This is a genomic window from Methylomonas subterranea, assembly GCF_024505185.1.
Lineage (GTDB): Bacteria > Pseudomonadota > Gammaproteobacteria > Methylococcales > Methylomonadaceae > Methylomonas > Methylomonas subterranea.
Genome location: NZ_JANIBJ010000018.1, coordinates 1 through 90,549, shown reverse-complemented (window position 1 = coordinate 90,549; position 90,549 = coordinate 1). Strand labels below are relative to the sequence as shown.

At 55.9% G+C, this 90,549-nt stretch carries 87 protein-coding genes and 1 pseudogene; 43 read left to right on the top strand and 45 right to left on the bottom strand.

Annotated elements, in window-relative coordinates:
• Positions 1-28 precede the first annotated feature (28 nt).
• Together NP590_RS11245 and NP590_RS11240 are read left to right on the top strand one after the other, a co-directional pair.
• The gene (locus NP590_RS11245) at positions 29-544 is read left to right on the top strand and encodes an adenine phosphoribosyltransferase (protein WP_256602482.1); all 516 of its coding nucleotides are present in this window, start codon (positions 29-31) and stop codon (positions 542-544) included.
• 277 nt (positions 545-821) lie between these two features.
• Entirely contained in the window at positions 822-1,304 is a 483-nt protein-coding gene (locus NP590_RS11240) for a copper resistance protein NlpE (RefSeq protein WP_256602481.1), read from the top strand.
• A gap of 148 nt (positions 1,305-1,452) precedes the next feature.
• Here the strand turns inward: NP590_RS11240 and NP590_RS11235 are convergent, their stop codons facing one another.
• Genes NP590_RS11235 through sucC form a run of 6 tightly spaced genes read right to left on the bottom strand, consistent with a single transcriptional unit; the run spans position 1,453 to position 6,751 of the window.
• Positions 1,453-2,544, bottom strand: coding sequence for a hypothetical protein (locus NP590_RS11235; RefSeq protein ID WP_256602480.1), 1,092 nt, complete (start codon positions 2,542-2,544; stop codon positions 1,453-1,455).
• A 3-nt stretch (positions 2,545-2,547) separates the two neighbouring features.
• Positions 2,548-4,173 carry an NAD+ synthase gene (locus NP590_RS11230; RefSeq protein WP_256602479.1) on the bottom strand — a complete coding sequence of 542 codons (1,626 nt, stop codon included), beginning with the start codon at positions 4,171-4,173 and terminating at the stop codon, positions 2,548-2,550.
• Between the two features lie 7 nt (positions 4,174-4,180).
• On the bottom strand, positions 4,181-4,468 hold the full coding sequence (locus NP590_RS11225) for a type II toxin-antitoxin system RelE/ParE family toxin (RefSeq protein WP_256602478.1): 288 nt from the start codon (positions 4,466-4,468) through the stop codon (positions 4,181-4,183).
• Positions 4,465-4,680: an addiction module protein gene (locus NP590_RS11220; protein ID WP_256602477.1), complete on the bottom strand. Its 216-nt coding sequence runs from the start codon at positions 4,678-4,680 to the stop codon at positions 4,465-4,467. Before NP590_RS11220 ends, NP590_RS11225 begins: the two co-directional genes overlap by 4 nt.
• A gap of 38 nt (positions 4,681-4,718) precedes the next feature.
• Positions 4,719-5,585 (bottom strand): succinate--CoA ligase subunit alpha, encoded by an 867-nt coding sequence (sucD, locus tag NP590_RS11215; RefSeq protein ID WP_256602476.1) that lies wholly within the window; start codon positions 5,583-5,585, stop codon positions 4,719-4,721.
• Complete coding sequence (sucC, locus tag NP590_RS11210; RefSeq protein ID WP_256602475.1) at positions 5,582-6,751, bottom strand: ADP-forming succinate--CoA ligase subunit beta; 1,170 nt, start codon at positions 6,749-6,751, stop codon at positions 5,582-5,584. The genes sucD and sucC overlap by 4 nt, the downstream gene beginning before the upstream one ends.
• Positions 6,752-6,839: 88 nt before the next feature.
• Between sucC and NP590_RS11205 the strand changes: the two genes are divergently transcribed.
• Together NP590_RS11205 and NP590_RS11200 are read left to right on the top strand one after the other, a co-directional pair.
• Complete coding sequence (locus tag NP590_RS11205; protein WP_256602474.1) at positions 6,840-8,465, top strand: sensor histidine kinase; 1,626 nt, start codon at positions 6,840-6,842, stop codon at positions 8,463-8,465.
• Positions 8,462-9,805 (top strand): sigma-54-dependent transcriptional regulator, encoded by a 1,344-nt coding sequence (locus NP590_RS11200; protein WP_256602473.1) that lies wholly within the window; start codon positions 8,462-8,464, stop codon positions 9,803-9,805. Before NP590_RS11205 ends, NP590_RS11200 begins: the two co-directional genes overlap by 4 nt.
• Before the next feature lie 55 nt (positions 9,806-9,860).
• On the opposite strand, the gene NP590_RS11195 is transcribed toward NP590_RS11200, so the two are convergent.
• Positions 9,861-10,343, bottom strand: a complete 483-nt coding sequence (locus tag NP590_RS11195; RefSeq protein WP_256602472.1) for a hypothetical protein — start codon at positions 10,341-10,343, stop codon at positions 9,861-9,863.
• 162 nt (positions 10,344-10,505) lie between these two features.
• Complete coding sequence (locus NP590_RS11190) at positions 10,506-12,374, bottom strand: putative bifunctional diguanylate cyclase/phosphodiesterase (RefSeq protein WP_256602471.1); 1,869 nt, start codon at positions 12,372-12,374, stop codon at positions 10,506-10,508.
• Between the two features lie 187 nt (positions 12,375-12,561).
• On the opposite strand from NP590_RS11190, the gene NP590_RS11185 reads away from it, so the two are divergent.
• Positions 12,562-13,407: an HDOD domain-containing protein gene (locus NP590_RS11185; protein ID WP_256602470.1), complete on the top strand. Its 846-nt coding sequence runs from the start codon at positions 12,562-12,564 to the stop codon at positions 13,405-13,407.
• Between the two features lie 342 nt (positions 13,408-13,749).
• A complete protein-coding gene (locus tag NP590_RS11180) occupies positions 13,750-15,285 on the top strand; it encodes a porin (RefSeq protein WP_256602469.1) in 1,536 nt (511 codons plus the stop codon).
• Positions 15,286-15,501: 216 nt separating this feature from the next.
• Here the strand turns inward: NP590_RS11180 and NP590_RS11175 are convergent, their stop codons facing one another.
• Positions 15,502-15,828 carry an EthD family reductase gene (locus tag NP590_RS11175; protein ID WP_256602468.1) on the bottom strand — a complete coding sequence of 109 codons (327 nt, stop codon included), beginning with the start codon at positions 15,826-15,828 and terminating at the stop codon, positions 15,502-15,504.
• 116 nt (positions 15,829-15,944) lie between these two features.
• On the opposite strand from NP590_RS11175, the pseudogene NP590_RS11170 reads away from it, so the two are divergent.
• Positions 15,945-16,785: pseudogene (locus NP590_RS11170) on the top strand (LysR family transcriptional regulator).
• Between the two features lie 45 nt (positions 16,786-16,830).
• Here the strand turns inward: NP590_RS11170 and NP590_RS11165 are convergent.
• The 12 genes from NP590_RS11165 to NP590_RS11110 form a co-directional block, all read right to left on the bottom strand.
• Positions 16,831-17,520, bottom strand: coding sequence for a copper resistance protein B (locus NP590_RS11165; protein WP_256602467.1), 690 nt, complete (start codon positions 17,518-17,520; stop codon positions 16,831-16,833).
• Positions 17,498-19,162, bottom strand: a complete 1,665-nt coding sequence (locus NP590_RS11160) for a copper resistance system multicopper oxidase (protein ID WP_256602466.1) — start codon at positions 19,160-19,162, stop codon at positions 17,498-17,500. Before NP590_RS11160 ends, NP590_RS11165 begins: the two co-directional genes overlap by 23 nt.
• A 148-nt stretch (positions 19,163-19,310) precedes the next feature.
• On the bottom strand, positions 19,311-23,648 hold the full coding sequence (locus tag NP590_RS11155; RefSeq protein ID WP_256602465.1) for an EAL domain-containing protein: 4,338 nt from the start codon (positions 23,646-23,648) through the stop codon (positions 19,311-19,313).
• Positions 23,649-23,662: 14 nt separating this feature from the next.
• Positions 23,663-24,625: an ABC transporter substrate-binding protein gene (locus tag NP590_RS11150; protein WP_256602464.1), complete on the bottom strand. Its 963-nt coding sequence runs from the start codon at positions 24,623-24,625 to the stop codon at positions 23,663-23,665.
• A 24-nt stretch (positions 24,626-24,649) separates the two neighbouring features.
• Entirely contained in the window at positions 24,650-26,827 is a 2,178-nt protein-coding gene (locus NP590_RS11145; RefSeq protein ID WP_256602463.1) for a TonB-dependent receptor plug domain-containing protein, read from the bottom strand.
• 73 nt (positions 26,828-26,900) lie between these two features.
• A complete protein-coding gene (locus tag NP590_RS11140) occupies positions 26,901-27,731 on the bottom strand; it encodes a citrate synthase family protein (RefSeq protein ID WP_256602462.1) in 831 nt (276 codons plus the stop codon).
• A 5-nt stretch (positions 27,732-27,736) separates the two neighbouring features.
• On the bottom strand, positions 27,737-28,534 hold the full coding sequence (locus tag NP590_RS11135) for a citrate synthase family protein (protein WP_256602461.1): 798 nt from the start codon (positions 28,532-28,534) through the stop codon (positions 27,737-27,739).
• An 8-nt stretch (positions 28,535-28,542) separates the two neighbouring features.
• The gene (locus NP590_RS11130; protein ID WP_256602460.1) at positions 28,543-29,301 is read right to left on the bottom strand and encodes an SDR family oxidoreductase; all 759 of its coding nucleotides are present in this window, start codon (positions 29,299-29,301) and stop codon (positions 28,543-28,545) included.
• A gap of 3 nt (positions 29,302-29,304) precedes the next feature.
• Positions 29,305-31,167: a thiamine pyrophosphate-binding protein gene (locus tag NP590_RS11125; RefSeq protein ID WP_256602459.1), complete on the bottom strand. Its 1,863-nt coding sequence runs from the start codon at positions 31,165-31,167 to the stop codon at positions 29,305-29,307.
• A 323-nt stretch (positions 31,168-31,490) separates the two neighbouring features.
• Entirely contained in the window at positions 31,491-32,534 is a 1,044-nt protein-coding gene (locus NP590_RS11120; RefSeq protein WP_256602458.1) for a methyltransferase domain-containing protein, read from the bottom strand.
• 78 nt (positions 32,535-32,612) lie between these two features.
• A complete protein-coding gene (locus tag NP590_RS11115) occupies positions 32,613-33,878 on the bottom strand; it encodes a YfiM family lipoprotein (protein WP_256602457.1) in 1,266 nt (421 codons plus the stop codon).
• A gap of 3 nt (positions 33,879-33,881) precedes the next feature.
• Positions 33,882-35,375 (bottom strand): Ppx/GppA phosphatase family protein, encoded by a 1,494-nt coding sequence (locus NP590_RS11110; RefSeq protein WP_256602456.1) that lies wholly within the window; start codon positions 35,373-35,375, stop codon positions 33,882-33,884.
• Positions 35,376-35,492: 117 nt separating this feature from the next.
• Here NP590_RS11110 and NP590_RS11105 point away from each other — a divergent pair, with 117 nt between their 5' ends.
• A complete protein-coding gene (locus NP590_RS11105) occupies positions 35,493-36,398 on the top strand; it encodes an ABC transporter ATP-binding protein (RefSeq protein ID WP_256602454.1) in 906 nt (301 codons plus the stop codon).
• Positions 36,395-37,159, top strand: coding sequence for an ABC transporter permease (locus NP590_RS11100; protein WP_256602452.1), 765 nt, complete (start codon positions 36,395-36,397; stop codon positions 37,157-37,159). Before NP590_RS11105 ends, NP590_RS11100 begins: the two co-directional genes overlap by 4 nt.
• 11 nt (positions 37,160-37,170) lie before the next feature.
• Here the strand turns inward: NP590_RS11100 and NP590_RS11095 are convergent, their stop codons facing one another.
• From NP590_RS11095 to NP590_RS11070, 7 genes are all read right to left on the bottom strand, one after another.
• Complete coding sequence (locus NP590_RS11095; protein ID WP_256602451.1) at positions 37,171-39,159, bottom strand: CHASE domain-containing protein; 1,989 nt, start codon at positions 39,157-39,159, stop codon at positions 37,171-37,173.
• 217 nt (positions 39,160-39,376) lie between these two features.
• Positions 39,377-39,571 carry a type II toxin-antitoxin system HicA family toxin gene (locus tag NP590_RS11090; protein ID WP_256602450.1) on the bottom strand — a complete coding sequence of 65 codons (195 nt, stop codon included), beginning with the start codon at positions 39,569-39,571 and terminating at the stop codon, positions 39,377-39,379.
• A gap of 124 nt (positions 39,572-39,695) precedes the next feature.
• Positions 39,696-39,797, bottom strand: a complete 102-nt coding sequence (locus tag NP590_RS20595; RefSeq protein WP_371927295.1) for a DUF1902 domain-containing protein — start codon at positions 39,795-39,797, stop codon at positions 39,696-39,698.
• 265 nt (positions 39,798-40,062) lie between these two features.
• Positions 40,063-40,452, bottom strand: coding sequence for a hypothetical protein (locus NP590_RS11085; RefSeq protein ID WP_256602449.1), 390 nt, complete (start codon positions 40,450-40,452; stop codon positions 40,063-40,065).
• A 111-nt stretch (positions 40,453-40,563) separates the two neighbouring features.
• Positions 40,564-41,424 (bottom strand): carbon-nitrogen hydrolase family protein, encoded by an 861-nt coding sequence (locus NP590_RS11080; protein ID WP_256602448.1) that lies wholly within the window; start codon positions 41,422-41,424, stop codon positions 40,564-40,566.
• Complete coding sequence (locus NP590_RS11075) at positions 41,417-42,019, bottom strand: GNAT family N-acetyltransferase (RefSeq protein WP_256602447.1); 603 nt, start codon at positions 42,017-42,019, stop codon at positions 41,417-41,419. Before NP590_RS11075 ends, NP590_RS11080 begins: the two co-directional genes overlap by 8 nt.
• 119 nt (positions 42,020-42,138) lie before the next feature.
• On the bottom strand, positions 42,139-42,594 hold the full coding sequence (locus NP590_RS11070) for a Crp/Fnr family transcriptional regulator (RefSeq protein WP_256602446.1): 456 nt from the start codon (positions 42,592-42,594) through the stop codon (positions 42,139-42,141).
• Between the two features lie 217 nt (positions 42,595-42,811).
• Here NP590_RS11070 and gpmI point away from each other — a divergent pair, with 217 nt between their 5' ends.
• Complete coding sequence (gpmI, locus tag NP590_RS11065; RefSeq protein WP_256602445.1) at positions 42,812-44,452, top strand: 2,3-bisphosphoglycerate-independent phosphoglycerate mutase; 1,641 nt, start codon at positions 42,812-42,814, stop codon at positions 44,450-44,452.
• A gap of 43 nt (positions 44,453-44,495) precedes the next feature.
• On the opposite strand, the gene NP590_RS11060 is transcribed toward gpmI, so the two are convergent.
• The 3 genes from NP590_RS11060 to NP590_RS11050 all read right to left on the bottom strand — a co-directional run bounded on the left by NP590_RS11060 (position 44,496) and on the right by NP590_RS11050 (position 46,109).
• Positions 44,496-44,897 (bottom strand): hypothetical protein, encoded by a 402-nt coding sequence (locus tag NP590_RS11060; protein ID WP_256602443.1) that lies wholly within the window; start codon positions 44,895-44,897, stop codon positions 44,496-44,498.
• A gap of 158 nt (positions 44,898-45,055) precedes the next feature.
• On the bottom strand, positions 45,056-45,583 hold the full coding sequence (locus NP590_RS11055) for an REP-associated tyrosine transposase (RefSeq protein ID WP_256602441.1): 528 nt from the start codon (positions 45,581-45,583) through the stop codon (positions 45,056-45,058).
• 184 nt (positions 45,584-45,767) lie between these two features.
• Entirely contained in the window at positions 45,768-46,109 is a 342-nt protein-coding gene (locus NP590_RS11050) for a hypothetical protein (protein WP_256602440.1), read from the bottom strand.
• A 140-nt stretch (positions 46,110-46,249) separates the two neighbouring features.
• Here NP590_RS11050 and NP590_RS11045 point away from each other — a divergent pair, with 140 nt between their 5' ends.
• Entirely contained in the window at positions 46,250-46,459 is a 210-nt protein-coding gene (locus tag NP590_RS11045; RefSeq protein WP_256602439.1) for a hypothetical protein, read from the top strand.
• Positions 46,460-46,557: 98 nt separating this feature from the next.
• Here the strand turns inward: NP590_RS11045 and NP590_RS11040 are convergent, their stop codons facing one another.
• The 5 genes from NP590_RS11040 to NP590_RS11020 form a co-directional block, all read right to left on the bottom strand.
• On the bottom strand, positions 46,558-46,944 hold the full coding sequence (locus tag NP590_RS11040; protein ID WP_256602438.1) for a hypothetical protein: 387 nt from the start codon (positions 46,942-46,944) through the stop codon (positions 46,558-46,560).
• Positions 46,945-47,220: 276 nt separating this feature from the next.
• The gene (locus tag NP590_RS11035; protein WP_256602437.1) at positions 47,221-47,751 is read right to left on the bottom strand and encodes a DUF4184 family protein; all 531 of its coding nucleotides are present in this window, start codon (positions 47,749-47,751) and stop codon (positions 47,221-47,223) included.
• Positions 47,752-48,193: 442 nt separating this feature from the next.
• The gene (locus NP590_RS11030) at positions 48,194-48,475 is read right to left on the bottom strand and encodes an RnfH family protein (protein ID WP_256602436.1); all 282 of its coding nucleotides are present in this window, start codon (positions 48,473-48,475) and stop codon (positions 48,194-48,196) included.
• Positions 48,468-48,902, bottom strand: coding sequence for a type II toxin-antitoxin system RatA family toxin (locus NP590_RS11025; RefSeq protein WP_256602435.1), 435 nt, complete (start codon positions 48,900-48,902; stop codon positions 48,468-48,470). Before NP590_RS11025 ends, NP590_RS11030 begins: the two co-directional genes overlap by 8 nt.
• Complete coding sequence (locus NP590_RS11020; RefSeq protein ID WP_256602434.1) at positions 48,902-50,260, bottom strand: sodium-dependent transporter; 1,359 nt, start codon at positions 50,258-50,260, stop codon at positions 48,902-48,904. The genes NP590_RS11025 and NP590_RS11020 overlap by 1 nt, the downstream gene beginning before the upstream one ends.
• A 98-nt stretch (positions 50,261-50,358) precedes the next feature.
• Here NP590_RS11020 and smpB point away from each other — a divergent pair, with 98 nt between their 5' ends.
• The 15 genes from smpB (at position 50,359) to NP590_RS10945 (ending at position 64,521) form a co-directional block, all read left to right on the top strand.
• The gene (gene smpB, locus NP590_RS11015; protein ID WP_256602433.1) at positions 50,359-50,844 is read left to right on the top strand and encodes an SsrA-binding protein SmpB; all 486 of its coding nucleotides are present in this window, start codon (positions 50,359-50,361) and stop codon (positions 50,842-50,844) included.
• A complete protein-coding gene (locus NP590_RS11010; RefSeq protein WP_256602432.1) occupies positions 50,837-51,415 on the top strand; it encodes an isochorismatase family protein in 579 nt (192 codons plus the stop codon). The genes smpB and NP590_RS11010 overlap by 8 nt, the downstream gene beginning before the upstream one ends.
• 16 nt (positions 51,416-51,431) lie before the next feature.
• Positions 51,432-52,454, top strand: a complete 1,023-nt coding sequence (locus NP590_RS11005; RefSeq protein ID WP_256602431.1) for an FAD:protein FMN transferase — start codon at positions 51,432-51,434, stop codon at positions 52,452-52,454.
• Between the two features lie 51 nt (positions 52,455-52,505).
• On the top strand, positions 52,506-53,213 hold the full coding sequence (locus tag NP590_RS11000) for a DUF2231 domain-containing protein (protein ID WP_256602430.1): 708 nt from the start codon (positions 52,506-52,508) through the stop codon (positions 53,211-53,213).
• Positions 53,214-53,317: 104 nt separating this feature from the next.
• Positions 53,318-53,938, top strand: coding sequence for a phosphoribosylanthranilate isomerase (locus tag NP590_RS10995; RefSeq protein ID WP_256602429.1), 621 nt, complete (start codon positions 53,318-53,320; stop codon positions 53,936-53,938).
• Between the two features lie 7 nt (positions 53,939-53,945).
• Entirely contained in the window at positions 53,946-55,148 is a 1,203-nt protein-coding gene (gene trpB / locus NP590_RS10990; RefSeq protein ID WP_256602428.1) for a tryptophan synthase subunit beta, read from the top strand.
• Positions 55,145-55,948 carry a tryptophan synthase subunit alpha gene (gene trpA, locus NP590_RS10985; protein ID WP_256602427.1) on the top strand — a complete coding sequence of 268 codons (804 nt, stop codon included), beginning with the start codon at positions 55,145-55,147 and terminating at the stop codon, positions 55,946-55,948. Before trpB ends, trpA begins: the two co-directional genes overlap by 4 nt.
• A 24-nt stretch (positions 55,949-55,972) precedes the next feature.
• The gene (gene accD, locus NP590_RS10980; RefSeq protein WP_256602426.1) at positions 55,973-56,893 is read left to right on the top strand and encodes an acetyl-CoA carboxylase, carboxyltransferase subunit beta; all 921 of its coding nucleotides are present in this window, start codon (positions 55,973-55,975) and stop codon (positions 56,891-56,893) included.
• Positions 56,894-56,898: 5 nt separating this feature from the next.
• Positions 56,899-58,164, top strand: coding sequence for a bifunctional tetrahydrofolate synthase/dihydrofolate synthase (folC, locus tag NP590_RS10975; RefSeq protein WP_256602425.1), 1,266 nt, complete (start codon positions 56,899-56,901; stop codon positions 58,162-58,164).
• An 11-nt stretch (positions 58,165-58,175) separates the two neighbouring features.
• On the top strand, positions 58,176-58,937 hold the full coding sequence (locus NP590_RS20495; protein WP_305888663.1) for an SPOR domain-containing protein: 762 nt from the start codon (positions 58,176-58,178) through the stop codon (positions 58,935-58,937).
• 33 nt (positions 58,938-58,970) lie between these two features.
• Positions 58,971-59,489: a CvpA family protein gene (locus NP590_RS10965; RefSeq protein ID WP_256602424.1), complete on the top strand. Its 519-nt coding sequence runs from the start codon at positions 58,971-58,973 to the stop codon at positions 59,487-59,489.
• A 13-nt stretch (positions 59,490-59,502) separates the two neighbouring features.
• Entirely contained in the window at positions 59,503-61,002 is a 1,500-nt protein-coding gene (gene purF, locus NP590_RS10960) for an amidophosphoribosyltransferase (RefSeq protein ID WP_256602423.1), read from the top strand.
• Positions 61,003-61,014: 12 nt separating this feature from the next.
• Positions 61,015-62,196, top strand: a complete 1,182-nt coding sequence (locus NP590_RS10955; protein ID WP_256602422.1) for an O-succinylhomoserine sulfhydrylase — start codon at positions 61,015-61,017, stop codon at positions 62,194-62,196.
• 9 nt (positions 62,197-62,205) lie between these two features.
• Positions 62,206-63,852 (top strand): putative bifunctional diguanylate cyclase/phosphodiesterase, encoded by a 1,647-nt coding sequence (locus NP590_RS10950; protein ID WP_256602421.1) that lies wholly within the window; start codon positions 62,206-62,208, stop codon positions 63,850-63,852.
• A 90-nt stretch (positions 63,853-63,942) separates the two neighbouring features.
• The gene (locus NP590_RS10945) at positions 63,943-64,521 is read left to right on the top strand and encodes a PilZ domain-containing protein (RefSeq protein WP_256602420.1); all 579 of its coding nucleotides are present in this window, start codon (positions 63,943-63,945) and stop codon (positions 64,519-64,521) included.
• Between the two features lie 14 nt (positions 64,522-64,535).
• Here NP590_RS10945 and grxC read toward each other — a convergent pair whose 3' ends face one another.
• Positions 64,536-64,784: a glutaredoxin 3 gene (grxC, locus tag NP590_RS10940; RefSeq protein ID WP_256602419.1), complete on the bottom strand. Its 249-nt coding sequence runs from the start codon at positions 64,782-64,784 to the stop codon at positions 64,536-64,538.
• Positions 64,785-64,819: 35 nt separating this feature from the next.
• On the bottom strand, positions 64,820-65,470 hold the full coding sequence (locus NP590_RS10935; RefSeq protein WP_256602418.1) for a class II aldolase/adducin family protein: 651 nt from the start codon (positions 65,468-65,470) through the stop codon (positions 64,820-64,822).
• Between the two features lie 44 nt (positions 65,471-65,514).
• On the opposite strand from NP590_RS10935, the gene NP590_RS10930 reads away from it, so the two are divergent.
• The 10 genes from NP590_RS10930 (at position 65,515) to NP590_RS10885 (ending at position 75,033) form a co-directional block, all read left to right on the top strand.
• Complete coding sequence (locus tag NP590_RS10930; protein ID WP_256602417.1) at positions 65,515-68,910, top strand: mechanosensitive ion channel domain-containing protein; 3,396 nt, start codon at positions 65,515-65,517, stop codon at positions 68,908-68,910.
• 76 nt (positions 68,911-68,986) lie between these two features.
• Entirely contained in the window at positions 68,987-69,439 is a 453-nt protein-coding gene (nrdR, locus tag NP590_RS10925) for a transcriptional regulator NrdR (protein ID WP_256602416.1), read from the top strand.
• Entirely contained in the window at positions 69,436-70,533 is a 1,098-nt protein-coding gene (gene ribD / locus NP590_RS10920; protein WP_256602415.1) for a bifunctional diaminohydroxyphosphoribosylaminopyrimidine deaminase/5-amino-6-(5-phosphoribosylamino)uracil reductase RibD, read from the top strand. Before nrdR ends, ribD begins: the two co-directional genes overlap by 4 nt.
• A gap of 16 nt (positions 70,534-70,549) precedes the next feature.
• Positions 70,550-70,801: a hypothetical protein gene (locus NP590_RS10915; protein ID WP_256602414.1), complete on the top strand. Its 252-nt coding sequence runs from the start codon at positions 70,550-70,552 to the stop codon at positions 70,799-70,801.
• Between the two features lie 79 nt (positions 70,802-70,880).
• Complete coding sequence (locus NP590_RS10910) at positions 70,881-71,537, top strand: riboflavin synthase (protein WP_256602413.1); 657 nt, start codon at positions 70,881-70,883, stop codon at positions 71,535-71,537.
• Positions 71,534-72,676 (top strand): bifunctional 3,4-dihydroxy-2-butanone-4-phosphate synthase/GTP cyclohydrolase II, encoded by a 1,143-nt coding sequence (gene ribBA / locus NP590_RS10905; RefSeq protein WP_256602412.1) that lies wholly within the window; start codon positions 71,534-71,536, stop codon positions 72,674-72,676. The genes NP590_RS10910 and ribBA overlap by 4 nt, the downstream gene beginning before the upstream one ends.
• A 21-nt stretch (positions 72,677-72,697) precedes the next feature.
• Positions 72,698-73,174, top strand: a complete 477-nt coding sequence (gene ribH / locus NP590_RS10900) for a 6,7-dimethyl-8-ribityllumazine synthase (protein ID WP_256602411.1) — start codon at positions 72,698-72,700, stop codon at positions 73,172-73,174.
• Entirely contained in the window at positions 73,174-73,617 is a 444-nt protein-coding gene (gene nusB, locus NP590_RS10895) for a transcription antitermination factor NusB (RefSeq protein ID WP_256602410.1), read from the top strand. Before ribH ends, nusB begins: the two co-directional genes overlap by 1 nt.
• The gene (gene thiL / locus NP590_RS10890) at positions 73,617-74,552 is read left to right on the top strand and encodes a thiamine-phosphate kinase (protein ID WP_256602409.1); all 936 of its coding nucleotides are present in this window, start codon (positions 73,617-73,619) and stop codon (positions 74,550-74,552) included. Before nusB ends, thiL begins: the two co-directional genes overlap by 1 nt.
• Positions 74,536-75,033: a phosphatidylglycerophosphatase A family protein gene (locus NP590_RS10885; protein WP_256602408.1), complete on the top strand. Its 498-nt coding sequence runs from the start codon at positions 74,536-74,538 to the stop codon at positions 75,031-75,033. The genes thiL and NP590_RS10885 overlap by 17 nt, the downstream gene beginning before the upstream one ends.
• Positions 75,034-75,042: 9 nt before the next feature.
• On the opposite strand, the gene NP590_RS10880 is transcribed toward NP590_RS10885, so the two are convergent.
• Positions 75,043-75,687: a HEAT repeat domain-containing protein gene (locus NP590_RS10880; protein ID WP_256602407.1), complete on the bottom strand. Its 645-nt coding sequence runs from the start codon at positions 75,685-75,687 to the stop codon at positions 75,043-75,045.
• A gap of 144 nt (positions 75,688-75,831) precedes the next feature.
• Here NP590_RS10880 and NP590_RS10875 point away from each other — a divergent pair, with 144 nt between their 5' ends.
• Complete coding sequence (locus NP590_RS10875; RefSeq protein ID WP_256602406.1) at positions 75,832-76,647, top strand: GlcG/HbpS family heme-binding protein; 816 nt, start codon at positions 75,832-75,834, stop codon at positions 76,645-76,647.
• Positions 76,648-76,714: 67 nt separating this feature from the next.
• On the opposite strand, the gene NP590_RS10870 is transcribed toward NP590_RS10875, so the two are convergent.
• Both NP590_RS10870 and NP590_RS10865 read right to left on the bottom strand, forming a co-directional pair.
• Entirely contained in the window at positions 76,715-77,104 is a 390-nt protein-coding gene (locus NP590_RS10870; protein WP_256602405.1) for a hypothetical protein, read from the bottom strand.
• Positions 77,105-77,156: 52 nt separating this feature from the next.
• Complete coding sequence (locus tag NP590_RS10865) at positions 77,157-78,467, bottom strand: TolC family outer membrane protein (protein ID WP_256602404.1); 1,311 nt, start codon at positions 78,465-78,467, stop codon at positions 77,157-77,159.
• Positions 78,468-78,610: 143 nt separating this feature from the next.
• Between NP590_RS10865 and galU the strand changes: the two genes are divergently transcribed.
• Complete coding sequence (galU, locus tag NP590_RS10860) at positions 78,611-79,492, top strand: UTP--glucose-1-phosphate uridylyltransferase GalU (protein WP_256602403.1); 882 nt, start codon at positions 78,611-78,613, stop codon at positions 79,490-79,492.
• Positions 79,493-79,615: 123 nt separating this feature from the next.
• A complete protein-coding gene (locus tag NP590_RS10855; protein WP_256602402.1) occupies positions 79,616-80,950 on the top strand; it encodes an ATP-binding protein in 1,335 nt (444 codons plus the stop codon).
• Between the two features lie 6 nt (positions 80,951-80,956).
• Here the strand turns inward: NP590_RS10855 and NP590_RS10850 are convergent, their stop codons facing one another.
• A complete protein-coding gene (locus tag NP590_RS10850) occupies positions 80,957-83,611 on the bottom strand; it encodes a sensor domain-containing protein (RefSeq protein ID WP_256602401.1) in 2,655 nt (884 codons plus the stop codon).
• Positions 83,612-83,866: 255 nt separating this feature from the next.
• The gene (gene purD / locus NP590_RS10845) at positions 83,867-85,138 is read right to left on the bottom strand and encodes a phosphoribosylamine--glycine ligase (RefSeq protein ID WP_256602400.1); all 1,272 of its coding nucleotides are present in this window, start codon (positions 85,136-85,138) and stop codon (positions 83,867-83,869) included.
• 158 nt (positions 85,139-85,296) lie between these two features.
• Between purD and NP590_RS10840 the strand changes: the two genes are divergently transcribed.
• Positions 85,297-85,635, top strand: coding sequence for a histidine triad nucleotide-binding protein (locus tag NP590_RS10840; RefSeq protein ID WP_256602399.1), 339 nt, complete (start codon positions 85,297-85,299; stop codon positions 85,633-85,635).
• Between the two features lie 168 nt (positions 85,636-85,803).
• Here the strand turns inward: NP590_RS10840 and rsgA are convergent, their stop codons facing one another.
• Positions 85,804-86,694: a ribosome small subunit-dependent GTPase A gene (rsgA, locus tag NP590_RS10835; protein ID WP_256602398.1), complete on the bottom strand. Its 891-nt coding sequence runs from the start codon at positions 86,692-86,694 to the stop codon at positions 85,804-85,806.
• Positions 86,694-87,944, bottom strand: coding sequence for a M48 family metallopeptidase (locus tag NP590_RS10830; RefSeq protein WP_256602397.1), 1,251 nt, complete (start codon positions 87,942-87,944; stop codon positions 86,694-86,696). Before NP590_RS10830 ends, rsgA begins: the two co-directional genes overlap by 1 nt.
• Positions 87,945-88,047: 103 nt before the next feature.
• Between NP590_RS10830 and orn the strand changes: the two genes are divergently transcribed.
• From orn to NP590_RS10815, 3 genes are all read left to right on the top strand, one after another.
• Positions 88,048-88,593, top strand: coding sequence for an oligoribonuclease (gene orn / locus NP590_RS10825; RefSeq protein ID WP_256602396.1), 546 nt, complete (start codon positions 88,048-88,050; stop codon positions 88,591-88,593).
• A 93-nt stretch (positions 88,594-88,686) separates the two neighbouring features.
• On the top strand, positions 88,687-89,958 hold the full coding sequence (serS, locus tag NP590_RS10820; protein WP_256602395.1) for a serine--tRNA ligase: 1,272 nt from the start codon (positions 88,687-88,689) through the stop codon (positions 89,956-89,958).
• 148 nt (positions 89,959-90,106) lie between these two features.
• A complete protein-coding gene (locus NP590_RS10815; protein WP_256602394.1) occupies positions 90,107-90,487 on the top strand; it encodes a group I truncated hemoglobin in 381 nt (126 codons plus the stop codon).
• Positions 90,488-90,549 lie beyond the last annotated feature (62 nt).

Sequence of the window (90,549 nt, the reverse complement as noted above, 5' to 3'; positions counted from 1 at the left end):
TTTTTGCGCCTGACAAACCGGAGCAACAATGGAACGATTAAAAAACAAGATTCGCGATATCCCCGATTTTCCAAAACCGGGGATCGTCTTTAAAGACATCACGCCGTTGGTCAAGGACCCGGCGACCCTGCGATTGACGGTTCATCAATTGCTGCACCCTTTCTTGGGGCGCGAAATTACCGCCGTGGCCGGCATGGAAGCCAGGGGCTTCATTTTCGGCGCGCTGGTTGCGTGGGAACTGGGTGTTCCCTTCGTGCCGCTACGAAAGCCCGGCAAATTGCCATACGACGTGCAAAGCGTCAGCTACGATTTGGAATACGGCTCGGCGGAACTGCAAGTACATATCGATGCGGTCGATGAAAACGATAAAGTGCTGCTGATCGACGATTTGTTGGCTACCGGCGGAACCGCCAAGGCCAGTTGCGAGTTGATCGAAAAACTGGGCGCCAGCGTGGTCGCGTGCGCTTTTGTGGTGGAATTGGACTTTTTGGCCGGCAGGCAGCTTTTGCGGGACTATGAAGTACATGCACTGGTACATTTCTGACCGGCGTAAAGCCATTCCGTTATGCCTTTTCAAGAGCCGACTGAACTCGGCTCGGGTGGAAACAGCCGATAAATTGTTGAACGATTGTTTTTGCAAAATACGCTATATGCCACAATAAGCGTCGGCCATCGACTTCCCCGGCCATCGGGAGCCCGATAGTGGAGAAGGGGCTTGAACAGCGGGAAGCGTATGCAAACGGTGCACGATTCGTCGGCGCTTGTCTGCTTAACGTCCCATCTGGTTTTTTCAATTATTGCGGCTTTGCCGAGGAGTAAATATGCGTACAGTTGGACAAGCATTCAAAAAGGTGCCGGGCTTTTTGTTGTTTTTGCTTCTCATCTCGGCTCATGGTCAGGTTTCGGCCGAAGCGGAAAAAACAGCGGACGGCGACTCTTACCATGGACACAAAAGCTTGGACTGGCCCGGTATATATAACGGCTTGCTGCCTTGCGCGGATTGCTACGGAGTCAAAACGTCGTTGGCTTTGAACAAAAACAACACCTACATCCTGATTTACCAATACACCGGAAAATCACCCAAAGACTTCGTGGAAAAGGGAAAATTTAGCTGGGGCGAAAAAAATAATACCATCATTTTGACCCCGCGCAAGGGGAATGCCAGCAGACAGTTTTTGATCGGCGACAACACGCTCACCGAACTGGACGGCAAGGGCAAGCTGATTAGCGGCGAACAGGCCGCTCGCTATATCCTGCGCAGAACCGATGTTACCTCGGAACCGACATCGCATTCAGGTCATTGAGCTGTAAACCAAGCCGAGAAAATACCGAGGTCGTCCCGGGGCAGCGATGCATGGTCTCGACCGGCCTTGCGAATCGCGACCATGTGCCGTCTCAGCATGACCTTCAGGGTATCAAGCAGCCAGCCTAATTCTTGCCGGCTGAAACCGATCAACTTTGCCCGGTTTTATGGTTGATATAACTGCGGGCGATCTTGCGCAAGCCGTTGGCGGAAATTTCCAGGCCGAAGGGCGAGCCTATCGATTCCAGTTCGTACATCAAATCGGTGGCGGCGATCAAGGTCAGGTAGCGCAGGCCTTCGGCACCGGGCAACTGTTTGGACACCGCTCGCAGCAGCGGGGCCAATTTATCCCAGGATTCGTTGATAAAAACCCGCACCGGGTCGTTGCCGTCGGGCTGTTCGCCGCTCAAGCCCTGTTCGAAGGCGCGGCCGGCTTTCTGTAACACTTCATGTAAAGTGTCGCGATTGCCGGTCAAATCGTCGGGTAGCGGAATTTGGTCGATGCTTTTGTCCAGGGAAGATTGCCATTTTTGCCAAACGGTTTGCCATTGTTGCAATTCGTCGGCATTCAAGGCGGCCACGGGAGCATTGTTGGCGGGCTTGATGTTGGCGACGAAGCCCAGATTGACCACTATGCTTTGGGCGTCAGCCTTGGCACTGTTAAAGCGCAGGCTGGCGACCGAGTCGTGTAATTGCTCGCTGTCTTCCGCCGCAACGTAAGGCAGCAGGATTTTGACGATGTCATCGCGCGATTCGTTGAGGTCTATCTTTAATCCCGCAAGGCGCGGTGCGACTACCTGTTGCAGCAATTCCTGAAGTTGATCGATGTTGAGCTTTTGGCCGTTGCCGTCAAACGCATTGGTACTGGTGACCGGAAAACTCAATACATTGCCGGTTTTATCCAATACGGGTTTTTGCAGCGTTTCCAGAATGCCGCTCCATTTGACCAGGGTCATGCATTTGCCGCCCATTTTGGCGCCGAATTGCGCGCGCACGTTATTGTCGATTTTTACCTGACCGTTGACGCCGCTAATTTGCGGGTTGGATAAGTCCAGAAAGCTGCATTCCTTGCCATCCTTCCAAACCCGCGCGGTTTGCTCAGGTCCGGTAAACAATTGCTGGACCAGCACATTGCGGATCAGACGGTAATCCAGCGGTACCGGGACATTGATTTCGCGGGCGAAAGTATTGCTGGACAGCAACAGGCCGGCGGCGATTAACAGGGGGCGTAATGACAACATGATTTACTCCTCAACAAGGGTGGCGGTGCCGCGATAAGCCGAGGATATCGGATAACGGCGGTCGCGGCCGAAGGCTTTGGGGGTGATGCGAATGCCGGGCGGCGATTGGCGGCGTTTGTATTCGTTGCGGTCCACCAAGCCGATGGCGCGTTGCACGGCCGCCACGGGATAGCCCAGGGCGACGATTTCGGCGGCGGATTTATCCTGCTCGATATACAAGGCCAGAATAGGATCCAGCACCGGGTAGGGCGGCAACGAATCTTCGTCTTTTTGGTCCGGCGCAAGTTCCGCCGACGGCGGCCGGCTGATGACGCGCCGAGGAATCACCGGCGCCAGCGTGTTGCGGTATTCGGCCAACTGGTATACCAGCAGCTTGGATACGTCCTTCAGCGGCGCAAAGCCGCCGGCCATGTCGCCGTATAGGGTGGCGTAGCCGACGCTCATCTCGCTCTTGTTGCCGGTGGTCAACAGCAATTTGCCCTGTTTGTTGGACAGTGCCATCAATAACACGCCGCGACAGCGGGCCTGGATATTTTCCTCGGTGGTGTCTTGTTTACTGCCGGCGAACAGCGGTGCCAGCATGTCGTTAAAGGCGGTCACCGCCGGTTCGATCGGGATGACGTGGTACTTGACGCCCAGAGCCTCGGCTTCCTGTGCGGCGTCTTCGTTACTCATGTCCTGGGTATAGCGGGAAGGCATCAGTACCGCTTCAACTTGGTCGGCACCCAGCGCATCCACCGCCAAAGCCAAAACCAGGGCGGAGTCTATGCCGCCGGACAGGCCCAAAATTGCGCCTTGAAAACCGTTCTTGCGCACGTAATCGCGGATGCCCAGCACCAGGGCTTTGTATTCGCTAACCACGGGTTGGTAGAGCGGGGCGATGTCCGCCGCTTGCGGGATATTATCGACAAATTCCACGATGCTAAGTTGTTCGGCGAACTCCTCGGCACGAAACACAATTTGGCCCTGGCTGTCGGCCACGAACGAGGCGCCGTCGAAAACCAGTTCATCCTGGCCGCCGATTTGGTTGACGTATACCAGCGGCAAGCCGCTGGCCTTGACTTGGGCGCATATCACGTCCTCGCGCTGTTGCATCTTGCCGGCGTGAAACGGCGAGGCATTCAGGGTCAACAAAATGTCGGCGCCGGCGTCGCGGTTTTGGGCGATGATGCCGGCCCGCCAAATGTCTTCGCAAATCGACAGTGCCAGCCGGGTGTTGCGGATGCTGAACAAACAGCTGTGTTGGCCGGCCGTAAAGTAGCGTTGTTCATCGAATACGCCGTAATTGGGCAGCGCCAATTTATGATATTCCGCGATCACCTGGCCGTTACGCAGTACCGCCGCTGTGTTGTAGAGATGTTGACCCATTCTTTGCGGGTAACCGATCACCACGTCTATGCCGGGCAATCGCTCGGTCAAGCTGTCGACAGCCCGTTGGGCTTGCCGGATAAAATCCTCGCGCAGCAATAAATCTTCCGGCGGATAGCCGGTGATGCACAGTTCCGGAAAGACCACGATGTCGGCAAATTGCCGTTTGGCCTGTTCGGCGGCGGCCACTATCTTGGCGCTGTTGGCCGCGATGTCGGCAACGCTGAAATTCAGTTGGGCGAGAGCGATTTTTAAGGACATTAGGAAGTCAGGGATAGAATTTTTTTGTGCCATTTGGACTGCGGCGGCAGTCCGCTACTGCATAGATGCGAATAATCCGGCTGTCAACGCGATAATAAACCGTAAAAGGAAAGCGCCGGGACAGCGGTCGATGGTATTTGCCGAAATGAATAGGATGGACACCGGCATTGATCAATAATGATTTAATATCCGAAAACATGCTATCCAGAAAATAATCGCCCATGCCTTGCGCTTCATAAAAACGCCGCCCCGCGGCCGAGTCATCCCGCGCCGACCGAAGTATTTCTATCCTCATGTCAATTGATTACGTAGCGTTTCCTTGGCGATTTCCCAGGATTCGAACTGATCGGTGCCGTTGCTGACGCCTTGTTCCCGCTCGGCCAAAACCTCGCCGCGCCAGTTCGGTGAGTCGATGGTAGCGGCCGCGTAAAATAAGCTATCCCAAAGAGACTCCATCATCCGGAGTTTTTCTTCCACGCTCAATGATTCTAATGCAACATTAATCATCTATTCGCCTCTTCATTTTGTTTGACTGGATTCGCCGGCTAAAAACATCCCCGCATCGCCGCGCCAATATCCGACGGCGAACTGACCATCTGCACGCCGGCGGCCGCCATGGCGGCGATTTTACCCGCCGCCGTGCCGGCACCGCCGGTGACGATGGCGCCGGCATGGCCCATACGCTTGCCGGGCGGGGCGGTTTGTCCGGCAATATAGCCGACCACCGGTTTACTGACGTGGGCCTTGATAAATTCGGCGGCCTGTTCTTCATCGCTGCCGCCGATTTCGCCGACCATGACTATGCCTTCGGTTTGCGGGTCGTCTTGGAAGCGGCTAAGCACGTCGATGAAATTCATGCCGTGGATAGGGTCGCCGCCTATGCCGACGCAAGTGCTTTGCCCCAGGCCCTGGCGGGTGGTTTGGTGCACGGCTTCGTAGGTCAGTGTACCGGAACGCGAGACGATGCCGATTTTGCCGGGTGTGTGAATATGGCCGGGCATGATGCCGATCTTGCATTGGCCGGGGGTGATCACGCCGGGGCAATTAGGGCCGACCAATAATGCGCCGCTGCCTTGCATGGCGGCCTTGACCCGCAGCATTTGCAGCACCGGTATGCCTTCGGTGATGCAGACGATCAATCGAATGCCGGCGTCGACCGCTTCCAGGATGGCGTCGGCGGCAAAAAACGGCGGCACGTAAATCATGCTGGCGGTGGCGCCGGTGGCTTGCACGCCTTGTTGCACGGTATCGAATACCGGCAGTTCCAGATGGGTGGAGCCGCCGCGGCCGGGCGTAACGCCGCCGACCAGTTTCGTGCCGTAAGCCAGCGCCTGCTCGGAATGGAAAGTGCCTTGTTTGCCGGTAAAGCCCTGGCAAATTACCCGGGTGTTGTTATCGATCAAGATGCTCATACGGCTTTCTCCGCCAATTTCACCACCAGCTCGGCGGCACTGTTCAAGTCTTCCGCTGTATGTAACCCTAAACCGGATTGCGCCAGCATGGACAGGCCGAGTTCGACATTAGTGCCTTCCAGGCGCACCACTACCGGTATGCTCAGATGCATTTCCTCGACCGCCGCCAGGATGCCGGCGGCAATTACGTCGCATTTGACGATGCCGCCGAAAATATTCACCAGTACCGCCTTGGTGGTGCCGTCCGACAAAATCAATTTGAAAGCGGCCTTGACCTTGTCTTTGTTGGTGCCGCCGCCGACGTCCAGAAAATTGGCCGGCGCGCCGCCCTTCAGCTTCACCATGTCCATGGTGGCCATGGCCAGACCGGCGCCGTTGACCATGCAGCCGATGTTGCCGTCCAGGGTAATGTAATTGAGGTCGAATTGTTTGGCTTCCGCTTCCTTGGCGTCTTCCTGACTGGCGTCGCGTAGCGCGGCAATCTCGGGATGCAGGGCCACCGCGTTGTCGTCGAAATTGATTTTGGCGTCCAGCGCCACCAGTCTGCCGTCGGCGGTTTCGATCAGCGGATTGATCTCGATTTGGCTGCAATCCTTGGCCAGAAACAACTCGTAGACGCCGGTCATGATGTTTTGCAATTGACTTTGTTGCTCCTTAGCCAAGCTCAAGGCGGCCGCCACTTGGCGGCAGTGATAGGGCTGCAAGCCGGATGCCGGGTGTATTTTAACGTGGACGATTTTTTCCGGAGTTTCGGCCGCCACGGCTTCGATGTCCATGCCGCCGGCCGCCGAGGCGATGAATATCAGGCGCTCGCTGTCGCGGTCGATCAGCAGACTGAGGTAAAACTCGTTTTTGATTGCGGAAGCTTCTTCCACCCAAACGCAATTGACCGGCAGGCCGTTGGCGTCTGTTTGATGGGTCACCAAGCGCGAGCCCAGCATGCCGGCGGCATACTCGCTGACTTCCCGCGCATTGCCGGCAAGCTTGACGCCGCCGGCTTTACCGCGCGCTCCGGCATGGATCTGGGCCTTGACCACCCAGGCTTGCCCCGGCAGGGAATGCGCAAGCTGTTCGGCCAGGGCGGCCGTGTCGGCCACGCCGCCTTGCGGCACCGGAATCGCGAACTCGCGAAACAGTTGCTTGGCCTGATATTCGTGAATGTTCATCTTGTGGCTCCACTGTAATGGCTTTTGTAATCGTTTAAACAGAGTTTGTTATCATCCTGCTTTCAGCCCAGCCGAAAGAATCCGCCCGATGCCGCCCAATCAAGTCGACACCATTTATCCCTGCCCGTTTTCCAAGGGTTACGGCATTCCAATCCGGCAAGCCTGGTTGTTGCTGAAGATATTTTTTATCTATCGCTTCATCAGCGCCAGCTTGTTTGTCATGTTGTTTTTTTTCCGCTTCGGGCCCAGGGGCCTGGATGCGCACGATGCGCAATTGTATCAGTTCACCAGCTTGGCTTACCTGGGGATTTCTCTTCTTAACGCGCCGTTTATCTTTAGACGGCTGGCCAGTTATAACCGCTTGGCGCAGCTGTTCATTTTTACCGACATCGTGTTCATTACCGTGCTGATGCATGCCAGCGGCGGCGTGACCAGCGGCGTGGGCGGCTTGCTGGCGATTTCCATTGCCGCCGCCGGTTTGTTGATAGGCGGGCGTTGCGCATTGTTGTTTGCCGCCCTGGCCAGTCTGGCGGTACTGGCGGAAGAAGTTTACGACATGCAGACCCACGCCTTTAACGCAAACTCCTTGAATTATTCCGGTTTGTTGGGCATCACGTTTTTTGCGATTGCGCTGATATCGCTGATTCTGGCGCAGCGGGTCGAACAATCCACCAGTCTGGCCCAACGCCATGCGCAAACCATAGTGCGGCTGGAAGAGTTGAATCGCTACATCATTCAGCATTTGCAATCCGGCATCATGATCGTGGATGCCCAACAATTCATCGTATTGAGTAATTATTCGGCCTTGCGGTTGCTGGGGGTTGGCGCATCGCCCACCCATCTGGCCGACGTGTCGGATATGCTGCAACAGGCTTTTTTACTTTGGAATGAGAATCCGGAACAGGATTTCGCCATTATCCAGTTGGCCGATGGGGAAGAAATTCAGGTGCGTTTCTCGCTGTTATTGGTTGAAAACGAGCGTTTGCATATGCTGCTGTTCGAGGATATCAGCTTGTACAACCAACGCTTGCAGCAAAGTAAACTGGCTTCGTTGGGCAGGCTGACGGCCAGCATCGCGCATGAGATTCGCAATCCCCTGAGCGCCATCAGTCATGCCGGCCAGTTGCTGTCGGAAGCGGCCGAATTGAAACCGGAGGATTTGCGTCTGACCCGCATCATCCAGACTCATTGCCAACGGGTCAACAGCATCATTGAAGACATCCTCAAATTATCCCGGCGTAATCCGTCGCAAAAGCAAAAAGTGGTGTTGAATCAGTGGTTGGCCGCATATGTGCAGGAACAAAATCTCTGTCATGCCGGGAGTGAACAAATCTTCGACTTGGTCTGCGAGCAAGCCGAGCTGAATGCCTATATCGACCCGGGCCATTTAAAACAGATACTGGATAATCTGTGCGCCAACGCGCTGAAGTACGGCAAACCGGAATCGGGCGGCATCAAGCTGGCGGCCGGCATGGAGAACGGGCAACCCTGTATCCGGGTCATCGACAACGGGCCGGGTATCGACAACGAGGGCTTGCAGCATTTGTTCGAACCGTTCTTCACGACCTCCAGGCAGGGAACGGGGCTGGGGCTTTATATTTCCAAAGAGTTGGCCGAACTCAATCAGGCGGAATTAAGCTATGCTAAATACCGGAATAAATCCTGTTTTAGTTTGTTGCTGAGCAATGCCGATAACGTTGTAATTGAAATATGAATATGCCTGTTGCCTTGGTGGTTGACGATGAACCCGATATCAGAGAGCTTTTGGATATTACCTTGAGCCGCATGAATATCCGGGCCTGCTGCGTGGAAAATATCAAGGCGGCCCGACAGTTATTGTCCAGTCAGCATTTCGATCTGTGTTTGACCGATATGCGCCTGCCCGACGGCGATGGGCTGGCGCTGGTCGAATATATACAGGAGTCCGGCATGCAATTGCCGGTGGCCGTGATTACCGCGCACGGCAGCATGGATATCGCCGTCAGCGCCATGAAAAAGGGCGCTTTCGACTTTTTGAGCAAACCGGTCGATTTGGCGGCGCTACGGCAACTGGTCAACAATGCGCTGCGGGTTTCGCCCAATGTGCTGGAAAAAGACCGGCGTACCCGCGAGACCCTGCTGGGCGAATCCGACATGATGTGCGAGATTCGTTCCAAGATTCAAAAAGTGGCGCGCAATCAGGCGCCGATTTACATAAGCGGCGAATCCGGTTCCGGCAAGGAATTGGTGGCCAAATTGATCCATCAGCAGGGTCCGCGGGCCGAAAAGCCCTTTGTCGCCATCAACTGCGGCGCCATACCGCATGAATTGATGGAAAGCGAGTTTTTCGGACATAAAAAGGGCAGTTTCAGCGGTGCCATTGCCGATAAGCAAGGCTTGTTTCAGGCGGCCGACGGTGGAACCCTGTTCCTGGATGAAGTGGCGGATTTACCGTTGGCGTTACAGGTCAAGTTGTTGCGAGCCATCCAGGAAAAAAAAATTCGCCCGGTGGGCGAGCAACATGAAATAGCGGTGGATGTACGGCTGCTGAGCGCCACTCATAAGGATCTGGCGCAAATGGTGCGGGAGGGCAGTTTTCGGCAGGATTTGTATTACCGTATCAATGTGATTGAGTTGAATTTGCCGCCGCTGCGCGCCAGAGCCGCCGATATCGTACAAATCGCCGAACATTTGCTGGCGCGTCTGGCAAAAGCCAATCAGATGCCGGTGCCGCGCTTCAGTCCGCAAGCCCTGGCTGCCTTGCAACGCTATGAATTTCCCGGCAATGTCAGGGAGCTGGAGAATATCCTGGAGCGCGCGCTGGCTCTGCACGAAGGCGATCGGATCGATGTCGGCGACCTGAACCTGCGGATCGAGGAAGACGAGAGCACTAAACCGCAACGCAATTTCAATGCCGACAAGATGTCCCTGGGTAGCTATCTGGAAGATGTGGAAAAAAAGGCTCTGGCCGCCGCCTTGGAAGAAAACCGCTGGAATAAAACCGCCGCCGCCAAGCAATTGGGTATGACATTCAGGTCGTTTCGCTATCGCTTGAAAAAGCTGGGATTGGAATGAGCCGGCGAGGGTTGGGGTGGGGGATTACCCACCCCCAATGCGTGACCGAATGGCTTTATTGATATTTTTTCATGGCTTTCAAGGCATTTAACGCGGTTTGGATTTTTGCGTTTGTGTCGTCATTCAATTCGCTGTTCTTGTAGATTTTGTCCACCAAGCCTTCTTCAACCAGGGCTTCCTTGATCCATCGTTTGGCGAATGAGTAATTCGGGGGTAGTTTGGCAATTTCCCCGGTTTTGGGGTTCTTGACGCTGTCAGCGGCAATGCTTTCGGGTTTGGTTTTTTTGGCCGTCGCCGCTTTCGCTGCCTTGGGTTTTGTTTCGGCGGGTTTGCCTGAGGGCTTGGCGGCTACCGGTTTGGCTGCTTCGGGTTTGGTCGGGGGCGGGGTGTCTGGGGTTGTTGCGGCGGGCTCTGGCGTGCTTTCCGGGGTTGCGCTTGGTTGGCTGGCGTCCTCCGGTTGATCCTTTCCGCCGTTGATCGCCGTATAGACAACATAGGCAACAAAAACGGTTGTTGCTATAAAAAGTAACTCTGCCATAACTCTTCCCCTCGCTTTTTTTATTTTAAAGTTGATAAATCGATGTTATTGCAACGAATGACATCCGGACCGAATATACCAGAGCCGGTCGAGGCGGTAAACTCCCGGGCCCTTATGACGAAATTCGGGGATATTCTTACGAACGGGAAATTCCCCGGAGTTTCAAAAGGAGTTATTTTCCATGGATTCATTGTCCACTACTTGCGGGTTCTGTGAATTCAACAGTATGGCCAACGATACCTGATGGCCTTCGAGTAAATTCCGCTCCGGCCGGCCGAAGGCATAACCCTGGCCGAGATTGACTCCGATATCCTTCAGTCTCAGGGCTATATTCGGCGTTTCGACAAATTCGGCAATGGTTTTTTTGCCCAGTTTGCCGGCAATTTCCACCATGGATTTCACCAAAATTCGGTCGGTTTCATTATTATCCAGATGCCGAATAAACTGTCCGTCGATTTTTACATAATCAACCGGAAATGTTTTTAAATAATTGAAGGAACAAAAGCCGGCGCCGAAATCGTCCAACGCAAACTTGCAGCCCAAATCGCGGATTTTATTGATCATGTCGCGGGTGCGCTCAAAATTGTCCACGGCGGCGGTTTCAGTGATTTCGAAGGTGAGTCTGCCGGCGTCCACCCAGGTCAATTCCAGTTTTTCGCGGATAGTCCGCAGTAAATCGGGATATTGAAACGCGCTGCCGGATAAATTGATGGCCAGGGAAATACGGGACATATACGAGGGCAGGGTGGCCAGAAAATCGATGGCATTTTCCACCACCCAAAGGTCAATGGCGTGAATCAAGCCCATGCGTTCCGCCACCGGTATGAACTGATCCGGCGTAATGGTTTGTCCATCCTCTCCGCGCATGCGTATCAAGACTTCGTAATGAGAAATATTGCCGTTGTTTAATTGTACGACCGGCTGAAACATTAAAAAGAAATCGCTTTCCCGCAGGGCCTTGCGGATGATGGGTACCCAATAGATATCGCGGCGGCGTTCCTTGATGGCGACATCTTCCGGGTTATATATCTTGACTTTGTCGCGGCCGTTGATTTTGGCGAAATTGCAGGCCTGGCGACCGTGCAAAATCATTTCGCCGGGATGCTGGGTGGGGGAGGCGTTATCCAGCGAGGTGATGCCTATGGAAACGCTGGCGCTATAACAAATCTCGCCGGTAAAAAAGCGGAAATTCTCGACCGTGGTACGTATGGTTTCGGCGATGATTTGAGCCTGCTTCTTGGTTTTGTTTTCCAGAAACAGGCAAAACTCGTCGGCGCCGATACGCGCGAACAGGCTGCTGGCCGGTACCAGCTTGCGTACCAGTATGGTCAGCTCAACCAACAGGCGGTCGCCGACGTCAAATCCCTCCAATTCGTTGATCAGGCTGAAGCGGTCGACATCGATGAACAATAATGCGCCTTCTTTTTTCAGCTTGTTGCTAAGATTCATGATCAACCGCAACTGGCGCTCGAAGGTATTGCGGTTGACCAGTCCGGTCAGTTCGTCGTGGGCGGCCAGGAATTTCAATTTGGCTTCGATGACGCTCTTCGAGGCCAGTTCGTTGATCAGTTGTTCTTCCTGTTGTTGCCGTAAATGGCGCTCATGCTTGAGTTGCAGCAGAAAATGCACGGCCAGCATCAATATCGCCGGATCGGCCGGGAAGGCAATGTGATAAATCAGGCAATGTCCGTTGTCGGGCTGAAGTTGACTCGTCCGCAATTCGGCGGCGGTGGGGCTGGCGGTGTCCAGAATCACAAAGGGAATCACCGAGCCGTCGGTTGCGCAGGACAGGCTTTGGCTCATTTCCAGCGATTGACAATTCGGCAGGCTGTTGTTCAGGACGATGAGGCCGATTTTCTCGGGTTGATCGTGAAAGGGTCGCAAAATCTCGTAAATCTGTTCGCCGCGGCTGGCATGGCGAATGTCCGAAAAGCCGTTTTTCCGTAGTGTTAAAGTGGTTTGATTGGCGGATTCGTTGTCGTGATCGGCAACAATAATGATTTTTTCTTTAGTGGGGTCGCAAACAGTCATATACCGGCCCGGTATTTTTGAGTTATAAATAACAAAAGTGGTGGGGTTTGGTTTAAATGTCTGTGTAATCAAATACTTACACTGTACTTGTAATTCTGGTAAAACCCGTTAGGCTTAATTTGCGTGTAACCCCCGTCTGCTCGCGTTAAAGTCAGTATAGGCGACAATTTCTTATTTGTAATCTTCGATGATAATTTCTACTCCCAGTTTGACCGTTGCGGACTTATTGAAAGGTGATATCAAACTCGCCTCACCTCCGATTGTGTACTTGGCGTTGCAAAAAATTATCGAGGACCCGACCAAGTCGGCAAAGGATGCCGCAATTGTGATAGAAAGCGATGCCGCGCTGGCCATGCGCCTGCTCAAAATCGTCAACAGCGCCTTTTACGGGTTTCCCGCCCGGATCAGCGCCATATCCACGGCCATTACCCTGGTAGGCTTGCGCGAGTTGCAAAATCTGGTGTTGGCTACCGTGGTCATAGAGCGGTTTTCCGACTTGCCGGGCCAGTTATTTTCCGTTCACGATTTTTGGGCGAAAAATCTGCGTTGCGCCTTGATTGCCAGGGCGCTGGACGCCCAGTTGGGGAAAAATTATGCCGATAGCGCATTTTTGTGCGGTCTGGTGCATGACGTCGGCCAATTGGTGCTGTATCGGCGCATCCCGGTCCTGGCGCGCGAAGTGGATTTGCTGGTGCAATCCCGCCCGCGCAATGATGTCGATCTGGCCTTGGTCGAGCAGCAGGTCATAGGTTTCGATCATTACGAATTGGGTGCCGAGCTTTGCCGTTTATGGAAACTGCCGGCCATGGTTGTAGAGTCCATTCGCTTGCACCGATACCCCGATTATGTCGGCAGCCATGCCGGAATCGCCAATCTGATCAGGCTTGCCGATCAATTCAGTCGTGTCGATAACCATTACGATGAACTGGTTGCCAACGGTTTTGAACTGTCGGCGGAACAAATCAGCCAGATCATGGATAAAACTCACGACGAATTCGAAGCTATTTTCAAGTTTTTTTTCCCCTCCCTCTGACGAGTTCAGGACCCAAGGGTTGCCGCCCGCCGAGTTTCCGTTCGTCATTCAACAGCGTTTTTTTGTCGATAAGCAACATTTTTCTCATCGGTTCTTTCCGTCAAGCCTAAGCTAACAAGGGCTTTGTGCCCTTGTGTTTTGTGAACTGTAGCAAAATAACAACGGCGCGCCGCGCACAAAGCCGTTTGTCATAAAACTGTCATATTAGCCACCTACAATTCGCGCCAACTGAACGGCGTTGATTTGCTGGCCCTTAAATCATCAAATCCCTCGCCGCGGGTATCCCGCGCGCTCAACCGTTTGTGTCCTATCAATTGCATAAACATCTTTGGAGATTAAAGAATGAAGTTAACCAAACTGGGTCTGTCCATGGCTGCGATCATGGGCGCGGGCCTTGCCGCGGATGCGCTGGCCTTGGATTTGTACGTGGACAGCAAAACCCAGCAGATTTTTGCCGAGCCGGGCAAGGGCCGCGTCAAGTTGGGGGCGTTCGAAAAGGTCGACGACAAACCCAAGGAAGCCTCTAGCGCGGCGATTGCCGACGAAGTGGCCAAACAACTGGCCAAGGAAAAAGCCGAAATGGCCGACATCAAACAGGATTTGGAACTTAAAACCAATGAACTGAAAGCGATTGAAGAGCATTTGGTAGCCTCGCGCGAAGACAAGGCCAAGAACGACGAAAAATGGTTCAATAAGATCAATATGCGCGGCTACACTCAGCTGCGTTATAACCAACCGCTGTCCGGCGACAGAGTGGCGGGCGATCCCGAACTGAAATCGGTGGGTGACAAGTCCATCGGCAACAACAGCAATTTCTTCCTGCGCCGGGTGCGCTTGGTGTTCTCCGGCGACATCAACGATTACATCTCCATGTACTTGCAGCCGGATTTCGCCACCGATAACGGGGATTTAAACTTTGCCCAGCTGCGCGACGCCTATTTCGACTTGCACTTTGACAAGGCGCATGAATACAGGATTCGGGCCGGCCAGTCCAAAATACCGTTCGGTTGGGAAAATCTGCAGTCCTCGCAAAACCGTTTGACCTTGGATCGTGCCGACGCTTTGAACAGCGCGGTACCCAGCGAGCGGGATTTGGGCCTGATGGCATACTGGACACCAACCGATGTACAGAAACTCTGGAAAAACCTCAGCAAAAAAGGTCTGAAAACCTCCGGCGATTACGGTGTATTGGGCGTGGGTGTTTATAACGGCCAGGGCATCAATAAAGCCGAGGGCAATGACGGCATGTATCTGGTGGCGCATTCGACTTATCCGCTTGAACTCGATTTCATGGGAAAAGCCATGCGCGGACAGGTGTTGGAAGTGGGCGCGGACGCCATATCGGGTCAATTCAACCGCTCTACCTCCAGTTGTTCGGCGGGCACGCCCTGCTATCTGAATGGCGAAAAAGTCACCAGCAGCATCAAGTCTTCGGATAGTCTAAAAAACAACAGCGAAGACCGGGTCGGGGTGCATGCCGTTTTGTTTCCGCAGCCGTTTGGCTTGCAGGCTGAATGGAACTGGGGTGCCGGCGCAACTTTGAATGCGGAAACCCGAACCGTCGAAAGACAGCACTTGAGCGGCGGTTATGTGCAAGCCATGTACAAAATAGACGAGGTCTTCGGCACCAAGGGCACCATGATTCCCTACGTCAAATGGCAAACCTACGATGGCGCCTGGAAAGGTTCGACCAATGCGCCGCGTGTTCAGGTGGACGAAGTGGAAGCCGGGGTGGAGTATCAAATCAACAAGGCTTTGGAGTTGACGGTGGCTTACGCTTCCATGAGTCGAACCAATATTGCCGACGCAACAAAAGCGGATTATCTCAAGCAAGCCGGTGGCGATTTGATACGCACCCAATTGCAGGTCAATTACTGATAATCGGCGAAGGGCGGGCGCATCTTGCGCCGCCTTTCGAACCTTCGCAGCGCCAAAAGCCCGGTTTCCAGCGAATCCGGGCTTTTTTCGCCTATTTGAAACGGATTCGCCGCTGGCTTGGCGGTTGGTCGCCCGCAAAATATTCCCGCCGCGTCGCCATGACGTCGCTTGGCAAGCGGTTTAACCCGGCAGGCTTTCCCTCTTGCATACTCGCTGCTAAAAATCGAAGCTTTCCACTTCGGAGATCATGAACAGCGGCGCGCCGCCGCTGGAAATTTCCACGGCGTGCGCGGCGGTTTCCCGGCCGCCGGGCGAGTTCAGGCAGGTCTGCAAATCCTCCAGCGACGGGAAATAAACTTCGGCGATACGATGGAAGCCGGCGGCGCTTTTGTCGGCATTGCACAGCACCAACGAGGCCACGAAGCGGGTCTTGCCGGCCAGTTTCTCGACAGCCATGGGGACATGCTCTTGCGCATAGCGGCGTTCGAAGGTTTCCAGGTCGGACGGTACGGGGTACATGACAATTAATTTTGCTGCTTTCATAGGATATACCAATGTTTTGTTAAAAGGAGATGCTATGAAACAACTATTAATCCGGGATGTAAAATACCGCTTTTCTATGAAAAAATAGGTTTTTCCTATTTAATTTGGATCCGAGCATGGAAATGCAACAAATTCGTTACTTTCTGGCGGTGTGCGATAAGGCTTCGTTTACCCGCGCCGCCCAATCGGCATTCGTCTCGCAACCGTCCTTGACGCAAGCCATCAAAAAACTGGAGGAGGAAATGGGCGGGGAACTGTTCAGGCGCGGTCGCGGCGGCTGCGGGTTGACGGCATTGGGGCGCTTGCTGGAGCCTTCGCTGCGGCGAATTTATCTCGAGGCGCAAACCGTCAAGGCCGGTGCTATCCGTTTCAACCGCTTGAATAAGGTTCCCTTGCGCATCGGCGTCCTGAACACGATTGCCGCCGGGCGCTTGAGCCCGTTTTTCGCCGATTTTCAGCGAGAACGGCCTCTGGTGGAAATTGAATTGGTGGTCGATCGCGAGAGCTCCTTATTGGGGCAGTTGGAACAGGATGCTCTGGACTTGATTATCGGCGCGCCGACGGCGCCGCCGCCGGCGCATCTGCAATCCCTGACGCTTTATGAAGAGCGTTATGGCGTGGTGTTCAATGACGCTCATCGATTCAATCAACTGGCGGAAATCGATTTGGCCGCCATGCGGTCCGAGCCCTATCTCGACCGCCTGAATTGCGAGTTGCGCGAAACCCTGCGCAGCCTATCGCAGCAATAGCGAGGAATGGATCTTGAGCATGGCGCGGGCAGGCATAGGCGTGGCGTTGATGCCGGAATTCAGCATGCCCAGGCCGGCCGGCGCGCTTAAATTTCGTTATCTGTCCGATCCGGACATACGCCGCGCGGTGAGGGCGATATACCCCGTCGGCGGAGTTGTAAAACCGGAGCTTGGCGCGTTGATCGAAATGTTGCGGGTGGCTTTTTAGCCCAAGGCGCGAGCTCCGTCCGCCTGTCCCGGTGACGTTATGTTTTTAATACCATACTCTAATCCCCATGACGCCGCGCAGGCTGTGCTGGTGTTCCAACAGCGACTGCTCCTCGACATAATCCACCCCGATATAGGGGGCAAATTCGCGTTCGATTTCGTAACGCAGACGCAGGCCGGCCTCGAACTCGGTAATGCCGGCCTTGACGGCGCGGTTTTGCATATCCCTGGCGGACAGATTCAGTTCGATGCGCGGAGCCAGGATCAAGCGCTGGGTCAACAGAATTTCGTAACCCAGCGTCAAGCGGCCCAAGACGTTGCCGTTCTCGCTGATAAACAGCGCGCTGTCGACTTCGATAAAATACGGCGCCAAGCCCTGAAAGCCTATCACCGCGTCGTAGGTGCGTTCGGGTTCGAAGGCGCGGCGGGCGCCGAACTGGAAATCCCAAAAGCTGTCGATATTGCGGCTGTACAGCAATTGCAGGTCGGCGCGGCCGAAGATCCCCTGATCGCCGGCGTAATCGCCCTCGGTTTTCAACCACAGCTTGTGCTCGTCGTTGCCTATCCAGTGCTGCACGTCCCATTTGAACAACTGCAAGCCGCCGTTGGTTTCGTATTCCAGCCGCTCGGCCTTGAAATGACTGAAAATCCCGTCGTCGTCCTGGGCTTGGGCCGGATTGGCCAGCACGGCCAGCAGCAATAGCCGGGCGACCTTATTCATGATGGTGGCTGGCATGATCCGCTGCCCGTTCGACGATCAGTTTGCGGAACATGCCGGTATCCATGTGATACAGCAAATGGCAGTGAAAGGCCCATTCGCCCTCGGCATCGGCCAGCACCTCCACGCTGACGGTTTGGCCGGGCTTGACGTTGATGACGTGTTTTTTAGGGTTATACATGCCGTTGCCGTTATCCAGATATTGCCAAAGTCCGTGCAGGTGTATCGGATGGTTCATCATGGTTTCGTTGATATAGGTAAAGCGGATGCGTTCGCCGAATTTGACCCGAATCGGCTCGGCGTCGCTGTATTTGACGTCGTCAAACGACCAGATGTAACGATTCATGTTGCCGGTCAGCCGCAGGGTGATTTCCCTATCCGGCGGCCCCATCAGGGCGTGCTCGGGCGTGACGGCTTGCAAATCCCGGTAATTCAGGAGCGGGTGAATGGCGTGCGTCCCTGGCTCGGCGGCCTGTTGGGCATGGCCGGCGCGCGGGTCGGCTTTAGCTGCGTGTGCGTCGTGGCCCGCATGCGGATTCGCCGGCTCGGAAGGCGGCTGTTCCGCCAGCACATGACCCGTATGCCCGGCATGCGCCCCAGCCATTTCCGCCAGCGTCAGCAAGGTCATGGGGCGCGGCGGCGGCACCTCGGCTATCACATCGTTGCGTGGGGTCAGCGAGGCATGCGCATAGCCGCTGCGGTCCATGGCTTCGGCAAAGATGCCGTAGGCCCGTTCGGTTTGCGGCTCGACCAGCACATCGTAGGTTTCCGCCACGGCAATGCGAAATTCCTCGACCGCCACCGGCGCCACCGGCTGGCCGTCGGCGGCTATCACTTGCATTTTCAAACCCGGCATCCGCACATCGAAATGGGTCATGGCCGAGGCATTGATGAAGCGCAGTTTGATCTTTTCGCCGGGGCGGAATAGATAGGTCTTGTGCATGGCCGGGGTTTGGCCGTTGACCAGGAAATGATAGGTGGCGCCGGTAACGTCGGCGATATCCGTCGGCTCCATGCGCATTTCGCCCCAGGCCAGGCGATCGGCGACGGTGGCCCAAAATCCCAAGCGTTCGATGTCGAGAAAAAAATCGCCGACGGTGCGTTTTTGGAAATTGTAATAGTCGCTCTGTTTTTTTAAACGCGCCAGGGTGCGGTGCGGATCGGCTTCCGGCCAATCGGACAGCAGCACGACGTAATCCCGGTCGACCGGCTGCCGCGGGTGAATCGGCTCTATGATAATGGCGCCGAACAAGCCTTGCTGCTCCTGCATGCCGGAATGACCGTGATACCAGTAGGTGCCGCTTTGTTTGACGGGGAATCGATAAGTGAAGGTCTGGCCGGGAGCGATGCCGTCGAAACTGATGCCCGGCACGCCGTCCATATCGTAGGGCAGCACGATGCCGTGCCAATGTATCGATGTCTCCCGTTGCATATTGTTAGTGACCCGCAAGGTCACCTGTTCGCCTTCCCGCCAATGCAGGGTCGGTGCCGGCAGGCTGCCGTCGGCAAGCACCGCCGCTTGCGGGCGGCCGATCAAAGCAATGGTATTTTCATTGATCGCCAAGCGGTAGGTGTCGGCATGAGCCGCTTGCCGTCCGCCGCTGAAGCAGGCGTAAACCGCTGTCGCGGCGAGCAAAAGTTTAGCGCTTTTCCTGATCATGCAAGGTCGGCCAAGATTAAGGTGGTAGGGTCCTTTTCGTCGAGCTAGGGATTTAGCCCGATTGCTAGTCGGTTTTCGGCGGCGCGGTGAGGGCCAGGCGACGCCGTCAATGCCGAAATTAGATCCGCGATAGGTGTAACGGACCGTATCAGCCGGCCTTTTTGTCCGCCGGGCGGCTTTGCGCCAGCAAGCCGGCAAAGTCCTCGGCCGCCATGGGTTTGCCGAACAGATAGCCTTGCGCTTCGTCGCAATCGTGTTGCAGCAAGTAGTTTGCCTGTTGTTCCGTTTCCACGCCTTCGGCTATGACCTTGAACTTCAGGATCTTGGCGATGGAAATGATGGCCAGTACGATGGCGGCGTCGTCCGCGTCGCGCATAATGTTGGCGACGAAGGATTTGTCGATTTTCAGCTTGTCGAATTCGAACTGTTTCAATTGATCCAGGCTGGAATAGCCGGTGCCGAAATCGTCTATCGAGATTTGCAGGCCGGCATCCTTCAACTGCGCCAGCACGGCGCGCTTTTGTTCCGGGTGGCGAATGAACAGACTTTCAGTCAATTCCAATTCCAGATATTCCGCCGCCAAACCGGATTCGCGCAGGATTTCGATGACTTGGCCGGCGAAATGCGCCTGATCCAGCTGGCGGGCCGAGACATTCACCGCCATGGTGAAGGGTGGGTAGCCGGCCTGTTGCCAGGCCCGGTTCTGCCGGCAAGCGGTGCGCAAGACCCAGTCTCCAATCGCTTCTATCAAACCGATTTCCTCGGCCACCGGAATGAAGATGTCGGGCGGGACCGGGCCCAGTTCGGGATGCCGCCAGCGTATCAGCGCTTCGGCGCCGACGATGCGGCCGCTGTCCAGATCGATTTGCGGCTGATAATTCAGGTAAAACTCGTCCCGCTGCAGCGCGCGGCGCAAGTCGCTTTCCAGCCGCAGCTTGGAAGACACCGCAAACTCCATGTCGTCTTCGTAAAAACAGTAGGTATTACCCTGTTCCTTGGCCCGATACATCGCGGTATCGGCGTGCTTGATCAATAATCCGCTATCGCTGCCGTGGGCCGGGTACAGCGAAATACCGATGCTGGAACTGATGTAAAACTCCTGATCCATCAGGACGAAAGGCATGGCGATATTTTTGCAGATTTTTTCGGCCACGGCGGCGGCAACTTGCGGGCCGGCGATATCTTCCAGCAACACGGTAAATTCATCGCCGCCGAAGCGGGACACCAAATCTTCCTTGCGCACGCAGCCCAGGATGCGCTCGGCGGCGGCTTTCAGCATCTGGTCGCCGATGTCGTGACCCATGGTGTCGTTGGTCAGCTTGAATCTATCCAGATCCAGAAACAGCACGGCGTGCAGATGATTTTGTTCGGCTGTGTTCTGGATGAGCAAGTTCAGCCTATCCATGAATTGCGCGCGATTGGCCAGATTGGTCAGCGGGTCGTGATAGGCCAGCCGGTTCAAGGTGCGCTGGCTGTGGCTGGATTCCAGCAACAGGGCAATGCGCTTGCGTAGGACCGCGAAATGAATCGGCTTGGGGATGAAGTCGTTGGCGCCGGTGGAAAACGCCAGCTCCACCGAATGGTCGTCTTCCAGCGCGGTGATCATCAGAATCGGCACGTCGGCGCCCTTGGGCAGCGCGCGGATTTTTTTACAGGCTTCAAAGCCGTTCAGTTCCGGCATCATGGCATCCATTAAAATCAGGTCGGCCATCTGACGTTGGCACAGCGTCACCGCCATCTGGCCGGTACTGGCGACATCGACCACGTAGCCGTCTTTTTCCAGCACGTCCTGCAAGGCAAACCGCATGGCTCTGTCGTCGTCGGCCACCAGAATTCTAGGGCCCAGCCGTTCGGCGGCTTTAACGGCGATCTCGCCGCCGTTTTCCCGTTGCAGTAAATATTCGATGCGGCGATATTCGTCGCGCAGCCGGTCCAGCAACTCCGGGCCGTTTTCAATCGCGCGCCGCTCGGCTTGCAGGGCCTGCTCGATCTGCTCGATCTGCCGCGGAGCGTCCGCCAGATAAAAGCCCAGCATTTTGGCAAACCCCTGGCCGATTTCCTCGCGTAGCTGGTTTAGCACCCGCTGATCCAGGGATTCCAGCGCGTCCGCGGGGGTGTCGGCCGCCGAATGGGCTGCCGCCGGGACGGGCTGCCCGGCACCGGCCCAGTTCAGTAGTTTCTCCCGCAAGGGCTGCAGCTTGATGGGTTTGGACAAATAATCGTTCATGCCGGCCGCCAGACATAAATCGCTATCGCCCTGGCGGGCATTGGCGGTCATCGCCACAATGGGGGTTTGTCCGAGCGGCTCCGGCAACTGGCGGATACGGCGGGTGGCTTCGAAACCGTCCATGTTGGGCATGTGGCAGTCCATCAGGATTAGATCGTAGTTCCGGCGTTGCAGGCATTCCAATGCTTCGACCCCGGTCGCGGCGATTTCGTAGCGGCAACCCAGCCGTTCCAGCATGCCGGCAGCCACCATCTGGCTGGCCCGGTTGTCCTCCACGATCAGGATATGGTATCCCAAGGGTTCGGGCGGCGGGTTCTCCACGGCCGGGGCCGGCTGCGGTTCCTGGTAATTCTGGCCGGCCGTCAGGATGAAATCGTACAACCTGGAGGCCTGTACCGGTTTGGTCAGATTGGCTGCTACATTCGGCAGGCTGGTCAACCTGCCGGAGTTGCCCGGGTTGGAGAGCAGAATGACCTTGAGCTCGGTCAAGGCCGGGTCGTGGGCGAGCATATCTATCCAGCCGGTATCGGCGCCGTCTTTCAGATCGATGATGGCAAACTGGTAGGCCGCATCCTGCACGCTGGCGGAGCGTAGCATGTCCAGTGCGCGGATACCGAAGCTGGAATGGGCGTGATGGATTTTCCAATGATCCAGGCTGTGGGCCAGAAACTGGCGCATTTTGTCGTTTTCGGTGACTATCAGTATGCGCAAATGGGCGAAATAAGCCTGCTTTGATTCGGTCAACGCACGCGTGCCGCGCGGCGGGCCGAAGGGCACGGTAAACCAGAACCGGCTACCCTGGCCGACTTGGCTTTCCACGCCGATTTGTCCACCCATCAGCTTTACCAACTGCCGGCAAATCGCCAAGCCCAGACCGGCGCCCTCGAAATGGCGGGTGCTGGAATTGTCCGCCTGCACAAAGGCGTCGAAGATGTTGGCCAACGCCTCGTCGGGGATGCCGGGGCCGGTATCGATGACGTTGAAACGCAGCAAGGTGTCGGCGGCGTCGCTTGGTTCGGCGTTGATCTTGATGTAGATGGAGCCCTGCTCGGTAAACTTGAGGGCGTTGCCGACCAGATTGATCAATACTTGCCGCACCCTGGAGGCTTCGCCGTTCAATACCAGCGGAATGTCGTCGACGATGTCGTAATCCAGTTGCAGATTTTTGCGCTGGGCTTGGGCGGACATCAATTCCACCACTTCGTCCAGGGTTTCGTATAGGACGAAGTCGACCGGCTGGCGCTTCAGCATGCCGGCTTCGATGCGGGAAAAATCCAGGATTTCCTCGATCAGTTTCAACAGCGCTTCGCCGGCATTGCGGGCAATCATGGAATATTCCAGTTGCTTGGGCGTCAGCCCCATATCCTGCAGCAGCTCCAGCATGCCCAGCACGGCATTCAGCGGCGTGCGCAATTCATGGCTGACGGTGGCGGCGAATTCGCCCTTCAGACGCGCCGAGTCCAGTGCCGAATCCCGGGCGGCCTCCAGCTGCTTTTCCCGGGTTTCCAACACTTCCATCATGGTGTTGAAGGCGTTTCCCATATCGGTGATATCGCGCGGTCCGCTCAATTTGGCGCGCACTTTTTTTTCTCCGGCCGAAGCCCGCCCCATGCGTAGCGCCAGTTGCTTGATGGGCGAAGTCAAGCGCCGCGACATGGCCAGCAAATACAGCAGGAACAGCAGCGCCGAGAGGCTGCAAACCGTAGCCGTGGTCCATAAAATCTGCTTCTGCATGACGTTCAGCGATTTTTTGCCTATGCCCATGCGCACATAACCGATCAGCTCCGGTTCGGGGGTTTGGGCCTCGAACGGCGAGTTGTCCTGCTCGCCGCCGCTGCGGGCGAATACCGGCGCGGTGAAATACCACTCCTGGGCGGTTTCCTGGGTAATCGTGCCGGACTCGGGCCATTGCGCGGCATCGTCGGCGGGCGATAGCGGTTCGCCGCGTTCCAGCAAGGGTTGGCGGTCGGCGGTGTAGACGGCAACGCCGCGCACGTCGGGAAAGGCCAGAAAGCGCCGGGCCGGTTCCTCCGCGTTTTCCCGGCTGTCGTACAACAAGGCCAGCGCGCTTTGGGCGGCGAAGGCCTCGATGGACTGCCGGCCTTGCGCCACCCATTTGTCGCGCACGATTTGGTAAGACAGCGCGGATATGCCGAAAGACGATAATAGCGACATGATCAACAAACCGAACAGGAAAGTCACTGTCAATTGTTGCTGAAAGCTGGCTCCCTTGACGCGGGTCAGGCTTAGTCGCTTCATCTCGCTGATCAGACTTAGCGGGTTGGAAAAACCATGGCGAATTCGCGCCGAGTCTGATTGGAAAAACGCAGGCCCAAATGATCGGCGGTACGCAGGTTGACCGCGATCAACAAGTCCCGTAACAGTTTGATCGATTCGAATTTGCCGTTCGCTTGCACCTGTTGCAAGGCTAGGCTGGCCAAGCTGCGGCCCATGCCGAAATTATCCGGATACAAGGAAAACAGCGCGCCCTTGCGCACATGGTCCAGGTTGCTGGAGAACACCACGAAGTTTTTCTCCCAGGCTTCCCTAAGCACTTCCGGCAACAAGGATTGTTCGTCCATGGCGGTATTTTCCCGCGGCAACCACAGCGCGATGGAGTTGTCCTTGATTTCCATCAGGATGCGCCGGAATATCTCGGACGAATCGCGCAAACTTTCGGTGGGTTGCGCCACCAAAAGCAGGCCGCGCTCTTGGGCGGCGCGTTCGGCGTGGCTGATTTCCCAGGCGGTTTGCCGCGGATCGTAGATTACCGTGACTTTCTTGATGTCCGGCACCAGCCGCTTCAGATGGTCGAACATGGCCTCGGGAGCCGGAGTCAGGCTGATGCCGGCCAAGCCTTGAGGTACTTCGTCCGGACGAATGATGGTGGCGCCTATCACCACCGGAAACGTGGATGACAGGGATTTGGCAACCGCCAGCCCGGCCCGGCCCAGGGTAACCACCACGTCTATGCCGTCGTTTTTCAAAGTGCCGATCAAGCGTTCGGCGGACGCCGTATCCTTTTCGTTCAGCAAGTAATGCCCGACCGGGCGGCCCAGCTCCTGTTCCATGCCGCGGGCAATTTCCTGAAAAACGGACAGATAAGGCTCGCGCACTTCCGGATAAACGATGGCTACCGAAGGGCTGGCGGCCAGCGCGGCGGCGCCATACATCCATAGCACCAGAAAAAGCGGAACAATGACTCGACTGATCAAAATGACTCCTGGAACATTCATGACTGACACCATGTCGGCGGGCGGTTAAAACCTGATATTGATCTCGCCGTAAAAATTACGCGAGGCCAGTGGTAAATCGTTGGGTATGGCGGCCTGCGGGTTACCGCCCAGACTCGGTTCCCGAGCGCTGACATCGAACAGATTGCGCACCGAAAAGGCAATGTCGACACGGTCGATCAGATTGCGCCGGCGCAGGGTCAAGTCGGCCCAGGTGTAGTCCGCCACCGGCTGGCGGGAATCGCCGAAGGCGCGGTCGCGGCCGACTATCCATTTCACTTGCGGACTCAAATTCCAATTCGGCAGAAATTCCCAATTGGCCCGCAGGTAAATCTGATGGGCCGGCGAGTAGCCGGCATCGTGATCCAGACTTTCCTCGCGGCTGCGCTGGTAGGCGTAATGGCCGACGATTTTCAGCGACTCCAGAGCCTGCCATTCCGCTTCCAGCTCGCTGCCGTAACCTTGTTGGGTGCCGGTATTTTGCGCCGTTGCGGTGGGGGCGTTGGCGTCCGGAACGAAGCGGATCATCTGTTTCCACCAATAACCGAAGAAATTCAAACCCAATCGCAGGTTGCCGGTGGGGTGGTAGTCGAAACCCAGTTCTATGTTTTCCATGGTTTCCGGTTGCAGCGACGGGTTTCCCAACTGCGCCGGGTTGTTGATGATATACATTTCCTGAAAGGACGGCGCCCGGAAGGCCGAGCCGTACATCAGCTTGGCGGTCAGGTCGTAACTGGCTTCCCAGATCAGTGCCGCGCGCGGGTTGAAGGTGTTGCCGAAATCCGAATAACGGTCGTAGCGGGCGCCGGCCGTCAAGCTCCAGTCGTTGGCGAAATTCCATTGATCCTGCAGAAACAGGAAGGCGACTTTGCGGTCCACTTCCGGAATGAAGGTTGACGCGGTGCCGGAGACATCGATCAGCGGTATGCCCGGCAGCGACGGAATCGGGGCGCCGCTGGTCGGATCGATGCCGAAGTTTTGGCTGACACGGGCCCTGAACAGACTGTCGTAATTGAAGCCCAGGCCGCTGAGAATCTGGTGCTGCTGGAAGCCGGTATAGCGTAGGGATTGACTGATGCGGACATGGCGTTCCCAGACTTCCGGATTGCCGATGTAACCGTTGGGAAAAGTCACCGGCGCGCCGGGACCGATCTGGCCATTGCCGTCTATGGGCAACACGCTGCCGGCCGGAAACAGGGTCAGATTGCGTTGCACTTCCTGGCTGGTTTCGAAATAACTGACTTGAGAAGTCAAATCCCAATTCTCGATTTCATCGTTGTGGTAGGTCAGGTCGGCATTCCAGCGGTCGCTGCCGAAGCGGTTGACCGGGTCCAGGGCCTGGGCGACGCCGGTGGCGTTACCCCAGTCGCCGCGGTGCTGCAGGCCGCCGCGAAAACGCCAGTTGCCGCGCGACAAATCCAGCCGGGCATCGAGATTGTCGCGCGATAGGTTGACGGGGCCGGGAGCCAGCGAGGCGCGGCTGCCGAAGATGCTGTCGAACTGACTTTGCAGGTCCGCGTCGACGATGGAGTCCTGCCCGGCAGTCTTATGATATTCCAGCGCCAGCGCGACGTCGAAACCGGCCCATTCGCCGCCGTGCAGGCCCCAGCCGTCGTAGGTGTCGAAACTGCCGACCCGGCCGCCGACTTCGGTGCCGTCGATGTCCTGTTTGGTCTTGGTGATGACGTTGATGACGCCGGCGAAGGCGTCGGCGCCGTAAACCGCCGAGCCCGGTCCGCGCACCACTTCGATACGGGCGATATTTTTGATCGGCATGCCGCCCCAGACTTCGCTACGGCTCCCGGTATAGGAATTGGTGATCGGTATGCCGTTGATCATCATCAACACCTGCTGGTTGAACTGGGTATAGATGCCGCGAAAGGTGTAAATCGGGTTATAGCCTATGGTATTGCGCGCGACATGCAGACCCGGCACGGTTTCCAGCACTTCGTCGATGTCGGTGGCGCCGATGGCCTTGATATCTTCGGCGGTAATCACGGTGGCGATGGACGGAGCCTTGGAGATCGGTTGTTTGTAACCGCTGGCGAGGCTGACCATTTCCTCGCCGCCGTATATTTGCGACAGCGCTCTTTCCTCGTCCTCGAGCGAAACCGGTTGCGCCCACGCGCCGGGGGCCAGACTGAGGGCGCCAAGCAGCCACGGCAGGCGGCTGGAAAGGCTTGGCTTGGGCTTGGGTAATTTCACGCTAAAAACTCTGGGTTAATTCATGATGGACGATGGCTGGATGATACCAAGCCCGTGGGCTAATGGCTGCATTTTATGTCGAAGCCCCGGGTTCGGCGTTTGCCGTGGGCCAGTTTCGCCGTGCCGGCCCGCTGTATACAATGTGATCGCAGGGTATGGCGTATAAACCGCCCTCCGGCCGTTCGCCGGCTTCGATGTAACCGGGCGGCATGCCGGCCAGGAAAACCGGGAACATGTAGAGGTAAAATTCAGCCGCGTCCAGCCCGAGATCGGCTCCCAGGGCCGCCACCAGCGCCGCGTAGTTCATTTTCATGCGCCAACGCCCGTGCAACAGCTTGATTTCCACCGCCAGCGCCAATTCCAGATGCGGCCCCCGATCCAAACCCAACTCGGCGGCCAGCTTCAGCAAGGGTTGTATACGCTCGTCGCCGTTGACCAGGGGCCGGCCGTAACCGGCGATGCTGCGATGCAGCTCCAACTCGCGCCGCACGCAGTCGCTTAGATCTGCTCCACAGGCCGTTTCATGCAGCGCGCGGATGAAAAATTCGATGGCGCGCATCAGTATGCCGCCGCCGTAAATGGCCGCTTCCGATACGGCCAAGGCGGCGGCCAGACCCAGCGCGCCGGAACTGCGGGAGCTGCCGGCCAGAGCCGCGACCCGGTTGTTCCACAGCCGCGCATCGGCGTAACTGGTATAAGTCCAGATAGCATTCAGCAGTTTTAATTGGGCGGCGTCGAAGCGGCGGCCGGTGATGCCGAACAGATAAAGCGCTAGCCAGTCCAAATCTTTCAAGTCTTCATGCAAATCTTGACCGCGAAAGATGACGTGGCTGCCGGGGTAAAAGGTACCCATGCGGCTTTTCAATACGCCGAGAGGGGCGGCGGGCAAATCGGGTTCTTGCATGCGTCTTACTCTCCATTTCCGTGTTCCAGTTCGACCACGCCGAACGGAAATTTCTTATAACCCAGGGCACGCTGTTCCAGGGCGTGAGCCGCCGCACCGGGTAGCCGCAGCAACAGATACAGCATCTCGCTTTGCTCGGGACCGAAACCCAGATCGGCCAGTGCCGCGGCGGCCACGCCGGTCAAGGACAGCGGCCGGCCGGCCGCCGTCTCCATCTGCAATCGGTGCTGTTGCAGCCAGGGTAAATAGGGGCCGGCGGCGTAAGCGGCCAGACAAGTCAGCGTTTGTTTGACCGGCGTCGCGGTAGTGATGCCGCGAGGGTCGAAACCGGGCGCGTGTTCCGGTTCCGGCCAGACGCTGCCGGGCAGTTCGAAGGGGCCGGCAAACCAGTCGCGCCAAGCCTGCAGATTGGTTCCGCAGCGGCTCCAGCCCGACACGGCGTTAAACACTTCGCGGGCGCCGGCCAGTTGTCCGGCACCGACCGCCAAGGCGGCCATCAGCGACGAGGCCGCCGAGGAGCCGCAGACGCCGCCGCTCATCGCCGCGTGCACGGCGGGGTCGCGCGGGCCGGGGTTGGCCAGCGCCAGCGCCAGGCTTTCCAATAAGCCGGCTTGGGCGGGCGTGGGGGCTTCCGGCATAAACAGTAAGAACAGCATGTCCGCCCAACTGGCCCGGCCCAGCATTTCGCCGTAGACATCGTAACCTCGGCAATAGGCGGCGCGGGCGGCGAAGGGGTTGTCGGCTTCGGCTTCCTCGCGCCAGATGGCACTGCGGACGGCATGCGGATTATGCTGAGCGGCCATGCGTTCTCCTAGGGTAAACAGACTAAAGTCATGCCGCCGTCAACCACGATTTCTTCGCCGACCACATAGGCCGAGTCTTCCGAGGCCAGGAACAGGGCAACCTTGGCCACTTCGTCCGGGGCGCCGAAACGTTTGATCGGCGAACGATCCTCGATATCGGATTTGATGGCATGGAACACCTCGCTGGGCAGCGGCAGGCGGTTGAAACCCTCGGTATCGATCGGGCCGGGGTTGATGGCGTTGACCCGGATGTCGCGGCCTATCAGGGTCAACGCCAGCGACTGCACCAGGGAACGCAAGGCGGCCTTGCTGGCGGCATAAACGCTGAAATTCGGCGTGCCGCTGCGGTTGGTGATCGAGGTGGTGACGATGATGGAGGCCTTGGGCTTGAGCAATGGCAGCGCTTTCTGGATGGTAAAGAACACGCCCTTGAAATTGACGCGCATGATGCTGTCGAATTGGGCTTCGGTGGCCTGCTCCAGCGGAGTCGGCTCGGCGATGCCGGCATTCAGAAACAGGATGTCCAGCTTGCCGAAATGTTGGTCGACCTGGGCCAGCATGGCTTCGATTTCATTCAGGCAGCCGGCCTCGCTGACGATGGTCAGGGTGTCGTCGCCCAGCTGAGCCCGGGCGGCGGCCAGCCTTTCCCGGTCGCGGCCGGTAATCGCCAGCCGGGCGCCCTCCGCCTTGAACAGCCGGGCCGTCGCCAGGCCTATGCCGCTGGAGCCGCCGGTAATCAGGGCGGTTTTACCGTTGAGTTTGTTCATGGCTTACCTGTCGCCCTGGTTGACCAAAACCCGCATCCTCACATTCATCGGAGGCTCTTCGTCGGGATCGATGTAAACATCCAGTAGCGTGGGGCCTTGGCGGGCGCAGATGGCGGCGATGTCGAGTTTGGCCAGATCGTCCGGCGTGCGTATGCTGTATGCGGCGGCGCCCAGCGCGCGGGCCAGCGCGGCGAAGTCGTTGGGCGGCAGGTCGCAGCCGATTTGTTCCGCGCCCGCCATGCGTTGGCCGTGTTTGACCATGCCCAGGGATTGGTCGTTGAGCACCACAAAGACGATGCTGACTTTTTCGGCTACCGCCACCGAAATTTCCTGGCCGTTCATCAACATGCTGCCGTCGCCGGTGATGCAGACCACCGGATGCTTGCGATTGGCCACCGCCGTGCCGACCGCGCCGCCTATGGCCCAACCCATGGCGGCGAAATTCATCGTCACCCGGAACCAGCCGCCATCGGTTTTACGTTGGCCGGGCGAGGGTTTGCGTCCGCCGCCGCCCAGGCGCCTTTCGCCCAAGCGCCGGTCTATGCTGGAATGCAGGTAATGCACGGACCAGGAAACGCTGTTGCCGGTATCGGCCAGGAAGCGGGTGGTGGGCGGGAAAATCAGGCCCAGTTCCTTCATCAGCCGTTGCGGCTTGATAGGTACCGCGTCGCTGTCGAATTTAGCCGCTTCCGTCAGCATGCGGTGCGGTTCCCACTGGGCGATATTGCGATCGCGGGATTCCCGCTGGCGGGCATATTCGAAGTTGTCGGCTTTTTGTTGGTTGTGGAATAGTTCCACCAGCCGGCTGAAAACGGACTGGATGCGTCCGCGCACGTGCAGTTTGGCCATGGGGGTGCGGGCCAGATGCTCTTCGTATTCGTCGATATGCACCAAGCGCTCGTTCAGCAGGCTTTCGCTCCAGCCGCCGCTGTTCCATTCGCCCATGTTGGCGCCGATGGCCAGTATCAGATCGGTCGATCTATCCCGCAGTATGGTTTCGGCCGTTTCATGGCCGCCGAAACCGAATACGCCGCGAAACAGCGGGTGGCGGGGGTTGACCAAGCCCTTGCCGTCCGGAGTGGTGACGATGGCCGTGCCCTTCAGGGCGGCAAACTGCAGGATGGAGCCTATGGCTTCACCGCACAGGCCGCCAATCAGCAGCACCACGTTTTGGGCCTTGGTCAGCATGTCGCGCAAGGTTTCGATGGCGTCGTTATCCACCATGGAGGAGGGCGCCAACAGGTTTTGCAAATCGTAGGATGGATCCGGCCTGGGGCTGGGGCCGCGGAATACGTCGACCGGCACGGTGAGGTGGGAAGGCCCCCTGGGGGCTCGCACCGCCCGCTGCAAGGCCGCGACCAGTTTGGCTTCCAGTTGCTTGGGATGGGATACCAGGGAATTGTAGCGGGTACAGTGGCGAAACATGCCCAAGGTGTTGATGCCGGTGCAGGAGGATTCCTGCAGCGGGTTTTTGCCGAAAGCCGGCAGGGCGGGTTGTCCGGTGATGACCAGCATCGGAATATTGTTGTCGTAGGCACAGGCCACGCCGGTGATCAGATTGGTGGCGCCCGGCCCGGAAGTGGCGCAGCAGACGCCGATCTTGCCGCTTTCGCGGGCATAACCGTCGGCCATAAAGGCGGCCCCGGCTTCGTGGCGGGCCAAAATGTGCCGGATACGGCCTCGGCGGGTGCTGCGGGCGATGGCATTGTAAAACGGTTCGATCGCACCGCCGGGGACACCGAACACATATTCGATCTCCAGTTGTTCCAGGTAGGCGACCAATAAATCCGCTACGTCGATGGGGGGGGCCGGATTTTCCCCGGCCGATTCCGTCTGGCTGTGGATCAGAGAAATGTGAGCATTCATGTTCCCCCCTTTAATGCTTAACGATAGGGTGTTCTTATTGGCCGACCGGAGTCGGGAAATGGCGCTCACTGGGCGGTGGAGCGTCCGGGTTCGGTATTGGCCGCGCGGGTCCGATGCCGTTTAAATCCGGAACCGAAAGTGTAGAGTAGAGATTGCCGCTTGAAAAGCAAATGGTAGGGATTTTGTAATAATTCGGTAATCACGCTGGATGCGCGGGGCCTGTCCACCCCGCGCCTCGCAATCGCTGAATAGTGGCGGGATTTTTAAGCAGAACGGGCGAATGGAACCAGGCGCCGCCGAGTTTCCACATTGTCCGCCAAGCTTCAACAACAGGCGCCGTCCGTGGATGTAGCGCTGCCTTGCGGACCCGGGGCGCAATCGAACAGGCCGAAGTGGCGGGATTTGTCGCCCAGGACCTGGAAATATGCGCCATAACGGCTCAAGGCCAACATATCGGCGGTATTGCCGCAGACTCTGAGCGGCCGGCCGGTTTCGAAATGATGATGATCGTCCAGGTCGAAGCCGTGCGGATGCCTGTCCATGCCGCCCAGGTAAACGGCTACCTGGCCGAAGTCTTCGCAACGGTCTTCCAGGGCCATTTTGAAGGCCCGCACCGTTACCGAATTGAACTTGACCATGCCGATCTTGGCAAACAGCTCCGGATCGTCGATGCTGATGGGGTTTTGCTTGACCGTCCGTGCGTCGGGGCAGCCCAGGTCTTGCAAAATGCGGCGAAAATCTTCCCAATACAGCGCGCCGCCCAGGCATTCCCCCAGCAGTACCGGGTCCCGGCGCAGTTCCGCCGCAATGCGGCGGTCGGCGAATACGTCGGAAAAATACAATTCGCCGCCAGGTTTCAAAACCCGGAAAATTTCCGCCAATACGCCGGGTTTGTCCGGCGACAGATTGATCACGCAATTGGACACCACCACGTCCACGCTGTTGTCGGCAATCCCGACCGTATGCAGGTTTTCAATGTGACCGTGCAGAAATTCCACGTTGGCGTAACCGAAGCGCTCGGCATGCCATGCCTGGTGGCGGACGGCGACTTCCAATTGCTCGGGAGTCATGTCCACCCCGATCACCCGGCCCGACGGGCCGACCAGTTTCGACAGCAAATAGCAATCGCGGCCGCTGCCGCAACCCAGATCCAGCACGGTTTTGCCTGTCAGGGCCGGCGGCAGCGGCGAGCCGCAACCGTAAAAACGCTCCAGAACCTCCGGATGCAAGTCGGCCAACAGCGCTTTTAAGTAGTCGGGCATGGCATCGATGCTGCAACAGGCACTGGTTTTCAGGTCCTGGCTGGATTGCAGAACTTGCCCGTAGTAATGCCGAACCGATTCGCTGATTTCGATACTGCTGCTCATGAGATACCTCGTGGTTGGTTTGTTTATACCCCGCCGTCGAGGCGGCGGTCAGACAGATATTGGGCGGCGGCCGGCGAATCAATGCGGCCGGTACAGGGGCAGTGCGTCGATGCGGGCATCGATTTCCGCCAGCATGCCGCGATAGAGTGCGCTGTCGGTGTTGTCGAAGCGGGCTCTGAAAGCCGGTTCGTCCAGGTGTTCCGGCAGTCCTTTAATATCGGGAATGATACTGGTGTAATCCTTGGTTTGCGCCAGCCTGCGCTGCAATTCGCGGGCCTGCGCGGGCGAGCCTGTGGCCTGTCGGCCGAAGCGGCTGCCCGCCCGGTCGGCGCTTAGGTCGATGAAACTGAAGCCGCTGCCGCGGTCGGCGTCCGCCAGTTCCTTGTCCTCCCCCAAATGCTCGCCCAGTATCGAGGCGTCCACCGCCGCCAGCAGGGCCGAGGCGATGAAGTGCTGCGGAATATCGATGCGTTTATAGGCGAATACCGAATATTCCTTGCTGTAAACCAGGCCCAGCGGCAGGTAGCGCCGCAAATCGTATTTGAAGATATAGCTGCCGACCGCGATGATGACGGCGCGGTTTTCCCGAATGGCGGTTTCCTGGGTCGAACGCTGATAGGCGGACAGGAACAGCGGTTGCATCAAATCCATCAGGGATAAACGCCAGCTTGGGTCGTGGCGGCTGACGATGTCGTTGATTTGTTGTTGGTATACATGCAGATTGGGGTATTCGCGGTGTTTCTGGATCACCAGTTGCCTGGCGGCGTCGACGATGGCGCCCAGATAGCTGATTTGGATGCCTTCGGCGGTAAAACGGATGTCCTTGATGTATTGCTGGCCCAACTGCCAATAATTTTTTAGCGGCGTGATGCGCGCGATGGCCGGAACCAGGTAATTGGCAGCCGGGTCGGGTATCGATATTTCGCCGATTTTCAGGGACTTGATACTGAACTGTTGACCGGTTTCTATCAGCTTGAAACTGAAATCCAGATAACGCCCCCAGAAGGTCGGCGGCACAAACACGGCGATCTGGGCAACGATCACGCCGTTGCCGATGTCGATACGCACCGTGTTTTCGAAAAAATGATTCAACAGGTAGCCGACGGCGATATTGATGTCATTTTGGTTCAGGACGATGGTTTTGATGTGGTCGCGTTCCTCCGGCGATAAATGCAGGATTTGCTTGGCGCGTTGGATGTCCTCGCGATTGAAGCCCCGGTGGATTGGTAGCAGGGGGGTGTCGTCCAAGGTAAACAGCAGCAGCAAATTGAACAGCAGCGCGACGATCAGGCAGGCGTAAAGCAACAGCTTGACGGATCTTGGGACGGCGAGGGATTTGGACATGGGTTAAAAAGATAGATTGAACCGGGCTTCCTTCAGGTATTGGGCCTCCTGTTTCAAGTCGGCCTGAGTCAGCGGAGCCTGTTCCAGCCATTGTCCCGGAAAGTTCAATTTTATGTCGTTAGCCTCGATATCGATTTGGAAATCCGGCCGCTGAGTATGGCGGTTTCTGTGCAGCAGGGCGGCGAGACGGAAAATGATCGTCAGGATGGGGGCGTGCCGGGGCCAGGGCGCCGGCAGATCGTCAAAGCGGGATTGGCTGAGCTTTTTGCGGTGACTGCGCACCAGCCGGGAAATGATCAATTGATCCTGTTTGGAAAAGCCGGCCAGATCGGCGTTTTCGATGATGTAGGCGCTGTGCTTGTGGTATTGGCTGTGGGCAATCTCGAAACCGATCTCGTGTAAATCGGCCGTCCATTCCAGAAACTGCAGGCTGGCCGGATTGTCGTCGAAGCAGGGGTGTCGTTCCAGTTGTGCCGCCATGTAACGGATGGTGTCCTTGAGCTGATCGGCATGGCGCAGGTCGGCGTGATAACGCTCGGCGGTGGTGCGGCTGGTTTGGGAGCGAATGTCGTGATCGTAAATCCGCCCCAGCAGGTCGTAGATCAAGCCTTCCCGCAAGGCGCCGTCGGATACGGTCATTTGTTGAATGTTCAGGGTTTTGAAGCTGGCGTAAACGATAGCCACCGCGCCGATGAAAACCGGCCGTCGTTCGACGCTGAGCGGCGGGAAATTGATTTGATCGACATGCTCCAGGCCGAGCAAGTGCGTGACCAGTAGCTCCAGTCCGTCCAAAGTGATGCCGTTGTTGCTGAAGCCGGCGCTCTGCAGCACGTTGCTGACGGCTTTCAGACTACCGGAAGCGCCTATCGCCTCGTCGAAACGTCGGCTGTTGAAGGTGTCCTGAAACGGCTCCAACTGTTGTTCGACAAACAGGCAGGCTTTTCTGAAGGCTTTTTTGGACAGGGCGCCGTTTTTGAAAAAGTTTTGGCTGACCGTTACGCAGCCCATGTTCAAACTTTCCTTGGTGTGCGGACTGTCCTGTTTGCCGATGATGTATTCGGTACTGCTGCCGCCGATATCCATCACAAATCGCTCGTTGGCGTTGCTGGCCAGGCTGTGGGCGACGCCCTGGTAAATCAGGCGGGCTTCCTCGATGCCGGATACGATATGGATGGGATGTCCCAGGGCCTGTTCGGCTTTTTTGATGAATTGGCCGGCGTTTACGGCTTGCCGCAAGGTATTGGTGCCGACGATGCGTACGCTGTTGGGCGGAAAATTGCTGATGCGTTGTCCGAAACGTTCCAGGCAGGCCAGGGCTTTTTCCTGAATGTCTTGATTCAACATTTTGCTTTCGTCCATGCCGGCCGCCAGCCGCACCATTTCCTTCAATCGGTCTATGGTTTGCAGTTTACCGTCCTTGAGACTGCAAATAATCATGTGGAAACTGTTGGAGCCCAAGTCGACGGCGGCGACATTGGTGGGTATCGGATATGGCAAGTTTGTATTCCTGTTTAGGCGTGGGCGGTATGGGGAATTCTGTTAAAATTCGCCACCTTTAGGCGGTGTCCACGGATGTCGCGCCCGTTCTGGTCTGTCGGCATTATAAACTACCCCATGAAGGCTTTATCCATTCATAATCTAAAAAAGACCTATAACAACGGCTTCCAGGCCTTGAAAGGCGTGGATCTTGAAGTGGAAGACGGTGATTTCTTCGCCTTGCTGGGACCGAACGGGGCCGGTAAATCGACCTTGATAGGCATCATCAGTTCCCTGGTCACTAAAACCGCCGGCGAGGTTGGCGTCTTCGGTCACGATCTGGTCAAGGACAACGAACAAGCCAAGCGCTGCATCGGCCTGGTGCCGCAGGAAGTCAATTTCAATCAATTCGAAACCGTCAAAAATGTGGTGCTGATTCAGGCCGGTTATTACGGAATCTCGCGTAAACAGGCGCTGGCGCAAACCGAGCATTGTCTGAAGCAAATGGATTTATGGGACAAGCGCGATCTGGTGTCGCGGCGCTTGTCGGGCGGCATGAAGCGGCGCCTGATGATTGCCCGCGCCATGGTGCACAGACCAAGGCTCTTGATATTGGACGAACCGACCGCCGGGGTGGACATCGAAATTCGCCGCTCCATGTGGCAAATGATGCGGGAAGCGAACCGGCAGGGCACCACCATCATTTTAACCACCCATTATCTGGAAGAGGCGGAAAGCCTGTGCCGCAATATAGCCATCATCAATAACGGCCAAATCGTCGAAAAGTCGGCCATGAACAGTTTGCTGCGGCGCATCCATACCGAACATTTCGTTTTGAACATTGCCCAGCATCTGCAAGCGGCCCCGCTTATCGAGGGCTATGAGATAGAACTGGCCGAAGCCCAGTTGCTGAATGTGGCGGTGCCGAAAAGCCATGGCCTGAACCGCCTGTTTCAACAATTGACCGCCTTGGGAATAGAGGTCCTGAGTTTGAAAAACAAATCCAACCGGCTGGAACAACTTTTTATCGATCTGCTGCAATGAATTATTCCGTTCCGCTTTTTACCATCCTGTACAAGGAAATCCGCCGCTTTACCCGTATCTGGCCGCAAACCCTGCTGCCGCCGGCCATTACCACCGCCCTGTATTTTCTGATTTTCGGCAAGCTGATCGGCGGCCGCATCGGCTCCGTGCTGGGCGTGGCTTACATGGATTACATCGTGCCGGGAGTGATTCTGATGTCGGTGATCAGTCACGCCTTTTCCAACGTGGTGTCGTCGTTTTATTCCACCAAATTTCAGCACCATATCGAGGAGCTATTGGTGGCACCGGTGCCGAACTGGGTGATCCTGATCGGCTATGTCGGCGGCGGCATAGCCCGCGGCGTGCTGGTGGGGTTGGTGGTGGCCGGCATCTCCATGCTGTTTACCCGGGTCGGGGTGCTGTCCTGGAGTATCTCCATCGGGATGCTGCTGCTAACCGCCACCCTGTTCGCGCTGGCGGGTTTTATCAACGCGGTGTTTGCCGAAAGTTTCGACGATATTTCCATCATTCCCAATTTCGTGCTGACGCCCCTGAGTTATCTGGGCGGGGTGTTCTATTCGGTGGCCATGTTGCCGCCCGCCTGGCAAGTCATCGCCCAAGGCAACCCCATCATTTACATGATCAACGCCTTTCGGTTCGGCTTGATCGGCGTGACGGACGTGGATGTGACGCTGGCTTTTGAAATGACGCTCGGCTTGATCGCGTTTCTGACCTTGCTGAGCCTGTGGTTGCTGCGCAAGGGAGTGGGGATTAAAAACTGATCCGCGGCACTTCAACGACGTGGTTGGTTCGGGGTGGTTTCGGGCTGGGATTGGAGAACTATTTGATTTCTACCCGCCTTCTTGGCGCGATACAAGGCCTGGTCGGCCTGTTTCAGCGCGGCGTCGGGGCTTTCGCTGCCTATGTTCAATTGCGCAACCCCGATGGAAATGGTGATTTCGATCAGCGACATTTCATGCGCCAGCGGCGTGCCGGCCACCGTGTGAAGCAGACGTTCGGCCAGTACATAGGCTTCGGACAGCTCGGTGTCGGGCAGGATGATGGCAAACTCCTCGCCGCCCAGGCGTCCCACAATATCGATTTTGCGCTGTTGCGAGCGGATGATTTGGGCGAAATGCTGCAAAACCTCATCGCCGACGGCATGGCCGTAATGGTCGTTGATGCGCTTGAAATGATCGAGATCCAACATCAGCAAGGCCGATTGTAACTCGGCATTGCGCTGGATTCGATCGAATTCCTCCCGCAGGCGTACCAGAAAATGCCGGCGATTTAAAAAGCCGGTCAAACCGTCGGTGGTGGCCAATTCCCATAATTCTTCTTCCATCTCCCTATGCCGGGTAATGTCGATGCAGGAGCCGATGAAGCCGACGAATTCGCCGTCATTATTGAACCTGGGCGCGCCCGTATTGAGTATCCAGCGATATTCGCCGTCATGGCGCCTTAAACGAAACTCGACGTTAAACGGCTTACGGGTCTGATAATGCCATTGCAGCAGTTTAAGCACCAATTCCGTTTGCGACGGCTCCACTAAGTTGAGCCAGCCCTGGTCAAGTTGTTCCGGCAACGGACGCCCGGTAAAGCTCAACCACTGCTTGTTGAACCAGATGGCCGATTGCTTGACGTCCGTCAGCCAAATCAGCACGGGGGCCGAGTCGGCCAACAGGCGGAAGCGGGATTCGCTTTCCTGCAAGGCGCGGTTGACGGCCGCCGCCATGGCCAGGGCCTGGCCGCGCGTGATGTATTGGCGGGTCGATAGCGCAAGCAAAAGGCTCAAGCCGCCGCCGCCGACCAAAATGAGCAGGGGCTGATAATTGTTGAGCCAGTTTTTCAAACCGGCTTCGCTATGTATGACCAGTGTCCAGGTATGTCCGCCGACAGTCAGGTTCAGGCGTTTGCTGATGGCCTTTTGCGGCACGCGATCGATTTGGTCGCTATACATCAGCTTGGTGTCCGATACTTCCTCGCCATCGTAGATGCTCAGATGTAAATCGGCGCTGCGCTCGCCTCCGATGCCGCTCATGAAATCGCGCATGCGGAATGGCGCATATACCCAGCCGATAATGTGCTTGCGCCGCTCGGCCGCATTGTCGTGGGCTTGAAAGTTTTCGAACACCGGCAGGTACATCAAAAAACCGGCTTGAATGTCGCTGTCGATTTCCTGTACCAAGGTCACTTTGCCGGTCATGCCTACCGTGTTCATGTCGCGGGCATAAACCATGGCTTGACGGCGGGTGGGTTCGGTGAACATGTCGTAACCGAATGCCCGCAGATTGCGTCCGGCAAAAGGTTCCAGATAGATGATGGTGGTATACAGTTCCCGCTGTCCGGCGGGATGAATTTCATAGTCGGTAAAACCTTCCCGGCGGATCGATTCGAGATGAGCCGGCAGTTGCGCCGGCGCCACGATCAGGGAAAAACCGACCCCCTGTATGCCGGGATAACGGGCAGCAAGGTTTAAAGAGTCTATATAGCGCTGAAACTCGGATCGTTCGACTGCCACGGAAGCCGTGAACAAGCCGCGAGTCCCTTGAAGTACCTGTTGATAGTTGTCGATACGGTTTTCTATGGTTGCCAATAATTGCTTGACTCTGAAGTCGAAATACGCGCGGGTGTCTTGTGTCAGCGAACGTTGGGCCGAATGCCAGCCTGCGGCGGTAATCGACAGGCCCAGAACAAATACCAGGCATGCGCTGCCGTCGGTCTTTATTTTTGTTCGCCACGACCGCTTTGAGGCGCTTCGCCCGGGCTTTCCAGATGACATATCACATCCTGGCACACTTGAATGCACGCGTTGGTAGAGTGGTTTCAAGATAGACGTTGGATAGCAATGATACAAGTGGGGATTAAACCGCCGGACGGGCGGGGGAACTAAAGGCGGTTTCGTGCCGGAGACGCGGGATTGCGTCGATGGTTTTGCGCGTCGCGACCCTGCGCGCCCATGCCGGTACCCTCTATGAATGTAAAAATCCGTGGGGGGCTTAAAACTGCTTGTTTAGTCCGGTTTGCAGTAACGCCGCGTTGGCGGTGTGTCTCGACTTGATCTTGCCATCTACGACAAAGTGCTTTTGAGATGTTGGGCTAAACCATATCTCATGGTCGCCCTTACCTTGCCGGATAAAATAACAGCCTTGGGCTTTGAGCGCCTTTTTTAATGGCGGCGCGAAGTCGCCCATTAGCGAGCGTGAGAGCCGGTCCTACGTGCAAAATAGCCATCGAGCATAAATGGCAAATTTTGTTCGGAAAGCGCTTTGTGATTGGCTTCCATCAGTTCGGGAATGACGATCTTCAGCCGCTCTATCAAGGCATCCATTGTACTGGCAAGCCGTCAACGTCATGGCTTGTCGCGACCCAAACGCCAGCGTCCTCATCCCATTCCGCATTTATTTTTAATGGTTGCATAGATATCGTCCTTGATGCTCCTGTTTCCAGCGTTGTAAATCACAAAAGCATGAACGTTCACCCATTGCTGTTTGCGTCGAATATCCCTATCAATCCGGTAAATTGTAGATTCCGCTTTATAGAATATCGGCAATCATTGTTATCCCGCGCGCCTTGCGGATTCTTCGCGGTTTAAATGCCGAAGCTGGTATAAAGGGGAGGCGAGTGAGCCGGGTTTCGCCGTGGCGAAAACCGGCTTGGGGACGATAGGCCAGGCGGGCAATGGTTATTTTTTACTCATGAAGTAATAAACCGTCTGGCATTTCAAGACCATTTGATTGCCGCTTTTTTCGACGGCTTCGCAGGTCTCCATTTTTGAGCGGCCCGGCGCGGCCTGTTTGACCAGTTTGCCGTCTTGAATGGAATAGTTCAGCACGGCTTTTAGGCTGTCGAGACGGGCGTGAGCGTCTGAATCCTTGGTTATGCCTTCCAGGGTGCCGTCGGGTTTGATGTTCCAGGTGGTGTTGGAAGTTCTGGCGTTGCTGCCGTCGCGGTTGGCGGATTCTTTATCGATTTGCCAGGTTCCCAAGACATCGGCCTGAGTCAGGGCAACTTCGGCTGTCGCCGCAAACGATAAAACCAGCAGGGCAAGGACAGGAAGTGTTTGAATTCGCATGGTTAAAGCCTTTTGAGTCTTGTTTAAACGGGCTTGAATTGTAACACAGCCTGAACAGAACTATTAGGGATAGTAGGGTAATTGGCTGGCGCGCGGCGACTGGCCGGACGGCTAGCGGCAATCGAATTGTTTCGGCCAATCGCGATAGTTAAACACCTGGCCTTCCCGGCGCACGGTATCCACGGCGGCCAAATCGACGTCGGCATATACCCATTGCACTTTGTTGTATTCGCCGATGGCCAAGATGCCGTTGTTGGGGAAGCCCCGGTCCACCGGCGTGTAAATCGCCGCGGCGCCGCGGTTGATGTCAACCGCTTCCGACCAGTCCGCATCGCCGACCAGCGAGGCTTGCACGACGTAGCATTGGTTTTCCAGTGCGCGGGCCTGACAGCCTATCCGCACCCGGTAGTAACCCGCTTCGGTGTCCGTGCAGCTGGGCACCAGAATCAACGTGGCGCCGCGCTCCGCTTGCTGGCGGGCGTAGTGCGGGAATTCGCTGTCGTAGCAGATATTGATCGCTATCTTGCCGAATTTCGTATCGAACAGTTTGATGTCCAGGCCGCGTGAAATATGCCACTGCTCGTTCTCGAAGCGGGTCATGGTCAGTTTTTCCTGGAAATCCACCCCGCCTTGCGGGGTGAAGAAATAGGCGTGATTGCGGAACTCGCCGTTGTCGTGCTTGACAGGGTAGGTGCCGGCCTGGATGTAAACCCCGTGCTCGGCCGCCAGGGTTTTGAATAAGTCCAGATAATCCGCCAACAGGGTTTGCAAGGCGTCCAGTTGGCCGTTCAAGGAGCTGTAAGTTTCCTTGGGAAACAAAGACGCCAATTCCATGCAGGCATATTCCGGAAACAGCAGGATGTCGGCCTTGTGGTCGGCGGCGTCTTTTACCCAGCGGCGGGTTTTGGCTTCGAAATTTTCCCAGGTTTCCAGGAAGCTGATGTCGTATTGGGCGCTGGCGATTTTAGGCATGATCTTCCTTTAACCAGAAGGTCATCGGTTTGGGAGTTTCCTCGCTGTCGTCCAAATCTTTCCAGGAGTAAGTGGTATGCAACTCGGGGTGTTTGAAATAGCCTCGCTTGTTCCAGAACGCGTCCAGCGGCACATAATCGGCCGGTCGGCGCGGATGGTCGGCCGGACGCTCGACACAGCAGAAGGTGATATGCCGGAAGCCGCCCAAATCCTCGGCATGCGCTTCGCGCTGTTCGAAGAATTTCACCCCTATTCCCAGGCCGCGATAGGCCTTGTTCAACACCGATTCGCCGCAGTAGAACACCTGATCCGGGTCGTAACAGTGGTCGACAAAGGGCTTTTTCACCTCGGCGGTTTCGTATTTCAACGGTATCGCGGTCGATGCGCCGATGATGGCATCGCCGTCGAAGGCCAACACGATCACGCTTTCCGGACAGTCGATATAGGTTTGCAGGTATTTTTTCTCGTATTCGTAATCGCCGTCGTACAGATAGGGGAAATCGCGGAACACTTCGATGCGCAGACGCGCCAGTTCCGGGATGTATTGAATCAAGGCTTCGCCGCTTAGGCGCTGGATGCGGATGTCTTTGTTCATGTGAATTAAAGGTCAAATAATATACGGAACCCTGTTCGTCCGGGTTCGCCGGATCGGGGCCGCTATTGTATTGCAGGCCGTGCCGGCTTGCCTATGCCGAAAATGTCCGCGATCCCGGTTCAATCGTCTTCGTGCTCGTGAAAGTACATCTGCAGGGTCATTTTGGTGCGCATGTTGTTCTGGCGCATCTGCTCGATCAGGTGTTGCAGCAGATCCCTCAGCACGTAATAGCCCTGTTCGGGGCGGGCATCCAGAAATGCCAGCAGCGATGCGCCGGAAATTTTAGTTACCTGGCAATCGCTCACGGCTTTTACCTCGGCGCTGCGCGGGCCGCTGTCGAACAAAGACAACTCGCCGAAAATATCGTTGACCTTCAACTTGGCCAAGCGGGCCGGATGCTCTAAGGTGTCGTCAAGCTCGTAGCTGACCAGGGCTTCGCCTTGGGTGATTACGAATAAATCCCTGCCTTCCGAGCCTTCATCCAGCATGATGCTGTCGGCGGGGAAGGTCAGTTTTTCGCCCTCGACGGCGGCAGTAAATTCCGGGTCGGACAGCAGCTTCACTAATTTTTGCATGACTTTATCCTGTAAAAATGGTTGGAAAAACCATTGCCGCGACGGGAATGGCGGAATGGGTAATCAGTATAGTTTTATTGTGGGATTTTTCGCGTTTGGCTTGCATCCGGTCGCGGCGGGATTTCAGTGCAAGCGGCACAACTGTTAAAATGGGCCTGAACGGCTGTTAAAACCCGGTTTTAATCGGCATCCGACTTTCCCATCACTCGAAATTATCATGAAACTAGCAAAATCTTCCCGTTTTTCCCCTTGTCCGGGCCCCGTGGTCACTATCGTGCTGGATGGCGTCGGTATTTCGCCGCGCGAAGACGGCGACGCGGTCAAGTCCGCCCGCACCCCCACTCTGGATAGCTTGATGGCAAATTATCCGATGACCCGATTGCTTGCGCACGGCACGGCGGTCGGCATGCCCAGCGACGAGGACATGGGCAACAGCGAAGTCGGCCACAATGCCTTCGGCGCCGGCCGGGTGTTTGCCCAGGGCGCCAAACTGGTCGCCGAATCGATCAACTCCGGCCATCTGTGGCAAGGCCATGCCTGGCGGGAAGTAGTCGCCGCCGCCAAGCAGGGCGGTACTTTGCATTTCCTGGGCTTGTTCTCGGATGGTAATGTGCATTCGCATATCGACCATTTGAAAGCGATGCTGGAACGCGCCAAGCAGGAAGGCGTGGCCAAGGCGCGGATTCACATTCTGCTGGACGGCCGCGATGTCGGCGAAACCTCCGCATTGGATTACGTCGATCCGTTCGAAGTCTATCTGGACGGTTTGCGCGGCCCTGAGTTCGATGTGGCGATTGCTTCCGGCGGCGGTCGCATGAAAATCACCATGGACCGCTATGAAGCAGATTGGAGCATGGTCAAGCGCGGCTGGGATATCCACGTGTTAGGCCAGGGCCGCCAGTTCGCCAGCGCCCGTGAAGCCATCGAAACCTTCCGTAGCGAAACAAACGTGATCGACCAGGATTTGCCCGGCTTCGTGATTGCAAAAGACGGCAAGCCGCTGGGTACCATAGTCGACGGCGACGCGGTGGTGTTCTTCAACTTTCGCGGCGACCGCGCCATCGAAATTTCCCGCGCCTTTACCGAAGAACAGTTTTGCCCGTTCGAGCGCGGCCCGCTGCCGAAAGTGACTTATGCCGGCATGATGCAATACGACGGCGACACCAAACTGCCGCCGCGTTTTCTGGTGGAGCCGCCAACCATAGACCGTACCCTGGGCGAATATCTGGCCAAAAACGGCATCAGCCAATACGCCATCAGCGAAACCCAGAAATTCGGCCACGTGACTTATTTCTGGAACGGCAACCGCTCCGGTAAATTCGACGAAGCTTCCGAAACCTACGTGGAAATCCCCAGCGACGTGGTGCCGTTCGAGCAACGGCCCTGGATGAAATGCGCGGAGATCACCGATACCCTGATAGCCGCGGTACGCAGCGGCCAGTACAAATACCTGCGGGTCAATTACGCCAACGGCGACATGGTCGGCCACACCGGCAATTTCGAGGCGGCGGTCACCGCCATGCAGGGCCTGGATTTGCAACTGGCGCGGCTGATTCCGGTGATTCTGGAAATGAACGGCACCGCGATCATCACCGCCGACCACGGCAACGCCGACGAAATGTACGAACTGGATAAGAAAGGCAATGTGACCCGCAACGCCGAAGGCCGCACCAAGGCCAAGACCTCGCACACCCTGAACCCGGTGCCCTTCGTGTTGGTGTCCGGAGAGAACCCCGGCTACGGTTTACGGCGGGATTTACCTAGAGCCGGTCTGTCGAATGTGGCGGCGACCGTCTTGAATCTGCTGGGTTTCGAAGCGCCGGAGGATTACGATCCCAGCCTGATCGAAGCGGTTTAAAGCTCGCGCGGACGCTTGCCGCGGATATCCGTGGCAAGCTACGCTAATCGGACCCGCGGCTCTTGTATATCTGCCTTGCCCAGCGAATCACCAAGGGTATGAAGAAAACAAGGTAAACGATCAATACCGTCCAGGTAGGCGCATTCAACTCGGATGAGCCGGCGGCTCCGCCGCCCGCGATGAAAACAAGCATGAAGCCGGCGAATAGGCCGGCGAACACCTTGCCAATAAAAGCGATCAGTCGGCCGTCATCGATTATGGGGGCTTCCGCTGTCGGTATCCGGGAGGGCAGCAACAGAATCGCGACAAGGGCCAGTAGTTGGGTGAATAATCCCAGAGCGAACCAGCCGGCCACATTCAGCCCTTTTCGCTTGGCAATGAAAGCCGTCAGCCCGGAGGTTGTCACCACAATTGCAATGCCAACAAGGTTAAAAACGGAGTCCATGGCGCACCTCTTCAGCGAACGATTATTAAAATGTAGGGCGGATTCGCGACAGCAATCCGCCATGTCGAGGGCAGCACCATGGTTGGCGCCATGGCGGATTGTCGCTATCGCTCCGAATCCGCCTTACGCTTCGCAAATCGGACCCCCGGCTCTTATGGTCATTCCGCCGCCGAGGGTAAATCCGTTACGTCGCCGCTCCAATGTAATGGCAACAAGCCATCGGAGACATAACGGTGAAAGCTCGAATATGGCCAATCGCAAATCCGCTGCACGTAACCATGTTTCAAGGGGTTGATATGAATATAATCGACATGACGATTGTAATCGTATTGACCGGTGATGGTATGTTCCCACAGGCGCCGTTGCCAGATACCACGCTCGCCGCGTCGTTTCCGGGTCGCGGATAATCGTTCGGTTTTCGGCATTTGTTTGGAGAACAGTAATTTAATCAGGCGCCAGCGTAACGAGAAGTCATGGGTATCGGGCGGTAGGGTCCAGATGCAATGCATGTGATCCGGTAGCACCACCCAGGCATCGATATGGAAAGGATACAAACGTTTCACTTGCCGCACCGAATCGCGCAGCAAGTCAATATGGTCAATCAGCAAGGTTCGGCGTCGTTCCAGCAAATTCACGGTAAGAAAGTAGCAACCACCAGCAACGAAGTTCCGTCGATAATTGGGCATCTCGTCATCCTTAAAAGCCGTTCAAACGCCTAAAGACTAGCAGAGTGGCTAGAGAGGCGTAGGGCGGATTCGCGATAGCAATCCGCCATGTTGATTGAGGACGGCGCCGTAGTTAGCGCCATGGGCAATACCATGGCGGATTGTCGCTACCGCTCCGAATCCGCCTTACGCGGATTGTCTTCACCTACTTCGGCCGCCGAGGCGAGAGAAAGCCGAGGATGAGGAGGGCGGCACCGACCGCCGCTTCGAACTTCACGAGCATCCAGAACCAATTCGGTTCAACGGTGCGCAGTACAACGTTTGCACCAAGCCAAGTCTTTCCAAGTGCTGCTGAGCCGGCAGCATACGAAAGCACCACGGCTCCCAGGATAAACAGAAGTAGGGAATTAGCGTTGCGCGGGATGCGCAACATTGTTCGCCGAAACGGATCGATGAAGGCGAAGGCAAGCCAGAAGGCTCCGCCGACAGCAAGTAGCGTGAACAACAAAGCTTCGACCGTTACGCCAGTCGACGCCGAGGCGTCCATCGAGATCAGAACAAGGGTGGTCCCTACGGTAGAGGTCGGGCTGTGAGGACGCATTTGGGTGCCGGGTGGTTTCGGTTTAGGCGTAGGGTGGATTCGCGATAGCAATCCGCCATGTTGAGGACGGCGCCGTAGTTAGCGCCATGGCCAATACCATGGCGGATTGTCGCTACCGCTCCGAATCCGCCTTACGCGGGTTTTCCAACCAGAAACGATGGGCGCTTTCAGTCACCCGTGCGGTGACAAGAGCCTATCCGAATAGTTGGTTTATCAACCTGATGGGCCAGGAAATACGATCCGACCGACAATTGGCACATTGGTTTGATGTTTCTCAGTGGATTCGTCTTGCGTGAGGAGCCGTGTACGGACCCGTACGCACGGTTCTGTGGGCAGACGGGATCTGCGGCTCCCTCTGACCCGATGTCCGAGTTTATGCGTTTGTTAAACGTTTTCATCGTGAAAGTATCTCGACTGCAAGAAATGTAAATCCGATTAGTAGAAATATTACTTTCAACAAAAAAAGCGCGAATGAAGGATAATCGAGCCAGCCAGGCTTTAGATACTCCCCTTCAATACTGTTGGTCGCCTGCCATTGTTTAAGCTCTTCTCCGCGAAGCCAATGTCGCAGAAGAAGAGCGCCGACGAAGCTTTGCAAGACATCGGCAATGAAAAAAGCCACAAAAAAAGCAAGCCCCCATAAGACGCATAATGAAAATGCGCCTTCAGGTGTTTTAAGTACCCAGCATATTGCTGCTCCGGCGAACCCAAGTTTCCGTGATACTTCTGTAATATCCTTTGTGTACGACTTGTACTGATCCCAGGCCTCAGAATTCTTCATTCTTTTTTCAATGGGATAGTTCCCGTCAGTGGGCGAGGCCCATCGTCACGAGTACCAGGGTTTCCCGTTGGCACTCTTGCCGGCGACACCGGCTGTTGTGGTTGCGGTTGCAAAGGTTTCTGTTCTGCCATCACGGTTTCCCTTTTTACGTTTAACGTTAAGGGTAACTTGACGGCGAAAGCGTAGCGACGATAGGAGCGTAGCTTTTGCCGGTCAAGTTGACCCGCTGGTTAGGCCAAATTGGTAACTGCGAGCTTCTTGGTTTTCTTACACCATTCATTCTATTTCGATTGCCCATTTGTTCCATAAACCTATTACAAATAGGCTCATTAGCCCAATTACACCCAGTATGCTACACAGTAAATATACCCAAGCCCCTGGTATAAAATTTAGCAACGCATTATTTGAGCTAATTGGCCAAAATGGTTGCATATCTGCATGCATGATACTGTCCAACAACACATGGGAAAATGTACCAATAAAAGCACCTGTAGAAGCCGCAAACCAAGAAATTTTTGAATTCACTTGCAGCCATTTCAAGTATTTAAAATTTAGTAAGAAATTCCATGAACGAAGCAACCATTGGCATACTATTTTGCCCATGAAAAGAGTAAGCAACCCAATCGTGAATGCACCTAGATACGTGTGTGTAAAACCATGCAGCACGCTATCGTGCCGCACAATTCTTATTAACGGCTCCAGATCAATAGCAACTTGAGCGAATCCGAAAATTGTCAAACTAAAATAGCGCCCTGTTACAGCCTTAATTGCTGCTCCCGGCCCCATGTGAAATGGCGTAAATGGCATGTCTTCTTCTGGCCTAACTATTGATTATCAGGCAAATCTGCCCGATAAGTTGATATTACCCGGCTTTTCAGGCACTTTTGCTCTGATAGTACCCAAACCGGGCAAATGTGCCTTGATAATCCGATATTAGCCATAAATTCGGGCAGATTTGCCTATATAATAGATTTTCGCCTGACTATAGTTGCTAATGCTCTTGTGTCAAGTTCAAAATCGCCGTCTTTGTTGCAAGCTGTTCGCCGCGCCATGCGGCTCAAGCATTATTCGCCGCATACCGAACCTACCTATTCCGAGTGGATCAAGCAATCCGCCGTGTCGAGGACAGACCCATGGTCCACGCCGTGGTTAGCGCCATGGCCAATACCATGGCGGATTGTCGCTAGCGCTCCGAATCCGCCCCGCGCGGGTTTTTCGGGTCAGCTATTTATCTCGCATGCGTAGCGTTTCATTTTTGCAATCTTCCCCGCCGCGCATCCATCGGATTTTGTTGTAACGGCCGATAAATCTCCACCCGGTCGCCGTCGGTCAGTATCCGGTCCGGTTTGCAGACCGAGCCGAAGATGCCTATTTTTTGCGCCGATAAATCGATCTCGGCAAACTGGCTCAATATGCCGGATGCCAAAATAGCCTGTTCTGCGGCGGCGCCGGCGGGCAGGCTGACGGCGATGACGGCTTGCCGTTCGGGCGTGGCGTAAGCCACTTCCACGTTGATCAAGCCGTCAGCCATAAACGGCTTTGGCGCGTTGGGTGAACGAGCCGACCATGGTGTTGCAGATTTGGTTGAACACCGGGCCGAAGGCCAGGCTGGCGAAGGTGCTGGCGATTTCGAATTCCAGATCCAGCGAGATTTTGCTGGCGTCTTCGCGTAGCGGCATGAAACTCCAGACGCCTTCCAGGGATTTGAAGGGGCCGTCCAGCAGGCTGATGGTGATGCGGCCGCCGGGGTCCACCACATTGCGGGTGGAAAAGGATTTATGAAAGCCGGCCTTGGCAATTTGGATTTCGCCCTCGACAATATTGCCTTCGCGGCGCAGGATACGGCTGCCGCCGCACCAAGGTAAAAACTTGGAATAGGATTCGATGTCGTCGACCAGATCGAACATCTGCTTGGCGGAAAATTTCACCAGGGCGCTTTTTTGTACCACGGAGATCATTAAAGCACTCCCAGTACATGCAGAAACACCAGAAATACCGCCGCGGGCGCCACGAATTTGATCAACACGTGCCAAGCCCGGAAGCCTTCCGCCCGCAGTTCCAGTTCCTGTTCCGCGTGGCCGGTTTTCATCATCCAGCCGGCAAACACGGCGATGGCCATGCCGCCCAGCGGCAGCATCAGATTGGCGGTCAGGTAGTCCAGCAGTTCGAACAGGTTTTTGTCGAACAGTTTCAGGTCGGCCCAGATGTTGAACGAAAATACCACGCCCACGCCCAGCGTCCAGCAAGCGGCGCCGGACCACAGGCTGGCCCGGTGGCGTTCGATGTTTTTGTTTTCCACCAGCCAGGTCACCGCCGGTTCGATCAGCGAGATGGAAGATGACAGGGCGGCAAAAAACAGCAGGATGAAAAACAGCAGGCCGAACAGCCAGCCGCCGCTCATGTGGCCGAAAGCCAGCGGCAGGGTTTGGAAAATCAGGCCCGGTCCGGCACTGGCTTCCAGGTTGTTGGCGAATACCAGCGGAAAAATGGCGATGCCTGCCAATAAGGCCACCACGGTATCGGCGCCGGCGATATAGAAGGTGGTTTTGGCGATCGATATGTGGTTGGGCAGATAGGAACCGTACACCATGATGGCGCCCATGCCCAGGCTCAGGGTAAAGAAGGCGTGGCCCATGGCGGTCAGCACCGCGTCGGCGTCTATCTTGCTGAAATCGGGACTGAACATAAAGTTCACGCCCTGTTCGTAGGCGCCGGTGGACATGGCGTAAGCCACCAGCAGGATCAAAATCACGAACAGGGTCGGCATCAAAAAGCGCACGGCTTTTTCCAGGCCGTTCTGTACCCCTTGCATGACGAAATACATAGTGCTCATCATGAAGGCCGTGTGCCAGAAGATTTGTTGTACCGGGCTGGCCATCAGGTTCTCGAACAGGCGTTTGATTTCGCCGGCGTCGCTGTTGATGAATTGGCCGAAAAAGGCCTTGACGATGTAGGCCATGGCCCAGCCGGCGATCACGCTGTAATAGGCCAGGATCAAAAAGCCGGCGATCATGCCGGTCCAGCCGAGATAATGCCAACGCGGGTCGGCGCCGGCTTCCGCCGCCAGGGATTTCATGCTGTTGATGGGGCTTTGCCGGCCGCGGCGGCCCAGCATGATTTCGGCAATCATGATCGGAATGCCGAGCGCGGCCACGCACAGCAAATAGACCATCACGAAGGCGCCGCCGCCGTTTTCGCCGGTAATATAGGGGAATTTCCAGATATTGCCGAGACCGACCGCCGAACCGGTGGCGGCCAGAATGAATATGAAACGCGACGACCATTGGCCGTGAATGGATTGGGTTTTTTCCGTCATGCTGCCAAGCTCCGTGATTAAGTCGTTATTTTGTGGGCTGGTCGGGTAAAATATCAAAATTATTGTTTTCAGTCAGTCTAAAAAAGCGACGCAACGCCATGGCAGCCAAAAAATCCAAAAAGGACAGCAAGCAAACCGACAATACCATTGCCGTCAATCGGCAGGCGTCCCACGAATATTTCATAGAAGAACAATTCGAGGCCGGGCTGGTGTTGGAAGGTTGGGAAGTGAAGAGTCTGCGCGACGGGCGCATACAGCTGAAGGAAAGTTATGTCGACATCAAGCGCGGCGAAGCTTGGTTGTGCGGCGCGCATGTTTCGCCGATGCTGTCGGCGTCCACGCATGTCAATCCGGATGCGGTGCGGCGGAAAAAACTGTTGCTGCACAAGCGCGAACTCAGCCGGCTGATCGGTTCGGTGGAACGCAAGGGCTTTACCCTGATTCCCTTGTCCATGTACTGGGTCAGGGGGCGGGCCAAGCTGAAAATCGGTCTGGCCAAGGGTAAAAAATTGCACGATAAGCGCGCCACCGCCAAGGACAAGGATTGGCAGCGGGAGAAGGCGCGGGTCATGAAACATGGCTGATGCCGCCGATAAGCGGGCCGGTTTGCTGAGCGCCGAACACAGCCTGTTGCTGGTCGTCGATCTGCAAGGCTGGTTGCTGGCGGCCATGCCGCCGGCGGAAGCGCAAGACGTGCTGGATAATACGGTCGTCATGTTGCGGGCGGCCGCGTTGCTGGATGTGCCGGTGCTGTTGACCGAGCAATATCCCAAGGGCCTGGGGCCTAGCGTCGAAGCGGTCGGACTGGCCCTGCCGGAAGCCGCCGGTTATTTCGAAAAGAGCGCGTTTTCCTGTTGCGGCAGCGCGGAGTTCAATCATGCCCTGCGGGCCGGCGGTAAGCGCCAAGTCGTGATTGCCGGCCAGGAAGCCCATGTTTGCGTGCTGCAGACTGCCTTCGAGTTACAACAACAAGGTTTCGAGGTGTTCGTGGTCGAGGACGCGGTATGCTCGAGAGCGGTCAGGCACAAGGAAAGCGCCCTCTGGCGCATGCGCCAGGCCGGTGTCGGCGTGGTCTGTCACGAGTCGGTGTTGTTTGAATGGTTGCGCGACGCCCGTCATCCCCAGTTTAAAAGTATTTCCGCGCTGTTGCGCTAGCTTATCGATTTGCCAGATGAAAAAAATCGCTTCATTACTCGCTTGTCTGCTGATTGCCGCCGGTTTGTCCGCTTGCGGCGAATCCGTTCCGGATGTAGTCAAATTCGAGGGCTTTGCCCAAGGAACCACCTATCACGTCAGTTACTGGTCGCCAACGCCGGTCGATGGCAAGGCCGTGGAAACCCAGGTGAATTCCGCGCTTGCCGAGATCGATAAACAATTATCCAATTACCGCCCCGATTCGGTGATCGAGGGCTTTAATGCCAACCCGTCGGCCGAAAGCCAGTTCGTCGGTACTGAAATCGTTGATCTGATCCGGGTGGCGGCCAAGGTCGGTCATGCCAGCCAGGGCTGTTACGATTTGACTGTGAAGCCGCTGTTCGAGCTGTGGGGTTTTCGGGGAGATGCCCTGACCATGCCCGAGGACGAGGTGCTGCAACGGGCGCTCGGCGAGGTGGGTTTGGATAAGGTGGCGGTTGTCGACGATAGCCATCTGCAAAAGCCGGCTGGAGTCACGGTGGATGTGTCGTCGGTGGCGCAGGGCTACAGCGTGGAAAAAATCAGCTGGATTCTGGAGCAGCGGGGGGTGCGCGACTATCTGGTGGAAATCGGCGGCGAACTGAAAACAAACGGCCACAAGCCGGACGGTTCGGCTTGGCGCATCGCGGTGGAAAAGCCGCTGCCGGGCGACCAACGGCTTCTGAAAATATTGACCGCGCCCAGGGACCAACCGTTCGCGGTGATGACTTCGGGAACTTACCGGCACTATTTCGATGTCAACGGACAGCGCTATAGCCATATTCTGGACGCGCGTAGCGGCAAGCCGGTTAGTCATGACTTGGTGGCGGTCACCGTGTTGCACGAAGATCCCACCGTGGCCGATGCCTGGTCCACCGCCTTGTTGTGCGTGGGGCAACAGCAAGGCATGCGACTGGCGGACGCGGAAAATTTGCGAGTCTTGTTCATCCAGCAGCAAGGCGATGTTTTGGTGGAAAGCAAATCGCGGGCCTTGGAGGCCAGCGGTCTGACGATTGAGTGAGCCGTAACTGCCGTCCGCCAGCCCGGCGGCGGGTTTTTCAAGGGGGAGCCGATGTTTGATTTGACCAATGATTTGCAGTTTTCCGTGCATGGCGGGGCCGATTCCGGCGGAGGCGTGGCCGGCAGCGTCGAGGGATTGCTCGGTTTCCTGGAGGGTTTGCTGAACTTGTCGCCGGCCGAAATGTTTGCCGAGCTGATGCCGGGGCTGTCCGCGCTGGATAATCCGCATCCCTTGCTGGTGCATTTTCCCATCGCCTTGCTGATAGTGTTCTTCCTGCTGGACTTGAGCGGAACCTTGGCCGGCAAAGCCGACTGGCGGCGGGCGGCGGGTTGGTTTTTATATTTCGGCGCCTTGTTTGCCGGCTTTACGGTTGCGGCCGGTCTGCTTGCCGCCGGCTCGGTTGCGCATGGCGGCGATGTACATGAGATTATGGAAACCCATGAGCACCTGGGGATTTCGGTGTTCGCGCTGTCGGCCGTGCTGGCGGGCTGGCGCTGGCTGGCCAAGGGGCAAATATCTGGCCCCGCCAACACCTTATATTTGTTATCCGCCGGCATATTGGCCGTGCTGTTGATCTTTACGGCCGATTTCGGCGGTTTGATGGTTTATAAATACGGCGTCGCCGTAGAGCCGGTGAGCGAGATGAATCAAGACGCCGCCGCGCTGCACCAGCATGGCGAGGCCGCCGCCTTGCCGGCATCGGACGATGACGAGGAGGACGATGGGCATGTTCACGATCACCAAGACCACGCACATTGACGGCGAGGATTTTTAGGGCGGTTTTACGGGTTTTTTTGCGGCTTGTAAGCGTGAAATCACGGGCTTGTGTGGTATTCTAGCCGGCCTTTTTTGTGAGGCTTTTTATGCGTACCCGCGTTAAAATTTGCGGCTTTACCCGGATGGAGGATGCGCGGGCCGCGGCCCGTCTGGGAGTGGATGCGATAGGGCTGGTATTTTATTCCCAGAGTCCGCGTAACGTGTCGATTGCCAAGGCAATCGAGATAACCCGGGCCCTGCCGGCTTTCGTCAGCGTGGTCGGCCTGTTCGTGGATGCCGAGCCGGATTGGGTCAGGGATGTGCTGGCCGAGGTAAATGTCGATTGCCTGCAGTTTCACGGCGACGAATCGCCCGAAGAGTGCCGGCTTTACGGCAAGCCCTACATCAAGGCGGTGCGCATGCGGCCGGACACCGATCTGGAGGGGATTGAAGCCCAATATGCCGACGCGGCCGGTCTGTTGCTGGATGCCTATCATCCCGACTTGCAAGGCGGCACGGGCGGCGGGTTTGACTGGGACCTGATTACCGGTAAGCTGGCATTGCCCTTGATTCTGGCGGGCGGCTTGTCGGCCGGCAACGCGGCAGAGGCAGTGCGGCGGGTCAGACCGTATGCGCTGGACGTGAGTAGCGGGGTGGAAGCCGGCAAGGGCATCAAGGATGCAGAAAAAATGGCTGCCTTTATAAAAAAAATTAATCAAACGACGTAAAACGACTATGACAGACAAATACGATATGCCGGATGCCCGGGGCCACTTCGGGCCGTACGGGGGTATCTTTGTGGCGGAAACGCTGATGCCGGCAATAACCGAACTGAATGAGGCTTATCAGCGCTATTTGGTCGATCCGGAATTTATCGCCGAACTGGACGCCGATCTGCGGGATTACGTCGGCCGGCCGTCGCCGCTGTACCATGCGCAACGCTGGAGCAAGCACCTGGGCGGCGCGCAAATTTATCTGAAGCGGGAAGACCTGAATCATACCGGCGCCCACAAGGTCAACAACACCGTCGGTCAGGCCTTGCTGGCCAAGCGCATGGGCAAGACCCGCATCATCGCCGAAACCGGCGCCGGACAGCACGGCGTGGCCACGGCCACGGTGGCTGCCCGCTTGGGCCTGGAATGCGTGGTGTACATGGGCGCGGTCGATGTGGCCCGTCAGGCGCTGAACGTGTACCGGATGAAATTGCTCGGCGCCACCGTAGTGGCGGTCGAGTCCGGCTCCAAAACCCTGAAGGACGCCCTCAACGAAGCCTTGCGCGATTGGGTGACCAATATCGACAACACCTTTTATATTATCGGTACCGTGGCTGGTCCGCATCCCTATCCGGCCATGGTGCGCGATTTTCAGGCCGTGATCGGCCGCGAAGCCAAGCAGCAGTGTGTCGACCAGGCCGGGCGTCTGCCGGATGCCCTGGTGGCATGCGTCGGCGGCGGCTCCAACGCCATCGGTCTGTTTTATCCGTTTATCGAAGACAAATCGGTCAAAATGTACGGCGTCGAAGCCGCTGGCGATGGTGTCGAAACAGGACGGCATTCCGCGCCACTGTGTGCCGGCCGGCCCGGCGTGTTGCACGGCAACCGTACCTACCTGATGGCGGACGACGACGGCGAAATTATCGAAACCCATTCCATTTCCGCCGGCCTGGATTACCCAGGTGTCGGCCCGGAGCACGCCTGGTTGAAGGATACCGGCCGCGCCCAGTACGTCAATATCACCGACGATGAAGCGCTGGAAGGTTTTCACGCCCTGACCCGCATGGAAGGCATCATTCCGGCCCTGGAATCCAGCCACGCCCTGGCGTATACCATGAAACTGGCGCCGACCCTGCGCAAGGATCAAATCATTATCGTTAATTTGTCCGGACGCGGTGACAAAGACATGCACACCATCATGCAACGCGAGGGGATCAGCTTATGAGCCGCCTTGCCAACAAATTCGCCGAACTGAAAGCCTCCGGCCGCAAGGCGCTGATTCCCTTCATCACGGCCGGCGATCCCTATCCGGAATTTACCGTGCCGCTGCTGCACCAGATGGTGGCTGCCGGCGCCGACCTGATCGAACTGGGCGTGCCGTTTTCCGATCCGATGGCCGATGGCCCGGTGATCCAGCGCGCCAGCGAGCGGGCCTTGGCGCATAAGGTCGGTTTGCGTAAAGTGCTGAGCATGGTCATGGAGTTTCGGAAAACCGATCAAACCACGCCGCTGGTCTTGATGGGTTACCTGAATCCCATCGAAATGATGGGTTATGAAGATTTTGCCAACGCCGCGCAACGGGCGGACGTCGACGGCGTGCTGACGGTGGACTTGCCGCCGGAGGAAGCCGAAAGCTGCGTGGCCTTGTTGCGCGAGCGCGGCATAGACCAAATTTTTCTGCTGGCGCCCAATAGCGATGCCGAGCGGATTCGAAAAATGGATGCGGTCGGTAGCGGTTATCTGTATTACGTGTCCTTGAAGGGCGTCACCGGCGCCGGCCACCTGGATACCGGCGACGTCAAGGAAAAACTGGCCTTGATCCGCGCCAACACGGCCTTGCCGGTTGGAGTCGGTTTTGGCGTGAAGGATGCCGAAACCGCCAAGACCGTCGCCGATCTAGCCGATGGCGTGGTGGTCGGCAGTGCGCTGATCAGCAAGGTGGAAGCCAGCCTTGACGATCCCGAGCAGGCAAGGCGGGACATTATCACCTTGTTGAAGTCCATGCGTTCGGCGATGGATAGTTAAGCATTCAAGCGGAGTAGACAACGAATGAGTTGGTTTGAAAAATTAGTCCCTTCCGTCATCAGAACCGACACGGCGGAAAAAAAGACTACCGTACCGGAAGGTTTGTGGAACAAATGCCCGCGCTGCGACGCCATTCTGTTCAATGCGGAATTGGTGAAAAATTCCAGTGTCTGTCCCAAATGCGAGCATCATTTGCGTATCAATGCCCGAACCCGGCTGGACCTGTTTCTGGATCCGGAGGGCCGGGTCGAGATCGGCGCCGGCCTGAAGCCCTCCGATCCGCTGAAATTCAAGGACAGCAAGAGCTACAGGGATCGCATCAAGCAAGCGCAAAAAGCCAGCAGCGAAAACGATGCCCTGGTGGTGATGAAAGGCACGTTGAAAGGTCGGGGCATTGTGGCGGCGGCCTTCGACTTTACCTTTATGGGCGGTTCGATGGGTTCGGTGGTCGGCGAGCGTTTCGTGCGCGGCATCAATCAAAGTCTGCAAGACGGGGTGCCGTTTATCGTGTTTACCGCCAGCGGCGGCGCCAGAATGCAGGAGTCGCTGTTTTCCCTGTTTCAAATGACCAAAACCAGCGCGGCCTTGACCCGCTTGGCGGAAGCGGGCATTCCCTATATTTCCTTCATGACCGACCCGACCATGGGCGGCGTATCGGCCAGTCTGGCCATGCTGGGCGACATCAATGTCGCCGAGCCGGATGCCTTGATCGGTTTTGCCGGGCCGCGGGTGATTGAGCAAACCGTGCGGGAAAAATTGCCCGAGGGTTTCCAGCGTAGCGAGTTTCTGCAAGAGCATGGCGCCATCGACATGATCGTCGACCGCCGTGAAATGCGCGACAAAATCGCCAGTATTTTGTCCATGCTGTTTCCCCATGCGCCGCGGAACCAGCCCGTTCCCGAACAAGCCAGCGCGGCCGCCGACAGCGAAGTATTCGTCAATTAATCCGCATGCCGCGTTTTTCAGCGTTGGCTGATTGGCTGGCCTGGCAAGAGCAGTCTCACCCCAGGCCGATAGACCTGGGTTTGGAGCGCGTGGCGGGCGTTTTCGCGCGGCTGGCGGCCCAGCCGGAAAAAGTCCCCACCATCACGGTGGGAGGTACCAACGGCAAGGGCTCCTGCGTGGCTTTTCTGGAGGCCATTTACCGGGCGCAAGGCTATAAGGTCGGCGCTTATACTTCTCCGCATATTCTGCGTTACAACGAAAGGATAAGGATAGACGGGCAACCAGTGGCGGATGAGGCTATTTGCGCGGCGTTCGAACGTATCGACGCGGCGCGGGTCGACACCAGTCTGAGCTATTTCGAATTCGGTACTCTGGCGGCGCTGGATATTTTCAGCCGGGCCGGGGTGGATATACGGATTCTGGAGGTGGGGTTGGGCGGGCGCCTGGACGCCGTCAACATCATCGATGCGGATGTGGCCGTGGTTACCACCATCGCCATTGACCATGTCGATTGGCTGGGTGATACCGTGGAAGCCATCGGCCGGGAAAAAGCCGGTATCTTCCGCGCCGGCGCGCCGGCCGTGATCGGCGATCAACAGGCACCGGCTTCCTTGATTAGTAGCGCTCGGCAAAAGCGGGCGGACATTTTTCAAATCGGCCGGGCCTTTGACTACCGTAAGCATGCCGACCATTGGGACTGGTGGACGCAACGGACGGAATTGAGCGGCTTGCCCTTGCCCGGATTGCTGGGCGAACATCAATTCAGAAATGCCTCGGCCGTGATCATGGCGGTATGTTGTCTGCGAGAGCGTTTGCCGGTGGCGGAATCGGCCATTCGGGAGGGTTTGCGTAATGCGCAATTAAGCGGCCGTTTTCAACTGATAGACGGAAAACCGCCGGTTTTGCTCGATGTCGGGCATAATCCGCAGGCCGTGCAAACCCTGTTGAGTTATTTGCGGACTTACTTTCCGGATGTCAAAATTCACGCACTGTTTGCCATGATGAAGGACAAGGATATCGCCGGGGTTTTGGCGCTGATGCGGGACAGAGTGGATCATTGGTATCTGGCGCCGTTGAAAAATCCGCGCGCGGCGAACGAGGAAGTGTTGAATGCTTATTTTCAGCAGCAAGACATAACAAATGTGAACAAGGGCTACGCCGACTTTTCAGCCGCTTTCGACTCGGCCCGTCGCCAAGCCGGGCCGGGCGAATTGATCCTGATTTTCGGCTCGTTTTTTTTGGTTTCCGAGTATTTATCGCAATTTGCCTAAAGGTGATCAACATGGATCAAGAGTTAAAGCAACGATTGATTGGCGCCGCCGTGATTACGGCACTGGCGGCCATTTTTGTGCCGATGCTGTTCGACGACCCCATCGATGAATCGGGTAAAAGCATCAACGAACTGAAAATTCCGGAATTGCCCGCCAAGGCGCAAGATGTGGAAATCATGCCGTTGCCGGAGAAAGTGGAGGATGTGGCGACGCTGGCGGAACAGAAAAAACCCGACTCGCCCGCGGTGGTTTACGAAGCGGACGATGAAGGGGAGCTGGAAACTTCGCGGCCGGCCGCGCGTATTACGGCCAAAGATACGCTTCCGACGCCGGCGGCAGCGGCCAAATTTGTCGAGCCGGATGTCGAGGAAGAAGATGTGCCGCCAGCGGCGCCGGTTGTGCCGGCGGTCAAGCCGGCAAAGCCCGTGCCCGCGCCTGCGACGACGGCCGCGACGACGGCCGCCGAGGCACCGGCCAAAACGGTTAAGCCGCCGGCTGTCGTTGCTCCCGCAAAGCCCGCCACCGCGCCGGAAAGCGCGGTGACCCGTCTGTACCTGAATGCCGGCAGCTTCAGTCAATTGGCCAATGCGCAAGCATTGCAGGATTCGCTAAAAAAACAGGGTTTTGCCGCTTCGATAAAGGAAGCGACCGGCGAAAAGGGCAAGGTTTACAAGGTCAGGGTCGGGCCCATGCTGGACAAGGCCCAGGCCCAGGCTGTCAAGGCCAAATTGTCGCAAATCAATGTCAACAGTTTCGTCACGGGTGATGAATAGCGGCTGCCGTCGTCCGCTCCGGCGGGTTTGAGCATGTGGGATGTATTGCCCTGGGACAAGATGGTCTGGGTCGATTATCTGATTGCCGGTTTGGTGACGGTGTCGGCCGTGATAGGTTTGCTGCGCGGTTTCGTCAAGGAAGCCCTGGCCTTGCTTAGCTGGGTGGCGGCTGTCGGGATTGGTCTGCATTACTGCCGCGATTTCGCGCTGCTGATGCAAAATGTCATCAGTCATCCATCGGCGCGTATCGCCGCCGCGTTCGGCATGTTGTTTTTCATGACGCTGGCTTTGGGCGGCCTGATCGGCTTGATTCTGAATCACTTGTTCGACAAAGCCGGCTTGACCGGTTCCGACCGGCTGTTGGGCATGTTGTTCGGCGCGGCGCGCGGGTCGGTGTTGGTTTCCGTTTTGGTGTTGCTGGGTGGAATGACCCCTCTGCCGGAGGATTCCTGGTGGAAGCAATCGTTGACGATTCCGCCGTTTCAAGCCCTGGCCGTTTGGCTGAAAGATCACATCCCGTCGGCTCTGACGGGCTCTATTCATTATCGTTAGCTTTAGGATTGTTATGTGTGGTATTGCCGCAATTGTTTCCAATCAAAATGTCAATCAGGATTTGTACGATGCCTTGACCGTATTGCAACATCGGGGACAGGACGCCGCCGGGATTGCCACTTGCGAGGGGTCCCGTCTGCATTTGCGCAAGGAAAACGGTTTGACCCGTGATGTGTTTTCCAGCAAGGAAATGTTGAAACTCAAGGGTAGCATGGGGATTGCTCATGTCAGATATCCCACCGCCGGCTGCACCAGCGCGGAAGAAGCGCAACCGTTCTACGTCAATTCGCCCTTCGGCTTGACGCTGGCGCACAACGGCAACCTGACCAATACCGATGAATTGAAAATTCAGGTATTCGTCGACGATCAGCGGCATATCAATACCGGGTCGGATTCGGAAGTGTTGTTGAATGTGTTTGCCCACGAATTGCAACAGACCGGCCGCTTGACACTGACGGTCGACGACGTGTTCAAGGCCGTCAGCATCGTGCACAAGCGCTGCCGGGGCGCCTATGCGGTGGTAGTGATGATAGCCGGTTTCGGCATTTTGGGTTTTCGCGACCCGCACGGCATTCGGCCCATCGTATTCGGCGAGCGCCAGAACGACGATGGCGGCAGCGATTACATGATCGCCTCGGAAAGCGTAGCGCTGGATGTGCTGGATTTTAAACTGATCCGCGACATCGCGCCCGGCGAGGCGGTATTCATCGAAGCGGCCGGTAAACTGCATACCAAGCAATGCGCGGAAAAAACCAACCATTGCCCCTGCATTTTCGAATATGTCTACTTTGCCCGCCCCGATTCCATTATCGACAACATATCCGTCTACAAGGCCAGAATGCGGATGGGTAAAAAGCTGGCCAAGAAAATCCAAAAAGAATGGGACAACCACGACATCGATGTGGTGATCCCGATTCCCGATACCAGCCGCACCGCCGCCCTGCAGATTGCCCACGAGTTGGGGGTCAAATTTCGCGAAGGTTTCATGAAAAACCGTTATATCGGTAGGACTTTCATCATGCCCGGACAGAAAATGCGGAAAAAGTCGGTCAAGCAAAAATTGAATGCTATCGGCCTGGAATTCAGCGGCAAAAATGTGTTGTTGGTGGACGATTCGGTGGTGCGCGGCACCACCTCCGAGCAGATTATCCAGATGGCCAGGGATGCCGGGGCCAAGAAAGTCTATTTCGCTTCCGCCGCGCCGCCGGTGCGTTACCCGAACGTTTACGGCATCGATATGCCGGCCGCTCATGAACTGATTGCCCACGGGCGTACCGAACAGGAAGTCTGCAAGGCCATAGGGGCGGATAAACTGATCTATCAGGATCTGGAGGATCTGATAGACGCGGTGGGCAAGGGCAATCCCAACATCAAGCAGTTCGATACCTCCTGTTTCAGCCATGAATACATTACCGGCGATATCGACGACGACTATCTGGCGCGCGTCGAGGCCTTGCGCAACGACGGCGCGCAGGAACAACGCAATGCGCCCACGGCCGCCGCGCAAAAATAAGGGGAGTATGAAATGACGGATTTCGACAGACAGGATTATTCCCTGGAAACCCAGGCCATCAGAGTGGGGCACAGTCGCACGCACGAGGACGAGCACAGCATTCCGATATTTGCCACCTCCAGCTATGTGTTCGCATCCGCCGAACAGGCCTCGCTGCGTTTTACCGGCAAGCAAGCGGGCAACATTTATTCGCGCTTTACCAATCCCACCGTCAGCGCATTTCAGGACCGTCTGGCCCTGATGGAGCGCGGCGAACGTTGTCTGGCCTTTGCCTCCGGCATGGCGGCGATCATGGCGGTGGGCATGGCCTTGCTGAAGGCCGGCGATCATGTTTTGTGTTCGCGCAGCGTGTTCGGCAATTCCGTATTGGCCTTTCAAAATTATTTCGGCAAATTCGGCGTCGATACCGACTTTGTCGCCTTGACCGACCTGTCCGCCTGGGAAGCGGCCATCAAACCGAACACCCGCTTCCTGTTTCTGGAAACTCCATCCAACCCCTTGATCGAAATCGCCGACATCCGGGCCTTGGCGGACATTGCCCACCGGCATGGCTGCCTTCTGGTGGTGGACAACTGTTTTTGCACTCCGGTATTACAACAACCCTTGGCCCTGGGGGCTGATCTGGTGGTGCAATCGGCCACCAAATTCATAGACGGCCAGGGTCGTTGCGTGGGTGGAGCAGTCATAGGCAACGAAGAGCTGATAGAAAAGGACATTTACCCCTATCTGCGCACCGGCGGCGCCAGCATGAGCCCGTTCAACGCCTGGGTGTTTTTGTCCGGTCTGGAAACGCTGGCCATACGGATGAAAGCGCATTGCGACAATGCGTTTGAGTTGGCCAAGTGGCTGGAAACCCAGCCGGCGGTGGCCAAGGTGCATTATCCCGGTCTGGCCTCTCATGCCCAGCACGAGTTGGCCAAGCGTCAGCAAAACCATTTCGGCGCGGTGGTCAGTTTCGAATTGAGCGGCGGCAAGGAACAGGCCTGGCGGCTGATAGACGCCACCCGCATGTTGTCGATTACCGCCAATCTGGGCGATGTGAAAACCACCATCACCCATCCCGCCACCACGACTCACGGCAGATTGAGTCCCGAAGCCAGGGCGGAAGCCGGTATTGCCGACAGTTTGGTCAGGGTTTCGGTGGGTCTGGAGCATATAGAGGACATCAAGGCCGATTTGTTGCGGGGCCTGTAGGGGAATTGCATGGAATTTGCCAAGAACGTGCTTTCGGATAATGTCCGGATTCTGAAAAGCCAGGTTTCCAAAACCGCTTATCAGGGCGTGGCCATAGCAATTTCCGCCATCATCATCGCCACGCTTTGCGTGGCTTATTACCAAACCGGCGCCATCACGCTGGAAGCCATTGTCAAGGCCCAGTCCGAGAATTACGGGCTTTGGGTGTTGGACAGCATACCGTTTGTGTTCGGCTTTTGGGGCCAGTATTCCAGCGCCATCATCGCCTATCAGGCCGGCGCGATGATTTTCGATCAAACCCAGGAACTGCGCAGCCGGGCCGAGTCCATGGAAAAGCAGGCCAATTACTCCGCAACCCACGATATTGCCACCGATTTGCCGAATCGGGTGTTGTTTTACGACCGGGTCGAGCAAGCCATACGCTCGGCCAACCAGCAAAACAAACTGTTGTCGGTTTTATTGGTGGAGTTCGCCAATTTCAAGGAGGTTTACGACACCCTGGGCCGCAACAGCAGCGATCTGGTTTTGAAGCAAATCGCCACTCGCCTGCAAAGCGTGGTGCTGGGTAACGACAGCGTCGCCCGCATCGACGGCAATATTTTCAGTTTATTGGTGCCGGCCACCGATGACGAAAATGCCGGCGTGATGTTGGCCAAAAACGTGCAGGCCGCCTTGGAATCGCCCTTCAAGGCCGAGAGGCTGAACCTGTCCATACATGTCAACATCGGTATCGTAAACTTTCCGGAACACGGCGGCGATGTCGACACGCTGGTGCAAAAAGCCGGCGTGGCGCTGTTTATGGCGGGCAGGTCGCATGAAGGTTACGCGGTGTATACCTCGGCCTTTGACGATCACAGTCCCCGGCGCTTGACCCTGATGAGCGAGTTGCGTCAAGCCCTGGAAAGAGACGAGTTGCAGATTTATTACCAGCCCAAGGTCGCGGTCGGAAGCGGCCGTTTATACGGCGCCGAGGCCCTGGTGCGCTGGAACCACCCCAAGCACGGTTTTGTCCCGCCCGATGAATTCATTCCGATGGCGGAAAGAACCCGCATGATCAAGCATTTGACCTTGTGGGCGTTGAAACAGACCTTCAGGCAGTGTGCGGAATGGCATCGGCAAGGTCTGGATTTGATCGTTTCGGTCAATTTGTCCGCGCGGGACCTGCACGATCCCGAGTTGCCGGACATCATTGCCGGGGTAGCGGCGGCGTCCAGAGTGCAACCCTCCTGGATGATGCTGGAAATCACCGAAAGCTCCATCATGACCGACCCGGAAAGAAGTCTGGACATCATCCAGCGCTTGCACGACATGGGTTATAAGCTGTCGATCGACGATTTCGGTACCGGTTATTCCTCCCTGGCTTATTTGAAAAAAATGCCGCTGACCGAGTTGAAAATCGATAAGTCCTTTGTCGGCGACGTGCTAAAAAGCGACAACGACGCAGTGATCGTCAAGGCGACCATCAACCTTGCCCACAACCTGGGGCTGCAAGTCACCGCGGAAGGGGTGGAAAACCAACAAATCCTGGATATGCTGGATGACTATGCCTGCGATCTGGCCCAGGGCTATTATTTGAGTAAACCGATTGGGTTGGAAGATTTCAACCAATGGATGCGTCTGGAAGCGGCAAAATTTATTAATCCGCAAGCAAGCTGACGCGGGAGCCGGCGCGCCGGCCGGGTCAAGCGCGGAATGCAAAAATAAGCTATCTTTGATGCACCCATCGATATACACGAGAGTTTCGCCATGTTTCAAGAACGAAAAGAATACAGAAAAAAATTCAACGCCGTCGGTCAGTTGAATGTGGGAGGTGAAACCTTGCAGTTCAATTGTTACGACGTCTCCGTCAAGGGTGCCATGGTCGAACTGCTGCCGGGACAACTGCTGGCGACGGTGGACGATTTTGAAAAGCTGCTTGTCGAGGACAGGCGCGCCGAAGTGTTCATCGAAGAGCTAATGCTGGCCGGCGAAGTCAACATCGTCTGGGTGCGGGAAGAGCGCGGCCGGATCCTGACCGGGCTGGAATTCGAAACCGTGGTGCATGACGCCGACAAGTTATGGCTGAAGCGGCGCGGTTATCGTAAAACCGAACCCTTTACAGCCGAGTTGTTTGTCGATAAAGAGCGTTTGCATGTGGAAGGTATCAACCGTTCCACCAAGGGCCTGTGCGTGAGAATGCCGGCTCCGCACCCCGCCGTCAAAGTCAATGCGCCGGTCAAGTTGCAAATCAGGGAGTTCGGCTTAGTGGCCCTGGGCAAGGTGGTCTGGGTCAAGGAAAAGACCGGTGCCGTCCTGGTTGGCTTGCAGATCATCTCGATAGGATGAGTGGACCTTCAGTTCTATAGCAAGGGATCCAACTGTCCCTGCATATCGAGTGCATGTAAATCGTCAAAACCGCCAATATGGCGTTCACCGATAAATATCTGCGGAACCGTTCGGCGTTTGGTTTTTTCCATCAGTTCCTCACGCAAGCCGGGCTTTGCATCGACATCGATTTCCGTATAGCTTGCGCCCTTGCGCTGGAATAATTTCTTGGCCATGGTGCAATAGGGACAAAACCGGCCGGTATAGATTACGATTTCGGACATGATTAAAATTAATAAATGCTTATAAACGGGTCATTCTAACCAGCAGCGCGGTTTTGCTCAATAGCCAATGCTCGGGCCAGCTGGCTTAACAGGGTTTGCGCGGCGGACGTCAACGAGTCGCCGAAGGCGACGATGCCGTCTTGGTGGCCGAGCATGCTGAACAAGGGCAAATGATGCAGCTGTCCGGAGGCAAAAAGCCCTTCGACGGCCAGGTTCATTTCCACGCTGCCGTAGGCAATTTCAACGGCGGTAAACGGCAAGCCCAAACAGCGGGTTTGTCGCCAAATTTCCGGGCAATGCACGTGGATTACCGCCTGGGCGGATGGGGTCAGCGCGTAAATGGCGGCATGGGTCAAGGCTTCCGAGGACGGCATGCTGGGGCCCAGGGACTGTATGCTGTTGAGTGTTGCCGAAGCGCCTGTCACAACGGCAAAATCCTTGGGCGCAAGATAAGCAAGCTGGCCGGTTTGAGTGCCGGATATCAAAAATCCGTTTCCGTCCGGCGCCAGTCGTTGGCTGATATTGCCGTAACCCAGTCCTTCGTATCTTTCCGGCTTTTGCCCGATCAGGCCCAGGCGGAACAGCAGGCAGCGCCAGCCGTTGATAGGGCCGGTATCGATGGCGTCGGGTAGCGGGCTTTGCCGGTGCTCCAGCCGATATTTGATGACACCTTCCGATTCAGACATGTTATGTTGTTCCCTTGTTTATTTTTTCTTTTAGTTTCATATACATGAGTTTTATTAGCTGCATATGCCGTTTTGGGTTCGGATTACTGTTGCTGCTGGTCAGCGCAAGCCCGGCACTGGCCCAGAATCAAAAACAAAGTACAAAAAGTATCACAATCGAAGAAATTCAGCTGCGAATACAGTCGGTCAAGGAAAGGCAAAACGTGTCCGACGAGCTGAAAAACCGCATTTTAGCTGCTTACCAGGAAAGCGAAGTCAACCTGAGGCAATTGCAGGCCCAGGAAAATCAGGCCGAAGCCTTCAAGCGCGCGTCAAGAAACTTGCCCTTCGATTCCAAACAATTGCAGGCGCAGATCAGGGAAATGGAGGCGGCGTTAAACCAGCGCAAGCCTGAAAAGCCGGGTTTTGTGCCGATGGACGAACTTGAACAGCGTCTGGTGATGGAAAAAACCCGCCTCAGCGACCTGGATGCGGAAATTGCCAAAAATGAAGCGCAGATCAACGAATTGACTAACGGTCCGCAACTAATCCGGGAAAAAATTTCCGAGATAAAAAACAAGCAGGCGGCCACCCAACAGGAACAGCAGCAATTGGCCGGCAGAAGCGGCGCCAATGAATATGAAAAGGAAGCCAAGCAAATTCAACTGGAGATCCGCTCCAGACTGTTAAACAGCAGTTTGATAACCTTGGGCCTGGAAAACATCAGCAATCCAGTGCAATTGCAGTATCAGAAGGATCGCATGAGTCTGTTGAACCTGCAGCGCGAACGGCAGATGCTGCTGATCAGCGAGTTGGAGACCGCATTATTGGAAAGACGGCAGCAGGAGATAGACAAGGAGCAGGCCGCATTGATACAGGCGGAGAAGGCGGCGGAGGGCAAGCATCCCTTGATCAGGGATGCGACCCGGGAAAATATGCGCTTCAACCGGCAGCTGCAAAAAATCAACAAGAACATCGAGTTCTATCAAAGCCAGAAAGCCGAACTGGATGCGCGTTCGCAACAAATCGAGAAGGACTTTCAAAGCGCGGAACAAAAAATCAGTCTGGCCGGCTTGAGCCCCGCCCTGGGGAATTTATTGCGGGAGCAGCGGCGCAATTTGCCGCAGCGCAAACAATTCAACAGCCTGAACGACGGCATTCAAAGCGAAATCGCCGCGGCCAGCCTGGAAATGTTCAAGCTGGATGAAACCAAAAAGCAGCTGTCGGATGTAAACCAGGTCCTGCTCAGCCGGCTGGAGCAGGAATTGCCGGCCGATGTGGATGCGGCGGAATCGCTGCCCATCCGAACCGAATTACGCATGCTGTTGAATGATCAAAAGGAACTGGCGGGGCGCTTAAGCGCGGCTTATAGCGACTATGCGCGGGTACTGGGCGATGTCGACTTTGTCCTGCAGCAGATGTTGAACGGGGCCGACCGGTTTGGCGCCTATCTGGATCAACGCCTGTTGTGGGTGCCCAGCGCCCCGGTGATTACCGAAGATTACCTGGGCAATATGTCGCAATCGTTGCTATGGATCGTGTCGCCGGCCAATTGGTTGCGGGCCGTGAGCGATGTCGGCAAGGGCCTGGAGGCTTATCCGTTTTTCTTGCCGGCGATGGTGGTGGCCTTGGTGTTTTTATATTGGCGCAAGCGTACCGATTTGAAGTCGAATTTGGCCGCGCTGCTGACCAAAAGCAGTGGCAATCAATACTTGCTCAGTTTCAATCAAAATTTGAGTTGCCTGGGCTATTTGTTGCTGCTTTCCTTGCCTGCTTCGCTGGTCATGGTCTGGATGGCATGGGTCATGACCCTGAGTCCGGGGGCGGATAATTTCAGCCGGGCGGTGGCCGGCGGCTTGACAGCCGCCGCCGTTTCATTGGCGGTATTGCAATTTTTTTATCGCATGAGCAAACCGGAAGGCGTGGCTGACGTTTTGTTTCATTGGAACCGGCGGACGGTGAGGCTGCTTTTCAGTCAACTCAAGTGGGCGCGCTTCGTCATCATCCCTTGCATATTCCTGCTGGGAATGGCGAATACCAATCTGTTTTCCGGCTACAGCAATGCGCTGGGCAGATCCGTTTTGATCATCCTGATGCTGACCATGTCCTATGTGATGCATCGTTTGACGCATCCGCGGAGCGGCCTGGGCAACACCTATTTCGCCAACTCGGACGGCTGGGTCAGCCGTTTCCGCTACCTGTGGTACTTTTCCGCCGTCGCGGCGCCGCTGGCGGTAATTGGCTTTGCGGTTATGGGCTACTATCAGAGCGCGCTGGAGCTGCAGAGCAAGCTGATCATTACGTTGCGGTTGGTATTTGCCACGGCCCTATTCCATGCCCTGGTGTTGCGCTGGTTGACGGTGACCAAGCGACAGCTGGCCTTGCAAAATGCCCGGCAAAAACGTAAGCAGGCCGATCAGGCCGCCGCTGTTTCCGGTGTCGAGGGAGCTTACGCGCCGGAAGAAAACTTGCTGGATCTGTCCAAAATCAATCAACAAAGCAACAAATTGCTGACGACCATGATCGCGGTAATTCTGGTGGTGGGCGTCTGGATGAACTGGAAAGACATTTTGCCGGCGTTTTCCATTTTCGATCGCGTCGAGCTTTGGCAATATAACGACCTCGTCGATGGCAAGGAAGCGGTAATCCGTATCACGATGACCAATCTGCTGATCAGTTTTTTCTATGTCGGTTTGACAGCCGTATTCGTCAGCAACTTTCCCGGCTTGGTCGATTTGCTGTCCGCCGGTAAATTCGCCATGACGGCCGGCAGTCGCTATGCCTTGATTCAACTGGTGCGCTATTTATTGGTCAGCGTGGGTTTTTTATACGTCGCCAACGAATTGGGCGGCAGATGGGCGCAAGTACAGTGGTTGGTGGCGGCGCTCAGCGTGGGTTTGGGTTTCGGTTTGCAGGAAATTTTCGCCAACATGGTGTCCGGGATCATTTTGCTGTTCGAGCGGCCTATTCGGGTGGGCGATACCGTTACGGTGGGCGATGTCACCGGCCGGGTCTGCAGAATTCAGATGCGCGCCACCCATATCATAGATTGGGATATGAAAGAGCTGGTGGTGCCGAATAAGAACATCATTACCGAGCGCTTGGTCAATTGGACCCTGACCGATACGGTTACCCGGGTGGTGTTGATGATAGGGGTGGGCTACGGCAGCAATGTCGAACTGGTGGAAAGGGTATTGAAAGAAACCATAGCCTCGGTGGAACTGGTGTTGCCGGAACCGGAGGCTTCCGTCAGTTTCATGGCTTTCGGCGAAAGCTCGCTGGATTTTCGAGTGTGCGTATTCGTGCGGGAGTTGGGCGACCGGATAGCGGTGACTCATGAGTTGCATAAAAAGTTTTACGCCGCCTTGCAGAGCCATGGGATCGAGATTCCGTTTCCGCAGCGAGATGTACACATCCGTTCGGTGGCGGACGGTATCCAGGCGGTTCGGGTCAGTGGCTAAGTCGGCGATTTCATTAAAAAACCATTCTGTAATAAAATGTCCGGCTTTGTAACAGTTTGGTTTTTAGCCTAATCGAATGCGTTGTCCGTTTTGCTCAGCACAAGATACCCGGGTCATCGACACCCGTTTGGCCGATGAGGGCGACCAGGTCAAGCGCCGGCGCGAGTGCGCGGTTTGCAAGGAGCGCTTTACCACGTTTGAAGTGGTGGAGTTGACGTTGCCGCCGATTATCAAGCGCAACGGAGCCCGGGAAGCTTTTAGCGAAGCCAAATTACGCGCCGGCATGCAGCGGGCGCTGGAAAAGCGTCCGGTGAATGTCGATGCGGTCGAAGCGGCCATCAACCGGATCAAGAAAATTTTGGTGGGTAAGGGCGAGCGCGAAATTCATGCCGATGAATTGGGCGAACTGGTCATGAAGGAGTTGAGCGCGTTGGATCATGTGGCCTTCGTGCGCTTTGCCTCGGTGTACCGCAGCTTTCAGGATGTCAGCGAATTCACCGACATGATAGAGCAGCTTAAGCAGAGATGAGTGCCGCCGATGCCGGCTTCATGGCCAGGGCCCTGCAACTGGCCAGGAATGGGTTTTATACCGCCGATCCCAATCCGCGGGTGGGTTGTGTGTTGGTCAAGGACGGGCAAATTCTGGCCGAGGGCTGGCATGCGCAAGCCGGGCAGGCGCACGCCGAAGTCGATGCCTTGGCCAAACTGGCCGACCCGGCCCTGGCTCGTGGCGCAACCGCTTATGTCAGCCTGGAACCCTGCAGCCATCACGGCCGTACCGGTCCCTGTTGCGAAGCCTTGGTCGCGGCCGGCATCCGCCGCGTGGTAGCGGCCATGCAGGACCCTAATCCGCTGGTGGCGGGAAACGGTCTACGGAAAATGCGCGACGCCGGCGTCGAGGTTAGTTGCGGTTTGTTGCGGGCCGACGCCGAGCAATTGAATCGCGGCTTTATCAAACGCATGCTGAGCGGTTTGCCGTTCGTGCGCAGCAAGCTGGCCATGAGTCTGGACGGCCGCACCGCGCTGGCCAACGGCGCAAGCCAATGGATTAGCTCGGAACAGGCCAGACAAGACGTGCAAAAATTCCGGGCCGAAAGCAGTGCCATCGTTACCGGAATCGATACCGTGTTGGCCGACGACCCGTCCCTGAATGCCCGAGTGGATTTTGCCGTCAAACAGCCGGTCAGGGTGGTGCTGGATTCGCATTTGCGCATGCCGCTGAATGCCGGGATGCTGCAACTGCCCGGCGAAACCTGGGTGATCGCCTGTCATGAGGATCATGCCAAACAGATGCGCCTGCGGGATGCCGGTTGCAAGGTCTGGACGGTGGACAGCCGCATGGGCCGGGTCGATTTGAACGCGGCATTCAAGTTGTTGGCGCGGCAGCAAATCAACACGGTTTGGGTGGAAGCCGGCGCAAGCTTGAATGGTGCCTTGCTGCAAACGGAACTGGTGGACGAATGGCTGTTGTATGTGGCGCCCTGTATTTTGGGCGACAGCGCCCGCGGTCTGTTTCGGTTTCCCGAATTGCATCGCATGGAAGATAAAGTCAAGCTGGAGCTGCTGGACTCCCGGCAAATCGGACCGGATTTGCGTTTGCGGTATCGGCCGCGGCGCGCTTGATTTTGGGAGGTATCGAATGAAACTTTGGGCTTGCTTGGTTGGCGGTTTGCTGTTGTTCGGCACCGCTTTCGGGGATGACAGCGACACTGAAACCGAAAGTTCGCGCAAACTGATTTTCAGGGAAGGAAAACTGATACTCGAAGAGCACGAAATCGAAGTTTACGATTACCATACCGGAACCATGCAGACGTTTAAGGTTTACCGCGAGCCGGAAAAAAAGGCCAAGGAAGCGCAAAAAGCCCCGGCGCCGGAGTCCGGGCCGCGTTGAGTCCGTGCTCGAATTGCGGGTCCCGACGCCACGCGCGGATTAATCCATGAATACTTTACCCAAAACCCAACGAGGATGAATGTTTACCGGAATTATTTTAGCCATGGGCCATATTGCCAGCGTCCGTCAGCGGGGCGGCGATTGCCGCTTGAAGGTCGATACCGGCAAGCTCGATCTGAATGATTGCCATTTGGGCGATAGCATAGCGGTAAACGGCGTCTGTTTGACCGCCGTGGAACTCGGCGAGCATTTTTTTGCCGCCGACGTTTCCAACGAAACCTTGTCGCGCACCACGCTGCAATCCGCCAAACCCGGCACGCCGGTGAATCTGGAACTGGCCTTGACCCCGTCCACCCGGCTGGGCGGCCACATCGTCAGCGGCCATGTGGACGGCATCGGCAAGGTGGTGGAAAAACAGGCCGACGGCCGCTCCATGCGGTTCAAATTCAAGGCGCCGGACGGTCTGGCCAAGTATATCGCCGAGAAAGGCTCGATCTGCATCAACGGCATCAGCTTGACGGTGAATAATGTGGAGGGGGCGTATTTTTCGGTCAACATCGTGCCGCATACCTTGGCGGAAACCACCCTGGGTAGTACCGAAGTCGGCCATGAAGTGAATCTGGAAGTCGATCTGTTGGCCCGCTACATGGAGCGCCTGATGCGGGGCGATGCGGCGGCGCAATGCCGACCCGGCGTCACCGAGGCCTTATTACAAAACAGCGGCTTTATCAAATGAACAGCATAGAAGAAATCATCGAGGATTTGCGCCAAGGCAAAATGGTCATCATCATGGACGATGAAGACCGCGAGAACGAAGGCGATTTGTTGATGGCGGCGGCGTTTACCCGTCCGGAAGACGTCAATTTCATGGCCAAATACGGCCGCGGCTTGATTTGTCTGACGCTGACCCGCGAACGCTGCCAGCAATTGCGCTTGCCCTTGATGGTGAACGACAACAAAACCCCCTACACCACCAATTTTACCGTATCGATAGAAGCGGCCGAAGGTGTGACCACCGGGATTTCGGCGGCCGATAGGGCGTTGACGATACAAGCGGCGGTAGCCAAGGCTGCCCAACCCAGCGATCTGGTGCAACCCGGCCATGTTTTTCCATTGATGGCGCAGGCCGGCGGCGTGTTGAACCGGGCCGGCCATACCGAAGCGGGCTGCGATTTGGCCCGTTTGGCGGGCGTCGAGCCGGCGGCGGTAATCGTGGAGATTTTGAACGACGATGGCTCGATGGCCCGGCGTCCGGATCTGGAAGCCTTTGCCGAAACGCACAATCTGAAAATCGGCACCATAGCCGACTTGATCCATTATCGCATCAAGCACGAAAACACCCTGGAACGCATCAGCGAATGCATTTATCCCACCGAATTCGGCGAGTTCCGCCTGTATGCCTATCAAGATCGCAACGATGACAACGTACATTTGGCCCTGGTGATGGGCGACGTGGCCGGTGACGAGCCGGTGTTGGTCAGGGTGCATGCGCGCAACCTGATCGACGATCTGTTTTTTTCGCTACGCAGCGATTGCAGTTTGCCGGTGCGCGAAGCCATGAAAAAAATTGCCGCCGACGGGCGCGGCGTGTTGGTGATCATCCGGCAGAAGGAAGACAACAAGGCCCTTGTGGAGCTGATTCACGCTTATCAGATGCAGGACCACGGTATCAAAAACAGCCGGGATCTCAGTGCCGACGCCGATTGGCGTACCACCGGCACCGGCTCGCGGATTTTGTCCGATTTGGGCGTGCGGCGTCTGAAGGTCATGGGCACGCAGAAAAAATATATCGGTTTGTCGGGTTTCGATCTGGAAGTGGTGGAGCATATCGACACCGCCGTTTGCAGCGGCCCGCAAGCTATAGACAGTATTTAATCCATTAACGAAGGTAATCCTATGACAGCAGTCACTACTCTGGAAGGTCATCTTTCCGCCCAAGGCGGCAAATTTTGCATCGTTTCCTCGCGCTTCAACAGCTTCATCGTCGAGCAACTGGAAGCCGGCGCCATCGACGCCATTGTCCGGCATGGCGGCAATAAAGCCGATATTACCCTGGTGAAGGCGCCGGGCGCCTTCGAATTGCCCATGGTGGTGCAGCGGGTGGCCGCCAGTAAAAAATACCATGCGATTATTGCCCTGGGCGCGGTGATTCGCGGCGGTACCCCGCATTTCGAATACGTGGCCGGCGAATGCGTGAAAGGTATCGCCCAAGTGGCGCTGCAATACGATATTCCGGTCAGTTTCGGCGTATTGACCGTGGACAGCATCGAACAAGCCATTGAGCGCGCCGGCACCAAGGCCGGCAATAAAGGCGCGGAAGCCGCGTTGTCCGCCATCGAAATGGTGAGTCTGTTCAATACCATGGGCGTTTAATGAGTCAAGCAAAAACCAATGCCCGCAAGTGCGCGGTGCAGGCCTTGTACCAGTGGCAAATGAGCGGCGAAAGCCTGACCCGCATCGAAAGCTATTTTCTGGAAGAAGAGCATTTAAAAGGCGCGCAGAAGACCTATTTCAGCGAGCTGTTTCACGGCGTTCCCAAGCAACTGGCCGAGCTCGATGCCGCGTTGGCTGAATTCGTCGACCGGCCGGTGGAAAAAATCGATCCCGTGGAGCGAGCCATTCTGCGCATCGGCGCCTATGAATTGATCAACCGCCTGGAAACGCCCTACAAGGTCATCATCAACGAGGGCGTCAATCTGGCCAAGGATTTCGGCGCGGAAGGCAGTCACAAATATGTCAACGGCATACTGGATAAGGTGTCGCAAAAACACCGCGCCGTCGAAATTGCCGCCAAACAGGCCAAGCCGCAACGCTAATGGCTTTGGCTGAATTCGACCTGATCCAGCGTTACTTCGTCTTGCGAACGCCGCAACATCCGTTTACGCGGTTGGGCGTGGGCGACGATTGCGCCTTGTTGAATTTGCCGCCTGATGCTCAATTGGCCGTCACGACCGATACCATGGTGGAAAACGTGCATTTTTTCGCCGATGCCGATCCCTACCTGTTAGGTCACAAATTGCTGGCGGTCAATTTAAGCGATTTGGCGGCCATGGGCGCGGAGCCCTTTGCTGTGACGCTGGCCTTGACCTTGCCGAAAGTGGATGAAAGCTGGCTGGAAGCGTTTGCCGACGGCTTTATCGGCTTGGCTCAATGGTATGACGTCGATCTGATCGGCGGCGATACCACTTCCGGGCCCTTGAGCCTGACCGTGCAAGCCATGGGCGCCGTGCCAAGGGGCAAGGCCTTGTTGCGTTCCGGCGCCAAGGCCGGCGACCTGATTTTCGTCAGCGGTCAAGTCGGCAACGCCGGCTTGGGTTTGAAAATCAAGCAAGGTTTTGCCTGCGCGGAGCCGGAATTGCCGTTACGCTGCTTTAACCGGCCCGTGCCGCGCATCGCCGAAGGACTGGTCCTGCGCGAGTTGGCCCATGCCTGCATCGATATTTCCGATGGCTTGGCCGCCGACTTGGGACATATTCTGGCGCAAAGCCAGGTAGGTGCCTGTCTGGTTTGGGAGCGTTTGCCCCTGTCCGCGCAGGTAGGGCAATACATCGAGCAAACCGGCGATTGGCAAATGCCGCTGACGGCCGGGGACGATTACGAACTGTGTTTCACCGTTCCCGCCGAACGGGTTCCGCAATTGCCCGCGGGTTGTCATTACATCGGCATGATAGAGGCGGATCCGGGCCTGCGCCTGCAGCGGGCAGGCAACATCGAAGCATTTGAGGCGACGGGTTTTGAGCATTTTTCTTAGAGACCATTACGGCAACAGCCGTTTGAGCGCGGCGCAAATCGTCAGGGATCCACTGTTGTTTCTGGCCTTTGGTTTCGGATCGGGTTTAAGCGGGAAAATGCCCGGTACCTTCGGCACCTTGGCGGCGGTGCCCTTGTATTTACTGTTACTGCAAGGTCCCGGCTGGCTCTACCTGTTTGCTACCTTGGCCGGTATTGTCGGTGGCGTTTATATTTGCGATAAGGCCGCGCAAAAGTTGCAAGTGCACGATTATGGCGGCATCGTCTGGGACGAAATTGCCGGCTTTTTGATCACCATGTGCTGGCTACCTTTTTCCTGGCAAACTTTGTTGGCCGGTTTTGCCCTGTTCAGATTATTCGACATCGTCAAGCCCTGGCCCATCGGCTGGCTGGACCGGCATGTCCAGGGCGGTATGGGCATCATGCTGGACGATGTGGCGGCGGGTTTGTTGGCTGCCCTGGTATTGAATACGCTATTTTAAAACTCTGCATTAGGGCGCCAAATTCAGTGCCAGTTCGGCGGCCGCGCGGATGCTCGGATTGTGGTGTTTGCTTAATTGATTCAGTCGGGCAAGCAGCTTTTTGTCTTCCACGGCGTTGATTTCAAGCAGGGTTTGTTCGACAACGTCATCGTCAACGTGCCGAAGGGCGATCAGCAGCATCTCGGTGCGTTCATCGGTATTCCGCCATTGGTTGATTTGGCGAATCGCCTGGGATACCACTATGCCGGATTCGTCCCGAAGTCCGTCCAGGATGCCTTGCTTTGCTTCGCTGCCGCTTAATGTTCCCAAGGTCATAATGGCTTGCTCCCTGTCGTATTCATCGTCGGCGTTGGCAAGTTCCCGTAATGCGGCTTCCACGAGTTGTAATTTCTCGCCGTCCGTTAATTCATCCTCCAATTCCTCCGCTTGTTCCGACAGAATTTTTTGATATTGTTGCTGAATCAATAGATCGGCCTGCTGATTGGCGTTGAATTCCGGGGGGTGTCGTTGTTTGGACGGCTCGGGGTTGTCAACTGCCGTAATTTCCGTGTTTTGGTAAGCGTCAATCAGGAATTGGAGAAAATTATTTTTATAGCCCGCATAAGCAATGGCTGTAAAAATAGACGATATAAAAACTACTTTTACTAATTTCATTTAATTTTAATTACATTCAGACTTTTAGGCAGTTGACGATGCGGCAACTAGATTCTAGAATGCCGAAGCATTGTGAGGGATTTTTTAAATATATGAATTATAAATATTTTTTTATGTCGGCGAAAGCCGCTTCGAGGTGAAATTATGAATAAAAAGCTATTACTCTGTGTATCGATTTTTGCATTGATGACTTCATCCGCTGCCTTTGCGGACAAAGGCAAGGGTAAAGATGACAAAGGTTTCGATGACAAGCTGAAACACAAAGGCGAAGGCAAGGCTGAGAATTTTTGCCCCGTTAGTCACGCCGAACTGGAAAGTGCGATTATCGCTGCGCAAAGTAAAACTAATGGCGGTCTCGGTTTAAATATGTGGGCCACCGTGGTCAATACAAAAGGCGTGGTTTGTGCCGTCGCCAAATCCGCTGCGCAGTTGAATCAGCAATGGTTGGGTAGTCGGGTCATTTCGGCCCAGAAAGCTTATACGGCAAATGCCTTCAGTATCGATGGCGGCTTGGCCTTGTCCACCGCCAATCTGTATAGCGCGACGCAACCAGGTGGTAGTTTGTATGGCTTGCAACATAGCAACCCCGTCGATACCAATTGGGCTTATGCCGGAAATTCCACAAAATTCGGACGCCGGGACGATCCCATGACAGGGCGCAGAGTCGGCGGTATTAACGTGTTCGGCGGCGGCTTGGCGCTATACAACCAAAGCGGCAAATTGGTCGGGGCGGTTGGCGTCAGCGGCGATACATCGTGCGCCGATCATAATATCGCTTGGCGGGTTCGTCACACTTTGGCTCTTGACTACGTTCCTTCCGGCGTGGCGGGGAACAATAAAGACAACATCATATTTGACATAGTGGATGGCGTCAGTGCCGAGGGATTCGGCCATCCAACCTGTTCAGCCAGTTCTCAAGCCGATAACGACCAAGTATTGCTTGAAGCTCCGTTGCCATAACAAATACGCTGAGCGGTCATGCAAAAGGGCGATGAAAATCGCCCTTTATTATGCTTATGGTTTTTGTTTATTCATCGCAAATATGCCGGGGTTTTCCGCCATCTTCGGGGGTTTGCGCGGTTTTAGGCAGGTTCGGCATTAGATTTTTCATGCCCTCGCCGCATTTCTTCATGTCCCGCATGATGCTGCTTTGCGCGGTTTCCTTGCCGAATGCCATGGCGCGCGCCATGGCGGCGTCGCGTTTCCCTTCGGCGCAAAGGGCCTTGACTTCCGCATCCATGGCTTCGGCTTTTTGCTGGAATGCTTCCATTTCGGCTTCATCGATGTTGGCCATGCAGTTTTGCATGGTTTGGGCCTGCTGCATCAATTGCTGCATTTGCGCTTCCGACATCGGCATGTTTTGGGCCGTTGCGCCGACAGGTAAAAAAAGCAGGCAGAAAACAAAGGGTTTTTTCATGATTATCTCCGGATCAGACATTGAAAGGTGCGCATGCGGGGCGGCGCAAGGTCTAATTTTTCAGGTATTCGTTGATTTGCAATAAATCCTGTTCGCTTAAACTGCCGGCGGTCTGTTTGAGCTTAACGCCGTTGATCAGATAATTGTAGCGGCCTTGGGCGTAGTCGCTTTTGGCTTTGTAAAGATTGCGTTGAATGGCCAGCACGTCCACCATTGTGCGGGTGCCGACTTCCAGACCGGCTTCGGCGGCTTCTACCGCCAGTTGGCCGGATGCGGTGGTCGATTTGAGGGCCTTGACCTGGTCGATGCTGGACAGCACTCCGCGGTAGGCGTCCTTGACGCCGCGGGTAACGCCGCGCTTGACCTTGGTCAATTCCTCCTTGGCCGCTTCGTATTCGAATTCCGCCTGCCGGGTGCGGGACACGGTGCCGCCGCCTTCGAACAAGGGCAGGTTGAATTGCAGGCCGACACTTTCGTTGTCGCCGCGAAAACCGAACTGGTTGCCGTTATCGGATTGCCGGTATTGCGCGACGATGTCCAGGGTCGGTAAATGCTTGGATTGTTGCAGTTCTATATTTTTGCGGATGAATTCGGCCTGATTGACCTGCGCCACAATCGAAAAGTTATTGCTTTCGGCGGTATTGGCCCAAGCGGATATATCGGCCGGGTTGGGGGGGCTCAACGGAATGTCCTCCGGCAGTTTTTTCAAATCCACCACATTGTCGCCGATGATTTCCCGCAGGGCTTCCTTGCGATTATCCAGCAGATTTTCCGCCTCGATAACTGCTGCCATGGCTCGGTCGAAACCGGCTTGGGCCTCGTAAACATCGGTAATGGCAATAATCCCCACATCGAAGCGTTGCTTGGCTTGTTCCAGTTGTTTTTCGATGGCTGTTTTTTCCGCCATGACGAATTCCAGGTTATCCTTGGCCGCCAACACGTTGAAATAGGCTTCCACGGTGCGGGTCATCAGTTCCTGTTGCTTGGCTTGAAATTGCGCTTCCGCCTGGGCAATCTTATTGTCCGCTTGGTCCAATTGCACCCAATGGCTCCAGTTGAATACCGGCTGAGTCAGGTTGACGGTCAGCAAGTTGTCCAAATAGTGCTGCAGGCCGGTACCCAAAAAGCTTTGCTTTTCATTGTTCAGACGATTCCAGGTGCTGCCGGCGGACAGACCCAACTTGGGCAGCATTTGCGCTATGCTTTGAGACTTGATTTCGCCGGTAGCCAATTGATTGATGTCGCTGATCTTGATTTCGGGGTCGTTTTGCACGGCCAAGCGATAAATTTCCATCAGGTCTTCGGCATAAGCAAACTTCAGGGGAATGGATGCCAGGATCAGCGTCGCCAACGTTCGTGTCATTACAATATCTCGTGCGGAAGAATGAAATTATTATCTATTATGGCCTAAAATACAGATACTTCTGCAGCTTAATTTAAGTTTTGCATAAGGTTAGGCCCTCAGTATGGATTCGTCAAAATAAAAAACCAACTCAAAGAGCTACCATGACCAGAAAAGTTACCAAAGCCGTTTTCCCCGTCGCCGGACTCGGCACCCGTTCGCTGCCCGCCACCAAAGCCGTGGCCAAGGAGATGCTGCCGGTCGTCGACAAGCCACTGATCCAATATGCCGTTGAGGAAGCCATCGCCGCCGGCATCGATACCATGATTTTCGTCACCGGCCGCAATAAGGACTCGATTCCCAATCACTTCGATAAATCCTACGAACTGGAAAAAGAGCTGGAAAAAAGCGGTAAAACCGAGTTGTTGAAAATGTTGCGCGAATTGCTACCGCCGCATGTGTCCTGCGTGTTCGTGCGTCAGGCCGAGGCTTTGGGCCTGGGGCATGCGGTGCATTGCGCTAAACCGGTAGTCGGCGATGAGCCGTTTGCGGTGATTTTGCCTGATGACCTGATAGAAGACGGCAGCCGCGGTTGCATGCGACAAATGGTGGATTTGTTCGAGCAACAACAGAGCAGTATTTTGGGCGTCGAGCGGGTCGATCCCAAGGAAACCCATAAATATGGCATCGTCGAGCATACCGAGACCTTGCCCGGCGTCGGCAAGCTGAAATCCATCGTCGAAAAGCCCAAGCCGGAAGTGGCGCCGTCCAACATTGCCGTAGTTGGCCGTTATATTCTGACCCCGGCCATATTCGAGAAAATCGAAACCACCGGCCGCGGCGCGGGCGGCGAAATTCAGTTGACCGACGCCATTGCGGCCTTGATGCGGGACGAACAAGTCTTGTCTTACGAATTTAAAGGCAACCGCTACGATTGCGGCTCGAAATTCGGCTTCCTGCTAGCCAACGTCGAATATGGTCTGTTACATGCGGAAATCAAATCCGAGTTTGCCGATTATTTGAAACAACGGACAGCTAAAATCTGACCATCATGCCGGGATGCCGGTTGCCGCCGGTTTCCCGGCATGGCCGCGCATAAAATGATTTTTTCCCATGGCCGGCGGGCCGAGAGCCGACGATAATAGGCGGTTTGTCTTGGGCCGCTTGTCATGAGTCTGCGTTATCAGATTATTTTTCGCATCCTGTTGTCGTCGCTGTGTATCCTGCTGTTGGGCGGGGCGATTGCGATTTGGCAGGCCAGACAGGCGGTCGAAAAAGAGGTCGAAGCTTCCATCCACTTGGCGCTACAGCTGGTTACCCTGGGCATGGCCGATATTTCGTCGTTGCAAAGTCCCGAGGATTTGTCCCGCTTGCGGGCGCTGCGGCAAACCCGCCATCTGAGCATGCAATTGCTAAAGGCGGACGGGCGGTTGGTGCATTTCGCCGGCGAACCGCAAGCCAGCCGCGCGGAGGACATGCCGCCGGCCTGGTTCATCCGCGCGGTCAAGGGCCAGTATCCCAAGGTCGAACAGCGGATCGAGACGCAAAGCGGGGAGGCCTTGACCTTGATCATCGAAGCCCAGCCGCTGGACGAAATTACCGAAGTCTGGCATGAAAGCCTGAGTTTTTTCAGTTCCTTGTCTCTATTGACTCTGCTGAGTTTCCTTGTCGTCAATCTGGTTCTCAACAAGTCTTTGCAAGCCATCGGCGTGATTGTCGAGGCATTGCGCATCATCGAAACCGGGCAGTACAAGCACCAGTTGCCGTCCTTTGCCACCGATGAGTTCGACGGTATCGCCAAAGCCATCAATCATATGACGCTGGAATTGGAAAAGACCCGTCGGGAAAACAGCGACCTGACTCAGCATTCCTTGGCCATTCAGGAAGAAGAGCGCCAGCATTTATCCCAGGAACTGCACGACGAGTTCGGTCAGTCCCTGACCGCCATCAAGGTCATGGCCGTCACTGCCGCCCGGCCTAACGCCGATGTCGGTAAAATTACCGCCACCATAGGCGATATTTGTGATCACCTGACTTTGGTGTTGCGTTCCATGATGCAACAATTGCACCCCTTGATTTTGACCGAACTGGGCTTGAAAGCGACCTTGGAAGAGATGGTTAACCATTGGTCCGAACGAAATCCGGATTTGAAATTAAGTATCGACTGCGGCGACGAAGTGGACGGCCTGGATAAAAACATCACCCGGCAAATATTCAGGGTGATACAGGAGTGCCTGACCAATGTTATTCGTCATGCCGGGGCCCGGCGGGTCCGGATCGATCTGCACAGGCCGGCCGGCGAGAGCAGATTGTGTTTGAAGGTATCCGACGATGGGCGGGGCTGCGACTTGCAAAACCTTAATCGCGGTTTCGGTTTGCGCGGTATTAAGGAGCGGGTTAAATCCCTGGCTGGAGAAGTTTTGTTAGACTCGCGGCCCGGCGCCGGCATGCGCATCACCGCCTGGATACCTATTGGCGACGAATGCGCGGACAGACGCGGCTAAACAAGCTCAACCGTCGGATTGGCGGGCCGGGCGGCTGCTTTTTTCCGCTTCCTGGAAAAACCTGAAACAACTGCGTCCGGCCTCCTTGGCCTGATACATGGCATTGTCTGCTTTTTTCAGCAAGGTTTTGGCGTCGATGCCATGAGAGGGATACAGCGCAATACCCAAGCTGGTGGAAATATTGATGGTGTGCCGTTCAATGATAAAGGGTTGATTCAAGGTGTGCACAACGTTTTCCGCAACCAGGGTCGCCTCTCTGGCGTCATCGATACGGGAAAGCAGAATCACGAATTCATCGCCGCCGAGGCGGGCCACGGTGTCCGTTTCGCGCTTGATGCAGGTTTGCAAGCGCCTGGCGACTTCGGCCAGCAGCAGGTCGCCGATGCCGTGTCCCAGGGTGTCGTTGACCGGCTTGAACCGGTCCAGATCCAGAAACATCAGCGCCAGCTTGGCTTTTTCCCGGCGCACTTGGGCCAGGGCCTGGTGCAAGCGATCGGTCAGCAGGGTGCGGTTGGGTAAATCGGTCAATACATCGAAATGAGCCAAGTGCCTGACTTCCTCTTCGATTTCCTTGCGGCTGGTGATGTCCTGCATGCTGCCGACATAATGCGTGATTCGGCCGGTGTTGTCCTTGACGGCGGTGATGGTGAGCCATTCCGGATAGGTATCGCCGTTTTTGCGCCGATTCCAGATTTCGCCTTGCCAATAGCCCGTTTTCGCAATGATGGACCACATATCGTCGTAAAAACCGGCATCATGGATGCCGGAGCGCAAAATATTCATTTTTTTGCCGACGACTTCTTCGGTCATATAGCCGGTCAGGTCGGTAAAGGCCCGATTGACTTTCAGGATCACGGTTTCGTGGTCCGTGATCACCATGCTCTCCTGGGACTCGAAAGCGGTGGCGGCGATGCGTAATTGAATTTCCACTGATTTGCGCTCCGAGATGTCCCGGAAAAATCCGACCGTACCCAATAGGGTCCCGCTTTCCTCGATAACCGGGGCCTTGAAAGTCTCCACCCATTTCTGCCCGTCCGCGCCGACAATTTGTTCCTCGGTTATTTTTTGTCGTCTGGATAGCATGACGGCCGCGTCGTCCGCCCGGTAGGCATCGGCGAAATTTTTGCCGGCGATGTCGTAATCCGTTTTGCCGATCAAGGCATCCGGGTTGGGAGCTCCAAACGAGCGGGCAAACACCTGGTTGACTGCCAGAAAACGGCTTTGGGGGTCTTTTAGCCAGACACCGAAGGGAAAGTTGTCCAGCAGCGCGCGTTGATAGCCTTCTTTTTGCGCCAGGGCCGTTTCGATGCGTTTGCGGGCGCTAATGTCCTGCGCAAAGGTGAAACTGAATTCCTCGCCGTTGAAAACGATGTGATGACCGGTGATGGCGACGTCGAACAAACCGCCGTCCTTGCGCCGGTGGCGGGTTTCAAAATGCAAGGTCTTTTGGTTTTGCAGTTGACGCCAGACTTCGGGCCAAGCCGAGGCGGGGAAGTTGGGATCGAAATCCCAAGGATGCATGCCAGTCAATTCTTCAGGCGAGTAACCCAGGGATTGACTGGCGTAGGCATTCGCGTATTGCACGGTGCCGTCGGAGCTAACCCTGTAAAAAGCGGTGTTGCTTTTATCCAGTATGGCTTTGGCCAGCCACAGTTCATTTTCTATTTGCTTGCGGTCGGTAATGTCTTCGTAAACGCCCAGCACGCCGATGACATTGGACTGGTTGTCGCGCAGCGGGGTTTTGGAGGTGCGCAACCAGATGGTTTGGCCGTTCGGCGTGGTTTGCGGTTCTTCGTAGGCCAGTTTGCACGCGCTGGCCCGCATGACTTGTTGGTCGTCGAATCGGTATAAATCGGCCTGATCTTTCCAGGTCAGATCGAAATCCAGTTTGCCGATCACGCCCAGGGGACCGGATTCGCCGCCATCTTGGGCGAATGCCGTGTTGCAACCCAGGTAGCGCGAGTCCAGGTCCTTCCAAAAAACCCGCATCGGTATGGTTTCTATGATCGATTGCAATATGTTGCGGGATTGCAGCAGCTCCGCGGCCGTGCGGGCTGTTTCGGTGATATCGTACAGGATCACCATATGCAGCCCCGTATAAACCGGCTCGAGCGGGGTGGCCGTGGCCAGCGCGGTTTTGATGGTGCCGTTTTTGCAGCAAATTCTGACTTCGAGAGGTTCGAAATTTCCGCCGTTGGCTTGCATGGCGTCCAAGCGCGCTTGCCAGGTATCGACCACCTCTTGCCGGTAATCCGCATCGGGATATGCCTTCGACCACCATGCGTGCAGAGTTGGGGTGTCGTCTTGGCTAAATCCGAATACCTTGCTGAATTCCGGGTTCATCAGCACAATATTGTGCGCGTCGTCGTTTAAGGCAATAGGGATGGGGCAGGCGGCGATAATGGCGTTTAGGTGGCGCTTGTCCTGCTGTATTTGGGCAAGTAAGGTCAAAAAATAGATAATTAAACCGCTGACGGCCGTTGCCACCGCAAGCGAGGCGACTAGACCGGTCAACAGGTAATTGGCCGTTAACCGGCCCTCCAGCAGGAAATTCATGCCGGCGACAATCAGCAATGTCATCGCGACCGCCAATATTACGGCGCTCAGCCAGATTTGCCATTTGTTTAGGGCTTGCAGGCGGGTGATGAGCGTATTGTTCAAGACGTGAATCGGACTCTTTGATTTTCCAGGCGTGGTGCTTCGGCGTGCTGTTTCGTTATCGATGCGCGGAGTATCGATAGCGGCCATTTTGTAGGCATTCTCTTACAAAACAGCCGCGAGGTAAAACGTACCAATGTCCAATATCAAAGAGCTTTTCAGGTTATTTTGCCCAGGCAATCAAGCGCTTGATTGCGGATGGCGTAAATGGAATCAAGTTATGCGGTTTGTATTGTCCGTCAAGCGGCAGAACAAGTTTCAGCTTATGGCTTTAAAGCCGATGTCGGTGCGGTAATACATATCCCGCCAGTCGATTTGCCTACATAGCTGATAGGCTTTGGTTTGGGCGTCCGCAATCGATTGTCCCAGGGCGCAGGCGCACAGCACCCGGCCGCCGGCGGTGACGACGTCGGCCCCTTGTTGTTGGGTGCCGGCGTGAAAAACCTTGCAGTCGGTACTGTCGTTGGGTAAGCCGCTGATGACATGGCCCTTGGCGTAGTCGTCCGGATAACCGCCCGCCGCCAATACCACGCCGAGGGCCGGGCGTGCGTCCCATTCGGTGCCGATTTGATCGAGGCTTTTGTTCAGGGCGGCCAGGCAGAGTTCCACCAAATCGCTTTGCAAGCGCATCATGATGGGCTGGGTTTCCGGGTCGCCGAAGCGGCAGTTGTATTCCAATACCTTGATGCTGCCGTTTTTGCCTATCATCAAGCCGGCATATAAAAAGCCGGTGTATTCGTTGCCGTCATCGCGCATGCCTTTTAGGGTGGGGATGATGACTTCGTCCATCACCCGCTGGTGTATCTCCGGAGTGACGATGGGGGCGGGGGAGTATGCGCCCATGCCGCCGGTATTGGGCCCTTGGTCGCCGTTGTCGCGGGCCTTGTGATCTTGCGAAGTGGCCATCGGCAGCGCGTGCAAGCCGTCGGCGATGACGATGAAACTGGCTTCCTCGCCGGCCAAAAACTCTTCGATCACCACCCGGTGGCCGGCCTCGCCGAAACTGTTGCCCGACAACATGTCCCGCACGGCGTCTATGGCTTGTTGTTTGGTTTGGGCGACGATGACGCCCTTGCCGGCCGCCAAGCCATCGGCTTTCACCACTATCGGCGCGCCTTTGCGCTGGATATAGGCAATGGCCGGTTCGGGGTCGCTAAAGGTTTGATAGTCCGCGGTGGGGATGCCGTGGCGAGTCATGAAGTCCTTGCAGAACGATTTGGAGCCTTCCAATTGCGCCGCTTGCGCGGTCGGGCCGAAACAAGCCAGACCGGCGGCATTGAAGGCGTCCACCACGCCTTTCACCAGCGGCACTTCAGGGCCTATGATGGTCAAGCCGATGTCGCGGGCTTGAGCGAAATTCAACAAGCCGGCGATATCGTCCGCCTGGATGGCGACGTTTTCCACGCCTGCTTCGAGTGCGGTGCCGGCATTGCCGGGGGCGACGAATACCTGGCTGACATGGGCGGATTGTTTGGCTTTCCAGGCCAGGGCGTGCTCACGGCCACCGCTGCCGACGATCAAAATTCTCATGGGATACAAAACCTTGGTTTGATGGATGGTTTAAAATTTTTCGGCAAATTTTAACGGGATTTGCCGGGGTGGGTTGGAATTTGTGCGGCGGCCGTGTTAGCGTGCGCCGTGCGACGATTCATATCGGATAATGCTTTTTATAAATTTTGGGAGTTGCTATGACGGACTGTCTTTTTTGCAAAATGGTAAGCGGTGAAATCAAACCGGATGTGGTGTTTGAGGATGAAAAAGTGCTGGCATTCAAGGATATCAATCCGCAGGCACCCATGCACGTCTTGGTGGTGCCCAAACTGCATATCGCGAATTTGAACGCCTTGCGGGAGGCGGCCCTGGGAGGGCATATGCTCAAAATCGCCGCCTGTATCGCGGAAGAGCAGGGCTACGCCGAATCGGGTTATCGGGCGGTATTCAATTGCAACGATGACGGCGGCCAAACCGTGCATCACTTGCATTTGCATGTTATCGGCGGTCGGCGCATGACATGGCCGCCGGGTTGATGACGCAGATTTGCCCCCCCCCCGGTCGCTAATAAGCCATAAGCCCATGGGCGACGACCGTATAGGCGCGCGATAAAGGTGGGGAGGGTAAGATTTCCGCTTGAAGTTGGTGGCGGCCGGACAGCAGGTTATCGCGGCCGATGAGTTTTCAAAATGGTTTATCCGGCGTTACAGGCGATTGGCGGGCGGCATTTTTTCTCTTAACTTCAAGAAGCGATAATAACGGCTGCTCGATATCAGGCCGCTTTCTGCTGCCTCGCGTACCGCGCAGTCCTTGTCGTTGACATGACGGCAGTCGTTAAAGCGGCACTTGCCGATAAAGGGGTGAAACTCTCGGTAACCCCAGGCCAGTTGCGCCTCCGACAAGCCTGCCAAGCCGAAAATAGCCACGCCGGGGCTGTCGATCAAGTCTCCGCCGCTAGGTAAATGATACAGCGTGGCGGCGGTGGTGGTGTGGCGACCGTGACGGGTGGTTTCGGATACGCTGTTGATTTTGAGGGTTTTATCCGGTAACAGGGTATTGGTCAGCGACGATTTGCCTACTCCGGATTGGCCGGCAAACATGCTGGTTCGCTGCGATAAAGCCTGCCGCAAGGTGTCGAGGCCGACTTGTCGGTTAGCGCTGACCCGGTATAGGGTGTAGCCCAGGGTCAGGTAGTTTTGCAGTTCCAGTTCGACCGACTCCGAATAGGGCAGGTCGATTTTGTTGAAGACCAGCGAGGCGTCGATATTGCAGTTTTCGCAGATGGCCAGATATTGGTCCAACAATAAAAAATCGCAATCCGGTTCGGCGGCGAAGACTACGAAAATAGTGTCGATATTGGCGGCGACAGGCCTGATTTGATCGCCGCGGCTGGGCCGTTGCAACACCGAGCGTCGCGGTAATAGTTGCTCTATGCGGCCTTGGTCCGGAGCGGACTGCGACAGCAAAACCCGGTCGCCCACCACCACCGTATCCAGTTTGCGCAGGGTTTGGCAAAGAACGATTTGTTCGCCCACTTCCACCGCAATGCCCTTGCCAAGGTGGGCGATAACCAAGCCTTCCCCGAGAGAGGTCATCAGGCAGTCTGCATTTTTTCTTCGATGTGAGCGATTCGGATCGCCGCTGGCGGGTGGCTGTAATGGAAGGCCGAGTAAATCGGGTCGGGTGTCAAGGTGCTGGCGTTTTCTTCATAGAGTTTGACCAAGCCGCTGATCATTTTGCTGCCTTGCGCGTGTCGGGTGGCGAACTCGTCGGCTTCGAATTCGAATTTACGTTGAAAGTAAGCGCTGATCGGCTGCATGAAGGTGGTGAATACCGGCGATACCAGCATGAACAGTAACAGGGCCGCCGCATTGGAATGAGTGTCTACGCCCAGGCCGTCGAAAAACCAAGCCTGAGTGATCAGCCAGCCCAATACCGCAAAGCTGATCAGCGTCATCACCGAAGAGGCGATCAACATTTTGATCACATGTTTGCATTTAAAGTGGCCCAGTTCGTGAGCTAAAACGGCTTCCAGTTCTTCTTCATCCAGCGAATTGACCAGGGTGTCGAAAAATACGATGCGTTTGTTATTGCCCAAGCCGGTAAAGTAAGCGTTGCCATGGCCGGAACGGCGCGAGCCATCCATGATGAAAATGCCCTGGCTGTTAAAGCCGCAACGCTCCAGCAGGTTTTTGATGCGGTCTTTCAGGCTGCCGTCCTGCATCGGGGTGAATTTATTGAACAGCGGTGCAATCAGTGTTGGGAACAGCCAGCTCATCAACAGCGAAAAAGACATGATGATGGCCCAGGCATATAGCCACCACAGGCTGCCGATGCTGGACATCACCCATAAAATCAGGGCCAGAATCGGCAGACCTATCCCCAGGGTCAGGCCCATGGAGATGAGTTGGTCCTTGGCGAATTGCGGCAGAGTGTTTTTGTTGAAGCCGTATTTGTCTTCAATGACAAAGGTTTGATACAGGCTGAACGGGATTTCGATCAGCGTCATCAAGATAAAGATGCTGGCCACGGCAATTAAATCGGCCCACATGGGTGATAAATCGAATGTCGACCAAAAGTCGAAGGCCAGGCTGATGCCGCCGCCCAAGGTCAGCAATAGTAAAAACAACATGCCGACCCCTCCATCGATGTCGCCCAGTTTGCTTTTTTCGATGGTGTAATCGGCGGCTTTTTGGTGCGCGGACAATGTCACCCGGTCCCGGAAAGCCAGGGGTACTTCGTTACGATGGCTGGCAACATGGGCTTTTTGTCGGGCCGAGAGCCAAAACTGGACGCTGTAGGAAAGGGTCAGGGCGAATAAAAATATGACTGTAAAGGTGTTCATCGATACGGATTGGTGGAGGGGGGTTAACAATTAGCGGTACAGGGTAGCTAATGCTACAATTTGCCGCAACATTATTAATCTACAAGCCTTAACGGAAATAAAAATGGCTCAGGATGCTGACAATCTAATCTGGATCGATCTGGAAATGACCGGGCTCGATCCGGATACCGACTTGATTATCGAAATCGCCACGGTCGTCACCGATAAAAATCTTAATTTGTTGGCGGAAGGTCCGGTCCTTGCGGTTCATCAATCCGAAGCGGCACTGGCGGCGATGGATGACTGGAATCAGCGCCACCATGGCCAGTCCGGTTTGATTCAGCGGGTCAGGGAGTCTGGCATCACCGCGGCGGACGCCGAGCGATTGACGCTGGAATTTTTAGCTGATTGGTTGCCGGCCAGGTCATCGCCGATTTGCGGGAACAGCATTTGTCAGGACAGGCGTTTTTTGTACCGGCACATGCCCAAGCTGGAAGAATATTTTCATTATCGCAATCTTGATGTATCGACAATAAAAGAACTGGCCGGGCGTTGGGCGCCGCAATTGAAGGATGGTTTCAGTAAAAAAGCCACTCACAAAGCCCTGGATGACATTCTCGAATCCATAGAAGAATTAAAGTATTACCGAGAGCATTTTTTCAGGCTTTAAGATCTGGAATCTTCGGTTAAATCCAATGTTCGACGCGCTTGTCGGCCGTAAACCCAAATCCCTATTTTTTTAAAAACCAGGTAATTCCCTCCTATGTTAGATCCTCGTTTATTCAGAAGCGAACTGGAATTCGTGCAACAACAACTCAATAGACGCGGCGTGGAATTCGCCGTCGATAATTATCTGGCCTTGGAAAGCCGCCGGAAAGACATTCAGGTTAAAACCCAGGAGTTGCAAAACGAGCGTAACACCCGTTCCAAGGCGATCGGTCAGGCCAAGGCCAAGGGCGAAGACATTCAGCCGCTGCTGAATCAGGTGGCGGATTTGGGCGATCAACTCAAGGCCGCGGAAACCGAATTGGCCGAGATTCAAACGCAGTTGAACGCCATTATGGAGGGCCTGCCCAATATTCTGGATGAGGCCGTGCCGGCTGGAAAGAGCGATGCGGATAATGTCGAAATCGGCCGTTGGGGCGAATTGCCCCGGTTTGATTTTACACCTAGGGATCATGTGGATTTAGGCGAGCCGCTAGGCATGAATTTTGAGTTGGGCGCAAAAATCGCCAGCGCGCGATTTGTGGTCTTGGCGGGTAAGCTTGCCACGTTGCAGCGAGCCATCATTCAACTAATGTTGGATACGCACGTCAATGAGCATGGTTATCAGGAAACTTATGTACCCTTCCTGGCCAATGCCGATAGCTTGCGCGGTACCGGCCAGTTGCCCAAGTTCGAGGCGGATTTGTTCACCGTCAGGAACGATCCGACTTTTTACCTGATTCCGACCGCCGAAGTACCAGTCACCAATATCGTGCGCGACGTGATTGTCGATGCCAAGCAGATGCCGCTGAAATATGTCTGCCATTCGCCGTGTTTCCGCAGCGAGGCGGGGGCTTACGGCAGTGATGTGCGCGGTATGATACGCCAACATCAATTCGAAAAAGTCGAACTGGTGCAAATTGTCGCGCCGGAGCAATCGGCTCGGGCGCATGAAGAACTGACCGCGCACGCGGAAGCGATTTTACGCAAGCTGAATTTGCCGTACCGTAAGGTCTTGCTGTGTGCCGGCGATACTGGGTTCTCATCGTCGAAAACCTATGATTTGGAAGTTTGGCTGCCGGGCCAGCAAAAGTATCGCGAGATTTCGTCCTGCAGTAATTTCAAGGATTTTCAGGCGCGACGCTTGCAAGCGCGCTGGCGCAATCCCGAGACGGGTAAGCCGGAGTTGGTGCACACACTAAACGGCTCGGGCTTGGCGGCGGGTAGGACTCTGATTGCCGTGATGGAAAATTATCAAAACCAGGACGGCACAATCACCGTGCCCGAAGTATTGCGAGCATATATGGGAGGTGTTGATCGTATCGGTTGAGCGACAAGAAATACACGGACAACTGGATCGGTTTTGGATCAAAACTAATCGGTAGTATCATCTTCGTTGATCGACTCTGTCTGGAGGGCTTGTTCTTGCGGATGCGGACGGTCATAAATTATAAAAACAACATTTATGAGGAGGTACCATGAGTGAAAACGAGGTTGCGTCGTTATACGAGCGGTTGGGCGGCGAAGCGGCGGTTAATGCGGCCGTGGATATTTTTTACGATAAGGTATTAAGCGATTATCGAATCAATCGGTATTTCGATAAAACCGATATGCCGAAGCAGGTTGCCCATTTGAAGGCTTTCATGACGGTAGCTTTCGGAGGTCCGAACGATTATACGGGGCGCTCATTGCGAGACGGGCATGCCAGGCTGGTTGCCATGGGTTTGAATGACTCGCATTTTGATATCGTTATGGAGCACTTGGGTTCAACCATGCGGCAATTGAATGTACCTGCTGAATTAATAGAAGAGGCTGCGGCTATAGTAGAGTCGGTTCGTGGCGAGGTTTTGGGCAAGTAGTTTTGTCAAGGGGGCGCGGGGTCTTTTCGATCCCGCAGCCAGTCCGGCGCGTAAAAAATAAC

Excerpts from the sequence above, each read along its gene's own strand:
- NP590_RS11245 (WP_256602482.1), top strand. The coding sequence starts at position 29 with ATGGAACGATTAAAAAACAAGATTCGCGATATCCCCGATTTTCCAAAA.
- NP590_RS11240 (WP_256602481.1), top strand. The coding sequence starts at position 822 with ATGCGTACAGTTGGACAAGCATTCAAAAAGGTGCCGGGCTTTTTGTTG.
- NP590_RS11235 (WP_256602480.1), bottom strand. The coding sequence starts at position 2,544 with ATGTTGTCATTACGCCCCCTGTTAATCGCCGCCGGCCTGTTGCTGTCC.
- NP590_RS11230 (WP_256602479.1), bottom strand. The coding sequence starts at position 4,173 with ATGTCCTTAAAAATCGCTCTCGCCCAACTGAATTTCAGCGTTGCCGAC.
- NP590_RS11225 (WP_256602478.1), bottom strand. The coding sequence starts at position 4,468 with ATGAGGATAGAAATACTTCGGTCGGCGCGGGATGACTCGGCCGCGGGG.
- NP590_RS11220 (WP_256602477.1), bottom strand. The coding sequence starts at position 4,680 with ATGATTAATGTTGCATTAGAATCATTGAGCGTGGAAGAAAAACTCCGG.
- sucD (WP_256602476.1), bottom strand. The coding sequence starts at position 5,585 with ATGAGCATCTTGATCGATAACAACACCCGGGTAATTTGCCAGGGCTTT.
- sucC (WP_256602475.1), bottom strand. The coding sequence starts at position 6,751 with ATGAACATTCACGAATATCAGGCCAAGCAACTGTTTCGCGAGTTCGCG.
- NP590_RS11205 (WP_256602474.1), top strand. The coding sequence starts at position 6,840 with ATGCCGCCCAATCAAGTCGACACCATTTATCCCTGCCCGTTTTCCAAG.
- NP590_RS11200 (WP_256602473.1), top strand. The coding sequence starts at position 8,462 with ATGAATATGCCTGTTGCCTTGGTGGTTGACGATGAACCCGATATCAGA.
- NP590_RS11195 (WP_256602472.1), bottom strand. The coding sequence starts at position 10,343 with ATGGCAGAGTTACTTTTTATAGCAACAACCGTTTTTGTTGCCTATGTT.
- NP590_RS11190 (WP_256602471.1), bottom strand. The coding sequence starts at position 12,374 with ATGACTGTTTGCGACCCCACTAAAGAAAAAATCATTATTGTTGCCGAT.
- NP590_RS11185 (WP_256602470.1), top strand. The coding sequence starts at position 12,562 with ATGATAATTTCTACTCCCAGTTTGACCGTTGCGGACTTATTGAAAGGT.
- NP590_RS11180 (WP_256602469.1), top strand. The coding sequence starts at position 13,750 with ATGAAGTTAACCAAACTGGGTCTGTCCATGGCTGCGATCATGGGCGCG.
- NP590_RS11175 (WP_256602468.1), bottom strand. The coding sequence starts at position 15,828 with ATGAAAGCAGCAAAATTAATTGTCATGTACCCCGTACCGTCCGACCTG.
- NP590_RS11165 (WP_256602467.1), bottom strand. The coding sequence starts at position 17,520 with ATGCCAGCCACCATCATGAATAAGGTCGCCCGGCTATTGCTGCTGGCC.
- NP590_RS11160 (WP_256602466.1), bottom strand. The coding sequence starts at position 19,162 with ATGATCAGGAAAAGCGCTAAACTTTTGCTCGCCGCGACAGCGGTTTAC.
- NP590_RS11155 (WP_256602465.1), bottom strand. The coding sequence starts at position 23,648 with ATGAAGCGACTAAGCCTGACCCGCGTCAAGGGAGCCAGCTTTCAGCAA.
- NP590_RS11150 (WP_256602464.1), bottom strand. The coding sequence starts at position 24,625 with ATGAATGTTCCAGGAGTCATTTTGATCAGTCGAGTCATTGTTCCGCTT.
- NP590_RS11140 (WP_256602462.1), bottom strand. The coding sequence starts at position 27,731 with ATGCAAGAACCCGATTTGCCCGCCGCCCCTCTCGGCGTATTGAAAAGC.
- NP590_RS11135 (WP_256602461.1), bottom strand. The coding sequence starts at position 28,534 with ATGGCCGCTCAGCATAATCCGCATGCCGTCCGCAGTGCCATCTGGCGC.
- NP590_RS11130 (WP_256602460.1), bottom strand. The coding sequence starts at position 29,301 with ATGAACAAACTCAACGGTAAAACCGCCCTGATTACCGGCGGCTCCAGC.
- NP590_RS11125 (WP_256602459.1), bottom strand. The coding sequence starts at position 31,167 with ATGAATGCTCACATTTCTCTGATCCACAGCCAGACGGAATCGGCCGGG.
- NP590_RS11120 (WP_256602458.1), bottom strand. The coding sequence starts at position 32,534 with ATGAGCAGCAGTATCGAAATCAGCGAATCGGTTCGGCATTACTACGGG.
- NP590_RS11115 (WP_256602457.1), bottom strand. The coding sequence starts at position 33,878 with ATGTCCAAATCCCTCGCCGTCCCAAGATCCGTCAAGCTGTTGCTTTAC.
- NP590_RS11105 (WP_256602454.1), top strand. The coding sequence starts at position 35,493 with ATGAAGGCTTTATCCATTCATAATCTAAAAAAGACCTATAACAACGGC.
- NP590_RS11100 (WP_256602452.1), top strand. The coding sequence starts at position 36,395 with ATGAATTATTCCGTTCCGCTTTTTACCATCCTGTACAAGGAAATCCGC.
- NP590_RS11095 (WP_256602451.1), bottom strand. The coding sequence starts at position 39,159 with ATGTCATCTGGAAAGCCCGGGCGAAGCGCCTCAAAGCGGTCGTGGCGA.
- NP590_RS11090 (WP_256602450.1), bottom strand. The coding sequence starts at position 39,571 with ATGGGCGACTTCGCGCCGCCATTAAAAAAGGCGCTCAAAGCCCAAGGC.
- NP590_RS20595 (WP_371927295.1), bottom strand. The coding sequence starts at position 39,797 with ATGCAACCATTAAAAATAAATGCGGAATGGGATGAGGACGCTGGCGTT.
- NP590_RS11085 (WP_256602449.1), bottom strand. The coding sequence starts at position 40,452 with ATGCGAATTCAAACACTTCCTGTCCTTGCCCTGCTGGTTTTATCGTTT.
- NP590_RS11080 (WP_256602448.1), bottom strand. The coding sequence starts at position 41,424 with ATGCCTAAAATCGCCAGCGCCCAATACGACATCAGCTTCCTGGAAACC.
- NP590_RS11075 (WP_256602447.1), bottom strand. The coding sequence starts at position 42,019 with ATGAACAAAGACATCCGCATCCAGCGCCTAAGCGGCGAAGCCTTGATT.
- NP590_RS11070 (WP_256602446.1), bottom strand. The coding sequence starts at position 42,594 with ATGCAAAAATTAGTGAAGCTGCTGTCCGACCCGGAATTTACTGCCGCC.
- gpmI (WP_256602445.1), top strand. The coding sequence starts at position 42,812 with ATGAAACTAGCAAAATCTTCCCGTTTTTCCCCTTGTCCGGGCCCCGTG.
- NP590_RS11060 (WP_256602443.1), bottom strand. The coding sequence starts at position 44,897 with ATGGACTCCGTTTTTAACCTTGTTGGCATTGCAATTGTGGTGACAACC.
- NP590_RS11055 (WP_256602441.1), bottom strand. The coding sequence starts at position 45,583 with ATGCCCAATTATCGACGGAACTTCGTTGCTGGTGGTTGCTACTTTCTT.
- NP590_RS11050 (WP_256602440.1), bottom strand. The coding sequence starts at position 46,109 with ATGGACGCCTCGGCGTCGACTGGCGTAACGGTCGAAGCTTTGTTGTTC.
- NP590_RS11045 (WP_256602439.1), top strand. The coding sequence starts at position 46,250 with ATGGCCAATACCATGGCGGATTGTCGCTACCGCTCCGAATCCGCCTTA.
- NP590_RS11040 (WP_256602438.1), bottom strand. The coding sequence starts at position 46,944 with ATGAAGAATTCTGAGGCCTGGGATCAGTACAAGTCGTACACAAAGGAT.
- NP590_RS11035 (WP_256602437.1), bottom strand. The coding sequence starts at position 47,751 with ATGCCATTTACGCCATTTCACATGGGGCCGGGAGCAGCAATTAAGGCT.
- NP590_RS11030 (WP_256602436.1), bottom strand. The coding sequence starts at position 48,475 with ATGGCTGACGGCTTGATCAACGTGGAAGTGGCTTACGCCACGCCCGAA.
- NP590_RS11025 (WP_256602435.1), bottom strand. The coding sequence starts at position 48,902 with ATGATCTCCGTGGTACAAAAAAGCGCCCTGGTGAAATTTTCCGCCAAG.
- NP590_RS11020 (WP_256602434.1), bottom strand. The coding sequence starts at position 50,260 with ATGACGGAAAAAACCCAATCCATTCACGGCCAATGGTCGTCGCGTTTC.
- smpB (WP_256602433.1), top strand. The coding sequence starts at position 50,359 with ATGGCAGCCAAAAAATCCAAAAAGGACAGCAAGCAAACCGACAATACC.
- NP590_RS11010 (WP_256602432.1), top strand. The coding sequence starts at position 50,837 with ATGGCTGATGCCGCCGATAAGCGGGCCGGTTTGCTGAGCGCCGAACAC.
- NP590_RS11005 (WP_256602431.1), top strand. The coding sequence starts at position 51,432 with ATGAAAAAAATCGCTTCATTACTCGCTTGTCTGCTGATTGCCGCCGGT.
- NP590_RS11000 (WP_256602430.1), top strand. The coding sequence starts at position 52,506 with ATGTTTGATTTGACCAATGATTTGCAGTTTTCCGTGCATGGCGGGGCC.
- NP590_RS10995 (WP_256602429.1), top strand. The coding sequence starts at position 53,318 with ATGCGTACCCGCGTTAAAATTTGCGGCTTTACCCGGATGGAGGATGCG.
- trpB (WP_256602428.1), top strand. The coding sequence starts at position 53,946 with ATGACAGACAAATACGATATGCCGGATGCCCGGGGCCACTTCGGGCCG.
- trpA (WP_256602427.1), top strand. The coding sequence starts at position 55,145 with ATGAGCCGCCTTGCCAACAAATTCGCCGAACTGAAAGCCTCCGGCCGC.
- accD (WP_256602426.1), top strand. The coding sequence starts at position 55,973 with ATGAGTTGGTTTGAAAAATTAGTCCCTTCCGTCATCAGAACCGACACG.
- folC (WP_256602425.1), top strand. The coding sequence starts at position 56,899 with ATGCCGCGTTTTTCAGCGTTGGCTGATTGGCTGGCCTGGCAAGAGCAG.
- NP590_RS20495 (WP_305888663.1), top strand. The coding sequence starts at position 58,176 with ATGGATCAAGAGTTAAAGCAACGATTGATTGGCGCCGCCGTGATTACG.
- NP590_RS10965 (WP_256602424.1), top strand. The coding sequence starts at position 58,971 with ATGTGGGATGTATTGCCCTGGGACAAGATGGTCTGGGTCGATTATCTG.
- purF (WP_256602423.1), top strand. The coding sequence starts at position 59,503 with ATGTGTGGTATTGCCGCAATTGTTTCCAATCAAAATGTCAATCAGGAT.
- NP590_RS10955 (WP_256602422.1), top strand. The coding sequence starts at position 61,015 with ATGACGGATTTCGACAGACAGGATTATTCCCTGGAAACCCAGGCCATC.
- NP590_RS10950 (WP_256602421.1), top strand. The coding sequence starts at position 62,206 with ATGGAATTTGCCAAGAACGTGCTTTCGGATAATGTCCGGATTCTGAAA.
- NP590_RS10945 (WP_256602420.1), top strand. The coding sequence starts at position 63,943 with ATGTTTCAAGAACGAAAAGAATACAGAAAAAAATTCAACGCCGTCGGT.
- grxC (WP_256602419.1), bottom strand. The coding sequence starts at position 64,784 with ATGTCCGAAATCGTAATCTATACCGGCCGGTTTTGTCCCTATTGCACC.
- NP590_RS10935 (WP_256602418.1), bottom strand. The coding sequence starts at position 65,470 with ATGTCTGAATCGGAAGGTGTCATCAAATATCGGCTGGAGCACCGGCAA.
- NP590_RS10930 (WP_256602417.1), top strand. The coding sequence starts at position 65,515 with ATGAGTTTTATTAGCTGCATATGCCGTTTTGGGTTCGGATTACTGTTG.
- nrdR (WP_256602416.1), top strand. The coding sequence starts at position 68,987 with ATGCGTTGTCCGTTTTGCTCAGCACAAGATACCCGGGTCATCGACACC.
- ribD (WP_256602415.1), top strand. The coding sequence starts at position 69,436 with ATGAGTGCCGCCGATGCCGGCTTCATGGCCAGGGCCCTGCAACTGGCC.
- NP590_RS10915 (WP_256602414.1), top strand. The coding sequence starts at position 70,550 with ATGAAACTTTGGGCTTGCTTGGTTGGCGGTTTGCTGTTGTTCGGCACC.
- NP590_RS10910 (WP_256602413.1), top strand. The coding sequence starts at position 70,881 with ATGTTTACCGGAATTATTTTAGCCATGGGCCATATTGCCAGCGTCCGT.
- ribBA (WP_256602412.1), top strand. The coding sequence starts at position 71,534 with ATGAACAGCATAGAAGAAATCATCGAGGATTTGCGCCAAGGCAAAATG.
- ribH (WP_256602411.1), top strand. The coding sequence starts at position 72,698 with ATGACAGCAGTCACTACTCTGGAAGGTCATCTTTCCGCCCAAGGCGGC.
- nusB (WP_256602410.1), top strand. The coding sequence starts at position 73,174 with ATGAGTCAAGCAAAAACCAATGCCCGCAAGTGCGCGGTGCAGGCCTTG.
- thiL (WP_256602409.1), top strand. The coding sequence starts at position 73,617 with ATGGCTTTGGCTGAATTCGACCTGATCCAGCGTTACTTCGTCTTGCGA.
- NP590_RS10880 (WP_256602407.1), bottom strand. The coding sequence starts at position 75,687 with ATGAAATTAGTAAAAGTAGTTTTTATATCGTCTATTTTTACAGCCATT.
- NP590_RS10875 (WP_256602406.1), top strand. The coding sequence starts at position 75,832 with ATGAATAAAAAGCTATTACTCTGTGTATCGATTTTTGCATTGATGACT.
- NP590_RS10870 (WP_256602405.1), bottom strand. The coding sequence starts at position 77,104 with ATGAAAAAACCCTTTGTTTTCTGCCTGCTTTTTTTACCTGTCGGCGCA.
- NP590_RS10865 (WP_256602404.1), bottom strand. The coding sequence starts at position 78,467 with ATGACACGAACGTTGGCGACGCTGATCCTGGCATCCATTCCCCTGAAG.
- galU (WP_256602403.1), top strand. The coding sequence starts at position 78,611 with ATGACCAGAAAAGTTACCAAAGCCGTTTTCCCCGTCGCCGGACTCGGC.
- NP590_RS10855 (WP_256602402.1), top strand. The coding sequence starts at position 79,616 with ATGAGTCTGCGTTATCAGATTATTTTTCGCATCCTGTTGTCGTCGCTG.
- purD (WP_256602400.1), bottom strand. The coding sequence starts at position 85,138 with ATGAGAATTTTGATCGTCGGCAGCGGTGGCCGTGAGCACGCCCTGGCC.
- NP590_RS10840 (WP_256602399.1), top strand. The coding sequence starts at position 85,297 with ATGACGGACTGTCTTTTTTGCAAAATGGTAAGCGGTGAAATCAAACCG.
- rsgA (WP_256602398.1), bottom strand. The coding sequence starts at position 86,694 with ATGACCTCTCTCGGGGAAGGCTTGGTTATCGCCCACCTTGGCAAGGGC.
- NP590_RS10830 (WP_256602397.1), bottom strand. The coding sequence starts at position 87,944 with ATGAACACCTTTACAGTCATATTTTTATTCGCCCTGACCCTTTCCTAC.
- orn (WP_256602396.1), top strand. The coding sequence starts at position 88,048 with ATGGCTCAGGATGCTGACAATCTAATCTGGATCGATCTGGAAATGACC.
- serS (WP_256602395.1), top strand. The coding sequence starts at position 88,687 with ATGTTAGATCCTCGTTTATTCAGAAGCGAACTGGAATTCGTGCAACAA.
- NP590_RS10815 (WP_256602394.1), top strand. The coding sequence starts at position 90,107 with ATGAGTGAAAACGAGGTTGCGTCGTTATACGAGCGGTTGGGCGGCGAA.